The following is an 88,807-nucleotide window of genomic DNA, read 5'->3' on the forward strand; positions in this document are numbered from 1 at the left end:
CGCCGCCCCCGCCAGCGCGCGTGCCGCCGCCGCTCCGTCCGGCGGCGTGCCGCTGCCGCGCTCGCTGCCCTGGCAGGGTTCACGCGCTCCGGAGCCGGAGGCCGCACCGGTGGTCACCTCGGCACCTCGGGCGATCGAGAGCGTCGAGCTCGCCCTCCCTACCGGACAGCGGCTCCGGGTGACCGGCAAGGTCGTGCTGGGTCGGCAGCCCTCCGATACGGCCCGCACGATGGGTGCGCGCCCCGTGCCCGTCACCGACGACAGCAGGTCGGTGTCGCGGGTGCACCTGTTCCTCGAGGTCGCCGACGGCAAGGTGACGGTCGCCGACGCCGGGTCCGCCAACGGCTCGCGACTGCAGCGCGGGAGCACGGTCTACCAGCTCGAGTCGGGGGGAAGCCCGGCTCAGGCTGCGCCCGGCGATGTGGTCTGGCTGGGTGACCTCTCCGTGTCGATCCTCGCCTGAGCGGGACTGCGTCGGTCGGGCCGAGGAGCGCGCCCGTCTACCCTGGAAGCGATGGCTCATCTACTCGGCGCTGAGGCGCTTCATGTCGAGTTCCCGACGAAGGTCGTGTTCGACTCCGTGACCCTCGGTCTCAACGAGGGCGACCGCGTCGGCATCGTCGGGCGTAACGGAGACGGCAAGTCGACGCTGCTGAAACTGCTCGCAGGGACGATGACACCCGATTCGGGGCGGGTCACCCGGGTGGGCGGGCTGCGGGTCGGGGTCCTCGATCAACAGGACACGCTCGACGACGCTGACACGATCGGTCACGCGGTCGTCGGCGACGCGGCCGAGCACGAATGGGCCGGCGACGCGCGGACCCGCGACGTGATCGCCGGGCTCCTGGCCGACCTGCCCTGGGACGCCCCGATCGGTTCGCTCTCGGGCGGCCAGCGCCGCCGCGTCGCGCTCGCGCGCCTCCTCGCCGGGGACTGGGACGTCCTCGCTCTCGACGAGCCCACCAACCATCTCGACGTCGAGGCGATCGCCTGGCTCGCCGAGCACCTGAAGCGCCGGTGGACGCCGCAGGCGGGCGCGCTCCTGGTCGTCACTCACGACCGGTGGTTCCTCGACGAGGTCTGCACACGCACGTGGGAAGTGCACGACCGCATCGTCGAGCCCTTCGAAGGAGGCTACGCCGCCTACATCCTGCAGCGCGTCGAGCGCGACCGGCAGGCCGCTTCCATCGAGGCGCGTCGGCAGAACCTCGCGCGCAAAGAGCTCGCGTGGCTCCGGCGCGGCGCTCCCGCCCGCACGTCCAAGCCGAAGTTCCGGATCGAGGCGGCCAACGTCCTGATCGCCGACGTCCCCGAGCTGCGCGACCGCGTCTCGCTCCAGTCGCTCGCCGTCTCCCGGCTCGGCAAAGACGTCGTCGACCTCCTCGATGCCGGCGTCACCTACCCCGCGACGCCCGACAGTCCGCCGCGGACGGTGCTGACCGACGTGGAGTGGCGCGTCGCGCCCGGCGAGCGGACGGGGATCCTCGGGGTCAACGGCGCCGGCAAGTCCACGCTGCTGGGCCTCATCGCCGGCACGGTGCAGCCGACCTCGGGCAGGGTCAAGCGCGGGAAGACGGTCAAGGTCGCCGTGCTCACCCAGCGCATGGACGAGCTGGATCCGCACCTCGACGAGCCGGTGCGCATCGTCGTGTCGCGCCTGCGCACGAGCTACACGTTCGGGGCCGGGTCGAAGGCGCAAGAGCTGACCCCGGGGCAGCTCCTCGAGCGGATGGGGTTTTCTTCCGCACAACTGTCCACGCCCGTCCGCGATCTGTCCGGCGGTCAGAAGCGGCGGCTGCAGTTGCTGCTCATCCTCCTCGACCAGCCGAACGTCCTCATCCTGGACGAGCCGACCAACGACCTCGACACCGACATGCTCGCCGCCATCGAGGAGCTGCTGGACGGGTGGGCGGGAACGCTCCTGGTCGTCTCGCACGACCGCTACTTCATGGAGCGCGTCACCGATCAGCAGTACGCGATCCTCGATCACCGCCTGCGTCACCTCCCGGGCGGGGTGGACGAGTACCTGCGGCTGCGTCAGCTGCAGCGCGACCGGCCCGCCAACCCCACCCCGGCCGCGTCCGCGCCCGCATCGACGTCCGCCCCGGAGCTCTCCGGAGCGGCGCGGCGCGCCGCTCAGAAAGAGCTGCAGGCGATCGAGCGCCGGCTCGCCAAGCTCACGGCGCAGGCCGCGGCCGACCGCACTGCTCTCGCCGACCACGATCAGGCCGACTATGTGGGGCTGGGGGAGAAGATGCGCGCGATCGGTGAGGTCGAGGCGGAGGTGGCGACGCTGGAGGAGCGGTGGTTGGAGCTCTCCGAGGCCGTGGAGTGACCTCGGCGAGCATCGATCGGACGCCGATCAGGTGTCGAATCCGAGGCTGAGCTTGCGGAGGAGCCCCGCCAACCGGTCGCGGTCGCTACGGGAGAGCACCGCCAGCAGAATGGCCTCGGCGTCGACCAGGCGGGTGATGGCGGCGTCGACGCGTGTTCGCCCGTCTCCCGTGAGGGTGACCAGGACGCTCCGGCCATCAGCGGGATCGGCCTCCCGCCGCACGAGTCGTCGGCCGACGAGCCGGTCGATGCGGTTCGTCATCGTGCCGCTGGAGACGAGCGTCTGCTGCAGCAACTGCTTGGGGCTCAGCTGGTAGGGGTCACCGGCTCGGCGCAACGCCGACAACACGTCCCACTCCCATGGCTCCAGTTCGCTGCGGCGGAACGCCTCGCGGCGGGCTCGGTCGAGATGACGCGAGAGCCGATCGACGCGCGAGAGCACCTCGAGTGGGGAGAAGTCGAGGTCGGGACGCTGGCGTGTCCACGCGTCGACGATCCGGTCGACCTCGTCGTGCTCTGCTGTCACGATGCCCATTATCCCGGTCTGCGGCCGGGTGGCGTGCGCCCGTCCGCCGGTGCGCGCGTCTCGCTGTGGGTGGGCGGGCATGGCAGACTTGTCGGGCGGCCACCGGCCCGCCCGCTTCACGAGAAGTGGCGACCGGGGCGCCGCGGTCCGCCGTGGTGTAATGGCAGCACGACAGCCTTTGGAGCTGTGAGGTCTAGGTTCGAGTCCTGGCGGCGGAGCATGACAGAGAACGCGCTCGACGCCTCCCTCGCCGTCGTCATCCTCGCCGCAGGGCAGGGCACCCGGATGCGTTCGTCTCTCCCGAAGGTGCTGCACCGGATCGGGGGGCGCCCCTTGGTGGGGCACGTGCTCGACACCGCACGGGATCTCGCCCCCGCCCATGTCGTCGTGGTCGTCCGACACGAGCGCGATCTCGTGGCTGAAGCCGTCCTTGGCGTCTCCGACGAGGTGATCGTCGTCGATCAGGACGAGATTCCCGGAACCGGGCGCGCGGTGGAGGTCGCGTTGAGTCATCTCCGCGACTTCGAGGGGGACGTGCTCGTGCTCAGCGGCGACGTCCCGCTCCTCGACGCCGACGCCTTGATGCCCTTCCTCGCCGCCCATCGCGCGGCCTCCTCGGCCGCGACGCTCCTGAGCGCGGTGCTGGAGGACCCGACCGGATACGGCCGGGTGCTGCGGGACGAGAACGGTGCCGTCGCGCAGATCGTCGAGCAGAAGGACGCCACGTCAGACCAGGCGGCGGTGCGCGAGGTCAACGCGGGGGTCTACCTGTTCCAGGCCGGGCCCCTCCGTGCGGAGCTCGAGCGGGTCGGGACCGACAACGCGCAGGGAGAGAAGTACCTCACCGACGTGATCGGGATGCTCCGCGCCGATGCGTACGAGGTGTCCGCCTCGATCGTGGCCGACATCACCTCCGTCATGGGCGTGAACGACCGCGTGCAGCTGAGTGAGGCCGCCCGGGCGCTCAACGCCCGGACGGTCCGCAAGTGGCAGCTCGCGGGTGTGACGGTGCAGGACCCGGCCTCCACCTGGATCGATGTGACCGCGACGCTCGCCCCCGACGTCACCGTGCTTCCCCACACGCAGATCCTGCGGGCGACCGTCATCGGCGAAGGCGCCGTCGTTGGCCCGGACACCACTCTGGAGGACTGCGAGGTCGGCGCGGGGGCCACGGTGCGGCGCTCTGACGCGACGCTCGCCGTGATCGGCGAAGGGGCCTCAGTGGGGCCGTTCGCCTACCTGCGTCCCGGCACGCAGCTGGGAGCCCGAGGCAAGATCGGCACGTTCGTGGAGACGAAGAACTCCACGATCGGCGAGGGCAGCAAGGTCCCGCACCTCTCCTACATCGGCGACACCACCATCGGCCGCGGCGTCAACCTCGGTGCGGGAGCCATCACCGCCAACTACGACGACATCGCCAAGCACCGCACCGAGATCGGTGACGAGGTCCACTCGGGGTCGCACAACGTGTTCGTCGCGCCCGTTAGGATCGGAGATGGCGCCAAGACGGGTGCCGGTGCGGTCATCCGCAAGGATGTTCCCGCTGGTGCGCTGGCACTGAGCGTGGCCCCTCAGCGAAACGTCGAGGGGTGGGTCGAGAACCACCGACCGGGGACTGGAGCGGCCGAGGCCGCGGCCCGTGCTCGGTCTGCAGAGAAAGCGGACGATGTCGCGCAAGAAGAAAGCCACTGAGCCCGATCGGGACGACATCGCTCCCGGACTGGTCGTGAAGACCAAGAAGCGGCTCGTGGTCGCCGCGGGAAGCTCCCATCCGGAGCTTGCGCGGGAGGTCGCCTCGGAGCTCGGCTCGACACTCGTGCCCACCGAGCACCGCACCTTCGCATCGGGCGAGATCCTCACCCGCTTCGAGGTGTCGATCCGGGGGTGCGACATCTTCCTCATCCAGTCCTTCGGGCCCCCGGTCAACGAATGGCTGATGGAACTGCTCATCATGCTCGACGCCGCAAAGCGCGCCTCGGCGAAGCGGATCTCCGTGGTCGCGCCGTACTACCCGTACTCGCGGCAGGACAAGAAGGGCCGCGGACGCGAGCCGATCAGTGCGCGACTGGTGGCCGACCTCCTCAAGACCGCCGGCGCCGATCGGGTCATGAGCGTCGACCTGCACGCCGCCCAGATCCAGGGGTTCTTCGACGGTCCGGTGGACCATTTGTTCGCCAAACCGGTGCTGCTGGACTACTTCGAGAAGAGCCTCTCCGCCGAAGACCGTGCCAAGCTCACCGTCGTCTCGCCCGACACCGGCCGGGTTCGCGTGGCTGACACCTGGTCCGACAGTCTCGATGCTCCCCTCGCGATCATCCACAAGCGGCGTGACCCGAACGTCGCCAACCAGGTCACCGTCAACGACATCGTGGGTAACGTCGAAGGGCGCGTCTGCCTCCTCGTCGACGACATGATCGACACCGGCGGCACGATCGTCAAGGCCGCTCAGGCCCTCAAGAAGGACGGCGCGGAGCGGGTCATCGTCGCCGCGACACACGCGATCTTCAGCGACCCGGCCACCACCCGTCTTCAAGACGAGGCAATCGACGAGGTCGTGGTCACCGACACGATCCCGCTGCCGCCGGAGAAGCGGTTCCCAGGTTTGACGGTACTGCCGATCGCCCCGCTTCTGGCCCGGGCGATCAAGGAAGTGTTCGAAGACGGCTCGGTCACGAGCATGTTCGACGGCGCGGCCTGAACGAATCCGTCCCGGGCTCACCGCGGCTGGATCAGCGCGCGACGGTCACCGCGTCCGACGTTCGCGTCTTGGCGACGAAGTCGTACTTCATCCCGGTCACACGCACCGTGATCTTCTTGCCCTTGTCGGCGGCGACGACCTTGTAGGTGCGACTCCAGCTGTTCTTCGAGATGGCCTTGCCGTTGCGATACCACTGGTAGTCCACGCGATCGGCATCCGGGGTCCACGCGGCGGCCGTCGCAGCGTCGGCGCGCAACGTCATCCCCACGGTCACCTTCTTCTTTCCGCCGGGCAGCGTGATGCGCGGCTTCGGCGTCTTGTCGAACTGGTCGAGCACCGTGCGAACGCCGCGCAGCTGGAGGACTGCCTTCCGGGTGCCCGGTCCCTTGGCGATCAGGAGCACACGGATGACTTTCCCGGTGCTGTCACGTGGCAGCGTGGCGGTCTTCTTCGTGCTGAGGACACGCCAGGTGCCGTCGAGCTCGCGCAGCTCCCATCGATACGTGAGTGAGGTGGGTTTCGGGGAGAACTTCGACCGGTAATAGAGGTCCTGGAGCTTCGCGGTCAGTTTTGCTCCCGCCAGCGGCGTCGGGGAGATCGTGATGCCGTAGTTCTTGACACGGCTTCCGTAGCCTCCCGGCACCGAGGCGGAACCCGTCGGAGAGGCGAGATATCCCGCCCAGATCGGCGATGTGAAGCCGGCGGCATCCTTGGGGTAGAACACGGAGAACCCGTTGCCGACTCCGAACGGCGCCGACCCGTTCCATCCGCCTCCTCCCGGGCTCACGATGTAGCTGCCGAGTTCCGACATCTGCGGGGCGTTTCCCCGGAAGGTCACCTTGCGGAGCGGATGATTCCACCCGCTAGATCCGGCCATGCGGTCCTGATCGAACGCGCTGGTGCCGATCCAGGTGACCGTCGTCGGGATCGTCACCGAGGGCAGAGCGTTCCCGTAAAAGGCGAAGTCGTCGATCGATTCGATGCCCTCGGGGAGGGTGAGCTTCGTCGCAGGGAGGGGAGAGTAGTCCGGGAGCACGTAGGTCACCGGGCCGGCGAAGGCTCCGTAGCCGACGCGCGTCACCCGATAGGACCGGTCGGCGACCGTGATCTTCGCCGGGATCGCGATGGTCTTCTTCCGCTTCCCGCTCCAGCCCGTGACGGTCGCCGTGCGCGTGGCGGTGTCGAGCTGGTATGCGTAGGCCCCCACCTTCTTGGACGTCACGGACGTGGGTGCCGGCGCTGTCGTCGAGGTGGTCGCCGAGGTCGCGGCCGCGGGCGGAGCGACGGCCGGCGGGGCGAAGCCGACCGCGGCGAGAGTCGCGACGATGAGCACGGGCAGGAGGCGGCCGAAGCGAGCCCGCGGGCGTGAGCGCATGGAGCCAAAGATACAGTTCGCTGGGCCCGGTTCCACACGCATATGATCGCGACATGGGCGCCGCTACGACTTCCTCCGATTTCACTGTCGATGCACCGTTCGCGCTCGACGTCGATAGCATCGTCGAGGCGCTGGGCACCGCGTCCGGAGGATTGAGCGCCGCGGAGGCGCGATCGCGCCTGGCGTCGGTCGGCCCCAACGTCCTGCCGGAGCCCCGTCGGGTTCCCGCGTGGCTGCGCTTCCTCGGTCACTTCAACGACACGCTCATCTACATCCTGCTGGGTGCCGCGGCGATCAAGGCGATCATGGCCGACTGGCTCGATTTCTGGGTCATCATGGCGGTCGCGATCATCAACGCCGTCATCGGCTTCCTCCAGGAGGGTCGTGCCGAGAAGGCGCTGGCCGGCATCCGGGGCATGCTGTCCACCGATGCCGACGTGTGGCGGGACGGGGAGTGGGCACGTATCCCCGCAGCCGACCTCGTGCCCGGTGACATCGTCCGCCTCGCCCCCGGCGACAAGGTCCCCGCCGATGTGCGGCTCGTCCAGGTGGCGCAATTGCGTATCGAGGAGGCCGCGCTCACCGGCGAGTCCGTGCCGTCGTCGAAGCAGATCGAGGCGGTGCCCAGTGACTCCGGGGTCGGCGACCGGGCCTCGATGGCGTTCTCGGGCACGATCGTCTCGGCCGGGCAAGGCCGCGGCATCGTGACGGCAACCGGCGCTGCCACCGAGATCGGCAAGATCCAGTCGCTGGTGGGCGGAGCCGGAACGCTGCAGACCCCTCTCACCGGGCAGCTCGCCCGATTCGGCAAAGTCCTGACCCTCGTCATCCTCGGCATGGCCGTCGCGATGATGCTCATCGGGCGTTTCCTTCACGCCATGCCGTTCGCCGACCTCATCTCCGCCACGATCGGCTTCGCCGTCGCGGCGATCCCCGAGGGGCTCCCGGCGCTGGTGACGATCACCCTCGCGATCGGCGTTCAGCAGATGGCGCGGCGCCGCGCGATCACGCGCAAGCTGCCGGCGGTGGAAGCGCTCGGCTCGGTCACGACGGTCTGCTCTGACAAGACCGGGACCCTCACCAAGAACGAGATGACCGTTCGCCGCCTCGTGACACCCGTCGCGCGGTACGAGGCCACCGGTCTCGGGTACGACCCCGCGGGCGAGATCATCGGAGCGTCGTCGGGCGACGACCTGCGGGCCCTGCTCGCGGTGGCCGATCTCTGCAATGACGCGCACGTCACCCGACGCGAGGACGGATGGACGCTCGTGGGGGAGCCCACGGAGGGCGCGCTGAAGGTCGTCGCAATGAAGGGAGGCACCGGCGGCAGCCCGCGCTCCCGTCGCATCGGTGTGGTGCCCTTCGACTCGGCGAACAAGTTCATGGCCACCCTCCAGGAATCCTCCGACGGCGCCCGCGCGATCCTCGTCAAGGGCGCGCCGGATCGCCTCCTCGACCGCTCGCTCACCCAGCGCGGCGCCGATGGGGCGGAGCCCCTCGACCGGGCCTTCTGGGAAGCGGCGATCGACGAGTTGAGCGGAGAGGGTCTGCGGGTGCTCGCGGCGGCGCGAAAGGCCACCCGCGCCGATGAGGTCACCGAGGACGATCTCCAGGACCTCGAGTTCCTGGGCCTCTGGGGCATCCTCGATCCGCCTCGTCCCGAGGCGGTGGAGGCAATCGCCGACTGCCACCACGCCGGGATCCGCGTCAAGATGATCACGGGGGATCACGCCGGAACGGCCGTCGCGATCAGCCGCGAGATGGGACTCGCCACGGGTGAGGTCGCCGTGCTCACGGGGGCCCAGCTCGAAGAGATGTCGCAGGAGCAGCTGAAGGCCGCCGTCGTCGACGTCGACGTCTACGCCCGGACCAGTCCCGAGCACAAGATCCGCATCGTCCGTGCTCTCCAGGCGCGTGGCGAAGTGGTCGCGATGACCGGCGATGGCGTCAACGACGCTCCCGCCCTCACCCGCGCCGACGTCGGCATCGCCATGGGGATCAAGGGCACCGAAGCCACCAAGGAGGCGGCCGAGATCGTCCTGGCCGATGACAACTTCGCGACGATCCGCAGCGCCATCCGCGAGGGCCGCCGCATCTACGACAACCTGCGCAAGTCGGTCGTGTTCCTCCTCCCCACCAACGGCGCCCAGTCCCTGGTCATCCTCGTCGCCGTGGTGTTCGGCCTCACGCTTCCGCTCACGCCCGTGCAGGTGCTGTGGGTCAACATGGTCACCGCGGTGACGCTCTCCTTGGCCCTCGCCTACGAGCCGGCCGAACGCGGGATCATGGACCGCCCGCCGCGCCCGACGGGCGGCTCGCTGATCGATCGGCGGGAACTGGGCTTCGTCCTGGTGGTCTCTCTCCTGATCGGCGGCGCGACGCTGGCGGTGTTCTGGATCGCGACGGGCCGGGGTGTCGACCTCGACACGGCACGCACGGAGGCCGTCACCATGCTAGCGCTCGGCCAGCTCGCCTATCTGCTCAACTGCCGGTTCCTCGGTCGCAGCTCGCTCACGCTGGATGTGGTGCGAGGGAACCCTGTGGTGTGGATCGCCGCGGGAGCCCTCGTGCTGTTCCAGCTGCTCTACACCTACGTGCCCTTCCTGAACGACCTGTTCGGCTCGCGACCGCTCGATCTCGTGGGATGGCTCCTGCCGGTGGTGTTCTCGGTCGTCGTCTTCCTCGCGGTCGAAGTGCTCAAGGCACTCCGGCGTGGGGGAGCCCGGCGCACCGGAGCGAACGCCTCCTCGGCGTTCACTGCAAATGCATAGCCCTGCATAGGCTTTTGCCGACCTGGCGCCGGATAGCGTGGATTTCGCCCCCGCGACGCGGCCGGGCACGACAGAAGGAGGACCGTCATGATCCGCACCACCGCCGTTCCCCGCTCCGTTCGCGTCGGCACAGCCGCTGCCTCCGTCGTCGGCATCGCCGTGCTGGCCGGCTGCGCCGCCTCCACGACTCCGGCGACCTCGGAGACCGACCCCTCGGCGTCCGCGACATCGCCCTCCACGACATCACCGAGCTCGGCAACGACCGAGTCCGGAACCGACGGCACCGCGACGACGTCGGCGTACACCGATGGGACCTATACCGCTGAGGGTTCCTACGCGACTCCGGAGTCGGTGGAGACCATTTCGGTCACGGTCACGATCGCCGATGACGTCGTTACCTCCGTCGAGGTCACCGGAAACCCGACCAAGCGCGAGTCGGAGGAGTACCAGGCGAAGTTCATCGGGGGAATCAAGGACGAGGTCGTCGGCAAGAACATCGACGAGATCTCCGTGTCCCGCGTGGCGGGCTCCTCGCTCACCAGTGGCGGATTCAACGAGGCGATCGACACGATCAAGGCCGAAGCGGCCGCGTGATGAGCGCGGCCGCCGGCGGCCGGTGGGAGTTCTCGGCGATCGGCACGCAGTGGCAGATCGACACTGCCGTCGCGTTGTCGGCACAGGCCCGCAGGCGCGTCGAGCGGACGATCGACGAGTTCGACCGCGACTGGTCGCGCTTTCGTGACGACTCGCTGGTGTCGGCGCTCGCAGCGGTTCCCGGCCGCGTGCCCGCGCCCGCGGACACCGAGGCGTTGCTCGACCTCTACCGGGAGCTCGATGTCGCCACGCACGGCGCGGTGAACCCGTTGATCGGCGACGTGCTGCACCGGCGGGGGTATGGGGCCGGATACACGCTCGTCGACCACGGTGCGGCGCCTGCGCGACCGTGGCGGGAGATCGTGCGGTGGGGTGAGGGCCGTCTCGAACTGTCGGAGGCGGCGACCCTCGATGTCGGCGCCATCGGGAAGGGGCGGCTCGTCGACCGCGTGGTCGCCGACCTGCGCCGTGAGGTGTCGGGGCCGCTCACGGTCGACGCGAGCGGGGACATCGCCGTGCACGGTCATTCCGAGCGGATCGCCCTCGAGCACCCCTTCGACCCCGCGCGTGCCATCGGGACCTGGACGGTGCAGGATCGGTCGCTCTGCGCGTCGGCGGTCAACCGCCGGGCGTGGGGAGACGGCCTCCACCATGTGCTCGATGCCCGCACAGGCCAGCCGGTACGGGCGATCGCCGCGACCTGGGCCGTCGCGCCGGACACGATGGTGGCCGACGCCGTCGCCACCGCCCTCTTCTTCGACGGGGGACCCGCCTTCGCTCACCGCAGGGGAGTGGAATGGGTCCGTATGACCACCGACGGCCGCCTGGAGTGGTCGCCCGACTGTAAGGCAGAGTTGTTCTCGTGATCTCCTCCCTCACTGCGGCCTGGAATCGCCTGTTCGCCGTCCTCGGCCGCATCTCGATGTACCGGCTCGTGCTCTTCTCGCTCGCCTGCCTGGCGGTGATCGCGTTCGTCATCTCCTTCTTCGGCGTGCTCGCCCCCACGCCCCTCGACCTGCTCGCGACGTACGCCGTGCTCGCCGTCGCCTGCACGGTCACCGACGCCGTCGCGCACCGCGTGCTGCGCACCTCGTGGCGGTGGGAATCCACCCTCATCACGGTTCTCATCCTGCTGTTCGTGCTGCGGCCGACGGTCGATCCCCTCGCTCTGTGCGGGGTCGCGGTGGCCGGTGTCGTGGCCTCCGCCTCGAAGTACCTCCTCGCCTGGCAGGGCCGTCACATCTTCAATCCGGCCGCCGTCGGTGCCACCGTCCTCACGATTCTGAGCATCTGGTTCCCCGGGCTGGGTTCATCGGCCTGGTGGGTGGGCTCACCGGCCCTCGCCGGACCCGTGGTGCTGCTCGGCCTCCTCGTGCTCATACGCACGGAGAAGGTGCGCGTGGTGGCGGTCTTCCTCGTGATCGCCGTCACGGTCGCGCTCTTGCGCACCGCCACCCAGTTCCAAGCGGCGGGGCTGGAGGTCGACGGCGGGACGCTGTTCTGGCAGATCCTGTGGTCTTCGCCGTTCCTCTTCCTCGGTGCGTTCATGCTCTCCGAACCGTTGACGCTCCCACCGCGACGTTGGCAGCAGTTCGCCGTCGCCGTGGTCGTCGGTGCCCTGGCTGGATGGCCCCTCACCATCGGGGAGATCACCCTCGGTCAGGAGCGCGCGCTCCTGGTGGGCAACCTCCTGGCCTTCGTGTTCGCATTCCGCTCCGCCGTGCGCCTGACGCTCGTCGAGCGCGTCGTCCTCACTCCCACCGTGCGAGAGCTCGTCTTCCGCGCGGGTCGGCGCTTCCGCTTCACGGCGGGTCAGTACCTCGAGCTCGAGGTGCCGCATTCCCGGCCCGACGCGCGCGGGACGCGGCGCGAGTTCAGCATCGTCTCGGCGCCGGAGGAGCTGCCGACCGTCCGGATCGCGTTGCGCGAGGGTTCGCAGTCCAGCTACAAGAAGGCCCTCGCCCTCGTCGAGCCGGGGCAGTCCCTGGCCGTCACCGGGGTCTGGGGTGACTTCGTCCTTCCGGCCAAGCCCACGAGCCCGGTCCTCATGGTGGCCGCCGGGATCGGCGTCACCCCCTTCGTGTCGCAGTTGCGCCATCTGCGGCTCTCTGGCGAGGATCGTGACGTCGTCTTCGTCTACGTCGCCTCCGATGCCGAGGAGCTCGCTTTCCGGGACGAACTCGAATCGTCCGGCGTCCCCGTGATCGTCTTCACGCGCAACGAGCCGGCCACCCTCCCGCCGCACTGGCGGTGGGGACAGGGGGCGCGCCTGGACGCGACCGCGCTCGTGACCATGGTCCCCGACATCGGCGCACGGCACGCCTACGCCTCGGGTCCGCCACGCCTGATCGCCGAGCTCGCACCGGCGCTCGAGAAGGCGCGGTCGCTCACGACGGACGCGTTCTCGGGATACTGACGAGTGGGGGCGAGCCCGCGACCGGACCGGCAAGGGAATCGTTCGCGGGGATGCGAGGGTGACCTCGCCGCACGACATCTCCCTGCCGCGGACGCTGCTGCGAACGGGACACTCCCGGGCCTCGGCATCGGCGGTCGGTACGAGTGGCAGAGCTCGCCGTCTCAGGCGGCGGAGAGATCGTTCGTGGCGGGTTCGGCCGGACGGGCGGGAAGGCGAACCTCGAACGTCGTCGATCCGGGCTCGCTGAAGACCTCGATCGTGCCGGCGTGGGCAGAGACGATCGCCTTGACGATGGACAGCCCGAGACCGCTTCCGCCGGTCTGGCGAGCGCGCGAGGTATCGGCGCGGGAGAACCGTTCGAACAGTTCATCGGCGACGGCAGGGTCGATGCCCGGGCCGTTGTCGTGGACGCGGATCACCGCCTCCGATCCCTCGCGCTCCACGGCCGCCGTGACCCGGGTGCCGCCAGGGGTGTGGATCCGGGCATTGGTCAGCAGATTGGCCACGACCTGGTGGAGTCTCGCCTCGTCGCCGGCGACCACCACGGGATCTTCCACGGCCTCGACCTGCCAGGCGTGATCGGGCCCGGCGGCCTGCGCGTCGGCAGCGGCCTCGATGACGATGCGGGTGAGGTCGACCGCGCCGTAGACGAGCTCCTTGCCCTCGTCGAGTCGCGCCAAGAGCAGGAGGTCTTCCACGAGCGTCGTCATCCGCAACGACGCGGCCTGAATACGTTCCAGTCCCTGTTCGGACTGCGCCGTTCCGGCGGCCAGGACGGCCTTCGTGGGTCGCGGTCCCGCGATTCGCAGAGCCCGCAGGGACAACTCCGAGTAACCGCGGATGGCGGCGAGCGGTGTCCGCAGCTCATGGCTGGCATCCGCGACGAACGCGCGCATGCGGTCCTCATTGCGTTGCCGAGCCGACAGGGAGGAGTCGACGTGATCGAGCAGCGTGTTCAGCGCGGCGCCGACCCGGCCGATCTCATCGGAGGCATCGGACTCGTGAGCCGGAACGCGCTCGGTGATCGTGACCTCACCGGAAGACAGCGGCATTGCGGCCACGCGGGTCGCGGTGTCGGCCACCGCGCGGAGGGGCGCGAGCGCGCGACGGATCACGAAGGCGATCACCGAGGCGAGCACGAGGAGGCCACCCAGGGTGAGGAGGGACACGGTGGTGAGGATTTGGGTGACCATGAGGGTCAGCTCCGACGTCGGCATTCCCACCGCGTAGGCCGTGTTGCCGCCCGCTCCAGCCAGTCGGAGCCGGTAGTCACCCAGTCCCGGCACCCGCGCGTTGACCCACCCTTGAGGGTCGGGGCGGCGGAGCTTGCCGATGAGGGTCGTCACCTCGTCGGATGAGAGGGCGACGACCGTGCCGTCCTCCGCCACGTACGCGGCACTCTCGCCGGTGAAGCTGCTGCTGACCACCAGGAGCGTTCCTGCGTCCTGAGGGCCGGACAGGGCGTCGGCGGCGGTGCTGGTCGGCATGACGTGCAGCCGATCGGCGGCTGCACGCACTTGCGCATCGAGGTTCTCGACCATCATCGAGCGGAGGATGGTCCCGGTGGCGAGTCCCACCATGACGAGGATGAGCGCGACGAAGGACACCACCGCGACGATCAACCTCGTCTGCAGGCTCCAGCGGCGGGCGCGTGTGCGTCGAAGAGGCCCGCTCACTGGGGTGCTTTGATCATGTAGCCGACGCCACGCACCGTGTGGATGAGCGGATCGTGGCCCGCGTCGATCTTCTTGCGGAGGTAGGAGATGTAGAGCTCCACGACGCTGGACCTCCCTCCGAAGTCGTAGTTCCAGACGCGGTCGAGGATCTGAGCCTTGGAGACCACGCGTCGCTGATTGCGCATCAGGAATCGCAGCAGCTCGAACTCCGTCGCGGTCAGCTCGATCTCGTCGCCCGCGCGATTGACTTCGTGCGAGTCCTCGTTCAGGGTCAGATCGCCCACGCGCAGGATCGGGTCGGCACCGGCCGCGGTCGCCGTGCCGGCCCGGCGCATGAGTCCGCGGAGACGAGCGACGACCTCTTCGAGGCTGAACGGCTTGGTGACGTAGTCGTCGCCGCCCGCCGTGAGGCCTGCCACGCGATCCGCGACGGCGTCCTTGGCGGTGAGGAACAGCACCGGGACGTCGTTGCCGCCGTGTCGCAGGCGCTGAAGCACCGACATGCCGTCCAGGTCGGGCATCATGATGTCCAGCACGAGCGCGTCGGGATCGAACTCGCGCGTCGCCGTCAGCGCGTCATAGCCGGACCCCGCGGTGCGGACGTCCCATCCCTCCATCCGCAGCGCCATCGACAGGAGGTCGGTCAGCATCTGCTCGTCGTCGACGACGAGCACGCGCAGGGGGGACCCGTCGGCGCGGCGGAGGGCGATGGGCGAGGGCGAAGTGGTCATGACATCCAGTGTCCGCCTCTTCCTGTGGGTCCGCTATGGAGAAGCCTATGTGATTTCTGTGAGAGGGATCCGCCCTTTCCCGGCGGGCGATGCCCGCGGCCGCATAGGCATCCCTTAAGTGCGTCACATGACCTCCAGAAGCGCCGCTCCTAACGTCGGGACATCGGCGCCATGGCTGTCGAGAGCGTGCCGGAGGAGCGCACGCCCGAGCCGGCGCGCGAATGAGGAGAGACATGTACTGGACGTACTTGCGACGCGAGCTTTCCGGTCGCACCAAGCAGACCGTGATCGTCGCGCTCGGGCTGGCGATCGCCGTGGCGCTCGTCATCATCGTCAACGCGTTGTCGGCGGGCGTCCGCGATGCGCAGGCCCAGACCCTCGAGTCCGTCTACGGCGTTGGCACCGACCTCACCGTCACCGGTGCACAGGCCGAGCCAGGAGGACGGGGAGGAGGAGGTCCGCAGTTCGACTTCGACGAAGACGGCGGTGCCACTGACGACGACGGAACGACCACCCTCAGCCAGTCTCGCCTGATGACCGACTTCCGCCGCGGAACGCTCGAGGCCGGCACTGTGCAGACGGTCGCCTCCGTCGACGGCGTCTCTGCCGCCGCCGGTGCGCTGAGCCTGACCAACACGACGTTCGACGGCGAGCTGCCGCAGCGTCCCGACTCCTCCGATGGAGAGTCTGGCCAGACTCCGCCCGAAGGCGATCCCGGCGACCAGTCGGGCGGCATGGGCGGGTTCGGCGGCGGCTCGTTCGACGTGGACTCCTTCAGCGTGCTGGGCATCGACGCGGCCGCCTCGGATGTCGGCCCGCTGTCGGCCGTGGAGCTGACCGAGGGTCGCGCCCTCGCCGACACCGATGCCGGCGCCGACGTCGCCGTGTTGGATGCCACGTACGCCGCGAGCTCGGAGCTCGCCGTGGGCGACACGATCGACGTGGGCGGTACCTCGTTCGAGATCGTCGGAATCATCGCGTCGACCTCCGCCGACGCCGACACCGCCGCGAACGTCTACATTCCGCTGGACGTGGCTCAGGATCTCTCGGGTGCGGGGGACGTGGTCTCCACCATCTACGTGCAGGCCGCCTCCAGCGACCAGATCTCTGCGGTGCAGACGGCCGTCGAGGAGGCCCTTCCCGACGCGACGGTCAGCTCGCAGGCCGAGCTCGCCTCGACGGTCTCCGGTTCGCTCGCCAGCGCAAGCTCCTTGATCACGAGCCTCGGCACGTGGCTGTCGATCATCGTGCTGGCCGTGGCGGTCGCACTGGCCGTGCTGTTCACGATCTCGGGGATCTCCCGGCGGACGCGTGAGATCGGCACCCTCAAGGCCATCGGCTGGTCCAACCGTCGCGTGATCGGCCAGGTCGCGGGCGAGTCGATCGTCCAGTCGCTGATCGGCGGAATCGCCGGCGTCCTGCTCGGCGTGGCCGGTGCGGTGGCGATCACCCTCGCCGCTCCGACCATCTCCTCGACCGGCGCCGATTCGGCCGGCGGCATGGGCCCCGGCGGAATGGGAGGAGGAGGTGGCGGCATGGGTGGCGGGTTCGGCCAACTCGCTCAGAACACCGCCGACATCACGTTGAGCGCACCGCTGTCGGTGGGAATCGTCGCCGCCGCGCTGCTGCTCGCCGTCGCAGGGGGACTGGTCGCCGGTTCCTTCGGGGGTTGGCGCGCCGCTCGACTCAGTCCCGCCGAAGCCCTTCGCGCCGTCGCATGACCACCCAACCCACTCAGGAGACAGAGATGACGATGACACAGACCGATTCGGTCGGCGAGGTTGCCTCGCCGTCCACTCCCGCCTACCGACTCGTGTCGGTGACGAAGACCTACCGGCAAAAGGAGCGGGAGGTCCGGGCGCTCGCCGCTGTCGACCTCGAGATCGCCCAAGGCGACTTCGTCACGATCCAAGGGCCGACCGGGGGAGGGAAGTCCACGCTGCTCCAGATGCTCGGCGCGTTGGATACTCCGACCAGCGGTCACGTGTTCATCGGCGGGACCGACCTGGCCAGCGCCTCCTCGGCTGTGCTGGAGCGCGTACGGGCGACGGAGATCGGGTTCGTCTTCCAAGCGTTCAACCTCATCCCGACGCTGACGGCGGCCGAGAACGTCGGGATGGGGCTGGAACCACTCGGCCTGGACCGTGCCGAACGTTCCGCCCGCGTCGCCGATGCACTCGACCGTGTCGGTCTGGGGGAGCGATCCGACCACCTCCCGGGGGAGCTGTCGGGCGGTCAGCAGCAACGCGTGGCGATCGCTCGTGCCATCGCCAAGCGCCCCCGGGTGCTGCTGGCCGACGAGCCCACCGGCAACCTCGACGAGTCGATGCGCGACGAGATCCTCGCCGTGCTCGACGCCCTCAACGCCGACGGGCTGACGCTCGTCGTCGTCACCCACGACTCCGCCGTGGCGCGCCGGGCGCGCCGTCGACTGCGGCTGGAGAAGGGCACGGTCCGCGACATCACCCGCTGACCGGAAGACTCCTCGCGTCCCCGTCGCTCCCGCGCTCGCTTCCTTTCCTCCCCCTGGGGGCCGAGCGCGGCAGGCGGCGGGGATGCGGGGTTCTCAGCGCCGTGGGCGAGAGGAGGACAGCAGGAAGGCGAGCAGAAGCATCAACAGCATGCCGATGATCGCCCCGAGCGTATTGGAGACGAGGTCGCGCACGTCGGCGACGCGAGTGTCCAGGAACGCCGCCTGGGTCAGCTCGATCGCCCCGCTGGCGAGGAAGCCGAGCACGGGTGCCGCCCACCAGCGTCGCACGCCGAACCAGAGCACGGCGAAGATGCCGAGCGGGACGAACATCGCCACGTTGGCGGCGAACTCGATGCGGTCGAACGTGATCCAGGCCGTCGACGGCCGCTCGGCCAACCACGCGAGAAGCCGGTCGAGCGCCGCGCCGATGTCCGACCCGTACGGGGCGGCGCGGAGGGTCATCCACGCGACTGCCCAGAGGTACGCCGCCGACAAGAGTGCGAGCACGACCCGCGCCGCGACTCGCTGGACGCGGAACGCAGTCGTATCGATGGTGCCGCTCAGTGGGTGTCCTCGGCCTCGACCTCGGAGCGGTCGCCCGACCACAGGGTGTGGAAGGTGCCGGCCGCATCGGTGCGTCGATAGGTGTGCGCCCCGAAGAAGTCTCGCTGTCCCTGGATGAGGGCGGCCGGCAGGCGCTCGGCCCGCAGCCCGTCGTAGTACGCCAGCGACGACGAGAACGCCGGCGCGGGGATCCCCGCCTCTGCGGCGATCGTCACCGTCTTACGCCACGCGTCCTGCGCACGGGTGAGCGCGTCGACGAAGTAGGGGGCGGTCAGCAGCACGGGCAGATCGGGCTGGGCGTCGTAGGCGTCGGCGATGCGGTTGAGGAACTGCGCCCGGATGATGCAGCCCGCACGCCAGATCTTCGAGATGGCGCCGAGGTCGATGTTCCAGCCGTACTGCGCCGCTCCGGCACGGATCTCGTCGAAGCCCTGCGAGTAGGCGACGATCTTGGAGGCGTAGAGGGCAAGGCGCACCTGCTCGACGAACGCGTCGACGTCTTCGACCGTGAACGAGTCCTCGCTCGGACCCGGAAGCGATCCCGCGACATCGCGCTGTTCGCGGTGACTGGACAACGACCGGGCGAAGGTGGCCTCCGCGATGCCCGAGACCGGCACGCCCAGATCCAGCGCGGTCTGTACGGTCCACGCGCCGGTGCCCTTGGCGCCGGCCTCGTCGACGATGACGTCGACGAGCGGGAGCCCCGTCGCGGCGTCGTTCTGTCGCAGGACCTCCGCGGTGATCTCGATCAGGTAGGACTCGAGCTCGCCCTGGTTCCACTCGGCGAAGATGTCCGCGATCTCGGCGGGGCTCTTGCCAGTGCCGCGACGGATGAGGTCGTACGCCTCCGCGATCAGCTGCATGTCGGCGTACTCGATGCCGTTGTGGACCATCTTGACGAAGTGCCCGGCCCCGTCGTGTCCGACGTGGGTGACGCAGGGCTCGCCCTCCGCGACCGCCGCGATCGAACGGAGGATCGGACCGAGCGTGACCCAGGAGGCGTCGGGGCCTCCGGGCATCAGGGACGGGCCGTGCAGGGCTCCCTCCTCGCCGCCGGACACGCCCATGCCGACGAAGTTGAACCCGCGCTCGCCGACCGCCTTCTCGCGGCGGATCGTGTCGGTGAACAGCGAGTTGCCGCCGTCGACGATGATGTCGCCGGGCTCGAACACGTTCATGAGCTCTTCGATGACGGCGTCGGTCGGCCGGCCCGCCTTGACCATGATGATCGCGGTGCGGGGCTTCTGGAGCGAAGCGGCGAACTCCTCGTAGGAGAAGGCCGGCACGAAGCCGGCTTCGGGGTGGGCGGACACCAGCTCGTCGGTCTTGGAGCGGCTGCGGTTGTACACCGCGACGGTGTTGCCCTCCCGCGAGGCGAGGTTGCGCGCCAGGTTGGATCCCATGACGGCGAGTCCGACGACTCCGATGTTGGCGACAGGCTGGTCCGGCACAGAGATCTCCTCAGATAGACGCTCGGGGCGACGACACGCGGCGGGGCGCCGTCACACGCTCGGGGTACCTCTCAGCGTAGTCGGATGCGTGTGGGCGCGTGGCCGGATGTCGTCAGCGCCTAGGCTCGACATCGGGCGGCCGAGCCGAAGGGCCCCCGACGGGACGCGTGGGCCGGATGCGTCAGATCGCGCGTAGGAGAGAGGAACCGGAATGACCCGGATCGTCGTGATGGGACCGAGCGGATCGGGAAAGTCGCTCGTCGGTGCGGCACTGGCCGCCCGGCACGGCGCACGGTTCGTCGACGGTGACGACCTCCACCCGCGGGCGAACGTCGCCAAGATGGCGGCGGGGGTCCCGCTCGACGATGTCGACAGGGCACCGTGGCTCGACGCCGTGGCCCTTGTTCTCGTGCGACAGGCACCCGTGGTGGTGGCGTGCTCGGCGCTGCGGCGCTCCTACCGCGATCGGATCCGCGCGACCTGTGGCGACGCCTGGTTCGTCGAGCTCGTCGTCGGCGAGGGGGAGCTGAAGACCCGCATGTCGCGGCGCGATCACTTCATGCCGCCGTCGCTGCTGGACTCCCAGCTGGCCACCCTCGAGCCGTTGGCCACCGACGAGGCCGGGATCCGCGTCGCCAATGATGCCGACCTGGAATCGGTGGTCGGCCGGATCGCGTCGCTCCGCGAGGCTCAGTCCTTGCGGTAGTTGGAGCGTCCCATCGACCACAGCGCGCCGAGCGCTCCCAGCGTGGCTCCGATCGACATGAGGCCGATCAGCCACAGAAGTGCGTGCGACATCCAGCCGTAGTCCATGGTTCCTCCTGGTCGGTGCGGGCTCGTCCCCATCGTAGCGGGCGTCCTGGTAGACTCAGGGTGTCCTTCGGCGAGGGGTGCGTTCTCGCATCCGTGATCGACGCGGTGATTCGGCCTGGAGATGTAGGCGGCGGGTTTCCTCCTTCCTCCTCTTGATGGCTTCCTCACGCGCGTGCGTTCGAGTCGAAACCACAGACCCCACATCCGGGCCGGTAGCGGTCCACAAGGAGAACAACAATGTCGACCGAGACCGACACCAAGGTCATCGCCGAGACCCGCGAGAACTTCGGCAAGGGCTTCGCGCGTCGCCTTCGCGCCGCCGGCAAGATCCCCGCCGTCATCTACGGCCACGGCACCACTCCCGTCCACGTGGCCCTCCCCGGCCACCAGGTCTCCCTGCTCGTCCGCCGCGCCAACGCGGTCCTCGAGCTCGAGGTCGACGGCAAGGAGCAGCTCACGCTCGTCAAGGACGTCCAGAAGGACCCGGTGCGCCAGATCATCGAGCACATCGACCTCCTCGTCGTGAAGAAGGGCGAGAAGATCCAGGTCGACGTCCCCGTCGTCGTCGTCGGTGAGCCGTTCTCCGGAACGATCGCCAACCTCGACAACACGACGGTTCTGCTCGAGGTCGAGGCCACCCACATCCCCGAGAACATCGAGGTCGATGTCGAGGGCCTCGAGGACGGCACGCACATCACCGCCGCCGACCTCACGCTGCCGCGGGGCGCGTCGCTCGTGACCGACGCGGAGACGCTCATCGTCGCGATCTCGGTCCCGGCCGCGACGATCGCCGAGGCCGATGAGATCGAGGCTGCCGACGGGGCCGTGGCCGAGGGCCAGGCAGAGTCGGCGGAGGACAGCGAGTAATCGCGACCTCCCTCTCGTGTGACGATGCCCGCCGACGCCGCTCCTGGCGACGGCGGGCACTGTCATGAAAGGCATGCGCATGGCTGACACCTGGCTCGTGGTGGGACTGGGCAACCCCGGCCCGCGATACGAGCGCACACGCCACAACATCGGACAGCTCGTGGTGGATGAGCTCGCGGCTCGACGTTCCGAGGCACTCCGCTCCCACAAGGCCAACGCTCGCGTCGCGGAAACGTGGCTGCGCCCGGGCGCCTCGAAGATGGTCCTCGCTCAGCCGAACTCCTTCATGAACGTATCGGGCGGCCCGGTGTCGGCATTGACGGCGTTCTACGGCATTCCGGCCGACCACGTGATCGTCGTGCACGATGAACTGGACATCCCGTTCGACACGCTCAAGCTCAAGGTCGGCGGCGGCCACGGCGGGCACAACGGGGTCCGCGACGTCGCCAAGGCTCTCGGCACGCCGGAGTTCACTCGTGTGCGGGTGGGCATCGGGCGGCCCCCCGGCCGCCAGGACCCCGCAGACTGGGTGCTCGATCCGTTCTCGGCGACCGAGCGCGCCGTGCTCCCCTCGCTCGTCTCCGACGCCGCGGACGCCGTCGAGCAGGTGGTCGGTGAGGGCCTTCTGGCCGCGCAGCAACGCTGGCACGCCCCCCGGGCCTAGAGTCGCGCCACCGGCCGACGCAGGGCCCGACGCGCCGGCCGACCCACCGGCCGACGCGACGTCGTCGAGGCGGGACTCTCAGGGCCGTATCGCGGTTCGGAGGCGCAGGGGCGACGTGGCCGCGAACGCGCGAGGCGCCTCGCGCAGCGGCACGGTCTCACCGACCGCCTCCGCGAACACGGCGGCGTCGGCGCGCTCGAGGAACGCCAGCGCCCGGCCGACGTGTGCCGGGTCCGCCCTCTCGACGACCCGCACGCGAAGCCCGCGCGAGATGACCGAGGCGGTCTCGGTGAGACGTCTCTGCGGCGGGGCGGCGTCGCCCGACACGACGATCAGGCCACCGTGTCGCGTCCCGGCGGCGACGGCGTCCAGAGCCTCGGCGCTTCCGACGAAGTCCAGTGCGACGTCGTGCCCCGCCGGAGGGGCGTCGGGGGTGGAGACGGCGGCGGCACCGAAACGGAGCGCACGCTCCCGGCGGACGGGGTCTGCGTCCAGCACGGTGACCACCGCACCACGGGCCGCAGCCATCGCCGCCGCGGTCACCCCGCGCATCCCTGCGTCGGAGATCACGACGCGGGCGCCCTCCAGTGGGTGCTCCCGGGCGGCGCAGGCGAGCGCGGCGGATGCCGCGGCGCCGGCGCAGGAGGCGGGGGCGAGCACTTCGGCCGGGACCCAGTCACGCGCGCGAAAGACGACGGTTCCGGCGAGCAGATGCACGTGAGTGGCAATGCCGCCCGAGAGCTCCCACCCTCGTGTCGCCCGCTCGTTCCCGTAGCGGTGAGGCCGGAGGCACGCCGTCGTCCGCTCGGTTCCTCCCGACGAGCTGGTGCGGCACGCGTCGCACCGCCCGCACGCGACCTCGCGCGCCCAGAGCACCCGATCTCCGAGCGCGAGGGCGCGCCCGTCGGCGGTGACGGCCGGAGCGCCCGGGCCGAGCGCGACGATCCGGCCGACCTGCTCATGACCGAGGATCTGGGGGACCGTCGCTGCGCGCGAGGAGCCCGTCGTGCGGAGATCGCACTCACAGACCGTCGCGAGCTCGACGGCGGCCAAGGCTTCGCCCTCCTGGAGGGTGACCTCCAGGACGGCGATGGGTTGGAGGGGCTGGTCCGCGCCGATGAACGCGTAGGCCTCGGCGGGAGGGCGCAGCCCCACGCGCACGCCCACCGGGGTGCGCGTCAGGGTCTGCGTGCTCATCGGTCGGCCTCTCGAGTCCAGCGCGGGGGTCTGGCGGGGATGTCGGACGAGCGACGCTACGCAGCGGGGGTGACGGCGTGGTGAACGGCGAGAGGATGCCGGATGTCGCCGGGGGAGACGCTCCCGCGCGACGCGATGTCGGACCCGGCGCCTAGACTGGAGGGATGACAGTCGCCGGGATCGTGCGCGCCCTTTCGCAGTCCGATTCCTTCGCAGAGGTCCTCCGAAACGCCCGCCGCGATGCCGACTTCTCCGTCGTCGCTGGCCTCGACGCGCCGCTGATCGCCGCCCTCCTCGACGCGCGTACCGCCGATGGCGGGGCGCCGTCGCTCCTGGTGATCACCCCGACCGGACGCCGTGCCGAGAGCGTAGGGGCGGCGCTGCGTTCGCTCATCCCGACGGCGGACGTGCGAGAGTTCCCCGCCTGGGAGACCCTTCCCCACGAGCGGCTGAGTCCAAGCGCTGAGACCGTCGGACGCCGTCTGGAGGTGCTTCGTCGTGCGGAGGCGTGGGACGGCTCGGTACCCCTCATCGTGGTGGCCTCGGTGCGAAGCGCCCTGCAGCCGCTGGCGGCCGGGCTCACCGCCGCCGGTGCCGTCGAGCTGACCGTCGGGGCTCGCGGTCAAGAGCTCGACGGCGTCGTTCGCCGGTTGATCGATCTGGCCTATCACCGCGTGGACATGGTGTCGCGGCGCGGCGAGTTCGCGGTGCGAGGGGGGATCCTCGACGTCTTCGCGCCGTCGGCCGACCATCCCGTGCGCGTCGAGTTCTTCGGCGACGAGATCGACCAGATCCGCGCCTTCTCCGTCGCCGACCAGCGCTCTCTCCCCGGCGAGATCGCCTCGGCGACCTTCGTCCCCAGCCGGGAGCTCCTGCTCACTCCGAGCGTGCGGGAGCGGGCCGCCGGTCTTCAGGACGCGTTTCCGGGCCTGCGCACGATGCTCGAGAAGATGAGCGAGGGGATCCCCGTCGAAGGAATGGAGTCGCTCCTTCCCGCCGTCGCCGACGCCGTCGTGCCCCTCCTCGACTACCTTCCTCGCGGGACGGCGACGGCCGTGGTCGACCCGGAGCGCGCCGTGACGCGGGCGATGACCCTGGGGGAGACCAACCAGGAGTTCCTGGAGGCGGCCTGGAGTGCGGCGACCGCGGGAGCAGACACCCCCGTCGACCTGGGGTCGGGCGACTTCCTGACGCTTCCCCAGCTTCGGGAGACGGCAACCGAACGCGGCGGAGTCTGGTGGACGTTCAGCGGGTTCGACTCGGGTGCCGCCGACGCGCATGCCGAGGGGCTCGTCGAGGCCGACGGATCGGTTCGGGTGCCGGCAACGGCCGTCCCGGCGTTCCAGGGCAATGTCGAGGGCGCGACGGGTCACGTCGCCGGACTCGTCGCCGAGGGGTGGAGCGTCGTCATCGCCGCGAGTGGCACCGGCCTCGTCGACCGCGCGCGGGACGTCCTGGCCGAGCGCGGCGTCGCCGCCCGCACCGTCGCGGAGCTCGAGGCGGCGCCGGAGCCGGGGGTCGCCACCGCGGTGGTGGCCTCCTTGGAGTCGGGCTTCCAGTCCTCCGACGCACGGCTCGCCGTCCTCACCGAGAACGAGTTCTACGGCCGGACGATCGGCGGCGACTCCCGCGTCGTCAAGAAGCTCGCCTCGCGCCGCCGCAACGTCGTCGATCCGCTGCAGCTCAAGCCCGGCGACGTCGTCGTGCACGCGACCCACGGGATCGGACGCTTCGTGGAGCTCGTTCAGCGCGAGGTCTCCAGCGGCGGACGCCACGCGGTCAAGACGCAGCGTGAGTACCTCGTCCTGGAATACGCCCCGTCCAAGCGCGGGTTCCCGGGCGACAAGCTCTTCGTCCCCACCGATCAGCTCGACCAGCTCTCCCGCTACGTCGGCGGTGAGGCTCCGACCCTCTCGAAGATGGGCGGGAGCGACTGGGCGGCGGCCAAGGGGCGCGCGCGAAAGGCGGTGCGCGACATCGCCGTCGAGCTCGTCAAGCTCTACTCCGCGCGCATGGCGGCGAAGGGACACGCCTTCGGGCCCGACACACCGTGGCAGCGCGAGCTGGAGGAGGCCTTCCCCTTCGCCGAGACGCAGGATCAGCTCCAGACGATCGATGAGATCAAAGCCGACATGGAGCGTCCCATCCCGATGGACCGTCTCCTGAGCGGCGACGTCGGCTTCGGGAAGACCGAAGTGGCCGTCCGCGCCGCGTTCAAAGCCATCCAGGACGGCAAGCAGGTTGCGATGCTCGTGCCTACGACCCTCCTCGTCAAACAGCACCTGGAGACGTTCACGGAGCGCTTCGCCGGGTTCCCCGTGAAGGTGCGCCCTCTGTCGCGGTTCCAGTCCGAGAAGGAGGCGCGCGCGACGATCGCCGGGCTCCTGGACGGCACGATCGACATGGTGATCGGCACGCACCGTATCCTCACCGAGAAGGTGGTCTTCCGCGACCTGGGACTCATGATCATCGACGAGGAGCAGCGTTTCGGTGTCGAGCACAAGGACCAGCTGAAGAAGCTCAAGACCAACGTCGACATCCTCGCGATGAGCGCAACGCCGATCCCGCGCACCCTGGAGATGGCGGTCACCGGCATCCGGGAGATGTCGACCCTTCAGACGCCGCCCGAGGATCGCCATCCGATCCTCACCTATGTCGGTCCGCGCAGCGACAAGCAGGTCGCCGCCGCCATCCGGCGTGAGCTCCTGCGCGAGGGACAGGTCTTCTACGTCCACAATCGGGTGCAGTCGATCCAGCGGGTCGCCGCTCATCTGGCCGAGCTCGTGCCGGAGGCCCGGATCGCGGTGGCCCACGGGCAGATGGGTGAGCACGCGCTCGAGCAGGTCGTCGATGACTTCTGGGAGCGTCGCGCCGACGTCCTGGTCTCGACCACGATCATCGAGACCGGGCTGGACATCTCCAACGCCAACACGATCATCATCGACCGCGCCGACAAGTACGGGCTCAGCCAGCTCCATCAGCTGCGCGGCCGGGTCGGCCGTGGGCGCGAACGCGCGTACGCCTACTTCCTGTACGACGAGTTGAAGCCGCTCAGCGAGACCGCCGCGGATCGCCTGGAGACCATCGCGGTCAACAACGATCTCGGCTCGGGCATGCAGGTCGCACTCAAGGACCTCGAGCTGCGCGGAGCGGGGAACCTTCTGGGCGCCGAGCAGGCCGGACACATCGCCGGCGTCGGGTTCGATCTCTACCTGCGGATGATCGGCGAGGCGGTCGCCACGTTCCGTGGCGAGGACACCGAGGGGCCGGCCGAGCTCCGGCTGGAACTGCCGATCGAGGCGCGCATCCCCGAGTCGTACATCGACAGTGAGCGCCTGCGGTTGGAGGCGTATCAGAAACTGTCGGCGGCAGCCTCGGTCACCGCCGCGCCAGACGCCATCGACCTCGTCGCCGAAGAGCTGCGCGACCGCTACGGCGCGACGCCTCGTGAGGTCGAGGCGCTGTTCGCCGTGGCGCGCCTGCGTCGCCGGGCCGCGCAGTCCGAGCTGACGGACGTCGTGGCGATGGGACCGAACTTGCGGATCGCGCCCGCTCACCTACCCGACTCCCTGCGGGTGCGTCTGCAGCGCCTGCACCCGAAGGCGAAGGTCCTCGCCGGCGGCGAGGCGATGATCGTCCCGCTGCCGACGGCGGGAGGGGAGCCGGTGGCTCCCGACGATCTGCTGGCGTGGACGCGGCAGCTGCTCGACCAGATGTTCCCGATTCCGGAGCGTCGTGCGGCGGACGAGTGATCTCGCGCGCGATTCGGCCCGCCGGAGCGAGCGACGCGTCGGGGCTAGATCACGCCCTGGGCGAGCATCGCGTGGGCGACGCGCTCGAAGCCGGCCGAGTTGGCCCCCACGACGTAGTCGCCGCCGTGTCCATACCGATCGGCGGCCTCGAAGGCCGCGTCATGCACGTCTTTCATGATCGAGCGGAGCTTGCGCTCGCTGTCGCTGAAGCTCCAGCGCTGACGTGAGGCGTTCTGGCTCATCTCGAGCGCGGACGTGGCGACCCCGCCGGCATTGGCGGCCTTCCCGGGTCCGAAGAGCACGCCGGCGCTCTGCAGCGCCGCCACGGCGCCGGGAGTCGAGGGCATGTTGGCTCCTTCCGCGACCGCACGAACGCCGTTGCCGATGAGTGCACGAGCGTCGTTCTCGTCGAGCTCGTTCTGCGTGGCCGAGGGGATCGCGACATCCACCGGCACTTCCCAGGGCCGCGCGCCTTCGACGAAGCGGGCGTGCGGGCGGCGGGTTGCGTACTCCGAGATCCGAGCCCGTTCCTGCTCTTTCACCTGCCGGAGGAGGGCGACGTCGATCCCCTCCTCGTCGACGACGTAGCCGGAGGAGTCTGACGCGGTCACGGGGGTCGCTCCGAGCTGCCAGGCCTTGTCGATCGCGTAGATCGCGACGTTCCCCGACCCGGAGACCGACACCCGCATGCCCTCGAGCGAGCGGCGCTCGACGTGGAGCATCTCCTCGGCGAAGAACACCGCGCCGTAGCCGGTGGCCTCCGTCCGCACCTCGGCACCGCCCCACTGCACGCCCTTGCCGGTGAACATGCCCGACTCGTGCCGGTTGGTGATCTTTCGGTACTGGCCGAACAGGTAGCCGATCTCGCGGGCGCCGACGCCGATGTCGCCGGCGGGAACGTCGGTGTGCTCACCGAGGTGGCGGTACAGCTCGCTCATGAACGACTGGCAGAAGCGCATCACTTCGGCGTCGGAGCGGCCGTGCGGATCGAAGTCGCTGCCGCCCTTCGCGCCTCCGATGCCCTGCCCGGTGAGCGCGTTCTTGAAGATCTGCTCGAAGCCGAGGAACTTCACGATCGACAGGTTGACCGACGGGTGGAACCGAAGGCCGCCCTTGTATGGGCCGAGGACGGAGGAGAACTGCACGCGATAGCCGCGGTTGACCTGCAGACGTCCGGCATCGTCGACCCACGGCACGCGGAACATGATCTGGCGCTCGGGCTCGACGATGCGCTCGAGGATGCCCCCGTCGACGAACTGCGGGTGCTCGTCCAGCACCGGGGCGATCGACACCAGGACCTCGTGGACGGCCTGCTGGAACTCGGGCTCGTGCGGATTGCGTGCGACGACCGTCTGGAACACCTCCCGGACGGACGCGGGCAGGGCGGTGAGCGTTTCGGTCATGGGTGGAGCTTTCTGGCCGAGGGATGTGGCGGGGAGCCCTGCCGTACGGGTGCGGCGGGTCGGGGTGGAGCGAGGTCCGGGTTTCACCCTAGCGGCGCTCGCGGGTCACCTCGACGCAGATGACGACGGGCCCTACGCTGGCGGCATGCGAATCGAGCACCTCGGGACACAGCCCCGAATCCACCCCGATGCCGTCGTCGCTCCCACCGCCGTCATCTCCGGGGATGTGACGATCGGTCCGGGATGCCAGATCCTGCACGGCGCTGTTCTCACCGCCGAGGGCGGCCCGGTGACCCTCGGTGCGTCGGTCATCGTGATGGAGAACGCCCTCGTTCGCGCGAGCGCGAGTCACCCCGTCCATATCGGCGATCATGTGCTCGTCGGGCCGATGGCGAGCGTGTCGGGAGCGGTGGTGGAGGACGAGGTCTTCCTCGCCACGGGCACGCGCGTGTTCAACGGGGCGCGTATCGGCACCGGCAGCGAAGTGCGCATCAATGCGGTCGTGCACCTGCGCACGGTCCTGCCGCCGCGCACCGTCGTGCCCATCGGCTGGGTCGCGGTGGGTGACCCGGCCGAGGTCCTCTCGCCCGACCGTCACGAGGAGATCTGGGAGCGTCAGCACGACCTGGACTTCCCGGGGTTCGTCTTCGGCCTGGACCGTGACACGCCCGACCTGATGACGCAGCTCACCGAACGCTACGCGTCATCGCTCTCCCGCCACTCCGGCGACCGGCGGCTCGAGGACTGACGCGGCAGAGGCCACCCGTCACCCGGTGTTCTGGAGCCCCGCGGCGACGCCAGAGACCGAGAGTAGCAGCAGGCGCTGCCAGTCCGGCGACGTGGCGGCGTCGTCGGTGCGGAGCACGCGAAGGGCGCGCAACTGCAGGAGCGAGAGCGCATCGACATAGGGGTCGCGCATCTTCACGGCGCGCTGCAGGATCGGCCTGTTGGCGAGCAGCTCGTCGCCTCCCGTGATGCGGACCACCCAGTCGCGCGTAAGGTCCATTTCGGCCAGCACGAGCTCTGCCAGGTCCTGCCGATCGCCGAGGGCGAGGTAGCGGCGGGCGATCCGGGTATCGGCCTTGGCCAGGCTCATGCCGACGTTGTCGATGACGGTGCGAAGGAGGGGCCACTGCTCGTAGGCCTCTCGGAGGAGTTCCTCGTCACCGACGGCGTCGAGCGCCGATCCGAGACCGAACCAGCCGGCGAGGTTGATACGGGCTTGCGACCACGCGAAGACCCACGGAATCGCGCGGAGGTCTTCCAGCGATTCCACCGACAGCCCCCGTCGTGCCGGGCGCGAACCGAGCGCCAGCAGTCCGATCTCCTCCATCGGGGTGACCGTCGCGAACCAGGAGGCGAACCCGTCCGCCTTCACGAGCGAGAAGAACCGCTCCCTCGACGCGGTGTCCATCGTCGCAGCAACGTGGGCGTAGCGGTCTGCCGCGTCGCTGTTGCGCTTCTCGATGGAGGGTGCCGAGGCCAGGAGTACGGCGGCGGCGACCTGGTCGATGTGCCGCATGGCGATGGCGGGGTCGCCGTAGCGCGCGAAGATGACCTCGCCCTGCTCGGTGAGCTTGAACCGGCCGTCGACGGAGTGCGGGGGTTGGGCGAGGATGGCCGAGTTCGCCGGTCCACCGCCGCGTCCGAGCGCGCCGCCGCGACCGTGGAAGAGGGTGAGGCGGATATCCGCCTCCTTCGCCCACGCGGCGATCTTGGCCTGGGCTTCGTAGAGGGCGAGGTTGGCAGCGACGGGACCGACGTCCTTCGAGGAGTCCGAGTAGCCGAGCATCACCTCCAGCCGACGCTCCGTGGCGGCCAGACGCGCTGCGAACTCGGGGAACTCCACTACTTCCGCCATGATCGCCGGCGCTGCCTGCAGGTCGGCGAAGGTCTCGAACAGCGGGATGACATCGAGCACGGGCACGACGCCCGAGGCGCCCGCGGCGTGGCGCGCGAGCCGGTGGACGTTCGCGAGGTCCTGCGCCGACTGGGTGAAGGAGACGATGTAGCGGCCGGCCGCGCGGGGGCCGAAGCGCTGCTGGACCTGCGCGATCGTGCGGAAGACGTCCAGCACCTCTTCGGCCTGATCGCTCAGCGGCCCGCCCGCCTCGCACTCCGCGAGCACCTTGGCGTGGACGGCGGAGTGCTGACGCACCTCCAGCTCGGCCAGATGGAACCCGAAGGTCTCGACCTGCCACAGCAGCTGCTGCAGGTGGCCGTAGGCCTGACGACTCGCGTGCGCGGCCACGAGGGAGTCCTGGACCACGCGCAGATCGGCGAGCAGATGCTCCGGATCGCGGTAGGCGAGGTCGGCGTCGCGCAGGCGGGTGGCCGTGATCCGGCGGGTGATGAGCAGGAGCGCCCGCTTGTGCGGCTCGCCGCTGGCGCGCTTGACGGCGTCGGTCGCGCCCTCTTCGTCGGCCGCCGCCAGGCGCTGGAGCAGCGACTGAAGCGCGGGAGACGGGGGAGTGGTGTCGGCGGAGAGCGTGAGCGTGCGCGCGATGCGCTCCGCGGTGTGCTCGAGACCCAGGAGCACATGCTCGGAGGCGATGGCCGCCGCCTTCTTGGTGACCGATGCGGTGACGAAGGGGTTGCCGTCGCGGTCGCCGCCGACCCAGGTGCCCAGTCGCACGAACGGACGGACCACGGGAGCGCGGCCGCCGGCAGCAGGTCCCTGCAGCGCGTCGTCGACTCGGCGGTAGACGTGGGGAACAGCCGTGTACAGGGTTTCGTCGAAGACGGCCATGATGGCGCGCACCTCGTCGACCGGGGTCGGCTTCTCGGCCCGCAACGGTGCGGTGCGCCACAGCGTGTCCACTTCCTCGAGCATGCGCCGTTCCGCGCGGCGCTCGTCGGCGCCGCCTCGGAGGGCCGCGTCGTGCTCGGTCAGCAGCGCCGCGAGGCGGCGGATGCTGGAGGAGACGGCCCGTCGACGTGCTTCGGTCGGGTGAGCGGTGAACACGGGGTGGAACCGCATCTGCTGAAGGCGTTCCAGTGCGGTGTCGTCGCCGACCTCCGCCGCCAGGCGCACGAAGGCGGCCGCGACCGAGTCGGTGACGTCTTCGCGGTCGGGGCGTCCGTCGCGCTCCCGGAGCACCCGTACGCGCTGGTGTTCCTCGGCGAGGTTGACGAGGTGGAAGTAGACGGTGAAGGCGCGGGCGACCTCGTCGGCACGGGCCACCGAGAACGACTCGGCGATCGCTTCGGCGCGCTCGAACGCCTCGGGGGACTCGTCGGTGTACGCGGCGATCGTGGCCAGCCGGAGCCGTTCCACGTCCTCGAAGAGGCCCGGCGAGCCGCTCTCGCGCAGCACTCGGCCGAGGAGCCCTCCGAGCAGACGAACGTCGGCGCGCATCTGCTCGGGAAGTTCCTGCTCGGCCTCGCCGCGCCCGACGAGGTCGATGGCTTCGGTCCGGGTGAGTTCACGCATGGCTTCAACGGTAACGGCAGGTTGTTACCGGCTCGTCACGTGTGACGTCGGATGCCGCGGTGACGGCGACGATCTAGGGTGGCCGCATGGACACCGACCCCGATCCGCTCCGCCGTGCCGTCGCGACGATGCAGGCGGTCCGCGAGCGCTGTGTGTGGAGCGCCCGGATCAGTCACCGCGACCTCGTGCCCTACCTGCAGGAGGAGGCCGCCGAGCTCGTCGACGCGGTGGAGGCCGGCACCCGTGAGGATCTGCGGGAGGAGCTGGGCGACCTGCTGTGGCAGGTGCTCTTCCATGCCCAGATCGCCGCCGAGGACCGCGACGACCCGTTCGACATCGACGATGTGGCCCGCACGCTCACCGAGAAGATGGTGCGCCGGCATCCCCACGTGTTCGGCGACGCCGTCGCGAGGACGCCGGAAGAGGTGCTCGTGCACTGGAACGCGGCGAAGGCCGCGGAGAAGAGCGCGCGGACGAGCGTGCTCGACGGCCTCTCGCCCCACATGCCCGCGCTGGCGTTGGCACAGAAGATGCTCGGGCGTGTCGGGGCGACGATCGACCCGCCGGCGCCGCCCTCCCCGGCTCCCGCATCCGAAGCGGAGCTCGGTGACGCTCTCCTGGCGTTGGTGGCTGCTGCCCGCGTGCACGGCTGGGACGCCGAGCGGGCGCTTCGTGAGCGGTTGCGCGGGGTCGAGGCCGACGTGCGCCGGGCCGAGTCATCCGGGGGCCGTGGCGCCTGATCCCTCCAGAACCCGCTCCGTCATCGGCGGCCCGGCTCTCCCCAGCCCACGACACGGACCGGGGGAGCCGCACAGACCTGGGAGAATGGTCGGGTGGCATCCGTGAACCCGCCGCGCGGCATGCGCGACTTCCTCCCCGCTGACAAGGCCCGTCGCGAGCGCGTGCTCGCCGTCATCCGTGACCGCTATCGGGCGCACGGATTCGACGAGATCGAGACGCCCGTCGTCGAGGAGTACGCGCGTTTGCACGCTGGGATCGGCGGCGACAACGAGAAGCTCTCCTTCAGCGTGCTCAAGCGGGGGATGGATGCCGACGCGATCCGGGCGAACGCCGACGATCCCGCCGCGCTGTCGGACCTCGGGCTGCGCTACGACCTGACGGTGCCCCTGGCGCGCTTCTATGCGAGCCACCGCGCGGAGCTCCCCGCGGTCTTCCGCTCCATCCAGATCGCTCCCGTCTGGCGCGCCGAGCGCCCCCAGAAGGGCCGGTACCGGCAGTTCCTGCAGTGCGACATCGACATCATCGGCGACGCGTCGGCGCGCGCCGAGGCCGAGCTTCTCGCGGCGAGCCTCGACACGCTGGACGCCCTCGGCCTCGACGGGGGCACGATCCGCGTCAACGACCGCCGCATCCTGCGGGGCATGCTGAACCTGCTCGGCATCGGCGACGACGTCTCCGCCTCCGCGCTGATCACCCTCGACAAGCTCGACAAGATCGGCCCCGACGGCGTGGTCGCAGAACTGCGGGACAACGGCGTGCCGGCAGATGCCGCCGCGGAGTATCTGCGGACCCTCCTGCCCGGCACCGACGGTGCCTCGTCGACGGGGTTGTCGGTCCCGGTCACGCTCGAGGCGATCCTGCGGGTGCTCCCTCCTGTCAATCTCCTGCCGGAGGAAGTGCGGCAGGCCGCCGCCGACCTCGCCGGCATCGCCGAAGCGGTGGCCGCCGCCCGCGGCATCCCGGTCGCCGACGTCCCCCTCGTGTTCGATCCGTTCCTCGTGCGCGGAATGGGCTACTACACCGGCACGATCTTCGAGCTCGCCCACCCCTCCGTCGGCTTCTCCCTCGGTGGCGGCGGGCGTTACGACGGGATGATCGGGCGTTTCCTCGGGCAGGACGTGCCCGCGGTCGGTTTCTCCCTCGGGTTCGAGCGGATCGTCGACCTCGTGTCACCCGGCACCGCGACGGCGTCCGACGCCGTCGTGCTCGTCCACGACCGAGACGTTCCGGTGGCACAGCTCGCGCGGCTCAAAGCGGCCTTCGTGGGGGAGGGGGCCCGCGTTCGCCTCGAGCAGCGGACGAAGAACCTCAAGGGTCTCCTCGAGCGCGCCACCGCCGACGGCTACACCTCCTTCGCGACGGTCACCGCCGGCCAGGAGCGCGCCGACCTCCAGGTCAAGACGCTCGACTGACCCGTCTCTCTGGCGGCTCCGTCTCCTCGTGTCGGGGGAGCGGAGTGCGGTCCGTTGTCGCACTCTCGTTGTTCTAGTTGTCATAGAATGGATGCATGATCGTTCGTGTCGACCCGGCGAGCAGCGCACCGCTGTTCGAGCAGATCGCCGCATCGATCCGGATGGACGCCGCCGCCGGGCGGATGAGGCCCGGCGATCGTCTTCCCGCCGCGCGCGAACTCGCGCGGGCTCTCGAGGTCAATCTCCACACGGTGCTCCACGCGTATCAGCGACTGCGTGACGAGGGCCTCGTCGATCTGCGCCCGGGACGGGGCGCCGTCGTGACCGGCGCCGTCGCCCCCCTCGCCGACCTCCACGACGACATCACCGCGCTCGCCGCACGCGCACGCGCCCTCTCGCTCTCGCCCGACACCCTCGCCGCTCTCGTGAAGGAGGCAGCCCATGACCGCTGAGCCCTCGACCCCCCAGGCGGGAACGCCTCGCGCGGCGGTCGGCCGTTTCGTCCTCGTCGCCATCGTGCTTCCGCTCCTCACGGTCGCCGCGGGTCTGGTGGTCCTGCTCTCGGTGGCCGACGCACTGCCCGACCCGATCGCCGTGCACTGGGGTGCGAGTGGAAGGCCGGACGGGTTCGGGCCCCTGTGGCTCGTGATCGTCGTTCTCCTCGCCGTCGTCGTCGCGACCTCGCTGTTGCTGGCGATCACGACGCTTCCCGCGCTGCGGCGTGGCCGGATCGGGAGCTCTCCGCGGCTTCTCGGCGCGGTGTCGTGGGGGCTCGCCGCGTTCCTCACGGCTCTCGTGACGGTCGCGACCGCGGCTCAGGCGGGACTCCCCGAGGCCGCCGACGGTCCGGCGATCTGGGTGCCACTTCTCGCGGGCGTGGTCGCGGGCGCCGTCGCCGGTGCGGCCGGCTTCGTGATCCAGCCTCGCGTCGACTTCGTCCCGACGCGGCTCGGTGATGCCGCGCCGTTCGAGGTCGACGACGGGGAACAGGTCGTCTGGCTCCAGCGGGCCGTGATGGCGCGGGGTGGCATCGTTGTCCTGCTGGCGGCGACCGCTCTCATGGTGGTCATCACGGTCATCACGTGGTTCGCCGGCATCGACCCGGTCGGCCAGGCGGTGATGCTCGGCGCCACCGTGCTCATCGTCCTCCTCGTCGGCATGAACCTCGTCTTCCATGTGCGCGTGGATGACGCAGGTCTGGCCGTCACCTCGGCGCTCGGATGGCCGCGGTTGCGCGTCCCCCTCGCGGATGTCGCCGAGGCGGTCGTCGTTCAGGTCGACCCGATGGCGGAGTTCGGTGGGTGGGGGCTCCGTTGGGCGCCCACCGGGCGCTTCGGGGTCGTGATGCGCGCAGGCGAGGGCATCGAGGTGCGTCGCCGGAATGGCAAGACCTTCACGGTGACCGTCGACGACGCGGCGGCCGGGGCCTCGGTGCTGACCGCACTCGCCGCCCGTGCGGCTCGCCGCTCCGATCGCGGTGCGGCTTGACGGGGTGACCAGGCGGAACGACGCTGGGGGCATGACATCTGCGTCGCCCACTCCTGACGGCTGGCTCGCCGTCGACCGCTACTTCGTCGACACCCTCGTGGGGCACGATCCCGCGCTGGAGGAGGCCGTGGAGGCGCAGCGCGACGCGGGCCTTCCCGCGATCGAGGTGGCGCCGGTCAACGGCAAGTTCCTCCATCTCCTCGCCCGCCTCAGCGGCGCTCGCCGGGTGCTGGAGATCGGGACGCTCGGCGGCTACTCGACGATCTGGCTCGCTCGCGCCCTGCCCGCCGACGGCCAGGTCGTGACGATCGAGGCGGAGCCGGCCAACGCCGGGGTTGCGCGCGCGAACATCGATCGTGCCGGAGTCGGATCGCTCGTGGACATCCGCGTCGGCCGGGGAGAGCACGTGCTGCCGACGCTGGCCGACGAAGAGCCGTTCGATTTCGTCTTCATCGACGCCGACAAGGAGTCCAACACGCTCTACCTCGACTGGGCGGCGCGGCTGGGGCGCGAGGGAACGGTCGTCGTGGTCGACAACGTGGCACGGGGCGGCGAGGTGGCCGATCCCGATGCCACCGACCCGCGTGTGGTCGGCACCCAGCGCGGATTGGGGATGCTCGGGAGCGACCCACGCTTCGACGCGACTGCCCTGCAGACCCTCGATCTCAAGGGCTGGGACGGCATCGCCCTCGCCGTCGTCGTCCGCGCAGGGGAGCTTTGACCCGGCGGCGGCGCTCTGTGACACCCGTCGCGGCATCACTAGACTCGGGAGCGGACCGACGACGCTCCCAGATCCATCCTCCACAAGCAAGGAGTCCCCTGTGGCACTGATCGAGGCTGTAGGCGCACGCGAAATCCTGGATTCGCGTGGCAACCCGACCGTCGAGGTGGAGGTGCTGCTCGACGACGGAATCGTCCAGCGCGCCGCCGTTCCCTCCGGCGCATCCACCGGCGCGTTCGAGGCGTACGAGCTGCGCGACGGTGACAAGAGCCGGTACGGCGGAAAGGGCGTCCTGAAGGCCGTCGCCGCGGTCGTCGACGAGCTCGGTCCGGCGCTGGAAGGTGTCGAGGCCAGCGAGCAGCGCATCGTCGACGAGATCCTCATCGAGACCGACGGCACCGAGAACAAGTCGCGCTGTGGCGCGAACGCGATCCTGGGCGTCTCGCTCGCCGTCGCCAAGGCTGCCGCCGACAGCGCCGACCTGCCGCTGTTCCGCTACCTCGGCGGCCCGAACGCGCACGTCCTCCCCGTTCCGCTCTTCAACGTCATCAACGGCGGCGAGCACGCGGACAACGGCATCGACTTCCAGGAGTACTTCCTCGCACCGATCGGCGCCGACACGTACGCCGACTCGCTGCGCTGGGGCACCGAGGTGTACCACGTCCTGAAGGGCGAGCTGAAGGCCGCCGGATTCGCGACGGGCCTCGGCGACGAGGGCGGGTTCGCTCCCGACCTTCCCAGCAACCGCGAGGGGCTCGACTTCCTCATCAAGGCGATCGAGAAGGCCGGCTTCCAGCCCGGCAAGGACATCGCCGTCGGCCTCGACGTCGCCGCGACCGAGTTCTTCTCCGACGGCGTCTACACCGTCGAGGGCAAGGCGTGGTCGGCCGAGCAGCTGACCGACTACTTCGCCGACCTCGTCGCCAACTACCCGATCGTCACGATCGAGGACGCCTTGGCCGAGGATGACTGGGACGCGTGGAAGGCGCTCACCGACGCGATCGGCTCCAAGGTCCAGCTCGTCGGCGACGACCTGTTCGTCACCAACCCCCAGCGTCTGCAGCGCGGCATCGACCTCGGGGTCGCCAACGCGCTGCTGGTGAAGGTCAACCAGATCGGCACGCTGTCGGAGACTCTCGACGCGATCTCCCTCGCCACGCAGAACGGTTACCGCTCGATGCTGTCGCACCGCTCCGGCGAGACGGAGGACACGACGATCGCCGACCTGGCGGTGGCGGTCAACGCCGGCCAGATCAAGACGGGAGCGCCCGCCCGCAGCGAGCGCGTCGCGAAGTACAACCAGCTGCTGCGCATCGAGGAGGAGCTCGGCGACGCCGCGGTCTTCGCCGGGCGCGCCGCCTTCCCGCGCTTCGCCGGCTGACGGAGCGCCTGCCGCGGCGCGTGCACCCGCGACGTAGGCTGGAAGACATGAACGAAGAGGGAGCCCGACGCACCGCGTCGGCTCCCTCTTCGCCGTCCCGGTCCCAGGTGGATGTCCGCGACTGGGTGGGGCGTCTGCGCCTCACCGCCTTCACCGGGATCATGCTGGGGCTTGTCGTGCTCGCGGCGTTGGTCCTCGTGCCATCGGTGGGCACGTATCTCGATCAGCGGCAGCAGATCGCGGCCCTGCGTCAGGCCGTCACGCTCGGCAAGGACGAGATCGCCGAGCTCCGGCTGGAGCGGGAGCGCTGGGCGGATCCCGCCTATGTCACGGCGCAGGCACGGGAGCGGCTCTACTACTACCGGCCCGGTGAGGTCGTCTATCTCGTCGACGACGATCTTCCCCCCTCCGCGATCCCGCAGGAGCAGGCCCCCGTGAGCGAGGACGTGGAGGAGGCGCGCACCGACTGGATGGCGCAGCTCGTACGGTCCGTCGCTGCCGCAGGCCTCGCGCGGCCCGCCGTGGGTGAGTGAGCGGAGGGAGCGGCCGTCGGTCCGTCTTCGCCGCCACGCCCGTCACGACCGAGGGCGCAGCGGGGCCCCAGGTGCGGCCGGGTAGCCTGGACGGGTGCCTTTGACGCCTGCCACCGACCGCGACCTCGACATCATGCGCGAGCAGCTCGGTCGGCCCATGCGCGGCGTCATCGGGATCGCCGCACGGTGCGTGTGCGGCAATCCGACGGTCGTGGCCACGGAGCCGCGGCTTCCCGACGGCACTCCGTTCCCGACGTTCTACTACCTGACCCACCCGGGCGCGACCGCCGCGATGAGCGCTCTGGAGGCGACGCAGGTCATGCGCGAGTTCTCCGAGCTGCTGGCGGTGGACGACGAGGTCGCGCGCGCGTACGCGGCTGCGCACGCGGCGTACCTGGCCGATCGTGCGGTCTACGGCGAGGTGCCCGAGATCGCGGGTGTCTCGGCCGGTGGCATGCCCTCGCGCGTCAAGTGTCTTCACGCGCTCGCGGGGCACGCCCTGGCGGCAGGTCCCGGCGTCAACCCCATCGGCGACCGGGCGCTCGAGCGCGGTGACTGGTCGCCGTCGACGTGCACGTGCGCGCGGCCCGGTCCCCTCACGGAAGGCGCCGCATGACGGCCCGGTGGAGCCGGTGGGTGCGCTGGAGCGCGGCGGCCGTGGCGTTCCTCATCGTCCTCGGGGGGACGACGGCCGCGACGGTGCCGCCCGACGACGAGGCTGACATCGATCCCGTGCAGTCGCTGGAGTACTGGCTCGATGACTACGGGATCCGCACCGCGTGGGAGACCACGCGGGGCGAGGGGGTCACGATCGCCGTCATCGACACCGGTATCGGCAAGGGCCCGGTGGAGTTCGACGGGGTGCGAGGCGGCGCCGACTTCTCGGGCGTCGGCGCGCAGGACGGACGCAATCCTGTCGGAGCCGTCGACTCGAACCACGGCAGCTGGGTGGCCTCGCTCGCCGCGTCGCGGGGCACCGGGGACGGGGCGGGGATGCTCGGGGTCGCCCCCGAGGCGACGCTCCTGTCGCTGTCGGTCGGTTTCGGCTCATCGGCGGCCGTGCCATTCGTCGACCAGATCGCCGACGCCATGCGCTGGGCGGTCGATCACGGCGCCGATGTCATCAATCTGTCCTTCACCACGAACACCCTGGAGTGGGATCCGAGCTGGGACGAGGCATTCCTCTATGCGTTCCAGCACGACGTGGTCGTCGTGGTCGCCGCAGGGAACCGGGGCACCGGTACCGACGAGGTGGGTGCCCCCGCGACGATCCCCGGCGTGCTCACGGTGGGCGGCGTCGACCGATCCGGGAAGGCCAGCGTCGAAGCGTCGACGCAGGGGATCTCGATCGGGATCATGGCCCCGAGTGAGGAACTGCTCGGGGTGTCGCCCGACGGTCAGATCGTGATCTGGGACGGCACGAGCGGGGCGGCCCCCATCGTGGCCGGGATCGCCGCGCTCGTCAGGGCGGCCCACCCCGAGCTCGACGCCGACAACGTCATCAACCGGATCATCCGCACGGCACGATCGACTCCCGAATCCCGGGCCAAGCCGGCGCTGTACGGCTACGGCCTGGTCGATGCCGCCGCCGCGGTGTCGGCGAAAGTGGCCCGGGTCGATGAGAACCCGATGGGGAGCCTGACGGAGTGGATCCGGCTGTACCGGCGCCAGGAGGTCAAGCCGCAGCCGACGCCCACCGTGGCGCCTGTCGTCGTCCCGCCGCTTCCCGCTCCGGAGGCGGCGACGCCGCCGGAATCGGCGCTCCTGCCCAGCGCGGACAGCCTGAGGTACGGCACCGTGCCGCTCTTGGCCGGTACCGTGGTGGCTATAATGGTGGGGCTCGGCGTCACCGCTGCTGCCCGGCGAGTTAGATCGGCGCGCGCCTCCCGCACGTCGAGCCGTTGATTCAAGGAGTTCCGCGTCCTGTGACCAGCACCGCGACCAGCCCTGCGTTCGCCCCCGCGACCAGCGCTGTGCCCAAGATCCTCATCGTCGGAGGCGGCTACGCCGGCTTCTACACCGCGTGGAAGCTCGAGAAGCACCTCCGGAAGGGCGAGGCGGAGGTCACGATCGTCGACCCGCTGCCGTACATGACGTACCAGCCCTTCCTTCCCGAGGTGGCCGCGGGGGAGATCGAGGCGCGTCACGTTGTCGTCGGCCTGCGTCGACACCTCAAGAAGACCCGTGTCGTGGTGGCGAAGGTCACCGGCATCAACCACGCCACGCGTACCGCGACCATCACGCCCGAGGTGGGCGAGCCGTGGACCGAGACGTACGACCAGATCGTCGTGACCGCCGGAGCGGTCTCGCGTACGTTCCCGATTCCCGGCATCGCCGAGAACGCGATCGGTCTGAAGACGATCGAGGAGGCCGTCGCGATCCGTGACCGCATCCTCACGAACTTCGATCGCGCCGCCAACCTGCCGGCCGGCCCGGAGCGCGACCGCCTGCTCACCGTCGTCGTCGTCGGCGGCGGCTTCGCCGGTATCGAGGTGTTCGCCGAGACTCGCGCGCTCGCGTCGTCCCTTCTCAAGCTCTACCCGCAGCTGCGCTTCGAGGACACGCACTTCCACCTCATCGAGGCGATGGGGCGCATCATGCCCGAGGTGTCGCTGAAGACCAGCGAGTGGGTCCTCAAGGACCTCGCCAAGCGGGGCGCGAACGTCCACCTCGACACGCAGGTGACCGGTGCCGTCGACGGCAACGTCGAGCTCTCCACCGGCGAGGTCATCCCCACCGACCTCATCATCTGGACCGCCGGTGTCATGGCGAACCCGACCGTCGTGCGCGGCGGTGACCTCCCCGTCGAGGAGCGCGGCCGGATCCGCACCCGTGCCGACCTCCGCGTCGGCACGCCCGACGAGGCCGTCGAGGGCGCCTGGGCGGCGGGAGACGTCGCGGCCGTTCCCGACCTCACCGGCGCCGGAGTCGGCGGATACTGCGTGCCCAACGCTCAGCACGCCGTCCGTCAGGCCAAGCTGCTCGCCAAGAACCTCGTCGCCGTCATGCGCGGCGAGGTGCCCCGTGAGTACATCCACAAGAACCTCGGTGCGGTGGCCGGTCTCGGTCTCTACAACGGTGTCTTCCAGTCCGGCAAGATCGCGCTCAAGGGCTTCATCGCCTGGGTCGCCCACCGGGGCTACCACGGCTTGGCGATGCCGTCGTGGGAGCGCAAGTGGCGCGTGATCGGCGACTGGTGGCACAACTTCTGGCTCAACCGCGACAACGTGTCTCTGCAGACCGTGCAGAATCCGCGGTACGTCTTCGAAGAGTTCGCCGCTCGCCCGCGTCCGGCGGTGGCAGAGGCCCCGGCTGAGCCCGCGGCGAAGAAAGCACCCGCCAAGAAGGCGGCCGCCAAGGAGCCCGCCGAGACCACCGCGCGCTGACCCGCGGGCTATCGTGGGCGCAGGCCCCCGTAGCCCAATGGCAGAGGCAGGCGACTTAAAATCGCTTCAGTCTGGGTTCGAGTCCCAGCGGGGGTACGTCCGTTCTCTGCCGAGGAGCGCGCAGCAGTGTGATCTCCTCGACCGCGTGGTGTGTGGAGAGCGTCGCGGGCGGAGGTCACGCTTTCGATAGGCTCCCACGCGGGAGGAAGAGATGCCGGTGCGCACGGTACGTCAGGAGTTGGAGGCCGCGCCCAGCCGGTTCGAGGCGCTGGAGGTCTTCGCGGCGGTGGCGACCGAGGCTCGTCTCGTCTCTGAGGACGGGACGCAGTGGTACACGGCCTGGGATCGGGCGATGCAGGAGCTGGCGCCGATTGGGTTCGTCCCCGAGTGGGGGCCGGTGATGCTGAGCCACCTCGGCGACTTCTGCTCCGATGTCGCGGGGAGCGCGGAGCGTGGACATGGCGTGCGGCGCACGACGACGGTGGTGCGGGGACGCTCGGCCTTTCCGTTCCACGAGTTCGAAGCGCTGACGGCCAGTCCGACACTCGCGCACGCCGACGCCGTCGACGCCATACGCGGCGTACGGGGCGAGCTGGAGACCTGTGGTCTCATCTTCGCCGAGCGCTGGGCACGGATGATCCATATCGACATGGCGGAGGAGACGGCGTTCGTCCCCGATCCGAGCCCCGTCGGAGGGATGACGTTCTCGCCGCACGCGCACGAGCTCGGCGATTGGCTCGAGCTCAGCGTCGCGGAGTTGGCGGAGGGTCGGGGGAACCTCGTCGTCTTGGGCAAGCGTTTCGCCCACGACACGGAGCTCATCGAAGACCCGCACGACGAGGGAGCCCTGCTCTCCGCGCATCCCGTCACCGGGGACCCGTGGATTTTGTGGCTCGTCAGCGGGGGAGTGCTGTTACGATTCCAGCTCCTCACGTCCCCGGTGTCTGAGCGCGACGAGTCCCGCCGGCTCACCTAGTCGTCGGAGGAGGGTTCGCTCACGAAGACACCGACGATGTCACCATCCAGCACGAACTGCGCCCCGTTCCCCTCGCCGACGGAATCCCGTAGTTCCGCAGGGTCGTCGGCGCTCACCGTGAACTGGACTGTCGCGGGGAAGTCGCCGGCACGGCAGCCGTAGTAGGTCGGGCCAGTGATCGCGTCGCCCGAGGCGGACGCGTTCAGGGACGGGTAGGCCATGATGCACTCGCCGGCCGTCCCATAGAAGGAGCCTTCGGTGCGAACGATCGTCATGCCGCGGAACTCGTACACGCGTGTTCCTTCGCCCGCGGAACTGAAGAATCCGGGCACCGGCTGACCCGATTGCTCGAGCGTCGCGACCTGGCGTGCACCGCTCGAGGTGACGACGGGCGCGACGGTCGACAGCGACCAGGTGACCGCTGCCGAGACCGCCGCGACCAGAACCAGCGACGCGGCATAGAGCCATCGGCGTCGGCGGACACCGCGTCGGGATCCCGGGCCTTCGATCACCGTCGCGGAGGGCGCGCGGAGAGAATCGGCGTCGGGCGAGTGCCCCGGCGCAGGCGATGCCTCGGCGGCATCCCCGTCTGGCTGATCCCGGTTCCGGTCGCCCTGATCCGGCTCCCCACCGTCGGCGCCCGCCGGGCCCACCGCAGCGGGAGCACTCGATCGCGCCGTTCGCTCGAGCGCCTCCAGTTCTTCGAGTCGGTGTCGCCCGGCGGCATCGAGATCGGCGTGGCGGCCGTACGCGCGCTGGCGGAGCTGGCGGAGCTCGGCATCGGGAGAGGACATCCTACGCATCGTCCCACATCGTCCGACATCGTCAGCGCGCGCCGCCGGCGACGGATGCGGGTGCCCGGTGCCGCTGGCGTCTAGGCTGAGCCTCGACGTGCGAAGGAGCCTCACATGGTCCTCGATCTCCTCTCCGAACCCGCGGGTGCGCTCGCGCCGTGGCGCGACCCGGAGGCGTACTGGACGGCCCGCAGCCGCGCGGTCGCGCCGCTGTCGGGGCCGATCGCGACGATCGATCTCGACGCCTTGCGCTACAACGCCCTCGACCTCGTCGTCCGTTCCAGCGGAGTCCCGATCCGGGTCGCGAGCAAGTCCATCCGCGTGCGGGAGGTGCTCGATGCGACCCTGGCGCTCGACGGGTACGCGGGCATCCTCGCCTTCACCCTGCCCGAGGCACTCTGGCTTGCGCAGTGGTACGACGACATCGTCCTGGGATATCCGACGGCGGACCGTGCGGCGATCGCCTCGCTCGCCGCCGACGAGACGGCGGTTGCCCGCATCACGCTCATGGTCGACGACCTCGCCCAGCTCGACCTCATCGACGCGGTCGCCGCTCCCTCGCACCGCGGGACGCTTCGGGTGGCGATCGACGCCGACGCCTCGTGGCGGGCACCCGTGCTGGGGCACATCGGGGTGCGCCGGTCGCCCGTGCACGATGCCGCCGAAGTCTCCCGGCTCGCGCGGGGAATCGTCGCGCGGCCCGGATTCCGGCTCGTCGGCCTGATGATGTACGAGGCGCAGATCGCCGGTCAGCCCGACGACGTCGGCCCCGGCGACCCGGTGATCCGGTGGATGCAGCGGCGCAGCGACCACGAACTGCGTGACCGCCGCGCGGCGATCGTGGCCGCACTGCAGGAGATCGCACCCCTGGAGTTCGTCAACGGGGGTGGGACCGGCTCGCTGGAGTCGACCTCCGCGGACCAGGCGGTGACCGAGACAACGGCGGGGAGCGGGCTGCTCGCGGGCCACCTCTTCGATGGCTACCGCGCCTTCGATCCGGCGCCCGCGGCAGCCTTCGCCCTCGAGGTCGTGCGCCGTCCGACCACCGACATCGCCACCGTGCTCGGTGGCGGCTGGGTGGCCTCCGGCCCGCCGGTGTCCTCTCGCCAGCCGCGTCCCGTCTGGCCGACGGGCCTGCGCACACTCGGACGCGAGGGCACCGGAGAGGTGCAGACCCCCCTGCAGGGCGCCAACGCCCGAGGCCTGCGCGTGGGGGATCGCGTCTGGTTCCGGCACGCCAAGAGCGGGGAGCTCGCCGAGCGCTTGGATCGATACCACCTCACGCGGGGGTCGGAGCTGGTCGGCGAGACACCGACGTACCGGGGCGAGGGGAGGTCCTTCCTGTGACGCGGCCCGGAGGCGCGTGGCGGAACTGGGCGCGCACCGAGAGCGTCCGCCCCCAGCGAGTGGAGTATCCGCCGACTCTCGATGCGGTCCGTCGCGCCGTCCGATCCGCCGCCGCGCGCAGCCTCGCCGTCAAAGCCGTCGGAGCCGGGCACAGTTTCAGCGGGATCGCGGTCGCTCCGGGCGTGCTGCTCGACCTCTCCGATCTGACCGGCATCGTCTCGGTCGACGTCGACCGGGGCCGGGTGCGGCTGTGGGCGGGGACCCGGCTCCATCAGATCCCGGCGCTGCTCGCACCGCACGCATTGGCCATGGAGAATCTCGGCGACATCGACCGACAGTCGCTCGCCGGCGCCCTGTCCACCGGTACGCACGGGACGGGCCTGGCGTTCGGGGGCATCGCGACGCAGGTGCGCGCCGTGACCCTGGTCACCGCCGACGGTGAGCTGCTCACGATCGACGAGGATCACGAGCCCGAGCTCCTTCCGGCCGTCGCTCTCAGCCTCGGTGCGCTGGGCGTCATCGTGGACGTGACGCTGCAGTGCGTGCCCGCGTTCGGGCTCCGAGCGGTCGAGCGCCCCGAACCGCTCGATGACGTCGTCGCTGGACTCCTCGGCCGCGCAGAGGCGGTCGACCATTTCGAGTTCTATTGGTTCCCCCATACCGATGTCGCGCTCACCAAGACCAACACCCGTCTCCCACCCGGCGAGCCGACGGCGCCCCTCCCGCCCGTGACGCGATGGATCGATGACGTCGTCGTCGGGAACGGCGTGCATCAACTGGTCTGCAGCGCGGGGAGGGTCGTGCCCCCACTCGTTCCCGTGATCAATCGGCTGTCCGCGCGGGTGTGGGGCGACCGGACCTTCTCCGACGCCTCGTCGCGCGTCTTCACGACGGCGCGGAGCGTGCGATTCCGCGAGATGGAGTACGCGGTTCCCCTCGAACGCGTCGCATCTGCCTTCACCGAGGTCCGAGAACTGGTGCGCGCCCGCGGATGGCGCATCGAGTTCCCGATCGAGGTGAGGACGGCCGCGGCGGACGACCTCTGGCTGTCCACTGCGTCCGGACGACGCACCGGCTACATCGCGGTCCACCGCTATTGGCGTGCCGACCATCGCGAGTACTTCGCCGCGGTCGAGCAGATCATGCGCTCCCACGGCGGGCGGCCGCACTGGGGGAAGATGCACACCCGGACGGCCGACGACCTGCGGACCGAGTATCCGCGCTTCGACGACTTCGTGGCGCTACGCGACCGCCTGGACCCCGATCGGCGCTTCCGCAATGCCTATCTCGACCGCGTCCTCGGTGAGTAACGGCTGGGAGTGAGGCGGTCGCGGTTCGTGCGCCTTCGACGCCTGGATAGGATGAGCACATAACCGTTGGGAGTGCTATGGAGTGGCTGATCCCCGTCCTCATCGTCGTGGGACTCGTCGTCATCGTCGGAATCTACCTCTGGGCGACGTACAACTCGCTCGTGGCGCTGAACGTCCGCGTCGATGAGGCGTGGAGCGACATCACCGTCCAGCTGAAGCGTCGCGCCGATCTTCTGCCGAACCTGATCGAAGCGGTCAAGGGATACGCGGCGCACGAGAAGGCGGTCTTCGAGAACGTGACGCGCGCGCGGGCCGAGACCTTGACGGCCTCCACGCCCGCCGATGCCGGGGTGGCCGAGGGACACATGCAGCAGGCGCTCAAGTCGCTGTTCGCCGTCGCGGAGGCCTACCCGCAGCTGCAGGCGAGCCAGAACTTCTTGCAGCTGCAGCAGGCCGTGGTCGACACCGAGGACAAGATCCAGGCGTCTCGGCGGTTCTACAACGGCGGAGTGCGTGAGCTCAACACGAAGATCAAGGTGTTCCCGAACAACCTTTTCGCGCGCAACCTCGGCTTCAGCGAGCGCGAGTTCTTCGAGGTCGTCGACGGCGCCGCCATCGCCGAGCCTCCGCGCATCCAGTTCTGAGGTCAGCGATGAGCGCCGCGGGAAACCGCAGGTGATGAGGTGTACTCGGCGATCGCGCGCAACAAGCGCAACACGTGGTTCATCCTCATCGGATTCGTGCTCGTGCTCGGGGCGATCGGTCTGCTGGCGGGCTGGTTGGCCGGCAACAATTGGTGGATCACCGCCTTCGTCCTGATCTTCTCGGCCGGGTACGCGACGGTGCAGTACTTCGTCGCCGACAAAGAGGCTCTCGCTCTCGCCGGCGCCCAACCGGTGACCCGCGAAGAGGCGCCCCGCTATTACCGTCTCGTCGAGAACCTGTGCATCACCACGGGCACCCCGATGCCTCGCCTCTACGTCGTGGACGACCCCGCGCCCAATGCGTTCGCGACGGGCCGCACGCCGGAAGAGGCCTCCATCACGGTGACGACCGGTCTGTTCGAGCTCATGACCGACCGGGAACTGGAGGGGGTGCTCGGCCACGAGCTCGGCCACATCCGCAACTACGACATCCGCGTCTCGCTGATCGTGTTCGGGCTCGTCGTGGCCGTCGGGATCCTCGCCGACGTCATGATGCGGGTCGCCTTCTTCGGAGGGCGGGGGCGCGGCAACAACCAGGCGCAGATCGTCTTCCTCATCTTCGGCGTCGTCGCGGCCGTCGTCGCGCCTCTGCTGGCCGGACTCGTGCAGGCCGCGATCTCGCGGCAGCGGGAGTACCTGGCCGACGCGACGAGCGCGCTCACGACGCGTGACCCCGACGGACTGGCATCGGCGCTGGCCAAGCTCGCCGATCAGGGTCGCCCTCTCGCGAAGGAGAGCACGTCGATGGCGCACTTGTGGTTCAGCGACCCCCTGCGTCCGGGGGCGATGTCACGCTTGTTCGCGACGCACCCACCGCTGCCCGACCGCATCTCACGGCTGCACGAGATGGGCGGTCGCTTCTAGTCGTGTCGCGCGTTCCCGGTGACGCATACACCCGGTCGTAGACTGGCGGGATGACCGGCTCAGCCCCGAAGTCGTCGGATCCGAAGCCCCGCGGCACGTTCCGGGATGCGCTGCGCAATCGCACGGTCTCCACCGAGATCGGCGAGTCGATCCCGCGGGGGCTGCGGATCGCGACCGCCTACTCGTGGCGTTTCGTCGTCATCGCCGCCGCCTTCGCGATCTTCGTGTGGCTGGTCATCCAGCTGAAGCTCCTCGTCATCCCGCTGCTGGTCGCCCTGCTCATCACGGCACTGGTCTGGCCGGCCTTCACCTGGATGCTGCGCCACCGGGTTCCGCGGTGGCTGTCGCTCGTGATCAGCGTGCTCGGTACGATCGCGATCGTCTCCGGACTGCTCTACCTCGCGATCTGGCAGATCACACGCGAGTGGCCGCGCGTGCGTGCGAGCACCGAGGCCTCGGTCGGACAGTTGCGCCAGTACCTGATCGACGGTCCTCTGCATCTGACTGCTCAGCAGATCGACGATCTCCTCGCCCAGGCCGGCACGTTCCTCCAGCAGCAGGCCGAGACGCTGTGGTCGGGAGCCCTTGCGATCGGATCCACGGTCGGGCACGTGGCGACGGGCGCCCTGCTCACTCTGTTCATCCTGCTCTGCACGCTCGCCGACGGCAGTGGCATCTGGCGCTGGGTGGTGCGTCTGTTCCCCTCCGCCGCACGACCGGCGGTCGACGGAGCCGGTCACGCCGGATGGAAGACGGTCGTGACGTACGCCCGCACCCAGCTGTTCGTCGCGACGATCGATGCGATCGGCATCGGGCTCGGAGCATTCTTCCTGGGCGTTCCGCTGGCGATCCCGATCGGGGTCCTCGTCTTCCTCGGCTCGTTCATCCCGTTCGTCGGAGCGGTGGTCACGGGGAGCCTCGCGGTCTTCCTCGCGCTCGTCTACAACGGTCCCTGGATCGCGCTGTGGATGCTCATCGTCGTGCTCGGCGTGCAGCAGCTGGAAGGGCACGTCCTGCAGCCCCTCATGATGGGCGCAGCCGTCAAGGTCCACCCGCTCGCGGTGGTGCTGGTGGTGGCCGGTGGCGCCATGATCGCCGGCATCCCCGGCGCGCTTTTCGCCGTGCCGCTGGCCGCATTCGTCAATGTCGTCACGCTGTACTTGTCGCGCCGTCAATGGGAGACCGGGGCGCGGCTGGGACCCGACGACCTGATCTGGAGTACCGTGCCCCGCGCGAAGAGGAGTGCCCTGTGACCGACCCCCGCACCGCGACCCACCCGTCGCTTGCCGAGTTCCACGATGCCGCGGCGTTCCTCCGCGACGTCGCCGCGCGCACGCCGCTGGAGGACTCCGAGTTCCTCAGTGACGTCCTCGGTGTGCCGGTCTCCCTCAAGCTCGAGAACCTGCAGCGCACCGGGTCGTTCAAGATCCGCGGCGCGGCCTATCGGATGTCGCGGCTGACCGACGACGAGCGCGCGCGCGGCGTGGTGGCCGCCTCCGCCGGCAACCACGCACAGGGTGTCGCCCGCGCCGCGCAGAAGCTCGGCATCCCGGCCACGATCTTCATGCCTCTCGGCGTTCCGGTGCCCAAGCTCCTCGCCACCCGCGGATACGGTGCCGAGGTCGTGCTGGAAGGCGCGACCGTCGAGACGCCGCTGCGGCTGGCGGCCGAGTTCGCCGAGCGCACGGGGGCCGTCCTCATCCACCCGTTCGATCACCGTGACGTCATCATCGGGCAGGGAACCGTGGGTCTGGAGATCTACGACGAGGTGCCCGACGTCGAGACGGTGATCCTCGGCATCGGAGGCGGCGGCCTCATCGCCGGCGTGGCGGCGGCCATCAAAGCGCGCGCGGCGGCCGACGGACGCGTCGTACGGATCATCGGCGTCCAGGCGGCCAACTCGGCGCCGTATCCGATCTCGTTGGCGGCGGGGGAGCCCGTCACCATCGAGACCACACCCACGATCGCGGACGGCATCGCGGTGGCCCGCCCGGGCGCGGCGCCGTTCGAGGTGATCCGGGACCTCGTCGACGAGGTCGTCACCGTCACCGACGACGACATCGCGCGTGCCCTCCTCGTCCTCCTCGAGCGCGCCAAGCAGGTCGTGGAGCCCGCCGGCGCGGTCGGGGTGGCGGCCATCCTCTCCGGAAAGGTCGTGGCCAACGGCCCGACCGTCGTGATCCTCTCCGGAGGGAACATCGACCCGCTTCTGTTGCAGCGCGTCGTCGCCCACGGTCTCGCCGCCTCCGGGCGGTACATGACCCTCCAGATCCCGCTCCCGGATCGCCCGGGCCAGCTGGCCCGCGTCTCCGAGCTGCTGTCGGTGGCCGGGGCCAACGTCATCGAGGTCCTGCACACCCGGCACGGACAAGGGCTCCAGATCAGCGAGGTGATCCTTCAGCTCAGCGTGGAGACCCGCGGCGAGGACCACCGCGCCCACGTGATCTCCGTCCTCGAAGACGCGGGCTTCCAGCCGCGGGTCGTCTCCGACTGACGGGCTACTGACCCGCGTAGGTCTCCACCTTGATGATCTCCACCGAGATCTCGCGCCCGTTCGGGGCCGTGTACGAGGTCTTCGCCCCTTCCGCCAGTCCCAGGATGGCCGCGCCGAGGGGGGAGGCCTCGCTGTAGACGTCAAGCTCGGAACCGGCCGCGATCTCGCGGTTGCCGAGGAGGAACACCTCCTCACCTCCCGCAACGACGGCGGTGACGACGGTTCCCGGCTGCACGGTGCCGTCGGACTCGGGTGCTTCGCCCACCTGGGCGTCCTTGAGTAGCTGCTGGAGGGTGCGGATGCGAGCCTCCTGCTTGCCCTGCTCGTCCTTCGCGGCGTGATATCCGCCGTTCTCCTTGAGGTCACCCTCCTCGCGGGCGGCTTCGATACGCTTCGCGATCTCCTCGCGGCCCACCGTCGAGAGGTGCTCGAGCTCCGCGGCGAGCCGGTCGTAGGCATCCTGCGTGAGGAAGGTCACAGTGCTGTCGCTGGACACGTCGTCTCCTAGGGGGAAGAGGCCCGATGGGATCGGACCTAAACCGAACGCCCCGGCAGCCGAGCCGGGGCGCATGAGTGTCGACTCAGCCTACGGGATCCAGCAGGAGGTGACCAAACCGGTCGTCGCGAGCGCTGTCGTCGGCACGGTCTCACTGAAGCGACGTGTGTGAGCGGGGTCGGCCGGATACTCCACGACCTTCCAGCCGACGATGCCGTGCTCGGTGTCCTGGGCCTCGATGGCGCAAGCCACGGCGGTGTCGGGCTGCGCCGTGACCTGGAAATCGACCGTGATCTGATGGTCGTCGACCTTTCGGAAGCCCGTCGTGTCGTAGTCAACCTGATTCATCGTGCGGGCGATCGTCGTCCAACCGAGGTAGCCCACCAGCGCTGCCGCGATGACACCCAGAACGATCCACCGCGTTCGGCGGCTCCGGGCGGAGGAGCGCCCGTACCGGTCGTCGAGCATCGCCTGCGTGGATTCGGTGGTCATCGTCTTCCGTCGGTCGTGGTCGCTCCCCGACGACGCGGTCGGGACGCGCGGAGGGATCTTCTAGGCTGGAGTTCCAGGCTATGCGCTCCGCGCGCAGAACGAGGACAGATGTACGCGCTCCTGTGGCTCGCGACGGCGACTCCGACTCCTTCGCCGTCCCCGACCCTCATCGACCCCGACCGGGTCACTCCCGGCGTCGCCGGCTTCATCGGGATCGCGGTGATCGCGATCGCCGTCGTGCTCCTGCTGATCGACATGCAGCGACGCATCCGTCGGGCTCGCTACCGTTCCGAGATCGCCGAACAGCTCGACGCGGAGGCGGCGGACGCGCGGGATGGCGACGCCGACGGGACGAGCCTCACCCCGCCCAGCCCAGCGAAGGAGTGAGGGGCGACAGCGCGATCAGCAGGCAGGCCGTCCAGTGGCACAGGAAGGCCAAGACCGTGCAGACGTGGAAGATCTCGTGGAAGCCGAAATGCCCCGGCCACGGGTTCGGACGCTTGAGGGCGTAGACGATCGCCCCGCCCGTGTAGAGAAGACCGCCCACGATGACCAGGATCATCATCGGCACGCTCGCCTGGAACAGGTCGACCATGTACATGACGGCCGCCCAGCCCAGCAGCAGGTAAAGCGCGACGTACAGCCAGCGCGGGGCGTTGATCCAGAACACGCGGAAGAGGATCCCCAGGAGTGCCCCTGTCCACACGAGCGTGAGCAGGAGCACGCCCTTGTCGCGTGGGAGGGCGAGCACCGCGATGGGGGTATAGGTTCCCGCGATGAGGAGCAGGATGTTCGCGTGGTCGATGCGCTTGAGGACCGCCTTGGTCCGCGGGCCCCAGTGGAAGCGGTGATACAGCGCGGAGTTTCCGAACAAGAGGAGTGAAGTCGCCATGAACACCGCGCTGGCCCACTTGGCGGCCGCGCCGTGGGCGAGGACGATGAGCACGACTCCGGTGGCGATGGCCACGGGGAAAGTCGCCGCGTGGATCCAGCCGCGCCACGACGGCTTCAGCTCGACCTGGGCGCCGGCCGCAGCGGCATCGAGGAGCGGGAGCTGAGGCATCTCAGCACCCTCGGGTGGGGTGGTCACGACCCGAGCCTACGCCGCGCCGTATGCCCACCCTCACATACGCCCGCGCTGCGAAGAGCCCGTCGAGACGGAGGATTCCGAGTCGTGAGGGGTACGGTAGACCTCGTGACGGCGAACGGTTCGGGGGAGGGGCGCGGTCCCCTCTACCGGCTGTACATCTCTCGTCTGCGCCGACGTCTCACGCCGCAGACGGTCCCGCATCACGTGGCGATGATGATCGACGGTAACCGTCGATGGGCCCGTCAGGCCGGATATCCGACCGTCGCCGAGGGACACCGCGCGGGAGCCGCGAAGATGCGGGAGTTCCTCCGCTGGTGTGACGAACTGGGCATCCGGGTCGTGTCGCTCTACCTGCTGTCGACCGACAACCTCACCAAGCGCGACTCGCGCGAGCTCGCCGACTTGATCGAGATCATCGCCGAGCTGGCCGATGCCATCTCCCTCGAGCCCGAGTGGCGCGTGCAACACGTCGGCCGTGCCGATCTCCTCCCCACCGATCTCGCCCGCGCCTTGCGTACGGCCGAGGAGCGCACCGCCGGGCACCGGGGACTCCACGTCAACCTCGCGGTGGGCTACGGGGGGCGGAGCGAGATCGTCGACGCCGTCCGCCGTATCGTCGCCAAGCACCAGGAGCGCGGGGGATCGCTGGAGGAGCTGGCGGCTCACCTCACTCCTGAGCAGATCGGAGAGCACCTGTACACGGGCGGTCAGGCCGACCCCGACCTCGTCATCCGAACGTCCGGCGAGCAGCGGCTCAGCGACTTCCTGCTCTGGCAGTCGGCCCACTCGGAGTTCTACTTCGTCGAGGCGTTGGGTCCCGACCTGCGGGAAGTGGACTTCCTGCGAGCGATCCGGGACTACGCCTCCCGAGACCGTCGCTACGGCGGGTGAGACCGTCGTCTCCGGCGGCGCGCCCCGTGACAGACTGGAAGGGTGAGCGCGCTGGAGTCGTTTCTCGACAGCTTCGATGAGGAACCGGGATACCTGAACTGGCCGGCCTTCGGTCCGTTGTCGCCGACGGTGCTGGAAGAGAGCCGCGCCGACGCGCAACTGCTCGCGTCGGGCCGGGCCTCCGGGATCGCGCTCGTCTCGGCCCACCGCGACGAGGCGCGCCGTGCGCTCGGCGACCTCCTGACAGTGCCCGCCGAGGAGATCTCGCTTCAGCCCTCGACCACCTATGGCCTCATGCACGCCCTGTTCGGGCTCACCGGAACCGTCCTCGTCTCCTCCGCCGAGTACCCGGCGCTGCCGGTCACGGCCCGCCGGGCAGGCGAGGCGCGTGGCCGTCTCCACGTGCGCGACTTCGCCCCGTCCGACGGGATGCTCCGACCCGAGACGGTGCGCGAGGCGCTCACCGACGACATCGATGCGGTGCTCGTCAGTCTCGTCGACTACCGCACCGGGTACACGGTCGACCTGAGCGCCCTGCGGGAGGTCATCGGCGATCGCCTCCTCATCGTCGACGCGGTCCAAGCCGTCGGTGTCGTCGATGCCGACTACGCGGCTGCCGACGTGCTCTGCGGCAACGGGTACAAGTGGCTGCGTGCCGGATACGGCACGGGATTCGTTCGGTTCTCCCCGGCCGCGCGTGAACGCATCGAGCCGGTTCTGGCCGGTTTCGCGGGGCTCGAGGGAGAGCTCGGTGCCGGCGAGTTCGGCGCCCCCCGGGCGGGAGCGGATGCGTTCGCCGTGACGGGGACCGATTCCCTCGCCGCGGGACGGCTCGCCGTGGCCGCCTCCGAGCTCGTCGACGCGGGCATCGCGGCAGTCGCTGCGGAGGTCGCCGATCGCGCGCGCCACGTGATGGCACTGGCGGACCGGTATCAGATCCCCGTCCTGACGCCTCGGAATGCGCATTCGGGCATCGTGGCGCTCGAACCCGACCCCGCCGACGCCGGTCCGCTCGCGGCGGCTCTCGCCAACCACGGCGTGACGGCCACGGCGCGCGGCGGCGTGGTGCGCGTGGGGGCCCACGCCGGCACGGGAGCGGACACCCTGCAACTGCTCGGGGATGCGCTCGCCGAGGTCGCGGCGCGTCGGACCGTACTCGCTCCTCCCACGGTCGTCGCTCTGGAGAGTTAACGAGAAGGACATCTGCGCCCGCGTGTCGCGTCGCGAACCCGACGACGGGGCGACGTACGTTCATCTCATCGGGCAAGGCGCCCGTTCGAGTCGGCCATCCACTGACTCGTGGCCCCTGGTCGACTCGTGACTGCCGGGTGAGACTCACCCGGGGCGGGAGTGGGTTGTGACCACACGAGCACCAGAGAAGCAGCGCTCCACCAGCACGAGCGGCTCGGCCGCCGCGGCTCAGGATCTTCGCACCTACGTGCTGGACACCTCCGTCTTGCTGAGTGATCCCCGAGCCTTCTTCCGATTCGCCGAGCACTCGGTGGTCGTCCCGATCGTCGTCATCGGCGAACTGGAGGGAAAGCGTCACGATCCCGAGATCGGCTACTTCGCACGGCAGGCCCTCCGTCATCTCGATGAACTCCGCGTCGAGCATGGCCGGCTGGACTTCCCGGTGCCGGTCGGCGACGGAGGCACATTGCGTGTGGAGCTCACCAACACGGACCCGTCGATCCTCCCCGTGGGCATGCGCTTGGCCGACAACGACACGCGGATCCTCTCGGTCGCGATGCACTTGGCGCAGGAGGGCCACGCGGTCACCGTCGTCTCCAAGGACATGCCGATGCGAGTCAAGGCCGCCTCGCTCGGCCTCTATGCCGAGGAGTACCTGGCCGAGCAGGCCGTGGACTCGGGATGGACGGGAATCGCGACCGTCGATGTGTCCGGCGACGACATGAGCGACCTCTATGAGACCGAGCTCGCGCTGAGCGACGATGTCCGGGGGCTCCCCGTCAACACGGGCCTCGTCATCCACTCCGAGCGCGGATCCGCGCTGGGCCGGGTGACCGGTGACGGCGAGTTCCGCCTCGTCCGCGGCGACCGGGACGTGTTCGGCCTCCACGGACGATCGGCGGAGCAGCGGATCGCCATCGATCTGCTCCTGGACCCCGAGGTGGGCATCGTCTCCCTCGGCGGCCGGGCCGGAACCGGAAAGTCCGCGCTCGCCTTGTGCGCGGGTCTGGAGGCGGTGCTCGAACGACAGCAGCAGAAGCGCATCATCGTCTTCCGCCCCCTGTTCGCCGTGGGCGGGCAGGAGCTCGGCTACCTCCCCGGCGACCAGGCGGAGAAGATGAACCCGTGGGGGCAAGCCGTCTTCGACACACTCGGCTCGGTCGTCTCGGGAAACGTGCTGGAAGAGGTCGTCGCGCGCGGACTGCTCGAGGTGCTGCCGCTCACGCACATCCGTGGTCGTTCGTTGCACGATGCGTTCGTCATCGTCGATGAAGCGCAGTCACTCGAACGCAACGTCCTCCTCACCGTCTTGAGCCGCATGGGGCAGAACTCGCGTGTCGTGCTCACTCATGACGTGGGCCAACGAGACAACCTCCGAGTGGGGCGCCACGACGGCGTCGCCTCCGTGATCGAGACCCTCAAGGGCCACGGTCTGTTCGGACATGTGACGCTGATGCGCTCGGAGCGCTCGGCGATCGCGGCACTGGTGACCGACCTGCTGGAGCAGGGAGAGCTCAGCTGATCGAGTCGGCGCTATGCGCGCGGTCGTCCTCATGGGCGACCGCGCGCGTGTGCATGACGAGCTCCAGACCGCCCTCGACCTCCCGCCGTTCCAGATCGACGTGCACCGACAAGAGCCGTGCGAGGGAGTCCACGTGCGTCCCACCGCAGGGGATGCGGATGTCGGTGCCATCCAGGCGGCAGCTCCATGCCCGCCGGGCCGACAGCTCGTCGGCGTCGCGCTCGATGCGGACGTCTGAAGCCTGCGAGAGCCACCGTCCCAGAGCCTCGTCGACGCGAGCGGCAACGGCGTCGAGGTCGTCGAGTCCCGATGGGTCGAATCCCTTGCGGCGGAGTGACTTGCCGATGCGATACGTGTCGACCGACCCCCGGGGCTCGATGCGGGAACGCTGGATCGCGAGCGCATCGAAGGCGGGGCTTCCGAGACCGTCACGCGGAGGTTCTTTCGTCCACGAGTCGCGCAGAGCGAGGTCGAGCGCGAGCGACGCGAGATGACACGCGGTGTGCCCGAGCGACAACTCCGTCCGGAGCACCGGGTCCGCCTCGACCCGCACCGGCGTGCCGACGGTCGGTGCCGATTCCTCGAGGACATGGCCGACGACGAAGACCCACCCCTCCGTTCCGGTGCGAACGGGCAGGTCGGCGCCGAGGAAGAGCTCACCCTCGTGGACTCCTCCCGTGACCGCCTCCGGCACGCTCCAACGATGGACGCCGTCGCTCATGCTGCCACGGTCAGAGGGCTGGTCGGGCCAGGCCGTGTCCACGGGGTGGAACGCGGTGCGGTCGAGGAGGACGATCTTGCGTCCGTCACCACTGTCGCTGACGTGGAGCACGGTCGCCTCGCTGACCACGGCGCCGTCGGGATAGGTGACACGCGTGTCACGGGAGGGAAGCGTCACGAGGTCAATCCCACCGGTAGCCTTCGCCGCGGACCGTCACGATGTGATCCGGCCCGAGCTTGGAGCGCAGATAGCGCACGTAGACGTCGACGACGTTGGAGCCCGGGTCGAAGTCGAGCCCCCAGACGCGGCTGAGGAGAACCTCCCGCGTGAGCACCTCACCGGGGTGGCGGAGGAACTGCTCGGCCAGGGTGAACTCGCGGGCGGACAGGTCGACCTCCCGGTCACCCACGGTGACGCGGCGGGCGAGGACATCGAGACTCACATCGCCCCGCGTGAGCACGACGGGGGTCGCGGGAGACTCGCGCAGACGCGACCGCACGCGCGCGAGGAGCTCGGCGACGGCGAACGGCTTGGACACGTAGTCGCTCGCACCGGCATCGAGGCCTTCGATCGTGTCACTGGTTCCGCTGCGCGCTGTCAGCATGATCACCGGAACGGTGTTGCCTCGGGCGCGCAGATGGCGGAGCACGTCGAAGCCGTCCATCGTGGGCAGGCCGACATCCAGGATGATCAGGTCGAGATCGGGCTCCATCGCGAGCTCCAGGGCTTCCGCCCCGTCCTCGGCCACGACGGTCTCGTATCCCTCCGACGCGAGACCTCGCGTCACGAGTGAGACGATGTGCGGTTCGTCGTCGACGACGAGGATACGAGTCATGCGGAGGCCTCCCGTTGCAGCAGTACATCACCGGCGCGCACCGGTGAAGGGACGTGTGCTCGGGTCCCCACGGGGATCTCGAGCGTGAACGTCGCACCGCCGCCGGGGGTCTCAGCGATGGAACAGTGCCCGCGATGGGCTTTGGCGATCGCGTCGACGATCGCCAGGCCCAGTCCCGACCCGCCCACCGCGCGCTTCCCGGCGCCGCGATCGAAGCGGCGGAAGATCCGGTGGCGCATGGCCGGCGGGATGCCAGGACCGTGATCGCGCACCCACAACTGGACGCCGCCGGGGTGGACGGCGCTGCCCACCTCGATCGAGCTTCCGGCAGGGGTGTACTTGGCGGCGTTGTCGGCGAGCTGGAGCCAGGCCTGCAGCAGTCGATCCCCGTCGCCACGGATGACAGCGGCGGCGCTGTGCTCGACCCGCCAGAGATGGTCGGGGATGACGGTCACGAGCTCTCCGACGCGTTGCGTCAAGAGAGCGAGGTCGACGTCGGTCATCGTGAACTTGTCGGTCTCCACCGCCGCGAGCAGGTCGATGTCACCGATCAGCCGGGTCATCCGGTCGAGCTCTGCGATCCCGAGCTCACGGATGGCCGCAACGTCGGCGGGATCTTGCGGGTTCATCACCTCGAGATGGCCGCGCACGATCGTGATGGGTGTCTTGAGCTCGTGACGCACGTCGTCCAAGAGCCGGCGCTGGGCCTCGTAAGCGGTCTCGTCGCCGTCGGCGGGGAAGCCGCCCAGCGGAACGGCAGGAATCACGGCCCACCCGACGACGGCGGTCACGACCATCGTCGCCACGGCGATCACGATGTACACCGGGACCGCTGCCCAGGGCAGCGGCTGGTCCGTGAGGACGTGGACGACGGCGTCGCCCAGGCCTGCGAGTGCAAAGCCCGCCGCGACGACGGCGACCAGGAGCCCCAGAGTGCGCGTACGGCGGGAATGCACGGAGTTCGTGCGGTTCACTCTCCGATTATCAACCCGGGTGGGTCATCGACAGGAGATCGAGTTTCTCGTCGAGCTGCGACTCGGTCAGCTCGCCCCGCTCGATGTACCCGAGGTCGATCACCGCTTCCCGCACCGTGATGCCCTTGGCCACCGAGTGCTTGGCGATCTTGGCCGCCGCTTCGTACCCGATGAGCTTGTTGAGCGGCGTCACGATCGAGGGCGACATTCCGGCGTAGGCCGCGGCGCGATCGAGGTTGGCCTGCAGGCCGTCGATGGTCTTGTCGGCGAGCACGCGCATGGCGTTGGAGAGGAGGCGGATGGACTCCAGCAGGGCGGTTCCCATCACCGGGATGGCGACGTTCAGCTCGAACGCGCCGGATGCTCCCGCCCACGCGACCGTGGCGTCGTTGCCGATGACGCGCGCACAGACCATGAGCGTCGCTTCCGGGACGACGGGGTTCACCTTGCCCGGCATGATCGAGGAGCCCGGCTGCAGATCGGGGATGTGCAGTTCGGCCAGACCCGTGTTGGGTCCGGAGCCCATCCAGCGGATGTCGTTGTTGATCTTCGTCAGCGAGACCGCGATCGTGCGGAGCGCTCCCGACGCCTCCACGAGGCCGTCCCGGTTGGCCTGGGCTTCGAAGTGGTCCTTCGCCTCGACGATCGGCAGCTCGGTCTCCTCCTGGAGCAACGCGATGACCTTCTGCGGGAAGCCGAGCGGCGTGTTGATCCCCGTGCCCACCGCCGTTCCTCCCAGCGGCACTTCGCCCACCCGGGGGAGGACGGCCTGCACACGCTCGATGCCCAGTCGCACCTGTCGGGCATACCCGCCGAACTCCTGGCCGAGCGTCACCGGCGTCGCGTCCATGAGGTGCGTGCGCCCCGACTTGACGGCGTCCTTCCACAGGTCGGCCTTGGCCTCCAACGCCACGGCGAGGTGGTCGAGGGCAGGGATCAGGTCGTCGACGAGCGCCTGGGTGACCGCGATGTGCACCGAGGTGGGGAAGACGTCGTTGGAGGACTGCGAGGCGTTGACGTGATCGTTCGGATGCACGGGCGCCCCGAGGTGCTGAGTGGCGAGGGTCGCCAACACCTCGTTCATGTTCATGTTCGACGAGGTGCCGGACCCCGTCTGGTACGTGTCGACGGGGAACTGGTCGTCGTAGCGGCCACTGGTGACCTCGTCGGCCGCCCAGGCGATCGCGTCGGCGATCGCCGCGTCGAGGGTGCCGAGCTCCTTGTTGGCGAGCGCGGCGGCCTTCTTGATCCGCGCGAGGGCCGCGATCTGAGTGGACTCCAAGCCGCTCCCCGAGATCGGGAAGTTCTCGACCGCGCGCTGGGTCTGGGCGGCGTACAGGGCATCCTTCGGGACGCGCACCTCGCCCATGGTGTCGTGTTCGATGCGGTACTCGGTGTCGGTCATGGCGGTCACGTCCTCGTTTCCTCGTGCGGGTGTGTTGTCAGGGGCCGTTGTGGTGGCTCCGGGAGTCGGGGAGGGTCAGTCGTCGATGCCGACGCTCACCTGCGCGATGGCGGTTCCCTCGCCCAAGCGGTAGTTCGCCCCGACGATGGCCAGGCGGCCTTCGGTCACGGCATCGCTGATGAGGCGCGACGAGGCCATCAGCTCATCGACGGTGTTGCGCAGGTGTTCCCGTCCGACCAGTTCCGCGTCGACCGTGTCGGGTGTGGCGCCCTCGGTGGAGCGCAGGACCCGTCGTACGGCCGGAACGATCTTCGCGATCAACCGCCAGATGTGGGGCGGGAGCTCGGGGGCGTCCAGGGCTGTGGAGTCGATCGCGGCGCGTACGGCGCCACACTGATCGTGTGCCAGCACGATGATGAGCGAGACGTCGAGCACCGCGACGGCGTACTCGATGCTCGCGATGGCGGAATCGGAGACGACCTGGCCGGCATTGCGGACGACGAACAGGTCGCCGAGGCCCTTGTCGAAGATGATCTCGGCCGCCAAGCGGGAGTCGGAGCAGCCGAACAGCACCGCGCGCGGCTTCTGGGCGGCCTCCAGCTCGTGGCGGCGTTCGACGTCTTGGCGGGGATGGCGCGGTTCGCCGGCGACGAAACGTGCGTTGCCGCGGCGCATCTCTTCCCAGACGGTCGCCGGGGCGGGGCGGGGTGCGGTCATGGCGTCTCCTCCCGGAGTCGGCGGATCTGGTCGGTCAATCCCTCTGCGGCGGTCTCGGCAGTCTCGGCCGACATCGACCCGTACACGACCACGGTGTCGGCTCCGGCGTCGGTCGCCAGGGCGTAGCTGAGTCGCGCCGTGCCGGGGAGATCGTAGACGTCCCACTGGATGCCATCGACGGTGGTCGTCCCGGTGGGGGCGAACCCGCCCAACAGGCTTGCGGCCCATTGCTCGTCGGCGTCGAATCCCTGTGCGATCCGGACGAAGCCATCACCCGGTGCATACACCGTCACCCAGGCCCCGGCATCCATCTGTGCCGAGTTGGCGCGCCAGCCCGCCGGCACCTCAGGCACCAGCACGGTACGGTCCAGGGAGGCGGACACCCGAGCGGCAGCGGCGGCGACATCGGCGGGCTCCGGCTCCGGCGGAGTGCCCCGAGGCACACCGAAATAGACGATCGCGACGACGGCGACGGTGACCACGAGCGCGGCCACGAGATTGCGGAGAGTCTGACTGGAGCGGTAGACGCGCGAGGACTCCGCCTTGCGGGCGGCTGTCTCCTCCGGAGTCTCGGGGCGCCCGAGCTCCGCGACGACGCGCGGGCCGGATGCCATCAGGACTCCGCGTCGGCGGCTCGCGCCGCGTCGAGTCGGCGCTTGGCCCCGAGGAGCCACTCCTCGCAACGTGCCGCGAGCGCCTCGCCGCGCGTCCACAAGGTGAGGGATTCCTCGAGCGTGGGGGCGCCCTGCTCGAGCTCGGCGACGACGCGGACGAGCTCGTCGCGCGCCTGTTCGAAAGACAGGTCGGCGATGTCGGCGGTGCCGTCGCTGCTCATGCGTCCATCCTATGTTCCCGCGACGACGTCGCTTTCGATCCGGAGGGAGCGTCGTCGTGGCTTCCGGGGTCCTGCGTCAGCTCACCCGCCGAGCGCGCCGCGAACGACCCGCGCGCCACCGTGACGACCACCTCGGTCCCTGCGGGCGCTTGCGCCGCGTCGCGGACGATCACGCCGTCGTCGACGTGGGCGATCGCGTATCCACGGGCCAGGGTCGCCCCCGGCGAGAGGGCTCGGAGTGCGGCGCGGAGCTCGGCCGTCGTCGCACGCGCGTCGTCCAGTCGCGTGCGCACCTGCTCTCGCCCCCGCGACGCCCACGTCCACACCTCCTGGGCGCGACCGGTCAGCATCGTCTCGGGATCGCGCAGCACGGGGCGGGAGCGCAGCTGTTCGAGCTGTCCGATGTCGTGCGCGACCCGCTGCGAGAGGCGGGTCCCCGCTCGACTGCGCAGTTGTCGGACGAGCGCGCGTTGCTCGGCGACGTCGGGCACGACGCGCTTGGCCGCGTCGGTGGGGGTCGACGCCCGGAGATCGGCGACGTCGTCGAGGAGCGGGTGGTCGTTCTCGTGTCCGATGGCCGAGACGACGGGTGTCTGGGCTGCCGCGACGGCGCGCAGGAGCCGCTCGTCGGAGAAGCCGAGAAGGGTCTGCGGATCGCCTCCTCCCCGAGCGATGACGATGACGTCCACCTCGGGATCGGCGTCGAGTGTCGTCAGCGCGGCGATCGTCTCAGGGACGCAACGGTCGCCCTGCACCGCCGCGTGGATCGTGCGGAACCGGACGTGCGGCCAGCGCAGCTCGGCGTTTCGGTGGACGTCTTTCTCTGCGTCACTGCGCTCGCCCGTGATGAGGCCGATGACATGCGGGAGGAAGGGGAGAGGGCGCTTCCGCGACGGATCGAACAGTCCCTCCGACCGCAGCTGCGCGCGAAGTCGCTCGAGCCGCTCCAACTGGTCGCCGAGCCCCGTGTGGCGCATCGCCGACACTGTGAAGGTGAAGTCACCGGTCTTGACGAAGTAGTCGGGCTTGACGCACGCCACGACTCGATCGCCGACCGCCAAGCGTTCGGGGAGGCGCTGCAGGGTCGAGGCCCACAGGCGGAAGGAGATCACCGCGTCGAGGGAGGAGTCCTTGAGGCGGCCGAACACGTGGCCGCCGCGGACGTTCCAGGAGGTGATCTCGCCCTCGACCCACACCGAGTTCCATCGCTGCACGAAGTCACGGATGGTCTCGTTCAGGCGGGAGACGGAGGTGGGCGCCTGCGGGCTCGAGTCCCGAGGATGCACGGCATCCGGCGGAGCGGCGTCGCCCGTTGCCGTCTCGAACGCGGTCACTCGTCCTCCTTCGCCCGGCGGCTCCGCACGCGAGGTCGCCCCGATCGGGACGTTCAGGCCTTTGCCGACCGGCGACTCGTAGAATCAAGGGGTGAGCACTTCCGCCGTCCCCCTGCCCTTGCCCCGCATTCCCGGGGCCCGTGGGCGGCTCCAGGATAACCCGGTCGCCGGACACAAGAGGGTGCTGTTGGCGGCGCCCCGGGGCTACTGCGCGGGCGTCGACCGTGCGGTCGTGGCCGTCGAGAAGGCGCTCGAGCGCTATGGCGCGCCGGTGTACGTGCGCAAGCAGATCGTCCACAACATTCACGTCGTCACCGAGCTCGAGGCCAAGGGGGCGATCTTCGTCGAGGAGGTCGACGAGGTCCCCTCCGGAGCGCACGTCGTCTTCAGCGCGCACGGTGTGTCCCCGGCTGTCGTCGGTGCGGCCGAAGAGCGGGGGCTCCGCGCGATCGATGCCACCTGTCCGCTCGTGACCAAGGTGCACCGCGAGGCGGTCCGGTTCGCGCGCAGTGACTACGAGATCCTCCTCATCGGTCACGAGGGGCACGAAGAGGTCGAGGGAACCGCTGGCGAGGCGCCGGAGCACGTGACGGTCGTGAACTCGCCGGAGGAGGCCGACCGCGTGGAAGTGCGCGACCCGAGCAAGGTGGTCTGGCTGTCGCAGACGACCCTGTCGGTCGACGAGACGATGGAGACGGTGCGGCGGCTGCGGTTGCGCTTCCCGGAGCTGCAGGATCCGCCTTCCGACGACATCTGCTACGCGACCCAGAACCGTCAGGTCGCCATCAAGAAGGTCGCCCGCGATGCGGACCTCGTGATCGTGGTGGGGTCCGCGAACTCGTCCAACAGCGTGAGGCTCGTCGAGGTGGCACTCGAGTACGGCGCCAAGGCGGCCTATCGGGTCGATTACGCGCACGAGATCGATCAGGCGTGGCTCGACGACGTCGAGACCGTCGGGGTGACCTCCGGTGCCTCCGTTCCGGAAGTACTGGTTCGCGAGGTGCTTGCGGAGCTCTCCGGCGCCGGCTACCGCGACGTCGAGGAAGTGCGCACCGCCGAGGAGGATCTCATGTTCTCCCTTCCGAAGGAGCTGCGTCAGGACGCCGCCGGTCGCCGTGACGAGCGTGCGTTGGGTGGCCGGGGTCGCGCGTGAGCGACCAGGATCAGGCGCCCCCGCCGAGGTACGGGGAGTACGCGACGCCCGAGCAGCAGGCACGCTTCCGTGACGGCGAGGACAGCCCGGGGGCGCCGCGGCAGGCGGAGCCCGCAGGAGCGGGGCGGACCGGATCACCCCTGCCGCGTCCGGCTGCCGGGGGAGTGGCCGAGGTCTCGGAGGCGACCCCGGTGCGCCGGGGTGATCGGTTCGTCACGATCGCACTCCTCGCCTACGGGCTGTTCGTCGTCGTCTCCACGATGGGTCAGCTCATCGACTACGGCGGCTTCGTGAAGACCTGGATGGAGCTCGCCCAGATCGATGCGACCTTCGAGGTCACCGCGTCAGGGCGCGCGTGGGGCATCACGGGCGCCGTGGCCTTCGCCGTCGGGTGGGTGCTCACGGCCCTCGCGTCGTGGCGTGCGATCCGGCGCGGCCGGCGGTCGTGGTGGATACCGATCGTCGGGGCGGTCGTGTCCTTCCTCGTCGTCAGCCTCTGCCTGAGCGTTCCCCTGGTCACCGACCCCGCTCTGATGGGCGAACTGGCCCGCACGCGCTGACGTCACGGGAGACAACTTCCGCTTCATTCGTCACACCAGCCCCACGGGTCTGGTACGGTGACGCTGCGCTCAGGCGTGCGCCCCGAGACCCCCCGAAGGGAGCGAGCAATGCCCCGTGCCCTCCGTCGTCGTGCCCTGACGCTCTCGCTGGCGCTGCTCGCGGCATCGAGCGTGGTGCTCGGTGTCGTTCCCGCGCAGGCCCTTTCCGGCGTCGCCGTGACCACGATCGCATCGAACAACGTCGCGACCGCCTCCACGCCTACCCCTCGGCCCACAACGACCTCCTCGCCGTCGCCCACTCCCTCGCCGACGCCGAGCCCCAAGCCGTTCGCCGCGGTCGGGGAGCCGACGCTGTCGGGCACGGCCACGGTGGGACGCACCCTCCGTGTCGCGCCGGGGACATGGAAGCCCACGCCCAGCGTCTTCAGTTATCAGTGGCTGCGATCCGGCAAGGCCATTTCCGGAGCCACCGCTTCGACCTACACGCTCACCGCCGCCGATGCAGACGCGACCGTCTCCGCCAAGGTCACTGCCACGCGAGACGGCTACGTCACGGCGTCGGCCACGACGGAGGGCAAGAAGGTCGGCCGCGCCTTCACGGATGCGCCCGTTCCCACCATCTCGGGGACGGTCGCCGTCGGCAAGAAGCTCACGGCGAGCCACGCGGCATGGGCGCCGGCACCCGTCACCCTCTCCTACCGCTGGTATCGAGGGTCGAGCGTCATCTCCGGAGCCGACGGCAAGACCTATACCCTCGTCGCGGCGGACGCCGGCAAGAAGGTGTCGGTACGGGTCACCGCGACCAAGAGCGGCTACACGACGGTGACCACGGCCTCCGACGCCGTCAGCGTGCCCAAGGTCCTGACGGTCCCGTCCACTGTTTCCTTCAGCGGCACACCGACGGTCGGTTCCGTGCTCACTGCCAAGCCCGGGACGTGGGGGCCGTCGCCGGTCACCTTCCGCTACGAGTGGCTCCGCGGCGGCAAGACGATCAGTGGTGCCACCAAGAAGACGTACACGCTCGTGTCGGCGGACGCCGGCCACGAGATCTCCGTGCGGATCACCGGTTCCAAGTCCGGGTACACCACTGTCACCCGCACCAGCGGCACGGTAGACGCCAAGTGGGGCTTCACCGCCTCGCCCTCTCCCAAGGTCACGGGAACCGTCGCCGCGGGCCGGCAACTGCGTGCCGATGTCGGGACGTGGAAGCCGGCGCCGACCTTGAGCTATCAGTGGCGCGTCGACGGTTCCGACGTCGCCGGCGCGACCTCCTCCACCTGGACCGTCCCCGAGTGGGCGGCGGGTCGGCTGGTGACCGTCGAGGTGACGGCGAAGAAGAGCGGCTACCTCACCGTGACCCGTCAATCCGCCAAGCGGTCCGCGTCGTGGTCGCTCGGCGACGTGCTGCGACCGGGAACGGCCATGCGCACCGGCACCTATCTCGCTTCACCCAACGGCACGTACCGCCTCACCGTGCAGGGGGATGGGAACGTGGTCCTCACGAAGAACGGCACACCGCTTCGGTCGACGAAGACGACGGGGACGATCGACCCGATTCTCGTCCTGCGCGAAGACGGGCTGCTGGCGGTCTACTCGTCGTCGGACCGGCCGGCGTGGCAGTCGGGCACCACGGGGTACGCCGTGAGCGCGCTGACCCTCGACAACAGCGGGAATCTGCGCTTGGTCGAAGTCGACGGTCTGTGGACCTGGGACCACAAGAAGCTCCCGGTCTACTCCGACGCGACCGCCGCCACCGGCAGCACTCCCGGCCGATACGGCTGGGCCTATCCGATCCGTCCGTCCGCGACCATGACGACGTACTCGGGCCACAGCGGCGACGACTTTCCCGAGCCGACCGGCACCCCCGTCTACGCGATGCGCGGGGGCAAGGCGAAGGTGGAAGAAGTGTGGATCACGTCGGGCTGTCCCTCATGGGCACCCAACAACACCCGCCAGAAGCAGGTGCGTATCACCTCGGTGATCGATGGGACCGAGTTCGAGCTCAACTACGCGCACCTGAGCAAGTTCTCGGTCAAGAACGGCCAGACGGTCAAAGCGGGACAGAAGATCGGTGAGGTCGGTTCCACGGGCTGTTCCACGGGGCCGCATCTCCACCTCGGCGTCAAGGTCGATGGCGTCGCGAAGATCCTCTACCCGCGCGACCTCTTGGGCACGGCCTCGTACTGAGCGACGCCGCGAGGTGGATCGGGGCCTGCCACGCGCGGGGATCACCTCTCCGACGCCGAAAAGACGATGCCGTGGTCACCCCGAAGGGCGCCACGGCATCGGCGTGAGGGGATCAGGACGTGGACTTGCCGTACGATCCGAGCTGCTGAGTCGCCTCGACGACACGGGCGGCCATGGCGGACTCGGCGATCTTGCCCCAGGCCCGCGGGTCGTACGCCTTCTTGTTGCCCACTTCGCCGTCGACCTTGAGGACGCCGTCGTAGTTCTGGAACATGAAGCCGGCCACCGAGCGGGTGAAGGCGTACTGCGTGTCAGTGTCGATGTTCATCTTGACCACGCCGTTGGCCACCGCGAGGGCGATCTCTTCATCCGTCGAACCGCTGCCACCGTGGAACACCAGGTCGAGGGGCTTCGGGCCGGTGCCGAACTTCTCGGCGATTCCTGCCTGGATCTCGCCGAGGAGTTCGGGGCGGAGCTTCACGTTGCCCGGCTTGTAGACGCCGTGGACGTTGCCGAAGGTCAACGCGGCGATCCAGCGCCCCTGGTCGCCCAGCCCGAGGGCCTCGACGGCCTTGGCGACATCGGCGGTGGTCGTGTACAGGGCTTCGTTGGAACCCTCGTGCTTGACGCCGTCCTCCTCGCCGCCGACGACGCCGATCTCGACCTCGAGGATGGCGTTGATCGCCTTGATCCGGGGGAGCAGTTCCTTCGCGATCTCGATGTTCTCATCGAGCGGCACGGCCGATCCGTCCCACATGTGCGACTGGAAGATCGGCTGGCCGCCGTCGGCTACGACCTTCTCCGACTCGGCGATCAGCGGGAGGACGAAGTCATCGAGCGCGGGCTTCGGGCAGTGGTCGGTGTGGAGGGCGACCGTGATCGGGTAGCTCTTGGCGACTTCGTGCACGTAGGCGGCGAAGGCGAGTGCCCCCGTGGCGCGGGCCTTGACGGTGTGGCCGGCGAAGTAATCGGCGCCACCGGTCGTGACCTGCAGGATGCCGTCGGACCCCGCCTCGGTGAGTCCCTGCAGCACGGCGTTGACGGACTGCGAGCTCGCGGCGTTGATCGCGGGGTAGGCGAATCCGCCCGCCTTCGCACGATCCAGCATCTCGGTGTACTGCTCAGGGGTTGCGACGGGCATGACGGCTCCTCGGTCATAAATGCGGCGGTGATTCCTCGGTCACTCTAGCGAAGCACACTCCGCATCGACGCGCGGGCCGCCAGGAAAAGCCCCCGCGGCGCGAGGTCTTCATGACTGGCAAGAAACGCGATTCCTTCATGTCGCCGCACTCGAAAAACGCGGATCAGCGTGCGGCGGCCGCGTAGTCTGAGCCCATGGTGAGCCTGACCGCGGACATGAGTCCGCTGCATCCCGACCGCAACCTCGCTCTGGAACTGGTGCGCGCGACGGAGGCGGCGGCCATTCGTTCCGTACCCTTCATCGGCCGCGGTCAGAAGGAGCTCGCCGACGGCGCGGCGGTCGATGCGATGCGGGCCTTCTTGTCCACCGTGAACTTCGACGGCGTGATCGTAATCGGCGAGGGGGAGAAGGACAACGCCCCGATGCTCTTCAATGGAGAGCACGTCGGCACCGGACGCGGCCCGCAGTGCGACATCGCCGTCGACCCCATCGACGGCACGACGTTGACGGCGGAGGGGCGCAACAATGCGCTCTCCGTCCTCGCCGTCGCCGACCGTGGTGCGATGCTCGATGCCTCATCGGTCTTCTACATGGACAAGATCGTCACAGGCCCCGCGGGGGTCGGGGTGATCGACATCCGCCTTCCCGTCGCCGAGAACGTCCACCGGTTGGCCAAGGCGCTGGGAAAGCCCGTCGACGAGATGGTCGTCTCGGTGCTCAATCGTCCGCGGCATGCGCGGCTGATCGAGGAGATCCGGGCCTCCGGTGCCGGCACCCGGCTGATGAGCGACGGCGATGTCGCCGGTGGGATCAATGCGGCGCGTCACAACGCCCGGACCGACATGTGCATCGGCATCGGCGGCAGTCCCGAGGGGATCGTGACGGCCTGCGCCATCAAGGCCTTGGGGGGACACATCCAGGGCCGCCTGTGGCCGCGCGACGACGAGGAGAAGCAGCGCGGCATCGACGCGGGGCTCAAGCTCGACGATCACGTGTACGAGGCCGACGAGATGGTGACCGGCAAGAACACGATCTTCGTGGCGACCGGGGTGACCAACGGTGAGCTCGTCGCCGGCGTGCGGCGCGAAGGAGACTACGTCTACACCGAGTCGGTCGTCCTCCGCGGCGCGTCAGGGACGCTGCGGCGCATTTCGTCGGAGCACCTCACCTCGAAGTGGCTGTGACCTGATCGAGACGGATCCGCCACGCGGGACACCATCGGATGGAGGCTGTTCACAGCCCCCTCTGGCAGAATGGTGAGCGGTGTCATCGGCGACACGTCGCCCTCCACATGACTTGGGAGTCTTGATGTCCGCAGCAATGAACAGTCCGAAGACCGGTCAGATCGCGGTACCCATCGACCCCGCCCGCCGCCCCGACGTGCTGCTGCGTCGTCGACTTCCCGAAGACCACCAGGTGAGCGCGTGGTGGATGATCGGCGCGTTCGTCGCGGTCTCTGCCGCCGTGGTCGGCCTCATGAACTTCTTCCCGGGCGGCTGATCTCGTCCAAGCGGTCACGCAGTTCACCCACGTCGGCGCTGGTTGTCTCGGCGCTGGTGGTCGCAGGGTCGATGAACTCGGGCGCCGTGAGCCGCCTCGGAGAACTCTCGATCGCGGTCGGAGTCGCCGTTGCGTCGAGCTTGGTGGCATCGATGCCGGGAAAGCGCCGCGCGCTCACGAGCACGCGAGATTCGAGCGCACCGGTGAGCTTGTTGTAGCTGTCGACCGTTCGCTCGATCGCGCGCCGCAGATCGTCGGTGTGCCGGACGAGGCCGCCGAGGCGCTGATAGAGCTCGTTCCCGAGGTCGAAGAGCCGGCGCGCCTCATCGGACACGTCTTGCTGGGTCCAGGTGTAGGCGACGGTCTTGAGCACGGCCCACAGGTTGACCGGCGACGCCAGCACCACGCGGCGGGTGAACGCATAGTCCAACAGTGAAGGATCCTCGTCGAGCGCGGCGGCCAGGAGCGACTCGCTCGGGATGAAGCACACGACGAACTCCGGACTCGACGACAGCCCGGACCAGTAGCTCTTCTTCGCGAGCGCGTCGACGTGGGAGCGTACGGCCTTCACATGCCGATCCAGGAGGGTCTTGCGACGGGTGCCTTCGGCTCCGGTCGCCGTCACCGGGATCTCGCTTGCCTCCAGATACGCATCGAGAGGAACCTTGGCGTCGACGGCGAGGGCCTTGTCGCCGGGGAGGCGCACGACGAGGTCGGGGCGCCCCGCTCCCGCGTCGGACGTCACCGATGCCTGGATCTCGAAGTCGACGTATCGCGTGAGCCCAGCCGACTCGACGATCCGCCGGAGCTGCGTCTCGCCCCAGACTCCGCGTGCCGAGGTCGATCGCAGGGCGCCCGACAACGACTCGGTGCTCGCGCGCAACTGCTCTCCCTGCTCGTGTGCCCGCCGGAGCTGTTCGGCGAGCGAGCCGTACTGCTGCTGCCTCTCGCGTTCCAGGTGGTCGACCTTCTGCTGCATCGCCTGTAGAGCGTCGTTCACCGGTGCGAGCGCGCGCAAGACGTGCTGCTCCCGGCGCTCCCGTTCGTCGCGCATCGCCTGGTCTGATCGTGCCTGCGCCGCGAGCTCCCGCGTCACCTCGCGCTGCTGATCGAGCTGTGCCGTCAGCGCGGCCCGTTCCGCCTCGGCTGCGGCCAGTCGTGCCGCCGTGGTGGTGCGATCCGCCGCAGCCCGCGCCGTGGCGCGCGCGGCTCCGCCGAGCCAGCCTGCCGCGACCCCCACGAGCACGCACATGAGGCAGGCGACGAGGAGGAGCGTGTCGTTCATGGAGCCATCCTCCTCGGAGGTTCCGACATCGCCGCGTCAGGCGACCGCGGGCACGTCGGAAAGCGTGGGCGTCCGCTCCGTGACCGGCACCTGCGGCACGCGCAGGCCGAGGATCATCGCCAGCTCCACGGCGTCTGCGGCCCCCGCCCGGGCGGCGGCGTCGATGACGATGTGCGCGCAGGCGATCGCATCGGCCAGGGCGTCGTGATGCGCGAAGTCGAGGTAGCCGGCGGCGGCCGCGGCAAGCGGAAGGCGGTACGACTCCAGTTCGTAGGTCTTGCGCGCGACCTGCAGGCTGCACAGGTAGCGATACGCGGGATGCAGGTCTCCCGTGGCTTCACAGGCCCGACGCAGCACCGTCATGTCGAATCCGGCGTTGTGTGCCACCAGGACGTCGTCGCCGAGGAAGTCGCACAGATCCGGGAGCTGAGCGCTCCAGCTCTTCGCGTCGACGACGTCTTCGGCCCGGATGCCGTGAATGCGCGTGTTGATCTCGAAGAATCGATCGTGGCCCGCCGGCGGGCGGATGAGCCACCCCGCCGTGGCGACCACGCGGCCGTTGCGCACGCGCGCAAGCCCCACGGAGCACGCCGACGCGCTCGAGGAGTTCGCCGTTTCGAAGTCGATCGCGGTGAAGTCCAGGGGCACGTCCCCAGACTCACCCCGCGTCCGGTTCGCGTGAGGAAGGCGCGCCGCGAACTCTTGCGGCGGACGCCCGCTCGGCCCCACCGACGCGCGCGAGCGTAGGGTCGGGACATGAGCGATGCGCAGGATCTCTCCCGGTCGTTCGGCCGCGCCGCCGACGTCTATGAGGCGGGTCGCCCGGACTATCCGGTCGAGGCGGTGAGGTGGATGCTCGAACCCGTCGTCGGCATGGCACCGGTTCGCGTCGCCGACGTCGGGGCCGGGACGGGCAAGCTCACCCGGGTCTTGCGGGGCCTCGGTGCGGGCGTCGTGGCCGTCGACCCCGACCCGGCGATGCTGGCGGCCCTCCGAACCGCCGTCCCGGGCGTGACCACGCTCGTCGGGAGTGCGGAGGCATTGCCATTGCCGAGCGCGGGGGAGGGCGCAGGCGCGCTCGATGCGGTCGTGCTCGGGCAGGCGTGGCACTGGGTCGACCCCGCCGGCGCGTCGATCGAGGCCGCCCGGGTCCTCCGGCCGGGTGGTGTGCTGGGGCTCGTGTGGAACCTGCGGGACGAGCGCGTGCCCTGGGTCGCTCGGCTGACCGCGGTCATGAAGGGCAGCCACGCGGAGGAGCTCTTGGCTCACGGCGGTCCAGAGGTGAGGCCGCCGTTCGCGGGTCTCGAGGAGGAGCGGTGGTCGTGGGAGCGCCCCATGACGCGCGCCGCTCTGACGGCCATGGTGCGCTCGCGCAGCTATGTGATCACGGCCGGGACGGCGGAACGCTCGCGCATCGAGGCCGAGATCGCGGAGCTGTTCGACGAGATCGGTGCGGTCGGCGACGCGGAGGTGTCGCTGCCCTATGTGACGCGAGCCTTCCGTGCCCGCACGCCCGGGCGCGGAGAGGGCAGGGAGCCCACGTAGACTGACATCCCGTGGCTCTTACCATCGGAATCGTCGGTCTCCCCAACGTCGGCAAGTCGACGCTCTTCAACGCCCTCACCAAGAATCAGGTGCTGGCGGCGAACTATCCGTTCGCCACGATCGAACCCAACATCGGCGTCGTGAACCTTCCCGACCCGCGCCTGGAGACCCTGGCCGGCATCTTCGGCTCTGAGCGGATCCTCCCCGCGGCGGTCTCGTTCGTCGACATCGCCGGTATCGTCCGCGGGGCGAGCGAAGGCGAGGGTCTCGGCAACAAGTTCCTCGCCAACATCCGGGAGGCCGACGCGATCGCCCAGGTCGTTCGCGGTTTCGCGGACGGCGACGTCGTGCACGTCGACGGCAAGGTGGATCCCGCTTCCGACATGGAGACGATCAACGCCGAGCTGCAGCTGGCCGACCTCGAGACGCTGGAGCGGGCGATCGTGCGGTACGAGAAGGAGGTCCGCGGGAAGAAGCTCGATCCCGTCGTCCTGTCCACCGCGCAGGAGGCGCTGGAGGTGCTGCAGCGGGGTGAGCTCCTCTCGGCGTCTTCCCTCGACCTCGCGCCGATCAAGGAGCTCGGTCTGCTGACGGCCAAGCCCTTCATCTTCGTCTTCAACGTCGACGAGTCGGTGCTCACTGACGACGCCCGTCGCGCGGAGCTGGCGGCGCTCGTCGCCCCCGCCTCCGCGGTCTTCCTCGACGCCAAGATCGAGTCGGAGCTGATCGACCTCGATCCCGAGGACGCGGCCGAGCTGCTCGCCTCGACCGGTCAGGACGAATCGGGGCTGGACCAGCTCGCGCGCATCGGCTTCGACACCCTGGGTCTGCAGACCTACCTGACGGCCGGACCGAAGGAGGCCCGCGCCTGGACGATCGGCAAGGGCTGGAAGGCGCCGCAGGCAGCCGGAGTGATCCACACCGACTTCGAGAAGGGCTTCATCAAGGCGGAGGTCATCTCCTTCGACGATCTCGTCGCCGCCGGGTCGGTCGCTGCGGCACGCGCGGCAGGCAAGGCGCGCCTGGAAGGCAAGGACTACGTCATGCAGGATGGCGACGTCGTGGAGTTCCGCTTCAACGTCTAGTCGGATGCCGGTGCCGGATGCGGCAACAGGCCGGGCCCGACCCGACCGGTGGAGGAGAGCATGACTGAAGAAACCCGCGCGATGCTGCGTTCGCTTCCCTCCCTCTCCGGCACCGCACCGTCGTGGGACGTGGACGACCTTCCCGGCGAACCGGTGAGTCTGTTCCTGGCCTGGCTGGACGGCGCCCGCCGCGCCGGGGTTGCCGAGCCGCACGCGATGACGCTGTCGACCGTGGACGAGAGCGGCGTCCCCGACGCGCGGGTGCTCGTGCTGAAGGACGTCGATGACCGTGGCTGGGCGTTCGCGGGCACGCGGTCGAGTGCCAAGGGCCGCCAGCTGGAGGCCGCGCCGCACGCGGCGTTGACCTTCTGGTGGCAGCCGCTCGTCCGCTCGGTCCGTGTGCGAGGTCGCGTCGTCGCGGCCCCGCGCGAGGAGAGCGTCGCCGACCTCCGTGCGCGCAGCGCGACCGCTCAGCTCGGGGTCGATCCCGACGACTGGACCTTGTGGCGTGTCGTGCCGACACGCGTCGAGTTCTGGCAGGGCTCCGCGGACCGCCGTCATCTCCGGGTGGCCTACACGCGCGACGGCGACGACTGGACTGCGCAGTCCTGACCGCGCCGGGTGACGCGGGTTGGTTCCGCGCCGCACCTCGGACTAGGGTCCCTCGAGTGCACCACGAGATCGCGCTCCCCGACGGCATCTGCCTCCGCTCACTCGCCCTCGCCGACGCGGCCGCTGTGTCGGAGGCGTATCTGCGGAACCGCGCTCACCTCGAACCCACGTCGCCCACACGCGACGAGACGTTCTTCACCGAGGAGGGGCAGCGCGCGGAGATCGAGCGCGGGCTCGCGGATGAGCGGGCAGGGGGAGGAGTGCCGCTGGTGCTGCTCGACGCGGACCGGGTCATCGGTCGCGTCACTCTCTCGGGCATCGCTCGCGGCGCTTTCCAGAGCGCGAACCTCGGCTACTGGATCGATGCCGAGTATGCCGGGCGCGGGCTGATGACCGCAGCGGTGAAGGCGACGGTCGCGCTGGCCGCCACCGCCATCGGTCTCCACCGGATCCAAGCCAGCACGCTGGTCGGCAACGGCGCGTCGCAGGTGGTGCTGCGTCGCTGTGGGTTCGAACGGATCGGCATGGCTCCGGAGTATCTGCGCATCGCCGGCCGCTGGCAGGATCACCTGCTGTTCCAGCGGATCCTCAGTAGCTGAAGGGTCGGACGCTCAGCGCACGGTGCGGCGAGCCCGCCGGCGCGCGAGTGCGCCGTGGGCACGCAGCAACTGCGGCATCGCGAGGTAGACCGCGACCGGAACCACGATGGCGGTCAACACGAGCGCGCGGAGGACGATCGGCCAGTTCTCCGTGAGGGGGCTGATCGCCGTCATTCCGAGCGTGACGAGGGGGAAGATCGCGAGCCAGGTGAGGAACGCCCGCACGTGGATGCTCGGCATCGGCGGGGGAGTCGGCATCGCGGTCGGCGAGGTGGCGCCCTCGGCGGACGGAGCGAGAGGAGACGACGGAGACGTGGGATTGTGCATGAGGGCTCCAACTAACTGGTTGGTTCGACTATTCCGAGCATAGGGCTCGGGCAGACGCGAGGCAACCGAATAGTTGGAAAGCGGTACACTCCGGTCATGGCACGCGATACGGCACGCACGCGCCAGCTGCTCCTGGAAGCGGCGACGGCGGAGTTCAGCGAACACGGGTTGTCGGGTGCGCGCGTGGACCGCATCGCGGAGCGGGCGACGGTGAATAAGGAGCGCATCTACCAGTACTTCGGGAGCAAGGACGGGCTGTTCGACGCGGTCGTCGCACATGAGCTCGGGCTGGCCACCGCCGACGTCCCGATCCACGGGACGGGTCCCGAGGCGATCGGCGACTATGCGGCTCGCCTGCTCGATCACGTGTCCGCCCATCCCGAGCTCCCACGTCTCATGGCGTGGGAGGGGCTCGTCCGTGGCGTCGAGGTGGCCGCGCTCGAGCGTCGCCAAGCGCACTGCCTCGACAAGGTGGCCGCCGTCCAGGCCGCTCTCCCGGGCGTCTCTCGTGAGGCAGCCGGAGGATTGCTCCTCTCGATCGTCACGCTGACCGACGGCTGGCACGTCTTCCCGCAGTTGGCGAAGCTCTTCGTCGGCGAGGGGGAATCCGCCGCTCGCGCGCGCCGTGAGCATGTGCGGGCACTCGCAACTCACCTCGCCGCGGAGATCCAGGAAGCATCGGGAGCCGGACGGGGCGACGAGGGGAGCGCTCGATGAACCGCTCGGAGGGGGAACAGCCGGGTCGCGGACCACGCCGCGTCCTCGCCATCGTGTGGCTGACAGCCGCCGCCATCGTTCTGGTCGCCACCGTGCTCTGGGCGCCGCTGGTGCAGGCGACCGCGTGCCCTGCGGGCACCACGGCCGACTCCTGCACGTCCTTCTGGTTCGCTGCGTCGTCGTTACCCGCGATCCCGATGCTGTGGCTCTCCGTGGTCGCCGCGACGGTGCTCCTCGCCGCCGTCCTCACCTGGCTGAGCCGCGCTCGGGTCGCTAGCGGCACTGCGCAGCCGACGCAACCCCCTTCGCCGGCCGAGTCTGCGCCCTGAACGTGGGGGCATGACCACCGCAGCCGACTTCTCCGACCGCTTCCCCCACGACGACCAGGCCGAGAGCACGGAAGAGATTCCGCAGACGGACCTCCCCTCGTCCACCGCCCAGCCGGAATCGCAGGGTGAAGACCCGTTGATCGCCGATATCGGCGAGGAGGGGGAGGGTGACCTCAGCCCCGAAGACCTGACCGACCCCGCCGATCCGGATGACGGGCCGCGCGATCTGCGCACCGAGGTCCCCGACACCTCCGACGCGGAGGGCGACGCATGAGGGCCCTCACCTGGCAAGGACGGCGGCGCGTCGAGGTGCAAGAGGTGCCGGATCCGCGAATCCTGGAACCGACCGACGCGATCATCCGTGTCACGTCCACCGCGATCTGCGGTTCCGACCTTCACCTGTACGAGGTGTTCGGCCCGTTCCTCGACCGCGGTGACGTCCTCGGTCACGAGACCATGGGCGTCGTGGAGGAGGTGGGCTCGGCGGTGCGATCGCTCGCGCTGGGCCAGCGGGTCGTGATCCCGTTCACGATCGCGTGTGGACAGTGCTTCATGTGCGTTCGCGGCCTCCAGTCTCAGTGCGAGACCACTCAGGTGCGCGAGTACGAGTCGGGGGCGGCGCTCTACGGGTACACCAAGCTCTATGGACAGGTTCCGGGTGGCCAGGCCGAACGATTGAGGGTCCCGCTCGCCGATGCGAACGCCATCCCCGTCGGCGACGATCTTCCCGACGACCGGTATCTGTTCCTCAGCGACATCCTGCCGACGGCGTGGCAGGCCGTACAGTACGCCCATGTCCCTGAGAGCGGCACGCTCGCCGTGGTCGGGCTGGGTCCGGTCGGACAGTTCGCGTCTCGCATCGGCCGCTACCTCGGGTACGACGTCGTCGGGATCGATCCGGTGCCCGAGCGCCGGGCGATGGCCGAGCGACAGGGCGTCCGTGCCATCGATATCGACGACCCGGTCGAGGATGTCCGGGGCGCCACGTGGGGTCGCGGGGCGGATGCCGTGATCGACGCGGTCGGAATGGAAGCTCACGGCAATCCGGTCGTCAGCGCCGCGCATCACGTGCTCGGCGCGCTCCCCGACGCCCTCGCGCAGCCGCTCCTGCAGACCGCCGGTCTCGATCGGACGGCGGCTCTTCTCAGTGGTGTCGACATGGTGCGGCGCGGAGGAACGCTCTCGATCAGCGGCGTGTACGCGGGGGAGGCCGACCCGTCGCCGATGAAGACCCTCTTCGACAAGCAGGTCGCCCTGCGGATGGGGCAGTGCAATGTCCGGCGCTGGACCGACGTGCTGATGCCTCTCGTCGAGGCGCCGGAGGATCCGCTCGGCACCGAGGATCTGGTCACTCACCGGCCGCCGCTCGGACAAGCCGCCGAACACTACGAGCTGTTCCAGAAGAAGGAAGACGGCTGCATCAAGGTCGTGCTCGACCCGTCGGCGTGATCGATGCCTTCCGGATCGCCGGGTGATCGATCGGTCAGTCGCGGAGCGGCTTTCGGAGGAACACCTGCGCCGTTCCGTCTCCCTGGTCGACGCGCTCGCTCTCCCGGTAGCCGCAGTCGCGGTAGAGCCGGAGGTTGCCTTCGCTGAGGCTGCCGGTGAACAGCTCCGCGACACGCGCCGTGCTGTGCGACTCCGCGGCTTCGAGGAGCCGTCGGCCGACGCCCTGGCCCTGTTGATCGGGTGCGATTGCGATCCGTCCGATGAGGAGGGTGTCGTCATGCTGGCGGGTGCGGATCACCCCCACCAGACGCCCGTGACGGCGGGCGACCCAGCCGTCCGCGTCGGCGAGCTCTGCCTCCACCTGTTCAAGGGTCTGCGTCAGCGGCGGCGTCTCGGCCGAGCCATAGAGCTGTGCCTCGCTGACGAAGGCCGCGCGCTGGACCGTGAGGACCTCGCCGGCATCGTCGGGGCGGAGGGGCTCGATCCGCACGCCGTCTTCGTCTGCCGTCACGGTGGCGGAGCCGTCCTGTTCGCCCAGGTCCCAGAGCGCCAGGAGCGCCGCGCGCACCGTCGCATCCAGGATCTCCTCGGGTGATCCGTCGAACTGATACGCCTGGGTCGTGACTCCGGAGCGGGTCGCCACCCCGACATGAACCTCGCCCGCGGGGTGTCCGTCGGCGGGATCGGGCCCGCCGACTCCTGTCGCCGACACGCACGCGTCCGCCGCGAGGACCCTCAGACCCGCCTCGGCGAGCTGACGGGCGCACGAGGGGGAGCAGGGGTCGGTGCCCGGCTCGAGCGAGAGGAGGTCATGCTTCGTCTGCAGCTCATACGCGACGACGGAGCCTCGGAACCACGCAGAGGCGCCCTCACCGCGGCCGAGGGCGGTGGCGATCGCTCCGCTCGTGAGCGACTCCACGGCGCCGACGTGCGTCCCGGTCTCCTCGCATCTGCGGGCGATGGCAGCGATGAGATCGTCCGTGTCCGCCGGGGGCGTGTCGGTCACTGGGGAACCTCCTGGTGGGTGGGGCCGCTCGTCTCCGTCTCCCCATCCTCGTCGACGGGCTCGGGGACCAGCCACAGGCCGGCCGGTGTGTGTGCGGCCAGCGCGAGCGCCTGGATCCAGCGGGCGTTCAGCGGTCCGCTCCGGCGCTCGTCGAAGGCGTAGGCGAGCCCGACGTCGGGCGTGACCCACACCGCCAGGCGGCCCCCGCCCTCCTCAGGAGGTTGCGTCCAGGTGAACATGAACGGCTCGTGCCGACGCAGCTTGTCCCCGATGACCCACTGCAGGTGACGGAGGGTGCGGTCGTCCGTGACGAGGCGATGACGTCCGTCGTAGACCAGTCTGCTCACCGGCACCAGCATGGGTCGCCACGGGGCCCGCGAGATCGCAGTGCCCCCTGGACGAAGGCGAGAGCCGCTAAACGAAAGCGTCGATCGGTGAGGAACCGGCCCGCTCCGGCGACAGGGTCCGGGCTGTGTGATCATCCGCGGTTCCGTCGCGTCGCGTGAGGGCTCTCGCCGAACGCGGCACGGTAGTGCGCGGCGAAGCGCGACGGGTGGATGAACCCCCACCGGCGGGCGATCTCGGCGACGCTCGTCGTCTCCTCCCGGCGCAGCTCTTCGCGCACGGCGACGAGTCGTGCGTGTCGGAGCGCCTGCATGGGCGTGACATCGAGAGCGCGGCGGAAGGCGTACTGCAGTCCGCGCGTCGACATTCCGGCCGCACGCGCGATGTCGTCGAGTGCGATCGGCTGGTCAGCGTGCGCCTCGATGAAACTCAGTGCGCGTCGGACGCTCGTCGGGGCCGCGCGCCGCTGCGACGTGCGGTCGGCGTCGTCGAGGAAGGTCGGCGAGAACGCCACGAGGGTCGCGTGTGCGGCGAGGCGCCGGAGCTCGACTGCCGCGAGCGCACTGGGCTCGTCGGGGTCACCGAGGACCGACGAGGCGACGTAGCGATAGGTGCGGTCCCAATGACGCGCCGCCGCGCCGGAGATCGGACGGGTGTCCCACCGATGCGGACGCGGATGCTCCCGGCCGGTGAGCGCATGAGCCGCCCGTTCGAGCTCGGAACGGTCGAACACGAGAGCGTGGACCCGGCCGCGACCGTCCCACCGCGCGCTGATGGGGCGTCCGTCGGTCGCCCACGGGAGGTCGCCGTTCAGCGCACCCTCCTCGTCCCAGGCGCCGCCGGCGACGGTCAGCCGGCAGACCATGATCTGGTCCTCGGGCGCCGCGTGCGAGCGCACCGGGGCGTCGAGGTCGTAGGCGACGACGGAAACCCCTTCCCAGGTGGCCGAGGACCACGAGAACCGATACTGCTGGTGGGAGGCGCGTCGGAGATGCGCCGAAGGCACCACGGAATGCCACGTCTCTTCGACGGCATCCGCTCCCGTGGTGTGGATACGAACCCTCTCGATCATCGCCGCGTCATGCGGTCTGGCCCGAGTGCGCGCCCTCGTCGATCTCCTCGAGCACCTTCGCGTTGAAGGCGGGAAGATCATCCGGTGTGCGGCTGGAGACCAGTCCCTCGTCGACCACGACCTCCTCATCCACCCACGTGGCACCGGCGTTGCGCAGATCGGTCTTCAGGCTCGGGTAACTCGTGAGCGTCCGCCCTGACAGGACATCGGCCTCCGCGAGGATCCAGGCGGCATGACAGATCGCGCCGACGGGCTTGTGCTGCTGGAAGAAGTCGCGCGTGAAGTCGACTGCCGCCGCGTCGAGCCGCAGGTGGTCGGCGTTAACGACGCCGCCGGGAAGGACGAGCGCGTCGAAGTCGCTGGCCCGAGCACCGTCCGTCGTGACATCGACGGACTGGGTGTGTCCGTTCTTTCCGGAGATGCTGCCGCTCGACGGGGCGACGAGCACGGCCTCCGCTCCGGCGGATGTCACCGCCTCCCACGGCGAGGTGAGCTCGCTGTCTTCGAAGCCGTCGGTCGCGAGAAAGGCGACCTTCTTTCCGCTGAGGTGAGTCATGACGGCAGGCTAGGTCGGCCCGCCGACACGAAAGAGGGGGTTGACAACTTACGCACAGGCACTGACGGCGCAGCAGGCGACCGTGTTAGGCTCAGTCGTCCTGTCCGGCCGATTCGTCCCCGATCCTCTGCTCTCTCGATGCAGACGGGTTGATGATGGTTTGCTCCGGTGTCCTCCGATTCCGACACGCGATCCGCTCGCCTGTCCTCCACACCACCCACATACGTCCGAGTCGGAACCTTCGGCTCGGCACCCCGGTCGCCTCGGCGGCCCGAACAACAGAAGGAAAGACACGATGGCCACTGGCACCGTGAAATGGTTCAACTCCGAGAAGGGCTACGGCTTCATCGCTCCCGATGACGGCTCCGCCGACCTGTTCGCTCACTTCAGCGCGATCGCCGGCGAAGGCTTCAAGGAACTCCGCGAAGACCAGAAGGTCGAGTTCGACGCCGAGCGTGGCCCCAAGGGCATGCAGGCAGCGAACATTCGCGCGCTCTGAGACTTCCCGTCAGCCGGGCTCCGTACTGCACGGGGCCCGGCTTTCGTTTGTCCAGGCCCATGCCGCTGCCGCCATGTGGGCCTGCGTACGGTGGGGCATAGCGATCGGCGTCCGCCTTTGGCTCTCCGGCCTCCGGGTCCCGATCTCTAGCAGGTGTCTCCATCTCCACTCCCGCTCTTGCCCCTCGCCTCGGGCCGCTTCGACAGACCTACGCCGGGACGGACGAGTTCCCGCCCCTCACCCGCGCCTACACCGAGGTCGCGCAGGTCGTGCGAGAGACCGGACTCCTCCGGCGGACGCCGTGGTTCTACGGGTTCGTCGGTGCCGCGATCGCCGTGGCCTTCGCAGGCTGCATCACCGGCTTCGTCCTGCTGGGCGACAGCTGGTTCCAGCTGCTGATCGCGGCGGCGCTGGGGATCCTGTTCACGCAGGTCGCTTTCCTCGCGCATGAGGCGGCGCACCGGCAGATCCTCGCGTCGGGTCCCGCCAATGACCGGCTCGCGCGTCTGCTCGGCAACGGCGTCGTCGGCATGAGCTACTCGTGGTGGTCGACGAAGCACACCCGGCACCACGCCAATCCCAACCGTGTCGGCAAGGATCCCGACATCGAGGTCGACACCATCTCGTTCCTGCAGGAGGACGCCGCGAGAGCGCGAGGTGTCCAGCGCCTCCTCACGCGGCACCAGGGATGGCTGTTCTTCCCGCTCCTCACCTTGGAGGGCCTGAACCTCCACGCCCTCGCGATCCGGCACCTGCTCGGACGTGCGCCCGTGAAGGGGCGCTTCATCGAGCTCGGGCTGCTCGTCGCCCGCTTCATCGTCTTCGTCGCCCCCGTGTTCGTCTTCCTGCCCCTCGGGATGGCGTTCGCGTTCGTCGGCGTTCAGCTGGCCGTGTTCGGCGTGTACATGGGCGCATCGTTCGCGCCGAACCACAAGGGGATGGCCGTGATCGCGCCCGACGCTCGGCTCGACTTCTTCAGCAAGCAGGTGAGGACCTCGCGCAACATCGGCGGCGGCTGGTGGGCGACGTGGCTGATGGGTGGTCTCAACTACCAGATCGAGCACCACCTCTTCCCCAACATGCCGCGCCCCGCTCTCTCCCGTGCGCGCGAGATCGTCATCGACCAGTGCCGTGCCTACGACGTGCCGTACACCGAGACCACGCTGTGGCGGTCGTACGCGATCGTGATCGCCTATCTCAACCGGGTGGGCCTGGGCGCACGCGACCCGTTCGACTGCCCCATGGCCGCGACGTATCGCCGCGCCTGAGTCGTTGCACGGTCGTAGGATGGGGACATGGCCACGTCGAACCTTCCGACCCCGCAGCTGCAGTCCGTTCCCGACGACAAGAACCTGATCGAGGTCCTTTCCGAGGGAGGGTCGTGCTGCGGCGGCGGCACCTGCGGCTGAGTCCCGCGCATTCGCACACGACGCATAGGTTCCCTGTGCGTCGCGCAAAGGGGCGTCGGCTCCGATAGAGGAATGACCTCTCGTGCTTCCCGCGTCCTCGCCCCCGTCATCGTCTTCAGCCTTCTCGGCGGCTCGTTAGCGGCGTGTTCGGTCACCGTCGACAACGCAGCGTCGTCGGAATCGTCCGCCACCGTCGCATCCTCGTTGGACGCGGCGCTGTGGGACTCATCGACCGTGCACTCGATCTCCATCGACTACGACGCTGACGAGTACACGGACATGATCGACACGTATCTGTCGACCGGGGAAAAGGAGTGGATCTCGGCGACCGTGGTGATCGACGGTCAGACCTTCTCCGACGTCGGACTCAAACTCAAGGGGAACTCGTCTCTTCGGGGCCTCTCCACCGATGCCGATGCGGACCTGAGCTCGCAGAATCCTCAAGACCTGCCCTGGATCATCCGGCTGGACAAGTTCGTGGACGGCCAGAACCTCGAGGGGACGACGGAGCTGGTGGTGAGGGGCAACAGTTCTCAGACATCGCTTAACGAGGCACTGGCGCTGGAGCTCCTCGAGAAGGCCGGCCTCGCCGCCGAGCAGGCCGTCTCGGTGAGACTCTCCGTCGCCGGTTCCGACGAATCGCTCAGACTCGTCATCGAGAACCCCAGTGACGAATGGTCCGACCGTGAGCTGGGCTCCGGACTCCTGTACAAAGCCGAGGCCGGTGGAGACTACAGCTACCGCGGCGAGGATCCCGCGTCATACGAGGACGTCTTCGATCAAGAAGCGGGCGAAGACGACCTCACGCCACTGATCGAGTTCCTGCAGTGGATCAACGAGAGCGACGACGCGGAGTTCGCCGAAGGTCTCTCCGACCGGCTCGACGTCGAAGCGTTCGCGACGTATCTGGCTTTTCAGGAGATCGTCGACAACTTCGACGACATCGATGGTCCGGGAAACAACTCCTATTTGTACTACGACACGGACACCCAGCGGATGACCGTGGTCAACTGGGATCTCAACCTCGCCTTCGGTGCGACGCCGGGTGGCGGTGGCCAGGACGCCGGCGGCGGTCAGGGACCCGGCCGCGGTGGTGGCGGTCAGGCACCCGGCGACGGAGGCGACCGGCCGGAGCGGCCCGATGAAACTGAGCAGACCGACATGGCGGCCACTGCGGCGATGGGGAACGCGGACGGCCGGCGCGGTGGCGGATCGAACGTCCTGGCCGAGAGGTTCCTCGCGAACGACGAGTTCCACGCCCTTTACGAGTCCGCGCTCGAGCGCTTGCAGTCCGAGCTCATCGAGTCCGGCACCGCCGCGCAGCTGCTCCAGGAGTGGACCGAGGTGCTGAACGAACAGGCATCCGATCTCGTCTCAGCCGACACGATCTCCCAAGAGTCAGAGGCACTGGCTCAGAAGCTCGGCTGAACGCGTATCGGTCGGCGCGGTCAGTGAGAGCCGCCTGCCGGTGCGGGTGCCCCCACAGCGTTGTCCGCCGGCTTGCGGATCAGGAACGCGCCGATCAGCAGCGGCAACGACACGATCGCGGCAAGCAGGAATGCGGAGTGGGCGCCTTGCGCTTCGGCCGTCTGGACATCCACGCCGGTCTCCGCAGCCGTGGCGGCCACCGACGACATCACGGTGATCATGACGGCGATGCCGGCTGCTCCGGCGACTTGCTGCACGGTGCCGAGCACGGCTGACCCGTAGCTGTAGAAGCGGGGCTCCAGTGAACCCAGCGACGCCGTGAAGAGCGGGGTGAAAGACAGCGCGAGTCCGAGCGACAGCACGGTCTGAGCGGCGGCGATGAACCAGAACGGCGTGGTCGCCGTGAACGTCATCGCGAACGTCCACAGCACGGCCACCGCGAGGACGGCACCGGGAACGAGCAGGATCCGGGTGCCTCGCGCGTCGTAGATGCGGCCGATCACGGGGCCCGCCAGACCCATCAGCAGCGATCCCGGCAGGACCGCGAGCCCCGTCTCGAGGGCACTGTGCCCGAGCGCGCGCTGCATGTAGAGCGGCAGCACAGTGATCGTGCCGAAGAAGGCGAGGGAGAGCAACGCCATCTGACCGATCGCGAGACTGAAGTTGCGATCGCGGAACACGCGCAGATCCAGCAAGGCGTCGTCGGCGCGCTGCAGGACGATCTGTCGCCACAGGAACAGGCCGAGCGCGACCGCACCGACCGCGAAAGCCACGACGAGCGAGATGCTCGACATGCTCTGGGCGGCTGCCTCGGCGGCCGCGTCTTCGGTGGAACCGTGCGTCGCGGCCCCACCGATCTGGCTGAGGCCGTACACGATCCCACCGAAACCGAAGGCCGACAGGACCACCGACAGGAGATCGATCGGAGCTCGCGTGGTCTCACCGAGGTTGCGGATCCAGCGCGCTCCCACCGACAGTGACACGAGAGCGATCGGCAGGACGACCGCGAAGATCCATCGCCAGCCGAGCTCGAGCAGGAACCCGGAGAGCGTCGGCCCGATGGCAGGGGCGAGCGACATCACGATCGAGACGCGACCCATCATGCGCCCACGGGAGTGCGGCGGGACGATCGTCATGAGCGTCGTCATGAGCAGCGGCATCATGATCGCGGTGCCCATCGCCTGCACGACGCGGGCCACGAGCAGCACCGGGAACCCGGGCGCGAGGAGCGCGATCAGCGTGCCGAGCGAGAAGAGACTCATCGCCGTGATGAACACCTGGCGCGTCGTGAAGCGGCGCAGCAGGAAGCCCGTGATCGGGATGACGACGGCCATCGTGAGCATGAAGGCCGTCGTCAGCCACTGCGCGGAGACGGCAGTGATGCCGAGGTCGTCGATGAGGTGCGGGATCGCGACGCCCATCGTCGTCTCGTTGAGGATGGCCACGAACGCCGCGGCGAGCAGGAGCCACACGATGCGGTTCTCGGCCGGGCCGAGCAGAGGCGCGGCGGAACGGCGGGTCGTCGCAGACGTCATGAAGCTCCTCGGGCGAAGACGGCGGAAAGAGGCGGAACGCCCGTCACAGCCCGAGCGCCTGAACGAGACTAACCCGCACCGCCGACACGCTATTCCCCGATCCGCCTCACGTTCGTGGAACGATAGGCCGCATGCGCCGTCTCCACCCCCGCCGAGCGGCGGTCCGTGAAGCGGCGGCCGTGGCGATCGGCGTCGTGATCGGTCTGCTGGTGGCGCCGTCGCTCGGCCTCGCCGCGGGCCTGTTGGCGGGGTGGGCTGCTCTCGCGCTCGTCGACATCGTTTGGGTGGTGGCGGTCATCTGGCCGATGAACGCGTCCCAGACCCGGACGCACGCGCAGATCGAGGACCCCGGCCGTCGTGTCGCTCGTCTGGTCGCCGTCGTGGGCAGCATCGCCAGTCTCGGGGCGGTCGTGGTGGTGCTGCTGCAGACGCACGGTGCTGCTCCCGCGACCTCCTTCGCCTTGGCGGGGGTCGCCGTCGTGGCCGTCGCCGCATCGTGGGGGCTCATCCAGGTCGACTATCTGCTGCGGTACGCCCGCATCTACTACGGCACCCCCGGCGGCGGGATCGACTTCAATCAGGAGGAGCCTCCTGCGTACACCGACTTCGCCTACTTCTCGCTCGGTCTCGGGATGACCTATCAGGTGGCGGACACCAACGTGACCCGTGGCGAGATCCGTCGGATCGTCATCGCCCAGACGCTCCTCGCCTACCTCTTCGGCGCCGTGATCCTCGCGACCGTCATCAATCTCGTCACCTCGCTCGGCTGACCGGCCCCGACGTCGCGGGACCGCTCTAGAGTGAGCGGGTGAGCATGGGCGGCGGGTTCGGCGGCCGCGGGGGATTCCGCGGCGTCGACGAGGAAGCGCAGCGACGCAGCAACGCCGACGCGCCCCGCATCGACGGTCTCGGGCGGCGCGTGATGGCCCTGTTCCGTCCCTACCGCGGGCGGATCGTCGTCACTGGGATCCTGGTGGTGCTCGGTGCGGCGATTGCGGTGATCCCTCCCGTGATCGTGCAGCGGATCTTCGACGACGCGCTCTTCCCCGTCACCGGCTCCGCCCCCGACCTTCGGCTGCTGAGCGTGCTCGTGTCCGTCATGATCGGCCTCTTCCTCCTCACAGCGGCCCTCGGTGTGCTGCAGACCTGGCTCACCGCGACGGTGGGCAACGCCGTGACCGGCGATCTGCGTGTGAAGCTCTTCGAGCACCTGCAGGCGATGGAGCTGGGGTTCTTCACCCGCACCAAGACCGGAGTCATCCAGTCGCGCCTCCAGAACGATGTCGGAGGGGTCTCGGGCGTGCTCACCAACACCGTCACGAGCATCCTCGGCAACGCCGTGACGGTCATCTCCGCCCTCGTGGCGATGATCATCATCGATGCGCGGCTGACCGCGATCGCCGTGGTCATGATGCCGGTGCTGGTGTTCGTGCAGCGCCGCGTCGGACAGGTGCGTGCCCGCATCGCCGGCCAGACCCAGGAGTCGCTGTCGGAGCTAACCTCCATCACGCAGGAGACGCTGTCGGTCTCGGGGATCCTGTTGTCGAAGGCGTTCAACCGGCAACGCACGGAGTCGGCGCGCTTCCAGGAGGAGAACGTCAACCAGATCCGGCTGCAGGTGCGCCGGGCGATGAGCGGGCAAGGCTTCTTCGCCGTGGTCCAGGTCCTGATGGCGTCGGTCCCCGCCGTCATCTACCTCGTGTCCGGCTGGCTCATCGCGGGCGGTGCCGGAGCGATCACGGCGGGCACGGTCGTGGCCTTCACGACGGTTCAGGCGCGGCTCCTCCAGCCGCTCATGGGTCTCATGCGCGTCGCCCTCGATCTCCAGACCTCCCGAGCGCTGTTCGCCCGCATCTTCGAGTACCTCGACCTGCGCCCGGCGATCGTGGACGCCCCCGGCGCAACGGACGTCGCTTCGGCACCGGGGCCGATCGGGCGGATCGAGTTCCGCGACGTCGTCTTCCGCTATCCGGATGCGGGGCCGGATTCCCGTCCCACGCTCGACGGTGTGAGCTTCGTCGCCGACCCGGGTCAGCACGTCGCCTTCGTCGGTCCGTCGGGAGCCGGGAAGACGACGGTCATCTATCTGGCGCCCCGACTGTACGAGGCCAGCGGCGGATCGGTGATGTTCGCCGGGGCCGACGTGCGGACGCTCCGGCAGGAGTCGATCGTCGACCACATCGGGATCGTGTCGCAGGAGACCTACCTGTTCCACGCGACGATCGCCGAGAACCTCCGCTACGCCAAGCCGGACGCGACCTCGGCCGAGCTGGAGGAGGCGTGCGCGGCGGCGAACATCCATCACGTCATCCGCGGCTTCGCTCAGGGCTACGACACCGTTGTCGGGGAGCGCGGATATCGCCTGTCGGGAGGGGAGAAGCAGCGCATCGCGATCGCCCGGGTGCTGCTGAAAGACCCGCCCATCCTCCTGCTCGACGAGGCGACCTCGGCGCTGGACACCGTGTCGGAGCGCGTCGTGCAGGAAGCGCTCGACAACGTCGCTCGCGGGCGAACGACGCTCTCGATCGCCCACCGTCTGTCGACGGTGATCGGCGCCGACGTCATCCACGTGATCGACGCGGGTCGGATCGTCGAGACCGGGACGCACGTGCAGCTGCTGGCGAAGGGCGGACTCTACGCGGAGCTCGCGAGGGAGCAGACGGCGGCGGCGCGGATCGAGGGGCTCGAGTCGCATCGAGAACCCTCGTGGGGGTCGGGCCCGGAGGAGCGCAGCGCGCGGTGACCCGGTGGGGAGTTCACCACAGGCTCGCGGCGTCGAGCAGCCCCCTCGCGTCGGTGTCGACCGAGACGGCGTCCCCGTCCGCTCGCGCGGTGAGCTCCCGCACGAAGTCGCCGACGATGCGCCGGTAGGCCGCGTCGTCGTGCGTGCTCGCGATCCGGACGAGCGGCGGAGTGTCCATCTGGAGGATCAGCCGCACGCGTTCGGCCGCAGCGGTGCGCTGGGAGGCCGCGTCGAGGACCGCGATGCCGTCGCGCATCGCCGTGACGTAGTCGACGAGCACGTCCACGGCGTCCTTGTGCTGGGTGATGGAAGACCCGTCGGCGCGCTCACGCCAGCGGACGACGACATCGGGGATCACGTCGATGGCCCGGGCGAGCGTATACATCCGCTGAGCGACCACCTGATCCTCGTACATCCGTCCCTCGGGGAACCTCAGATCGTGCCGGCGCCAGAACTCGATGCGGCTGATCTTCGACCACGCGACGATGTTGCCCGAGACCGCGGGATGCTCTCGCAGGGTGGTTCCACGGCGCGCGGGGGAGGTCGAGGCGGCGACCCAGGGCTGCACCGGGCCCTCGACGTAGCCGTCCACGCCCGGACGCAGGCGCACGTACGCGCCGACCGCGAGGTCGCTCCCCGATTCGGAAATGGTCGTGACGAGTCGTTCCAGCGCGTGCGGCGTGTACTCGTCGTCGGCATCGAGGAAGGTCACGAGCGGCGTCTCCACGCGGTCCAGCGCGGCATTGCGCGCCGCACCGAGGCCCTGCGGCACGTCGTGACGGATGAGCTCGAACCGACGGTCGGTGGCGGCCTCCTGAAAGATCCGGGAGGTGTCGTCGATCGAGCCGTCGTCGACGAGGATCGCGCGCCACTGGGTGGAGGTCTGATTCCGCAGCGACTCGAGAGCATCCGGCGCATACGCTGCGACGTCTCGACCGGGGACGATGACCGTGACGACGGGAGTGCTCACCCGCCCGATCGTACCGCCGCCACCGCGTCGGCGACGGCGTCCGCGACCGGCGTGAGATCCTGGTCGCGTCCGTGTCCGACGGTGAATCGCACAGCCGTCTGCGCCACCTCGGGCGCGATGCCGCAAGCGAGCAGCACGTGCGAGGGTTCGTCGCTTCCCGCCGCGCACGCCGAGCCGCTCGACGAGACGACACCCCGACGTTCCAGTTCGAGCAGCACGGACTCGCCGGAGACCCCCGCGAACGTGAAGCTCGCGGTGCCGGGGAGCCGGTGCGACGGATCGCCGGTCACACGCGCCTGCGGGACGAGCGCGAGCACGCGGGCCGAGAAGCCGTCGCGGCGGCGGGCGGCGCGCGCCGCCCCC

87 protein-coding genes and 2 tRNA genes are annotated in these 88,807 nt (G+C 69.5%); 56 read left to right on the top strand and 33 right to left on the bottom strand.

Annotated features, from left to right (window positions below):
- Positions 1-463: FHA domain-containing protein (locus QM591_RS13450; protein ID WP_415132903.1), on the top strand; the 463-nt coding region annotated here is incomplete at its 5' end.
- A gap of 51 nt (positions 464-514) precedes the next feature.
- Positions 515-2,335 carry an ABC-F family ATP-binding cassette domain-containing protein gene (locus tag QM591_RS13455; protein WP_415132904.1) on the top strand — a complete coding sequence of 607 codons (1,821 nt, stop codon included), beginning with the start codon at positions 515-517 and terminating at the stop codon, positions 2,333-2,335.
- 27 nt (positions 2,336-2,362) lie between these two features.
- Here QM591_RS13455 and QM591_RS13460 read toward each other — a convergent pair whose 3' ends face one another.
- The gene (locus tag QM591_RS13460; RefSeq protein ID WP_415132905.1) at positions 2,363-2,869 is read right to left on the bottom strand and encodes a MarR family winged helix-turn-helix transcriptional regulator; all 507 of its coding nucleotides are present in this window, start codon (positions 2,867-2,869) and stop codon (positions 2,363-2,365) included.
- Between the two features lie 137 nt (positions 2,870-3,006).
- On the opposite strand from QM591_RS13460, the gene QM591_RS13465 reads away from it, so the two are divergent.
- From QM591_RS13465 to QM591_RS13475, 3 genes are all read left to right on the top strand, one after another.
- Positions 3,007-3,078, top strand: a tRNA-Gln gene (locus tag QM591_RS13465).
- Position 3,079: 1 nt separating this feature from the next.
- On the top strand, positions 3,080-4,552 hold the full coding sequence (gene glmU / locus QM591_RS13470) for a bifunctional UDP-N-acetylglucosamine diphosphorylase/glucosamine-1-phosphate N-acetyltransferase GlmU (RefSeq protein WP_415132906.1): 1,473 nt from the start codon (positions 3,080-3,082) through the stop codon (positions 4,550-4,552).
- A complete protein-coding gene (locus tag QM591_RS13475; RefSeq protein WP_415132907.1) occupies positions 4,527-5,558 on the top strand; it encodes a ribose-phosphate diphosphokinase in 1,032 nt (343 codons plus the stop codon). The genes glmU and QM591_RS13475 overlap by 26 nt, the downstream gene beginning before the upstream one ends.
- A gap of 31 nt (positions 5,559-5,589) precedes the next feature.
- Here the strand turns inward: QM591_RS13475 and QM591_RS13480 are convergent, their stop codons facing one another.
- A complete protein-coding gene (locus QM591_RS13480; RefSeq protein ID WP_415132908.1) occupies positions 5,590-6,933 on the bottom strand; it encodes a leucine-rich repeat protein in 1,344 nt (447 codons plus the stop codon).
- Between the two features lie 53 nt (positions 6,934-6,986).
- Here QM591_RS13480 and QM591_RS13485 point away from each other — a divergent pair, with 53 nt between their 5' ends.
- From QM591_RS13485 to QM591_RS13500, 4 genes are all read left to right on the top strand, one after another.
- Positions 6,987-9,704 (top strand): HAD-IC family P-type ATPase, encoded by a 2,718-nt coding sequence (locus QM591_RS13485; RefSeq protein WP_415132909.1) that lies wholly within the window; start codon positions 6,987-6,989, stop codon positions 9,702-9,704.
- A gap of 87 nt (positions 9,705-9,791) precedes the next feature.
- A complete protein-coding gene (locus QM591_RS13490) occupies positions 9,792-10,298 on the top strand; it encodes a hypothetical protein (RefSeq protein WP_415132910.1) in 507 nt (168 codons plus the stop codon).
- Entirely contained in the window at positions 10,298-11,164 is an 867-nt protein-coding gene (locus tag QM591_RS13495; RefSeq protein ID WP_415132911.1) for an FAD:protein FMN transferase, read from the top strand. The genes QM591_RS13490 and QM591_RS13495 overlap by 1 nt, the downstream gene beginning before the upstream one ends.
- Entirely contained in the window at positions 11,161-12,714 is a 1,554-nt protein-coding gene (locus QM591_RS13500) for an FAD-dependent oxidoreductase (protein ID WP_415132912.1), read from the top strand. The genes QM591_RS13495 and QM591_RS13500 overlap by 4 nt, the downstream gene beginning before the upstream one ends.
- Positions 12,715-12,875: 161 nt before the next feature.
- Here the strand turns inward: QM591_RS13500 and QM591_RS13505 are convergent, their stop codons facing one another.
- Both QM591_RS13505 and QM591_RS13510 read right to left on the bottom strand, forming a co-directional pair.
- Positions 12,876-14,390 carry a sensor histidine kinase gene (locus QM591_RS13505; RefSeq protein ID WP_415132914.1) on the bottom strand — a complete coding sequence of 505 codons (1,515 nt, stop codon included), beginning with the start codon at positions 14,388-14,390 and terminating at the stop codon, positions 12,876-12,878.
- Positions 14,387-15,121: a response regulator transcription factor gene (locus QM591_RS13510; RefSeq protein WP_415132916.1), complete on the bottom strand. Its 735-nt coding sequence runs from the start codon at positions 15,119-15,121 to the stop codon at positions 14,387-14,389. The genes QM591_RS13505 and QM591_RS13510 overlap by 4 nt, the downstream gene beginning before the upstream one ends.
- Before the next feature lie 233 nt (positions 15,122-15,354).
- Here QM591_RS13510 and QM591_RS13515 point away from each other — a divergent pair, with 233 nt between their 5' ends.
- Both QM591_RS13515 and QM591_RS13520 read left to right on the top strand, forming a co-directional pair.
- Positions 15,355-16,842, top strand: a complete 1,488-nt coding sequence (locus QM591_RS13515) for an ABC transporter permease (protein WP_415132918.1) — start codon at positions 15,355-15,357, stop codon at positions 16,840-16,842.
- Between the two features lie 26 nt (positions 16,843-16,868).
- Positions 16,869-17,594 carry an ABC transporter ATP-binding protein gene (locus QM591_RS13520; protein WP_415132920.1) on the top strand — a complete coding sequence of 242 codons (726 nt, stop codon included), beginning with the start codon at positions 16,869-16,871 and terminating at the stop codon, positions 17,592-17,594.
- 93 nt (positions 17,595-17,687) lie between these two features.
- On the opposite strand, the gene QM591_RS13525 is transcribed toward QM591_RS13520, so the two are convergent.
- Together QM591_RS13525 and gndA are read right to left on the bottom strand one after the other, a co-directional pair.
- Positions 17,688-18,101, bottom strand: a complete 414-nt coding sequence (locus QM591_RS13525) for a VanZ family protein (protein WP_415132922.1) — start codon at positions 18,099-18,101, stop codon at positions 17,688-17,690.
- Between the two features lie 53 nt (positions 18,102-18,154).
- Complete coding sequence (gene gndA / locus QM591_RS13530) at positions 18,155-19,609, bottom strand: NADP-dependent phosphogluconate dehydrogenase (protein WP_415132924.1); 1,455 nt, start codon at positions 19,607-19,609, stop codon at positions 18,155-18,157.
- Between the two features lie 211 nt (positions 19,610-19,820).
- Here gndA and QM591_RS13535 point away from each other — a divergent pair, with 211 nt between their 5' ends.
- The gene (locus QM591_RS13535; protein ID WP_415132926.1) at positions 19,821-20,315 is read left to right on the top strand and encodes a gluconokinase; all 495 of its coding nucleotides are present in this window, start codon (positions 19,821-19,823) and stop codon (positions 20,313-20,315) included.
- On the opposite strand, the gene QM591_RS13540 is transcribed toward QM591_RS13535, so the two are convergent.
- Positions 20,300-20,422: a hypothetical protein gene (locus tag QM591_RS13540; protein ID WP_269454406.1), complete on the bottom strand. Its 123-nt coding sequence runs from the start codon at positions 20,420-20,422 to the stop codon at positions 20,300-20,302. The genes QM591_RS13535 and QM591_RS13540 overlap by 16 nt on opposite strands.
- A gap of 237 nt (positions 20,423-20,659) precedes the next feature.
- Between QM591_RS13540 and QM591_RS13545 the strand changes: the two genes are divergently transcribed.
- Positions 20,660-21,289, top strand: coding sequence for a 50S ribosomal protein L25/general stress protein Ctc (locus QM591_RS13545; RefSeq protein WP_415132928.1), 630 nt, complete (start codon positions 20,660-20,662; stop codon positions 21,287-21,289).
- 79 nt (positions 21,290-21,368) lie between these two features.
- Positions 21,369-21,953 (top strand): aminoacyl-tRNA hydrolase, encoded by a 585-nt coding sequence (pth, locus tag QM591_RS13550; RefSeq protein WP_415132930.1) that lies wholly within the window; start codon positions 21,369-21,371, stop codon positions 21,951-21,953.
- A 78-nt stretch (positions 21,954-22,031) separates the two neighbouring features.
- Here the strand turns inward: pth and QM591_RS13555 are convergent, their stop codons facing one another.
- A complete protein-coding gene (locus QM591_RS13555) occupies positions 22,032-23,150 on the bottom strand; it encodes an alcohol dehydrogenase catalytic domain-containing protein (protein ID WP_415132932.1) in 1,119 nt (372 codons plus the stop codon).
- A gap of 164 nt (positions 23,151-23,314) precedes the next feature.
- Between QM591_RS13555 and mfd the strand changes: the two genes are divergently transcribed.
- Positions 23,315-26,902 carry a transcription-repair coupling factor gene (gene mfd / locus QM591_RS13560; protein ID WP_415132934.1) on the top strand — a complete coding sequence of 1,196 codons (3,588 nt, stop codon included), beginning with the start codon at positions 23,315-23,317 and terminating at the stop codon, positions 26,900-26,902.
- Positions 26,903-26,946: 44 nt separating this feature from the next.
- Here mfd and gdhA read toward each other — a convergent pair whose 3' ends face one another.
- Positions 26,947-28,305 (bottom strand): NADP-specific glutamate dehydrogenase, encoded by a 1,359-nt coding sequence (gene gdhA / locus QM591_RS13565; protein ID WP_415132936.1) that lies wholly within the window; start codon positions 28,303-28,305, stop codon positions 26,947-26,949.
- 145 nt (positions 28,306-28,450) lie between these two features.
- On the opposite strand from gdhA, the gene QM591_RS13570 reads away from it, so the two are divergent.
- Positions 28,451-29,053, top strand: coding sequence for a gamma carbonic anhydrase family protein (locus tag QM591_RS13570; protein WP_415132938.1), 603 nt, complete (start codon positions 28,451-28,453; stop codon positions 29,051-29,053).
- 18 nt (positions 29,054-29,071) lie between these two features.
- Here the strand turns inward: QM591_RS13570 and QM591_RS13575 are convergent, their stop codons facing one another.
- On the bottom strand, positions 29,072-31,738 hold the full coding sequence (locus QM591_RS13575) for a phosphoenolpyruvate carboxylase (protein WP_415132940.1): 2,667 nt from the start codon (positions 31,736-31,738) through the stop codon (positions 29,072-29,074).
- An 86-nt stretch (positions 31,739-31,824) separates the two neighbouring features.
- On the opposite strand from QM591_RS13575, the gene QM591_RS13580 reads away from it, so the two are divergent.
- The 12 genes from QM591_RS13580 (at position 31,825) to QM591_RS13635 (ending at position 42,376) form a co-directional block, all read left to right on the top strand.
- The gene (locus QM591_RS13580) at positions 31,825-32,478 is read left to right on the top strand and encodes a MazG nucleotide pyrophosphohydrolase domain-containing protein (RefSeq protein WP_415132942.1); all 654 of its coding nucleotides are present in this window, start codon (positions 31,825-31,827) and stop codon (positions 32,476-32,478) included.
- 120 nt (positions 32,479-32,598) lie between these two features.
- Positions 32,599-33,891, top strand: coding sequence for a histidine--tRNA ligase (gene hisS, locus QM591_RS13585; RefSeq protein ID WP_415133046.1), 1,293 nt, complete (start codon positions 32,599-32,601; stop codon positions 33,889-33,891).
- A 95-nt stretch (positions 33,892-33,986) separates the two neighbouring features.
- Positions 33,987-34,343 carry a GntR family transcriptional regulator gene (locus QM591_RS13590; RefSeq protein ID WP_415132944.1) on the top strand — a complete coding sequence of 119 codons (357 nt, stop codon included), beginning with the start codon at positions 33,987-33,989 and terminating at the stop codon, positions 34,341-34,343.
- Entirely contained in the window at positions 34,333-35,379 is a 1,047-nt protein-coding gene (locus QM591_RS13595) for a DUF1648 domain-containing protein (RefSeq protein ID WP_415132946.1), read from the top strand. The genes QM591_RS13590 and QM591_RS13595 overlap by 11 nt, the downstream gene beginning before the upstream one ends.
- A gap of 31 nt (positions 35,380-35,410) precedes the next feature.
- Entirely contained in the window at positions 35,411-36,100 is a 690-nt protein-coding gene (locus QM591_RS13600) for an O-methyltransferase (protein WP_415132948.1), read from the top strand.
- 100 nt (positions 36,101-36,200) lie between these two features.
- Positions 36,201-37,481 carry a phosphopyruvate hydratase gene (gene eno / locus QM591_RS13605; RefSeq protein WP_415132950.1) on the top strand — a complete coding sequence of 427 codons (1,281 nt, stop codon included), beginning with the start codon at positions 36,201-36,203 and terminating at the stop codon, positions 37,479-37,481.
- 47 nt (positions 37,482-37,528) lie between these two features.
- Positions 37,529-38,014, top strand: coding sequence for an FtsB family cell division protein (locus tag QM591_RS13610; RefSeq protein ID WP_415132952.1), 486 nt, complete (start codon positions 37,529-37,531; stop codon positions 38,012-38,014).
- Between the two features lie 133 nt (positions 38,015-38,147).
- Positions 38,148-38,630, top strand: a complete 483-nt coding sequence (locus QM591_RS13615; protein WP_415133048.1) for a DUF501 domain-containing protein — start codon at positions 38,148-38,150, stop codon at positions 38,628-38,630.
- Positions 38,627-39,919: a S8 family peptidase gene (locus tag QM591_RS13620; protein WP_415132954.1), complete on the top strand. Its 1,293-nt coding sequence runs from the start codon at positions 38,627-38,629 to the stop codon at positions 39,917-39,919. Before QM591_RS13615 ends, QM591_RS13620 begins: the two co-directional genes overlap by 4 nt.
- Before the next feature lie 68 nt (positions 39,920-39,987).
- Positions 39,988-41,400 (top strand): NAD(P)/FAD-dependent oxidoreductase, encoded by a 1,413-nt coding sequence (locus tag QM591_RS13625; protein WP_415133050.1) that lies wholly within the window; start codon positions 39,988-39,990, stop codon positions 41,398-41,400.
- A 23-nt stretch (positions 41,401-41,423) separates the two neighbouring features.
- Positions 41,424-41,496 (top strand) — tRNA-Leu (locus tag QM591_RS13630).
- Positions 41,497-41,617: 121 nt separating this feature from the next.
- Positions 41,618-42,376 carry a hypothetical protein gene (locus QM591_RS13635; protein WP_415132956.1) on the top strand — a complete coding sequence of 253 codons (759 nt, stop codon included), beginning with the start codon at positions 41,618-41,620 and terminating at the stop codon, positions 42,374-42,376.
- Here the strand turns inward: QM591_RS13635 and QM591_RS13640 are convergent.
- Entirely contained in the window at positions 42,373-43,170 is a 798-nt protein-coding gene (locus QM591_RS13640) for a hypothetical protein (protein WP_415132958.1), read from the bottom strand. The two genes, QM591_RS13635 and QM591_RS13640, sit on opposite strands and share 4 nt — an antisense overlap.
- Before the next feature lie 114 nt (positions 43,171-43,284).
- Here QM591_RS13640 and QM591_RS13645 point away from each other — a divergent pair, with 114 nt between their 5' ends.
- From QM591_RS13645 to ilvA, 6 genes are all read left to right on the top strand, one after another.
- Complete coding sequence (locus QM591_RS13645) at positions 43,285-44,517, top strand: alanine racemase (RefSeq protein WP_415132960.1); 1,233 nt, start codon at positions 43,285-43,287, stop codon at positions 44,515-44,517.
- Positions 44,514-45,827 carry a D-arabinono-1,4-lactone oxidase gene (locus QM591_RS13650; RefSeq protein ID WP_415132962.1) on the top strand — a complete coding sequence of 438 codons (1,314 nt, stop codon included), beginning with the start codon at positions 44,514-44,516 and terminating at the stop codon, positions 45,825-45,827. The genes QM591_RS13645 and QM591_RS13650 overlap by 4 nt, the downstream gene beginning before the upstream one ends.
- 77 nt (positions 45,828-45,904) lie before the next feature.
- Entirely contained in the window at positions 45,905-46,471 is a 567-nt protein-coding gene (locus tag QM591_RS13655; protein WP_067161298.1) for a LemA family protein, read from the top strand.
- A gap of 39 nt (positions 46,472-46,510) precedes the next feature.
- Positions 46,511-47,395, top strand: a complete 885-nt coding sequence (locus QM591_RS13660) for a M48 family metalloprotease (protein ID WP_415132964.1) — start codon at positions 46,511-46,513, stop codon at positions 47,393-47,395.
- A gap of 50 nt (positions 47,396-47,445) precedes the next feature.
- Positions 47,446-48,648: an AI-2E family transporter gene (locus QM591_RS13665; protein ID WP_415132966.1), complete on the top strand. Its 1,203-nt coding sequence runs from the start codon at positions 47,446-47,448 to the stop codon at positions 48,646-48,648.
- Positions 48,645-49,889, top strand: a complete 1,245-nt coding sequence (gene ilvA, locus QM591_RS13670; RefSeq protein ID WP_415132968.1) for a threonine ammonia-lyase — start codon at positions 48,645-48,647, stop codon at positions 49,887-49,889. The genes QM591_RS13665 and ilvA overlap by 4 nt, the downstream gene beginning before the upstream one ends.
- A 4-nt stretch (positions 49,890-49,893) precedes the next feature.
- Here ilvA and greA read toward each other — a convergent pair whose 3' ends face one another.
- Both greA and QM591_RS13680 read right to left on the bottom strand, forming a co-directional pair.
- On the bottom strand, positions 49,894-50,385 hold the full coding sequence (greA, locus tag QM591_RS13675; RefSeq protein ID WP_415132970.1) for a transcription elongation factor GreA: 492 nt from the start codon (positions 50,383-50,385) through the stop codon (positions 49,894-49,896).
- Positions 50,386-50,475: 90 nt separating this feature from the next.
- Positions 50,476-50,877 carry a DUF4307 domain-containing protein gene (locus tag QM591_RS13680; protein ID WP_415132972.1) on the bottom strand — a complete coding sequence of 134 codons (402 nt, stop codon included), beginning with the start codon at positions 50,875-50,877 and terminating at the stop codon, positions 50,476-50,478.
- Positions 50,878-50,985: 108 nt separating this feature from the next.
- On the opposite strand from QM591_RS13680, the gene QM591_RS13685 reads away from it, so the two are divergent.
- The gene (locus QM591_RS13685) at positions 50,986-51,264 is read left to right on the top strand and encodes a hypothetical protein (protein ID WP_415132974.1); all 279 of its coding nucleotides are present in this window, start codon (positions 50,986-50,988) and stop codon (positions 51,262-51,264) included.
- Here QM591_RS13685 and trhA read toward each other — a convergent pair.
- Positions 51,236-51,940, bottom strand: a complete 705-nt coding sequence (gene trhA / locus QM591_RS13690) for a PAQR family membrane homeostasis protein TrhA (protein WP_415133052.1) — start codon at positions 51,938-51,940, stop codon at positions 51,236-51,238. The two genes, QM591_RS13685 and trhA, sit on opposite strands and share 29 nt — an antisense overlap.
- Positions 51,941-52,072: 132 nt before the next feature.
- Between trhA and QM591_RS13695 the strand changes: the two genes are divergently transcribed.
- The 3 genes from QM591_RS13695 (at position 52,073) to QM591_RS13705 (ending at position 55,571) form a co-directional block, all read left to right on the top strand.
- On the top strand, positions 52,073-52,858 hold the full coding sequence (locus QM591_RS13695) for an isoprenyl transferase (protein ID WP_415133054.1): 786 nt from the start codon (positions 52,073-52,075) through the stop codon (positions 52,856-52,858).
- Positions 52,859-52,900: 42 nt separating this feature from the next.
- Entirely contained in the window at positions 52,901-54,049 is a 1,149-nt protein-coding gene (locus tag QM591_RS13700; RefSeq protein ID WP_415132976.1) for an aminotransferase class V-fold PLP-dependent enzyme, read from the top strand.
- 166 nt (positions 54,050-54,215) lie between these two features.
- Positions 54,216-55,571 (top strand): PhoH family protein, encoded by a 1,356-nt coding sequence (locus tag QM591_RS13705; protein WP_415132978.1) that lies wholly within the window; start codon positions 54,216-54,218, stop codon positions 55,569-55,571.
- Here the strand turns inward: QM591_RS13705 and QM591_RS13710 are convergent.
- From QM591_RS13710 to xseA, 8 genes are all read right to left on the bottom strand, one after another.
- Entirely contained in the window at positions 55,564-56,469 is a 906-nt protein-coding gene (locus tag QM591_RS13710) for a metal-dependent hydrolase (RefSeq protein ID WP_415132980.1), read from the bottom strand. The genes QM591_RS13705 and QM591_RS13710 overlap by 8 nt on opposite strands.
- 4 nt (positions 56,470-56,473) lie before the next feature.
- Entirely contained in the window at positions 56,474-57,127 is a 654-nt protein-coding gene (locus tag QM591_RS13715; protein ID WP_415132982.1) for a response regulator transcription factor, read from the bottom strand.
- Positions 57,124-58,101, bottom strand: coding sequence for a sensor histidine kinase (locus tag QM591_RS13720; protein WP_415132984.1), 978 nt, complete (start codon positions 58,099-58,101; stop codon positions 57,124-57,126). The genes QM591_RS13715 and QM591_RS13720 overlap by 4 nt, the downstream gene beginning before the upstream one ends.
- A gap of 10 nt (positions 58,102-58,111) precedes the next feature.
- Positions 58,112-59,506 (bottom strand): class II fumarate hydratase, encoded by a 1,395-nt coding sequence (locus tag QM591_RS13725; protein ID WP_415133056.1) that lies wholly within the window; start codon positions 59,504-59,506, stop codon positions 58,112-58,114.
- 75 nt (positions 59,507-59,581) lie between these two features.
- Positions 59,582-60,223, bottom strand: coding sequence for a carbonic anhydrase (locus tag QM591_RS13730; RefSeq protein WP_415132986.1), 642 nt, complete (start codon positions 60,221-60,223; stop codon positions 59,582-59,584).
- Positions 60,220-60,837: a DUF4245 family protein gene (locus tag QM591_RS13735; protein ID WP_415132988.1), complete on the bottom strand. Its 618-nt coding sequence runs from the start codon at positions 60,835-60,837 to the stop codon at positions 60,220-60,222. The genes QM591_RS13730 and QM591_RS13735 overlap by 4 nt, the downstream gene beginning before the upstream one ends.
- Complete coding sequence (locus QM591_RS13740) at positions 60,837-61,058, bottom strand: exodeoxyribonuclease VII small subunit (protein WP_415132990.1); 222 nt, start codon at positions 61,056-61,058, stop codon at positions 60,837-60,839. The genes QM591_RS13735 and QM591_RS13740 overlap by 1 nt, the downstream gene beginning before the upstream one ends.
- Positions 61,055-62,392: an exodeoxyribonuclease VII large subunit gene (xseA, locus tag QM591_RS13745; protein ID WP_415132992.1), complete on the bottom strand. Its 1,338-nt coding sequence runs from the start codon at positions 62,390-62,392 to the stop codon at positions 61,055-61,057. Before xseA ends, QM591_RS13740 begins: the two co-directional genes overlap by 4 nt.
- A gap of 118 nt (positions 62,393-62,510) precedes the next feature.
- On the opposite strand from xseA, the gene QM591_RS13750 reads away from it, so the two are divergent.
- The 3 genes from QM591_RS13750 (at position 62,511) to QM591_RS13760 (ending at position 66,292) form a co-directional block, all read left to right on the top strand.
- Positions 62,511-63,545, top strand: a complete 1,035-nt coding sequence (locus QM591_RS13750) for a 4-hydroxy-3-methylbut-2-enyl diphosphate reductase (RefSeq protein WP_415133058.1) — start codon at positions 62,511-62,513, stop codon at positions 63,543-63,545.
- The gene (locus tag QM591_RS13755; protein ID WP_415132994.1) at positions 63,542-64,105 is read left to right on the top strand and encodes a DUF6264 family protein; all 564 of its coding nucleotides are present in this window, start codon (positions 63,542-63,544) and stop codon (positions 64,103-64,105) included. The genes QM591_RS13750 and QM591_RS13755 overlap by 4 nt, the downstream gene beginning before the upstream one ends.
- A gap of 108 nt (positions 64,106-64,213) precedes the next feature.
- Positions 64,214-66,292 (top strand): peptidoglycan DD-metalloendopeptidase family protein, encoded by a 2,079-nt coding sequence (locus tag QM591_RS13760; protein WP_415132996.1) that lies wholly within the window; start codon positions 64,214-64,216, stop codon positions 66,290-66,292.
- Between the two features lie 112 nt (positions 66,293-66,404).
- Here QM591_RS13760 and fbaA read toward each other — a convergent pair whose 3' ends face one another.
- Positions 66,405-67,433, bottom strand: coding sequence for a class II fructose-bisphosphate aldolase (gene fbaA, locus QM591_RS13765; protein ID WP_415132998.1), 1,029 nt, complete (start codon positions 67,431-67,433; stop codon positions 66,405-66,407).
- Between the two features lie 194 nt (positions 67,434-67,627).
- Between fbaA and glpX the strand changes: the two genes are divergently transcribed.
- Positions 67,628-68,617, top strand: a complete 990-nt coding sequence (gene glpX / locus QM591_RS13770) for a class II fructose-bisphosphatase (protein WP_415133000.1) — start codon at positions 67,628-67,630, stop codon at positions 68,615-68,617.
- A gap of 136 nt (positions 68,618-68,753) precedes the next feature.
- On the top strand, positions 68,754-68,933 hold the full coding sequence (locus QM591_RS13775) for a UDP-N-acetylmuramyl pentapeptide phosphotransferase (RefSeq protein WP_415133002.1): 180 nt from the start codon (positions 68,754-68,756) through the stop codon (positions 68,931-68,933).
- On the opposite strand, the gene QM591_RS13780 is transcribed toward QM591_RS13775, so the two are convergent.
- On the bottom strand, positions 68,908-70,218 hold the full coding sequence (locus QM591_RS13780) for a DNA recombination protein RmuC (protein ID WP_415133004.1): 1,311 nt from the start codon (positions 70,216-70,218) through the stop codon (positions 68,908-68,910). The two genes, QM591_RS13775 and QM591_RS13780, sit on opposite strands and share 26 nt — an antisense overlap.
- A gap of 36 nt (positions 70,219-70,254) precedes the next feature.
- A complete protein-coding gene (locus QM591_RS13785; protein WP_415133006.1) occupies positions 70,255-70,866 on the bottom strand; it encodes a 3'-5' exonuclease in 612 nt (203 codons plus the stop codon).
- A gap of 108 nt (positions 70,867-70,974) precedes the next feature.
- Here QM591_RS13785 and QM591_RS13790 point away from each other — a divergent pair, with 108 nt between their 5' ends.
- The 4 genes from QM591_RS13790 to QM591_RS13805 are packed head-to-tail and all read left to right on the top strand — an operon-like array spanning position 70,975 to position 74,059.
- A complete protein-coding gene (locus QM591_RS13790; RefSeq protein WP_415133008.1) occupies positions 70,975-71,763 on the top strand; it encodes a class I SAM-dependent methyltransferase in 789 nt (262 codons plus the stop codon).
- An 11-nt stretch (positions 71,764-71,774) separates the two neighbouring features.
- Positions 71,775-72,848 (top strand): redox-regulated ATPase YchF, encoded by a 1,074-nt coding sequence (gene ychF, locus QM591_RS13795; RefSeq protein ID WP_415133010.1) that lies wholly within the window; start codon positions 71,775-71,777, stop codon positions 72,846-72,848.
- Positions 72,849-72,908: 60 nt separating this feature from the next.
- The gene (locus QM591_RS13800) at positions 72,909-73,460 is read left to right on the top strand and encodes a pyridoxal 5'-phosphate synthase (protein WP_415133012.1); all 552 of its coding nucleotides are present in this window, start codon (positions 72,909-72,911) and stop codon (positions 73,458-73,460) included.
- A gap of 56 nt (positions 73,461-73,516) precedes the next feature.
- On the top strand, positions 73,517-74,059 hold the full coding sequence (locus QM591_RS13805) for a GNAT family N-acetyltransferase (RefSeq protein ID WP_415133015.1): 543 nt from the start codon (positions 73,517-73,519) through the stop codon (positions 74,057-74,059).
- A 12-nt stretch (positions 74,060-74,071) separates the two neighbouring features.
- Here QM591_RS13805 and QM591_RS13810 read toward each other — a convergent pair whose 3' ends face one another.
- Entirely contained in the window at positions 74,072-74,386 is a 315-nt protein-coding gene (locus tag QM591_RS13810; protein WP_415133017.1) for a hypothetical protein, read from the bottom strand.
- Between the two features lie 96 nt (positions 74,387-74,482).
- Here QM591_RS13810 and QM591_RS13815 point away from each other — a divergent pair, with 96 nt between their 5' ends.
- The 4 genes from QM591_RS13815 to QM591_RS13830 are packed head-to-tail and all read left to right on the top strand — an operon-like array spanning position 74,483 to position 76,881.
- A complete protein-coding gene (locus QM591_RS13815; RefSeq protein ID WP_415133019.1) occupies positions 74,483-75,103 on the top strand; it encodes a TetR/AcrR family transcriptional regulator in 621 nt (206 codons plus the stop codon).
- Positions 75,100-75,432: a hypothetical protein gene (locus QM591_RS13820; protein ID WP_415133021.1), complete on the top strand. Its 333-nt coding sequence runs from the start codon at positions 75,100-75,102 to the stop codon at positions 75,430-75,432. The genes QM591_RS13815 and QM591_RS13820 overlap by 4 nt, the downstream gene beginning before the upstream one ends.
- A 10-nt stretch (positions 75,433-75,442) precedes the next feature.
- Positions 75,443-75,706, top strand: coding sequence for a hypothetical protein (locus tag QM591_RS13825; protein ID WP_415133023.1), 264 nt, complete (start codon positions 75,443-75,445; stop codon positions 75,704-75,706).
- Entirely contained in the window at positions 75,703-76,881 is a 1,179-nt protein-coding gene (locus QM591_RS13830) for an alcohol dehydrogenase catalytic domain-containing protein (protein ID WP_415133025.1), read from the top strand. The genes QM591_RS13825 and QM591_RS13830 overlap by 4 nt, the downstream gene beginning before the upstream one ends.
- Positions 76,882-76,915: 34 nt before the next feature.
- Here QM591_RS13830 and QM591_RS13835 read toward each other — a convergent pair whose 3' ends face one another.
- From QM591_RS13835 to QM591_RS13850, 4 genes are all read right to left on the bottom strand, one after another.
- Positions 76,916-77,887, bottom strand: a complete 972-nt coding sequence (locus QM591_RS13835; RefSeq protein WP_415133027.1) for a nicotinamide-nucleotide amidohydrolase family protein — start codon at positions 77,885-77,887, stop codon at positions 76,916-76,918.
- Entirely contained in the window at positions 77,884-78,234 is a 351-nt protein-coding gene (locus QM591_RS13840; RefSeq protein ID WP_415133029.1) for an ATP-dependent DNA ligase, read from the bottom strand. The genes QM591_RS13835 and QM591_RS13840 overlap by 4 nt, the downstream gene beginning before the upstream one ends.
- A gap of 131 nt (positions 78,235-78,365) precedes the next feature.
- Entirely contained in the window at positions 78,366-79,304 is a 939-nt protein-coding gene (locus QM591_RS13845; protein ID WP_415133031.1) for a helix-turn-helix domain-containing protein, read from the bottom strand.
- Positions 79,305-79,311: 7 nt separating this feature from the next.
- Positions 79,312-79,860 carry a type 1 glutamine amidotransferase domain-containing protein gene (locus QM591_RS13850; protein ID WP_415133033.1) on the bottom strand — a complete coding sequence of 183 codons (549 nt, stop codon included), beginning with the start codon at positions 79,858-79,860 and terminating at the stop codon, positions 79,312-79,314.
- A gap of 295 nt (positions 79,861-80,155) precedes the next feature.
- Between QM591_RS13850 and QM591_RS13855 the strand changes: the two genes are divergently transcribed.
- From QM591_RS13855 to QM591_RS13865, 3 genes are all read left to right on the top strand, one after another.
- Entirely contained in the window at positions 80,156-80,359 is a 204-nt protein-coding gene (locus QM591_RS13855) for a cold-shock protein (RefSeq protein WP_067161176.1), read from the top strand.
- Between the two features lie 161 nt (positions 80,360-80,520).
- Positions 80,521-81,627 (top strand): fatty acid desaturase family protein, encoded by a 1,107-nt coding sequence (locus tag QM591_RS13860; RefSeq protein WP_415133060.1) that lies wholly within the window; start codon positions 80,521-80,523, stop codon positions 81,625-81,627.
- A 213-nt stretch (positions 81,628-81,840) separates the two neighbouring features.
- Positions 81,841-83,196 (top strand): CotH kinase family protein, encoded by a 1,356-nt coding sequence (locus QM591_RS13865; RefSeq protein ID WP_415133036.1) that lies wholly within the window; start codon positions 81,841-81,843, stop codon positions 83,194-83,196.
- 20 nt (positions 83,197-83,216) lie between these two features.
- Here the strand turns inward: QM591_RS13865 and QM591_RS13870 are convergent, their stop codons facing one another.
- Positions 83,217-84,731, bottom strand: coding sequence for an MDR family MFS transporter (locus QM591_RS13870; protein WP_415133038.1), 1,515 nt, complete (start codon positions 84,729-84,731; stop codon positions 83,217-83,219).
- A 131-nt stretch (positions 84,732-84,862) separates the two neighbouring features.
- On the opposite strand from QM591_RS13870, the gene QM591_RS13875 reads away from it, so the two are divergent.
- Complete coding sequence (locus tag QM591_RS13875) at positions 84,863-85,501, top strand: DUF1345 domain-containing protein (RefSeq protein ID WP_415133040.1); 639 nt, start codon at positions 84,863-84,865, stop codon at positions 85,499-85,501.
- 44 nt (positions 85,502-85,545) lie between these two features.
- Entirely contained in the window at positions 85,546-87,474 is a 1,929-nt protein-coding gene (locus QM591_RS13880; RefSeq protein ID WP_415133062.1) for an ABC transporter ATP-binding protein, read from the top strand.
- A 13-nt stretch (positions 87,475-87,487) separates the two neighbouring features.
- Here the strand turns inward: QM591_RS13880 and QM591_RS13885 are convergent, their stop codons facing one another.
- Both QM591_RS13885 and QM591_RS13890 read right to left on the bottom strand, forming a co-directional pair.
- Entirely contained in the window at positions 87,488-88,444 is a 957-nt protein-coding gene (locus tag QM591_RS13885; RefSeq protein WP_415133042.1) for a glycosyltransferase family 2 protein, read from the bottom strand.
- Positions 88,441-88,807, bottom strand: a 367-nt coding sequence (locus QM591_RS13890; RefSeq protein WP_415133044.1) for an aminotransferase class V-fold PLP-dependent enzyme, incomplete at its 5' end; no start/stop codon positions are given. The genes QM591_RS13885 and QM591_RS13890, both read right to left, overlap by 4 nt.

The sequence above is a fragment of the Microbacterium sp. genome (assembly GCF_047607225.1).
GTDB lineage: Bacteria > Actinomycetota > Actinomycetes > Actinomycetales > Microbacteriaceae > Microbacterium.

Coding starts and splice junctions, on each gene's coding strand:
- QM591_RS13455 (WP_415132904.1), top strand. CDS start 515: ATGGCTCATCTACTCGGCGCTGAGGCGCTTCATGTCGAGTTCCCGACG.
- QM591_RS13460 (WP_415132905.1), bottom strand. CDS start 2,869: ATGGGCATCGTGACAGCAGAGCACGACGAGGTCGACCGGATCGTCGAC.
- glmU (WP_415132906.1), top strand. CDS start 3,080: ATGACAGAGAACGCGCTCGACGCCTCCCTCGCCGTCGTCATCCTCGCC.
- QM591_RS13475 (WP_415132907.1), top strand. CDS start 4,527: ATGTCGCGCAAGAAGAAAGCCACTGAGCCCGATCGGGACGACATCGCT.
- QM591_RS13480 (WP_415132908.1), bottom strand. CDS start 6,933: ATGCGCTCACGCCCGCGGGCTCGCTTCGGCCGCCTCCTGCCCGTGCTC.
- QM591_RS13485 (WP_415132909.1), top strand. CDS start 6,987: ATGGGCGCCGCTACGACTTCCTCCGATTTCACTGTCGATGCACCGTTC.
- QM591_RS13490 (WP_415132910.1), top strand. CDS start 9,792: ATGATCCGCACCACCGCCGTTCCCCGCTCCGTTCGCGTCGGCACAGCC.
- QM591_RS13495 (WP_415132911.1), top strand. CDS start 10,298: ATGAGCGCGGCCGCCGGCGGCCGGTGGGAGTTCTCGGCGATCGGCACG.
- QM591_RS13510 (WP_415132916.1), bottom strand. CDS start 15,121: ATGACCACTTCGCCCTCGCCCATCGCCCTCCGCCGCGCCGACGGGTCC.
- QM591_RS13515 (WP_415132918.1), top strand. CDS start 15,355: ATGTACTGGACGTACTTGCGACGCGAGCTTTCCGGTCGCACCAAGCAG.
- QM591_RS13520 (WP_415132920.1), top strand. CDS start 16,869: ATGACGATGACACAGACCGATTCGGTCGGCGAGGTTGCCTCGCCGTCC.
- QM591_RS13535 (WP_415132926.1), top strand. CDS start 19,821: ATGACCCGGATCGTCGTGATGGGACCGAGCGGATCGGGAAAGTCGCTC.
- QM591_RS13540 (WP_269454406.1), bottom strand. CDS start 20,422: ATGGACTACGGCTGGATGTCGCACGCACTTCTGTGGCTGATCGGCCTC.
- QM591_RS13545 (WP_415132928.1), top strand. CDS start 20,660: ATGTCGACCGAGACCGACACCAAGGTCATCGCCGAGACCCGCGAGAAC.
- pth (WP_415132930.1), top strand. CDS start 21,369: ATGGCTGACACCTGGCTCGTGGTGGGACTGGGCAACCCCGGCCCGCGA.
- QM591_RS13555 (WP_415132932.1), bottom strand. CDS start 23,150: ATGAGCACGCAGACCCTGACGCGCACCCCGGTGGGCGTGCGCGTGGGG.
- mfd (WP_415132934.1), top strand. CDS start 23,315: ATGACAGTCGCCGGGATCGTGCGCGCCCTTTCGCAGTCCGATTCCTTC.
- gdhA (WP_415132936.1), bottom strand. CDS start 28,305: ATGACCGAAACGCTCACCGCCCTGCCCGCGTCCGTCCGGGAGGTGTTC.
- QM591_RS13570 (WP_415132938.1), top strand. CDS start 28,451: ATGCGAATCGAGCACCTCGGGACACAGCCCCGAATCCACCCCGATGCC.
- QM591_RS13575 (WP_415132940.1), bottom strand. CDS start 31,738: ATGCGTGAACTCACCCGGACCGAAGCCATCGACCTCGTCGGGCGCGGC.
- QM591_RS13580 (WP_415132942.1), top strand. CDS start 31,825: ATGGACACCGACCCCGATCCGCTCCGCCGTGCCGTCGCGACGATGCAG.
- hisS (WP_415133046.1), top strand. CDS start 32,599: ATGCGCGACTTCCTCCCCGCTGACAAGGCCCGTCGCGAGCGCGTGCTC.
- QM591_RS13590 (WP_415132944.1), top strand. CDS start 33,987: ATGATCGTTCGTGTCGACCCGGCGAGCAGCGCACCGCTGTTCGAGCAG.
- QM591_RS13595 (WP_415132946.1), top strand. CDS start 34,333: ATGACCGCTGAGCCCTCGACCCCCCAGGCGGGAACGCCTCGCGCGGCG.
- QM591_RS13600 (WP_415132948.1), top strand. CDS start 35,411: ATGACATCTGCGTCGCCCACTCCTGACGGCTGGCTCGCCGTCGACCGC.
- QM591_RS13610 (WP_415132952.1), top strand. CDS start 37,529: ATGAACGAAGAGGGAGCCCGACGCACCGCGTCGGCTCCCTCTTCGCCG.
- QM591_RS13615 (WP_415133048.1), top strand. CDS start 38,148: ATGCGCGAGCAGCTCGGTCGGCCCATGCGCGGCGTCATCGGGATCGCC.
- QM591_RS13620 (WP_415132954.1), top strand. CDS start 38,627: ATGACGGCCCGGTGGAGCCGGTGGGTGCGCTGGAGCGCGGCGGCCGTG.
- QM591_RS13640 (WP_415132958.1), bottom strand. CDS start 43,170: ATGTCCTCTCCCGATGCCGAGCTCCGCCAGCTCCGCCAGCGCGCGTAC.
- QM591_RS13645 (WP_415132960.1), top strand. CDS start 43,285: ATGGTCCTCGATCTCCTCTCCGAACCCGCGGGTGCGCTCGCGCCGTGG.
- QM591_RS13655 (WP_067161298.1), top strand. CDS start 45,905: ATGGAGTGGCTGATCCCCGTCCTCATCGTCGTGGGACTCGTCGTCATC.
- QM591_RS13665 (WP_415132966.1), top strand. CDS start 47,446: ATGACCGGCTCAGCCCCGAAGTCGTCGGATCCGAAGCCCCGCGGCACG.
- QM591_RS13680 (WP_415132972.1), bottom strand. CDS start 50,877: ATGACCACCGAATCCACGCAGGCGATGCTCGACGACCGGTACGGGCGC.
- QM591_RS13685 (WP_415132974.1), top strand. CDS start 50,986: ATGTACGCGCTCCTGTGGCTCGCGACGGCGACTCCGACTCCTTCGCCG.
- trhA (WP_415133052.1), bottom strand. CDS start 51,940: ATGCCTCAGCTCCCGCTCCTCGATGCCGCTGCGGCCGGCGCCCAGGTC.
- QM591_RS13715 (WP_415132982.1), bottom strand. CDS start 57,127: ATGACTCGTATCCTCGTCGTCGACGACGAACCGCACATCGTCTCACTC.
- QM591_RS13725 (WP_415133056.1), bottom strand. CDS start 59,506: ATGACCGACACCGAGTACCGCATCGAACACGACACCATGGGCGAGGTG.
- QM591_RS13730 (WP_415132986.1), bottom strand. CDS start 60,223: ATGACCGCACCCCGCCCCGCCCCGGCGACCGTCTGGGAAGAGATGCGC.
- QM591_RS13735 (WP_415132988.1), bottom strand. CDS start 60,837: ATGGCATCCGGCCCGCGCGTCGTCGCGGAGCTCGGGCGCCCCGAGACT.
- QM591_RS13740 (WP_415132990.1), bottom strand. CDS start 61,058: ATGAGCAGCGACGGCACCGCCGACATCGCCGACCTGTCTTTCGAACAG.
- QM591_RS13760 (WP_415132996.1), top strand. CDS start 64,214: ATGCCCCGTGCCCTCCGTCGTCGTGCCCTGACGCTCTCGCTGGCGCTG.
- fbaA (WP_415132998.1), bottom strand. CDS start 67,433: ATGCCCGTCGCAACCCCTGAGCAGTACACCGAGATGCTGGATCGTGCG.
- glpX (WP_415133000.1), top strand. CDS start 67,628: ATGGTGAGCCTGACCGCGGACATGAGTCCGCTGCATCCCGACCGCAAC.
- QM591_RS13775 (WP_415133002.1), top strand. CDS start 68,754: ATGAACAGTCCGAAGACCGGTCAGATCGCGGTACCCATCGACCCCGCC.
- QM591_RS13780 (WP_415133004.1), bottom strand. CDS start 70,218: ATGAACGACACGCTCCTCCTCGTCGCCTGCCTCATGTGCGTGCTCGTG.
- QM591_RS13790 (WP_415133008.1), top strand. CDS start 70,975: ATGAGCGATGCGCAGGATCTCTCCCGGTCGTTCGGCCGCGCCGCCGAC.
- QM591_RS13800 (WP_415133012.1), top strand. CDS start 72,909: ATGACTGAAGAAACCCGCGCGATGCTGCGTTCGCTTCCCTCCCTCTCC.
- QM591_RS13810 (WP_415133017.1), bottom strand. CDS start 74,386: ATGCACAATCCCACGTCTCCGTCGTCTCCTCTCGCTCCGTCCGCCGAG.
- QM591_RS13815 (WP_415133019.1), top strand. CDS start 74,483: ATGGCACGCGATACGGCACGCACGCGCCAGCTGCTCCTGGAAGCGGCG.
- QM591_RS13820 (WP_415133021.1), top strand. CDS start 75,100: ATGAACCGCTCGGAGGGGGAACAGCCGGGTCGCGGACCACGCCGCGTC.
- QM591_RS13825 (WP_415133023.1), top strand. CDS start 75,443: ATGACCACCGCAGCCGACTTCTCCGACCGCTTCCCCCACGACGACCAG.
- QM591_RS13830 (WP_415133025.1), top strand. CDS start 75,703: ATGAGGGCCCTCACCTGGCAAGGACGGCGGCGCGTCGAGGTGCAAGAG.
- QM591_RS13845 (WP_415133031.1), bottom strand. CDS start 79,304: ATGATCGAGAGGGTTCGTATCCACACCACGGGAGCGGATGCCGTCGAA.
- QM591_RS13850 (WP_415133033.1), bottom strand. CDS start 79,860: ATGACTCACCTCAGCGGAAAGAAGGTCGCCTTTCTCGCGACCGACGGC.
- QM591_RS13855 (WP_067161176.1), top strand. CDS start 80,156: ATGGCCACTGGCACCGTGAAATGGTTCAACTCCGAGAAGGGCTACGGC.
- QM591_RS13865 (WP_415133036.1), top strand. CDS start 81,841: ATGACCTCTCGTGCTTCCCGCGTCCTCGCCCCCGTCATCGTCTTCAGC.
- QM591_RS13870 (WP_415133038.1), bottom strand. CDS start 84,731: ATGACGTCTGCGACGACCCGCCGTTCCGCCGCGCCTCTGCTCGGCCCG.
- QM591_RS13875 (WP_415133040.1), top strand. CDS start 84,863: ATGCGCCGTCTCCACCCCCGCCGAGCGGCGGTCCGTGAAGCGGCGGCC.
- QM591_RS13880 (WP_415133062.1), top strand. CDS start 85,546: ATGGGCGGCGGGTTCGGCGGCCGCGGGGGATTCCGCGGCGTCGACGAG.